Here is a 115,343-nt window from a genome sequence, read left to right on the forward strand (position 1 = left end):
TTTATGAAAGCTGGCTTATTGGCTGGAAAGTCATACCCGCAGAGGCTCCATGTCAAACTAGCACGATACAAACAGCTTACATCTTAATAATCACAAAGACTTAACTTTTTTGTGTCCAAGATATTGACTCAAATCCACTAACAGATGGTTTCTTTTGTTTATCTACTTCTTGTTCTAAATCAACTAACGACCTTACCATAAGAGCTTTTCCATTATTTAATAAATCAAAGACTTCATTAACATCTTTTGATATTTTAATAGTAGATTTGTTTGTTTTAAAATTCAGCAATCGATTCCTTTTAGTCATATCTAAGAGTCGGGATTTCCAATGTTGAATTTTTATATCAAGTTTGCGTTCTTCCATTTTCCACATTTTCCCCCTAAAAAACTCGTTTCCTATTTAAAACTATTTACCTATTCTTATTATCAAAATACCATAATATCCCTAAATATCAACTACAAAATTCTCTATATTATCGCCATTTTCTACAATATTCAATTTACGATAAGATGCTCTTATTCCCAATAATTCTTATTTGATTAGTGAATTACCTGCATGTTAATATAGCAAAAGACAGATTAAAACAAATAATACAAATCAAGAGGCTGGGACAAAACCCACCTCTTAGATGAAAAAGCCGGTGAAATTTTACAACGAGTAAAATTTCACCGGCTTTGATTTTTTTTACAATAAGATAAGGATCACTTCTGAAAAAAATAAGTTACCACACAAAATAAAATAAGGAGCTTGATATGGTTATTTAATCCTAGCAGAACGAACAATAAAAAACACAATCGTACCAATTATAATAACTAGTATAATTGGAATTTCCCAAATACCTAGTCCTACATTATTTTTCATAGTCAATTGGATCCATTGCCAGCTATAATATACAAATAATAATGTGCTCTCTGCCTTGAAAACATTCATCATTTGTCTAGCATTCTTATATTGCTTTTCGATATTAACTTCTGATAAATGCGAGTAATTGAAAGTATGAGGAAATCGTTCAAGAATAGTCAACCCTAATGCGATTACGATAGATACTGCAGGAAGGACCCAAAGCATACCTTTATTCCCCCACCCGTCCGGCACGTCTCCATTAAAATGAATAGGGATTCTGCTTGATAATGATGGGTATTCGAACATTAAATAAACAATATTTCCGATTATCAATAGTAAACAAAAGATATCTAATATAATTTCTATCTTTGATCTAGGAATGTTTAATTTTGGCCGTTTCATTATTTCCACTATTCGCTCCCCCTTTATCTCTTATATACAGCATCATGCCATTTTTTTAGGACACTTTGAATTTCTCCCCGGGAAATTTCCCCATATTCGATATACCCTAATCGAAAATATAAAGATTTTAGGAAATTCATGATATTGGTTTTTATCCTATAAAAATGGAATGAAAACCCTTCTTTTTTAAATACTTCATGCAAATTATCGCTGACAGAACCCACCCAATTTCCCAATATTTCATCGCTCATTCCATTATCCAATAATGCTTCGATAGCGAATATCAATCTCTCATCTTCATCATCTGTGTACACACCGTTTTTCAATAGGCAAGAGAGAATTGCTTGTAATGCATCCGGTATATAAGCTGACTGAAAAGCTGGATGTAAGATAGCGGTTGTTACCAGATCGGCTCCATGAGCAATACTATGCGCCCACCCCTTGTCCTCTACATACCCCCGGACATCCTTCTCTTGCAGTAAATAATGAAAACTACACTGAATAGCTTGATCTGCAAGCGAACTTGGAAGGAACTTTTCCTTTATATCTAAATGTAATACTAGCTGAGCACAAAGTGCAGAAAATGATCGAGTAAAAACAGAATCCGACTTCTCCTCACCTATTTTATAAAATAGATATTCTGAACTTATACAGGTTTCTAATATATTTTCCATTCGTGTATAATCAATCAATTTATTTCCTATAAATCTGCAAAATGTTGAATATATCAAGTGGTCTCTTAATTCAGGATTCACGTCTCCAATATTCTCCAACATTTGTTCCGTTAGTACTTCTAGATTTATATTAGATATTTCTTCAACTGATAATTCCTTTAACTTCAAAAGTTGATTCTTTAGATTCATTTCATCTACCTCGTCGTCATTCACTTTTATCTATAGCTGTTGTTTTTTAACATATCAATCGCCACGTTCAAATCGATATCTTCAAAAATATGATTTGGTGTCCATGGAATATGCACATGTGGAATAACACCAACCTCGGTCATACCTCTTCCCTCATCAATTCTAGAAAGTCTGGAGGTTGGATACCATAATTCAAATAAGCCATCCCAGCTCATAACAGCTAAATTTGAATAGTCATTTAATCCTGCTGTCGCTCTGCCAATTACGGTTACTTTATTTGACATTTTACAAGTTTCTACAAACGAGTCCCCTGAGCTACCACAAGTCACATCAGCTAATACTATTACTCTCTCTGGACTCCTTCTTCCTTCGATTAGTTCATCTTCCTCTAACTCGGAAAAATCAAATTCTACAAAGCCTTTGCCTTTATTTTTCTCCCATTCACGTAAAAGGATATTTATCACTTTGATAGTACCTTCATCTTGAATGTCTTTAAGAGAATTTCGGAAAGATTTTACTCTTAATTCATAATTTCGATCCGAACAATTAGTTAGCATAATTTCTCCGTCTTCATTAAGATTAGTTACCTGTTCCGGGAAAATGTATGGCAATAATGGATAGTAAGCCGAATCGCTTCCTCCATAATTAACTCTTACGTCTATAATTAAATCCTTACAATGATCTAATTTTTCTTTATGGGACTCGACTAGTCGATTTATTGCATCCGGATTATCAAAATCGGTTAAAGTCATTAATTGAATATTTTTATCTAAACTTTTCAAGGAATATTGCGGAATATATTTAGAACTTTCATATTGATTTAACTCCATCATACTTTTTGCTCCACTAAGATTCTCCACCTCACAAAATGAGTATTCACGAATGATCTTATCCCAGTTCTCTCTTTCTTGATTATTTTCTCCTAATCTTCTTTTATGTATTTCCAACAATTCCGGAATACTCTTATTCTCAAGTGATACGATTGAAAATCCTTTTTCCAATCTTGTTTCATTACTAACTGCTGTAATATATAAACGGTCATTATATCTTCTTACTTTAAACCCTGAGTCATATTGTTTTTGATTTTCATTTGTTATGTGTCTAAAAGACATATGATGATCTTTGAAATCGAGCAAATAGTCCTGAACTATTTTTACAAATTGGGTAGGTGTTAATTCATTTTTAACTTCCAAGCTCTCAATTTCTTTTGCATAAACGTCCGGATTATCCCAACCTTTTTTATCTTCACAACCGGAATAATCATGCTGAGTAATGGAAACGATTTCTTGAAATATCTCTTGATACATTCTGATCATCCTTTTTTAAAATAGTAACTATTTCCTATACTTGTTAATTTCATTACTATTCCGGAAAAATCCTGCTAAAACGAATAAATAACCTCTATATACTGTTTCCACTTTTGAGCCATGTATAGCCTTGTCTGCATTCGTCTTTCTGAATAGGGATCCTCTCCTTCCCTCCACTCTAAATCAAGGGAAACACTATAACCAGTTATTTCCTCTAATGCTTCACAACGATTTCCAAAGCTCCAATGAGATTTGCAAAAACTTAAAAATTGGTTCCTAATGAATATCAAATTTATCATAAAGTGGACTCAAGTTCCGTTATATAGAAAATATATAGGAAAATCACTGTTTTTTCGCAAAATAAGGAACGTATGTCCGCAAACATAACGTTTTATCGTATTTTTTCACATACAGCGGAACGTGTGTCCTCCAAACCTAGAAGAATACAAAACTCACTACCTCACAGAATTTATGCCCAATTAATTTTCCAATACTAATAAATAGACCAAATCGATTTTTCGATTTGGTCATCTAATTTTATGCTAATTAAAAAAGCTTCCTCTAATAATGTCTAACATTTCCCTTGGTCTAATATCTAATAATGCACACTCATCAATACTCACCAAATCGGTTCATATGTCCCTCTATTCCGATTTGGATCCGTGAATTCTCCTGCAGTGCCTGTTCCAAATTCGCCTTCTATTATTTCTGCCAAATAGAAATATTGTGTACCATTGTGTTTTATGCTTACAATTAATTCCTTTATTTCAATCGTAACACCTAACTCTTCAAAACCCTCTCTTACTGTCGCATCTTCCGGCGTTTCTCCATCTTCTATACCTCCACCGGGAAAAACATAATATATGATGTTTTCCTTATTCCGTTTGATAAGCCCAATTCTTCCCTTTTCCTTATCAATAAGAACTGCGGATCCTCTATTTCGCAAAGATGATAGCCTCCATTAGTTTTTTGAAACTTTCCCCAAAAAATAATTTTACTTTTATTGTAAACGGACATACTAATATTGCCAAGTTTTTCGGGGTTAATTTGTCAGATTTTTCAAAGGTTGATGTTTTGAATTATGGAGGAGAAGATGAAGTGAAAAAAGCAGTACTAATAAGGAAAGTGAAGTTTGTATTTAGTCCGATTAAAAAATATGCTTTTGATGGCGGATTTCGAAGAAGAGTTCTATATACAAAATACCTAGAGAAAAAGCCGCTTAAGGAGAAAACCATTTTATATGAGTCCTACCATGGTCAAAGTATGACAGGAAACCCATATGCAGTATTTAAATACTTAATCAATAACGAGAAATATAAGGATTATGTTCATGTATGGGTTGTTCAAGATGATACAGTTATTCACGAAAAGTATAAGCATATTCGCAATGTTAAATTTGTTCGAAAAGAAAGCAATCAATATATAATTTATCTTGCAACTGCTAAGTATTTAATTAATGATACTACGTTTCCTTACTATTTTCAGAAAAGAAAAGACCAAATATATGCTAATATCTGGCATGGAACACCCTTAAAGACGATGGGAATACATATTAAAAATAGAGGATATACCGATCACAAAAATATTCAACGGAATTTTCTTTTCACAGATTTTATGGTTAATCCAAATAAATTTACAGCGGAAAAGCTTCTGCATTCTCATGATGTCTATAGTATCTTTAATGGAAAAATATTAGATTCTGGATATCCGCGTGTAGATTTAATGGTACATGCAAATAAGGAGGAAATGAGGAATATATTATCCGTTCCAAGTGAAAAAAAAGTAATTCTATATGCGCCGACATGGAGAGGAAAGTTGGGCAGTGAAAAAGACGAGAGCGAGAAGCTGCTCAAGGATATGAATCTTCTAAAGGAGCACATTAGTGATGAGTATATCATTTTATTAAAGTCGCATTATTATGCTTACAAATTTTTTGAGGAGCAAGGACTGGCAGATCTATGTGTTCCGAATAAGCTTGATACGAACGAAGTATTATCTATTGTGGATATTTTAATAACGGATTACTCTAGTATTTTCTTTGATTTTCTTCCATCGAAAAAGCCGATTATCTTCTATGCCTATGATGAGGAGCAATATCAAAGAGAACGTGGAACCTATATCCCGATGGACCAATTACCAGGGCCATTATGTCATCATTTAGCCGAAGTGGCAGATTCCATTAATCATATTAAGCTTATCAAAGACCGATTTCGTATTAAGTATGAAGAATTTTTAGAGGAATTTTGCTACCATGATGATGGAAAAGCGACAGCACGCTTTGTAGAAACAGTACTAGAGGGAAAACAATCTGATAACCTTATGCAAACACTCTCCAATAAAACAAAAATTCTTATCTATGGAGGAGGTTTTTTAAATAATGGCATTACCTCCTCTGTTATTAACTTATTAAATGCGATTGATTATGATCATTATGATGTAACCATTATGGATTTCTCTGATAATAACAAGCCAGAAAAATGGAAAAACATTGAAAAGCTAAACAAAAATATTCACTTTATTCATAGAATGGGCACTTGGAACGCCACTCTTCTTGAATGGTACCGCCATGCCTTAATCCTTCGAAGAGGGATATATACTGCTACGATGCAGAGAATCGTCCCCATTAAAATGTACAAAAGAGAACTAGAGAGAATTATCGGCAACACGTCCTATGATATTGGAATAGATTTCAGCGGATACAGTCCATTTTGGGCATCTATAATAGCTTTTGGCGATTTCAAAAAGAAAAGCATTTATTTGCATAATGATATGGGACAAGAAATCAATAAGAAGGTGAATAATAAATATCCGCATCGCCAGAATTTGAAAGTAATTTTTTCCTTATATAATTTTTTCGATAATGTAGTTTCTGTATCTAAATTAACTAATGAACAAAATAAAAAGAGCTTACAGAAAGTTGTTAAGAATATAGAGGATCGTATGAAATACGTTATTAATAACATTGATTACGAACAGATCCTCACACAAAAAGAGGAATTTTCCGAGGAATTTGTAATAAAGTTTAAGGATAAAAACTATATGCTATCCGTTCATAACGACAATCATAATCATTTAGAGCTAACTGGATATCAAATGCCAGATGAAAATGATATCAATTTCATCAATATTGGCAGACTAAGTCCGGAAAAGGATCATGCAAAATTAATTGCTGCATTTTCTCATATAGCAGCAAATCACCCAAAAGCAAAGCTCTTTATTGTCGGTGATGGTGATTTAAAGACATCCTTATTGGAATTAGTAAAAAATCTAAAATTAGAGGAAAAAGTTACTTTCACAGGTCAAATCAGCAATCCATATGCCCTGCTTCATAAATGTGATTGTTTCGTGCTATCCTCTAACCATGAAGGGCAGCCAATGGTTCTGCTTGAAGCGTTAACACTTGGTAAACCAGTAATTGTAACGGATATTCCAGGTTCCAGAAGTGTCATTGAAGGCGGACATGGGTTAATAGTGGAAAACTCCATTAAAGGACTCATTGATGGAATGGAGCATTTTATAAATGGAAAAGAGCTTTTGGAAAGACAGTTTGACTATGTCAGCTACCGTCAAGAAGCGATGAAAATGTTCTATGAAAAAATATGTTCACGAGAAAGCCAAACTGGCTAATTTAATCAAGGAAGTCCCGGGTGCCTGGCGCCATATGGGACTTCCTTTTCATTTTTGCAGATGCTCGACAAATTGTTTGATTAATTTTGCAGTAAGACCCCAGATGACAAACTCCTCATAATAATAAAAATACTCATTCAATTTCCTTGGCTGCCATTTATATTTTTCTCCGCCATGAATAAGGCTGTAAGGAAAGCTTTCTTCCGGTTCTGCATGGAAATTTACTTTAAAACAATCAGGAGGATTCATCATGAAAAAGGAAAGCGGAACGGTAAACACCTTTTCCACTTCAGAAGGATTTGGTTTAATGAGTTCAGGCTTGGATAGATACCCCACAAATGGATAGATAATTGTTCCATATGGTGAAATATTAAAATCCAATGGAGCAACAATAGAAATTAGTTCTTGAGGAATACCCAATTCCTCTACTGTTTCACGTACAGCTGTGACTTGTTCATTTTCATCTTCCTCATCCATTTTTCCTCCGGGAAGGCAAATTTCACCTGGTTGTCTTCTTAAACTTAAGGCGCGTACCTCAAATAATATATGTAGTTCATCCTCTATTTTTATTAGTGGGATTAATACTGCAAATTTCGTGAAGTTTTGCATATCCGCAATAGTTGGTGTTCGATTTTCTAAGCTAGTTATTATTTTTTCAAGATCCATCCTTCCCCCTCCTTTTGCCTTGGTTATTAATGAAGGAATACTTGTAATGTTATATATTCGCCCTTATGATGAAAATTCCTTCGAAGAAAAGGATATATCCCCATTGTCACAGCATGTTCATATTTTTTTATAATGAAAAAAAAGGCTTATGTTATAATTCCACTAAGCAATATTCAAATAATTGAGAATAATGTTCTCTTTTAAAGAAAGGTGGAATGCATTTGACACACAAGAAAAAAGGATTTTTAGAGAAATGGAAGCTCCCAACCTTACTTTTAATTGGCATAGGGGTATCAGGGCTAGGTGATTTTGTCTATCTAATTGCCATCAATTTGCTTATTTTGGATATGACACATTCTGCTGCTGCAGTTGCCGGTCTTTGGATTATTGGACCAATTGTTGCGATCCTGACAAATTTTTGGTCTGGAGGTTTTATTGACAGAGGAAATAAACGAAACATATTGATTTTGACCGATATCGTACGGGCCATATCAGTCGCCATCATTCCATTATTATCATCCATATGGTCCATTTATATGATGCTTGTTATCATAAGCCTTGCAAAAGCTTTTTTCACCCCTGCCTCCACAACTTACATAACAAAATTAATTCCCCATCATCAGCGCAAAAAATTTAATTCCATCAATAGTCTTGTAAGATCTGGCGCGTTCGTAGTTGGACCATCTATAGCAGGTGCTCTATTCTTATTGAGTTCGGTGGATGTAGCGATTTATATTAACGCTATCAGCTTTGCTGTCTCTGCTATTGTCCTATTTTTAATGCCAGACTTAGACAAGGATTTACAATCACAAAATGCGCCAAAAAAGGGAACATGGAAAACCTTTATTCTGGATTGGAAAGAAGTAATAGGTCAATATCAAAAACAAGCCTATGTATTTATTCTCTATAGCTTGTATATTGTAACGATTATCTTTACTTTTGCGATGGACTCACAAGAGGTTGTTTTCACCCAAAAAGTGATTGGGCTGAGTGCGACTCAATTCAGTTTGCTCGTAAGTATTACCGGAATTGGGTATTTACTTGGATCCATGTATATCTCATTTTTATCTAATCGAATTAGTATCAAACAATTAATCGGTATTGGGATCACCCTTATGTCCGTTGGTTATATTATCTTTTCTCTTTCCCATAGTTTTATGTCAGCAGTTATTGGATTTTCTATATTAGGGTTTTTTAATGCTTTTTCTGGCACTGGATTTAATACATTTTACCAAAATAATATACCTATTGAGATAATGGGAAGAGTATCGAGTGTATTAGGGGTATTGCAAAATGCTGCCCAAATCATTTTTCTTTTATTTATCGGCTTTTTAGGTGATATCCTCTCTCTTCGAAATGTTATTGTGACAATATCCTTTCTCAATTTTTTAACTGCTGTATTAATAAATTTATTTATGTTTAAACCGGAGAAACATATATATTTTACTGAGACAGAAGAGGAAAAAAGTTTGTAGGATTGAAGTATAAAACAGGAATGAAAACAAATACTGATATTAAATAATTTCTGCCAAACCGTTTCATCAGCAGTATTTTTATCACGTAAATGTCACAAACAAAAGTTTTGGTGTATTTACAATATATATATTTTTCCTTTATAATTATAAATTGATGGATACATGGTACAAAGGAGGGATACATATGGATCGCATGTACAGAGTATTAGGTTTTTGGACTGCAATGTTTACAGTAATGTTTTATCTTCTAGGATTGGATAAAACAGCATTATTATTCCTTGCACAAACAGGATTCTTTGTCTTATTAAGTTATTTAAAATTATCAGAGCGTATGTATATGTATATTTTTGGTGCATATTTAACCGTATTTTTTGCTGGATTTACATACTATACGACTTTCTTATTAGTACCAGGTGCAGAATAATTATTAAAAAAAGACTCTTATTACAGAGTCTTTTTTTAATAATTATTCAGAAAAGGATTCGATCTTATTTCATCTTCTATTGAAGTAATAGAGCCATGACCAGGAAGTACCGCCGTTTCTCTTGGTAAAGTTAATAATTTCTCACGGATACTTTCCATTAGTTGTTCATGATTACCCCAAGGTAAATCAGTTCTGCCAATACTTCCTTGAAATAAGGTATCTCCGGCAAATATGGTCTTTAATTCTTTTACGTAAAAAGAAATGCTTCCGGGTGAATGTCCCGGTGTTTCTAATATATTGAAGGTAAATCCTCCGATTGCCAAGGTTCCTTCTGCTTTGATTAAATGATCGGCAGGTGAAGCTACAATGGCTCGTCCATTTAAAAAGAGCTGCGAACCATTTAAAGACGGATCTGTTAACCAGCTAGCTTCTTCTTCATGAATATAGACTGGAATATCAAAATGCTTTTTTACTTCATCCACTGCCCCTATATGATCAAAATGAGCATGTGTTAATAAAATTGCCAACGGATGAAGTTTCTCATTCTCTAAAGTAGCAATAAGCTTATCTCCCTCCGCACCTGGATCAAAAATAATACAATCTTTCTCTTGATTATACAGCACATAACAATTTGTCTGTAAAAGACCAAGAGGTATTTGCTTCCATTCCATTACTGTCAACCTCCACTTCTTTCGTACATTCTAACATTATAATGGAAAAAGAAAAATCTGCTAATATTTTATATCATGAGATATAGGTATTCGGGTAAACTATGACAAAGAACTTTCACTTTTTCGCCTCGACAAAATTTATGAGAAAATGTAATATAATATAGAGTGCCATTATTCTTTACATAAGATTCATAAGAAAGGGGTTAATGATATATGGGTACTGTTATTATCTTTGCTCTTGTAACATTACTAGCATTATTCGCAGTATTTAAAACCATCAAAAATAGAAATCCACTAGGGTTTATCTGGGCATTAATCGCATTTTTAGTATTTGGATTTTTTACTGTTATGACGGTAATCCACTCAGGATATCCTGCAACTGTATAATTTTAAAAAGAGCCTATTGGCTCTTTTTTTCATATTCAACTATTTTTTTCTTCTTACCTGTTTTTAGGTCTATTAGTTGATTTAACTGATATCCATATAGACATAAAGTCCTGTCAGGGGAGAAGAGAATGGGTTCGTTTTTCAATGAATCCGCAATAATCGTTTTATCCTTTTCTTGAATATCATATCTTACCAATTGAAAATTGCCATTATACTCATCTGCTGAACCATTCCCGTGTGGAACAAATGTAAGAAATTCATGATGACTGAAATCATAGTATGGAACAAGCCAATTATCATATTGTCTAAGATGTGGTACCCGAAATGAAAACATTTCCTCTAATGTATCATTATAAAAATGATACATCGCAGATTCCCTATCCTTTTCCGGAATCGTTATGGTCATTAAATACGGTTGGAAGGAATCAAATTGATAAATATTTTGGAAAAGCTCTCTTCCCTTATTGGTATATGGTGAGGAATATGACCATAATGGAGCAAAGAAGTGCATCTCATTATCTTTCCAATTCTGCAAAACAATATCATTTTCTCTAAACCATTTTACAAATGGATCATTAAAATCGTATGGATGAAAGGATCCATCCTTAACATTTAAAATATTTACCCGATAACTCCAATCTTCATAAAAGACCGTAGTTAAGATAAGGTCGGGATTTTCTCTGTTCCAATGAAAGCTTAAATCGTAAGATGGTACCTTTCTGTTTACAATAATCTTACCTTCCGTATCAATAATGCTTAATGCTGCTGAGTAGGTTAACGATGCTGAATGAATTAATAGATTCTTTTTATCAGGACTGATAACAACATTTTTTATAGGATTTCCGGAAGAAAATAATATACTTTGATTTCCATCCAAAAGATTATACTTACAAATAATCGATTGATTATTTTCCTCTGCCATATACACAATAGATGTGTTATCTAGCCAGCCAACTATTTTTTGAAAGGTATCTTGCTTTAAGGTTAAAGGCTTTGCTTGATCAAACAAGGAAGGAATAGTCTTTGCTTTTGGTGGTTCCGAAGGATTTTCCCGATGTGAACAAGCCGCGAGCAAAAATATGAAGATTAGGAGAAGTAAAAGGATATATAGAGAGTTTACTTTTTTTATTTTCATCCTTTTTCACCTCTCCTTTCCAATGTATCCTTTAGCTTCCTTATCTATTTTCATTATATTATAATACCCCAGAAATATTAAAATTGTTTCGAAAATATAAAAAATATATTACAAATTGAAAAACCTATACTATTTGTGTGGTATGTAAAACCTTAGAAGATCCCCATAAATTACTTTATCTGAGAACATAAACTCTTTCGATTCTTTTCCGATAAAAGGCTTACAAAATTGAAGGTCTGTTACGTTTCCAGTATTTCTTACATAACAATCATTGCCTGTCCATATATGATCATTAGTAACAAATTTTCCATCCCTAAATATGACGAATGGCTTATAAGCAGCAGAAAATAAATCTTGGCCGAATTGAACATCATTTTTTGTACTTAATCCCAATAAGTGAAGCAAAGTTGGTCTTATATTTATTTGACCACCAATAGTCAAAATACTCCTGGCTTTATGCTTGTCTGTCACTCCTGGAATATGGATGATAAAAGGAACCTTTTGTAAATTAAAGGTGTCAAAAGGAGTTAATTTTTTACCAAAGTATTGGCTCATTGCAGCAGTATGATTATCTGAAATTCCGTGATGATCTCCATAAAATACAATAATAGATTGCTTATACAAACCATTAGCCTTTAATTTTTCTATAAATTTCTTAATCGCCTCATCCTCATATCTTACAGTAGTAAAATAACGATTGACTATAGGATCTTCTGATTGATATTCCTCTATTAATTTATCCTCTTCCATAAGTCTAAAAGGGTGATGGTTTGTTAAGGTAACCATTTTCACGTAAAAAGGCTGCGGAATTTGCTTCATCAATTCAACAGATTGCTCAAAAAATGGAATATCCTTTAATCCCCATCCAACGGAATTATATTCCATTACTTTATAAGAGCTAGATGAAAAAAATTTTTGATAACCAAAGGATTTATACATAATATTCCGATTCCAAAAGCTCTTATTATTTGCATGCATTGCAGCTGTAAAATAACCGGCATCCTGCAGTTTTCTTGCCATTGAATAATAGGTATTGCCGGTATGAGTAAAAAATACAGCACCACGATTTAATGGATAAAGGGAATTTTCAACGATAAACTCGGCATCTGAAGTTTTTCCTTGACCTGTTTGATGATAAATATTAGGGAAATAAAAGCTATTTTGAATAAACTTATTTAAAAATGGCGTGACCTCTTGGCCATTTACTTTGGAATCAATGACAAAGCTTTGGGTTGATTCCAATGAAATAAGAATGAGATTTCTTCCTTTAGCTAAGCCAAAAAAATTCTCATTTGGACGAGCATAATTTGACTTTACATGATGTTGGATTTCGATTAATTTATTACCATCTGCCCAGACTTTCTGAGCTGATGATTTCGACTGAAGAAAGAGATCATATAATTGATAGTTGTAGGCACCTAAAAATTGAACAAGGAGTTTTCTATCAAAGGTTCTAGTTAAGATCTGTGGCCGCGCCACTTCAGCTAAGCAAAGATTGATGACAATCATACCGAAGGCAATGGAAAAATAAATGTAACGATAGTTTTTAAGTCTGTACAATGCAGGATAAACTAATATATTTTTTTTATAAAAATATAACAAAAGCAGTGGATCCATAAAAAAGATAATATCCCACCACTTTATTTCCGTGTACACACTATCTGTTAAATCGGTAAAATTGCTCGTTTGAAATAAAAGCGGTATCGTAATAAAATCATTAAAAAAACGAAAGAACATAATATTGGCGTATAAAATCAAGGAAACGACAAAGCTGATAAAAATTATATATTTGTTGCGTCTATTTTCCAATTTAATAAACAAACAAACTCCAAATACAACAAGTAGAATTCCGAGCGGATTGATGAGTAATATAGCCTCTTGCAATAAGTTCTCTATTTTCAAATGAAAGTTGGTCCTATAGACGATATATGTTTTTATCCAAAGAAAAAAGACCGCAATAATCGGCAAGGAAATGCTCTCCCGTCTGTCTCTAAACATTAAAATCGAAACCCCCATCTTACAGTGACGAACCACTGTAAGAAAATTATTTCAAAAGTAATATTTATATAGTGGGCATTTATAAGCATTTCATACCAACAATACGGCCATAAAAAGTAGTGAAATATTTATTTATTTTGTGCCAACCATGCGGCTCCCAGAATTCCAGCATCATTTCCTAAGGTTGCTATTACTAGTTCGGTAGAGGCTGCTACAGCAGAATATGCAAATTGTGTGAAATATCTTTGCAACGGGTTTAAAAGTAAATCCCCCGCTCTGGAAACTCCCCCTCCAATAACAATCTTTTTAGGGTTTAAGACATTCCCGATATTAGCTAGGACAAGTCCTAATGGGAGAGTTACATGATCGATAATACTTGCAGATAATGAATCACCATGACTCGCACTTTCAAATACATCCTTCGCTTCAATTGATCCTTTCTTTAGGTATAGAGCCTTTAATGCTGAATCTCCGTTATGCTTTTCCAATGCTTCTTTTGCAATTCTTGCAATACCTGTGGCAGATGCTATTGTTTCCAGACAACCTGTTTTCCCACAATTACAAGGTGCTCCACCATCAGGAATAATAGTAATATGTCCTATCTCACCTGCAGCACCTTTTACACCTTGAACAATGCTTCCGTTAACAATAACACCTCCGCCTACTCCTGTTCCTAAAGTAATACAGACAATATCTCTTGCACCATTACCTGCACCTTTCCACATTTCACCTAACGCAGCACAATTTGCGTCATTATCTATTTCGACCGGAAGATTGCTTAAATCACTTAAGATTTCTACAATTGGATAGTTCTTGGGCCATCCGAGATTAACCGCCTCATATATAATTCCTTTTTCTTTATCAACAGCCCCAGGTGCTCCCATTCCTATACCAATTAATTTGTCTTTTGTTTCGCCAAGGGACATGAGCTTTTCATTAATCGACTCGTTTATATCGGATAAAATATTTATGCCCTGCTCCGATTTGTCGGTTGGAATTTCCCACTTATGCAGAATCTCCCCGTCTTCTTGAACAAAAGCAAGCTTGACACTTGTTCCCCCTAAATCGACACCAACGATCCATTTATTGGACATACTACTCCCTCTTCCCTCGTGTTTTTTCTTTTTCTATTTCCATCCTTAATAATAATAGAGCATTCGAAAATATGTCTTTTGGAATAAGCTGTGTTTTATATAATTCCAATATTTCCATTTCCATTAATTCAAGATCAGCAAGCCTATTTCCAACATAAATAATGATCCCAAATTTTTTTAATAGTTGTTGTACATCATATACCGTTTTCATTCATTCACCAGCTTTTTCTTTTTGCTTCGGATCCTATTCACTTTGGTTTAATTGATCAAGAAAATTTTTAAATTTTTCATTATCCGTTAGTTCAACTGCCTTTTGAGCTTCCTTCCTTGCAGCTTCTTTATTTCCTTCATCTAAATATAGCAATGCTAAATTAAAATGAGCTTCTGCAAAGTTAGGTTCCATTTTTACTGCTGTAAGGAGATGCTCTTTAGCTTCTTGATACTTCTTTAAATGAACTTCAGAGTATGAAAGCTGAAAATAGGTACTTGCATTTCCTTTCCCTTTTGAAACATAATCATTTAGAAGCTTGTAAGCGGAACCATATTCTCCATCACTTATTTTTTTCTGTGAAAGCGTATTTATCACATTCGGTGTTGAATAGCTTCCTCCGTGGAATCCCATATATATAAATCCTGCAGAAAGGACTAGTGTCAATAGGAATGAACCTAGTTGTACAGCCACTCGTTTTTTCTTTGGGAAATGGACAATCGCGGCAGCTAAGAAACCGCCAATTAATCCGCCAATATGTCCAAAATTATCTACGCCCGAAACGGAATAACCAAAAATAAGATTAATAATGATCACTATGATTACATTTGTGCCCATTGTTCTAAAAAAGAGCTTTGGATATACGGCACCTAAATATAGCAATGCACCGAAACAGCCAAAAATAGCACCACTAGCACCAGCGGAAACACTACTGCTAAAGAGAAAACTTGCAAGCGTACCTGTAAAACCGGCAATTAAATAAATGATTAAAAAGCGAACCCTTCCGTATATTCGTTCAATAGCAGTACCTAAATAGTAAAGTGCTAATGAATTCATTAATAAATGAAGCAGGCCAATATGAAGAAAAATAGGGGTAATAAAGCGCCACCATTGTCCTTCAATTATGAGCAGATTTGACTTTGCTCCAAAACGTATTAAGTTTTGCGTATTGGAGCTTCCTCCCATTAATTCTAATATCAAAAAGATAATTATTTGAATTCCTAGTAAAATATAGGTAAAAAACGGCTTACCATTATTAAAAATTTGTTGTTCTTCTTGCGTTTGCGAGACCGCATTTGTTAATACGGTATTCCTAAGATAATCTACATCCGCTTCATCATACTGTTCCTTCAGTGAAATGGATATAGAATCCTGCATAAAGCTGCTGACTTGTTGAATTCCATCCTCCACATTTGTACTTTCAATCAGTCTATTATGGACGATAGTCTTTCCTTTATTAATTCCTAAAGGATGTTTAATTGTTGCTTCATAATCATCTACTGGGGCATATGTACTTACATATATATTCAATACATTTAAGCTTCTCTTCATGAAATGTTTGCGAAGTTTTTCCGCTTGGATACAAGTATGCTCAGCATCACGTTTTAACCAATTTCCCCAATCCAGATCATATCTCAGCATCCTAATAATTTGAGCATGCTTGTTTGATGTATCCTCCAGCCAAATTTCCTGATAATCTTCACTAATTTGAATGAGACGATACTTTTTTTCAACGATAAAAAAATAAGCTAGCCTCCAAAACAAAAAGTCCTGCGTACCGCTCAATCTTTTCCCCGCCTTTATAGTGCAAAATTTACTATTTTATCTGATTAATATTTACTATAACGAAAAAATAGACCACCTGTAAAGCAATACACGTGCTTTACAGGTGATCCATCACTATTTATATTCTTATCGAAATGTGCTTTGCATAAATCGAGTACGTAGCCAAGGAATACTCATGGCCAATTGAACCGCTACCTTCCTTAGCCAATAGCTGCCAAAGGCAATATTCAAGATTTTATATCGATATTTAAATATTCCTGCAATGACGAGAAAGGGAACAACCCATTTCATTATAAATCCCATCAATAATCCCTCCATAACCTTTTATTTTATTATGTGGTAATGGAGAGGAATTTATCCTTTACAATGATAAAAATCTTGTTCCGTTAAAATGGCTTGTACCGGAATGTCGTGATTTTCTATAGGTATGTCATGATATAGCTGCACAGAAAACGCAAGTGATATTGTATTCCCTTTAAAATGCTGTAAATAACGATCATAGTAGCCGCCACCAAAACCAATTCGGTATCCATGCTTATCGAAAGCTACTCCAGGAACGATCATTAGATCTATTTCCTGTGGATTGGATATTGGCATTTCGTTTTCTATTGGCTCAAATAGCCCAAAATATACCTGTTCTAATTGCGTAAAAGATGTTATTTGCTTAAACGACATTTGCTTTGTTTCAGGGAAGCATTTCGGTACTACTATTTTTTTTCCTTGCAGCCATCCATTTCGAATGATTTGCCATGTATCCACTTCTGGAGGACGTGAAATGGTGAGAGCGATGGTACCTGCTTCCTTCCAAATAGGGAGCTGGTAGAGGTTTTTGGCAATCTTAAAAGAATAGTCTTCATATGTACATTTATCTAACTTTTTTAAATCACTAATAATATGCTTTCTAATTTCTCTTTTTCTTCCCAACTTAACATCCCAGCTTTCATCGTAAAATGAGAAAAGCAGTAGGAAATATCCCACTGCTTACTTTGTTTCACGGTGTACAGTTGTACGTTTTTCTCTTGGACAGTATTTTTTAAGCTCAATACGGTCTGGATTGTTACGTTTATTTTTTGTTGAAATATAGTTACGCTCACCGCAATCAGTGCAAGCTAATGTAATATTTACACGCATGTCTTTCCCTCCAAACTTCATTGCATTCTTCACTATTCATACGACTTTTCTATAATATCATTTTTTTTTAGGAAATGCTAGTCCGATTTTATCATCATTATGTAAAACATTATTCCCATGATGGTAGCTATAAGGTTTCCTTTATGATATAACATTAAATAGTACATAAGGGGGAATGAGATTTTGAACTCTTTAATCTTTCTTTTATTAATATTATCTGTCTTATTATTTATTATCTCTTTTTTTCAAAAAGATCGCTCGGCTTCTATCGAAAAAGACGTTGAAGAATTATCTATGAATCTTTATCAGGAAACCTATCAATTGAAGAAGCGAATGAAGGTTTTAGAGGAAGAGCTGTTGATTGACTCGCCTTCGATGCAAGCTCAAGCTATTTCAGCGCCGAAAAGTAAAATAAATGCCATTTTAAAAAATCAGGTTATTGCACTATATAAGCAAGGACTTAGTGTGGAACAAATCTCAAAACAGTCGGCATTATCTATTTCGGAAGTGCAAAAAATCATTTTACAATTAAGTTAGGATTGGCAGTGAAGGGAGATTTCGATGGATAAGAGAACCACGAGGGCATTTGCATCCGGGCTTTTACTATCTGCCCTGTTGTTAATGGGCTATAATCATTTTTATGGGGTTAATGAACCAACTAATATAAAAAAGGGCTATACATCCATAAAAACAAGTCAGCTACAAAGGCTAGAAAAGGATGCAGAGGCATGGAAAAAGAAATATGATGAGTCACAAAAAGAAAATAATCATCCTGTTCAAAAATCGCAACCAGTAAAAGAAACCATTATTAAATATCATTTATCCATTACTAGCGGGATGACACCTGAAAAAATTGGAAGCCGACTAAAGACGGGTGGAATAATAAAAGACAAGAAGAAATTTGTTCAGTACTTAATTGATCATCGCTATCATAATAAGATTCAAATTGGTGAATATGAATTAACGAATAAAATGAGCTTTGCAGAAATTGCAAAAACGATTACAAAAGGAAAATGATCAGCATTACACTGATCATTTTTTTATTTGTACTAAGGCTGTTTTCGCATATAGTGTTTCATCTAGTATAAGGTATTAATCCTAACATAGACTTAATTTCGGGGCATCTTTTCTTAAAAAATTGGCTCTGTTAAAGGTAAATGTTGATATTTGATGATTAACCAAAAACTTGATAAAATCAATATAAGAACAAACATTCGGGAGGTGGGTTTGAAATGGACAAAGCGTTTAGTAACTTGTTAAAGTATATCGACAAATTACCCCATACTAAAAAAGAACAATTATATCAATGGGTAAAACGCTATGTTGACCCTACCTCTTCCGTTGGTGGTCGGTTAATTAATGAAATGAGAGAAACTCGTTTTAAAGATGGTTTTGAGTGCCCTCATTGTTCGTCTGAACACGTTGTTCGGTTCGGCAAAGTTAAGGGTTGCCAACGGTATCGTTGTAAAAGTTGCCATAAAACTTTTACCGACACAACTAACACTGTACTTTATCGCACCAGAAAAGGTGATGAATGGATAACATTTGTTGATTGTATGTTCAAAGGCTATTCCCTGCGAAAATCGGCTGAAATCGTAGGGGTTACTTGGGTTACCCTTTTTTACTGGAGACATAAACTGCTATCCGCCTTAAAACAAATGGATTTTGAGCATTTTGAAGGTATCGTTGAAGTTGACGAGACCTATTTCTTGTACTCTCAAAAAGGGCAACGTGGCATTACAGAACGGAAGCCTCGTAAACGTGGGGGAAAATCCAAACACAGAGGAATCAGCCACGAACAAGTTTGCGTTCTTGTCGCAAGAGACCGTACAAAGGCAACCGTCTCCAAAGTTTCTTGTATGGGTCGTATTGTGAAGCCTAAAGTTGAAAAAATCATTGGCTCTAAACTATCATCCGATAATGTGCTTGTAACTGATGCTTGGAGAGCCTACAAAACCTATGCGAAAGACAAATGATTAGAGCATTACCGAATCAAATCAAATGATGGAAAGCACGTTATTAAAGGCTTATATCATATTCAAAATGTGAATAGCTTTCATTCTCGGTTAAAGAAATGGATTGACCGTTTTAAAGGTGTCGATACAAAATACCTCGACAATTACCTCTCTTGGTTCTTGTTTATAGATAGTCGCAGTAACGAAAGCACAAAGCAACATATTAAAGAACTTCTGCTTACATCGTTTGTATTTGAAATGACGGAAACTTACGATAGTTTACGTCAATCCAAATTTCGAGTCAGTTGAACCGATAAATAGAAACTACGAGGTGTTGAAATGCAGTTAAAAGACTTTATGAACGAAAATTACCCCAATTTAGAACTTAGACCACCTTTGTTTTATAGTTGGGATACTGGGATTCGATTTGAACTTGGTGTAGAGTGGAAAAGGGAATATGACTATCCAAACAACCCATATGTATTGGGGTGTTATAAAAGGGCAATTACTTTATTTGAATCCCTACATTCTCCAACAGAAGAGATTTTTGTCGTGATGGATGTCAATGATTTTGATAAAGGGAAAAACCTTAAACATCAGTTAAAGAATTTTTCCCCATATGTAAAAAAATCATTGTTATTTAGATTGAAACATCAAGCATTGCCTTATATTTTTCCAGAAGATGATGAAGAAGGCACGTACAGAACTCACAGATTTACTCTAAAATGCAAAACATCAGATTTTAAATATGTTCCATTGTTAAAAGCAATTTGTAATCAAGACTTGGGTTTGAAACCGAGTATTTTCCATAGAGTTTACTTCATTAACATCAATAGGAAAACCATCTTTCACGTTTACGATGACAGAGGTTGTGATTTGTTGGCAACTTCACCTGCTACAATAAAAGATACTTATAATAGACACAATGACTGGATTTTAGACTATGACAGACCTGAAATTGATAAGCTATTTAATTGAATTTTTAAGGGAAACGCTATAAATAAGCGTCTCCCATTTTTATGATTAAAAATCAACATTAAAATTTAACAGAGCCAAAAAATTATTAATTCTTAACCAAATTAAGGATTTATATAAGGTTTTCGCCACCAAAAGCACCAAGTTTATGAAAAGACCCTTTATTGATTTTCATTACTTTCTGTGTTTTCTTCTACCTTTTTCGCATCTTTAATATTTTCCACTTTCTGAGTGGATTCAGCAGTATTTAACCCTTCCTTTTCCCGCTTTTCCTTTAAATCGAAATAAGCTTTAAATACAGCATCTGCTATCTCAAGGTTAACATGTGTTTTATCTGTAGTTGAGTAAGGTACAACCACCGAGAGGGCGATCTCAGGATTATCATAAGGAGCATACCCTGCGAATGTTACATTCCATGTCCATATTAGTTGATTAGGCTGGCGATTAGGACCATCATAAACCGATTCTGCAGTGCCTGTTTTCCCTGCTATTTTGTATTGCTTATTGTGAATTCCATAATATGCTGTTCCTTCCGGATCATTTACAACCAGCTTTAACCCCTCTTGTACATGCTTTATCCATTCACTTTTCATATTAACTTTATTCAAAATTTTAGGCTGAATCATTTGCACAATTGGACCAAGCTCATCAGTTTTAGCATTTGGCTCCCGTATTTCCTTTACAATATGTGGTTGAATTCGGTATCCGCCATTTGCAATTGTCGAAATATATTGGACAAGCTGCAATGGAGTATAGGTATCAAATTGTCCGATGGCAAAGTCCAATACCTTTCCGCTTTCTTGAGGTATCCCGCCACCATAGCCTGCTGATTCCCCAGGTAAGTCAATACCTGTTTTTACACCTAGGCCAAATTGAGCAAAATTATTACGGAACTTCCTAATTGCCTCCATTTTATCTATGGTTAACGGACCATGTGGAATATAATATTGCTGTCCTCCAATTTTCATCGCCGTTTTAAACATATAGACATTGGAGGACCTTTTCAGCGCATACAAATCATTTATCGACCCAAATCCTCGGCCGTTCCATGATTTTTTAACATTTGTACCTTTAAATATAATCGGCTCATCCACAATTGGTTCAAAGGGATGAATGGCACCTGTTTGATAGCCGGTTAAAAGTGTTGCTCCTTTTACAGCGGACCCCATCGAATAAGATGAATTCATATTACCGAGAGCATAGTCCCTAATTTCCGTCTTTCCCGTCTCTTTATCCTTTACATATTGTTTTCCTGACATAGCTAGGAGTTCTCCGGTCTTCGGATTCATGACAGAAACAAACGTCCTATCCATATACGGCTGACCTGCACGAGCTTTACCAAGCTTATCTTGAATAATTTTGTCAACAGCCTGCTGAAGGTCCATATCAGTCGATAAAACTAAGTCATTTCCGCGCTTCCCTTTTCTAATTATTTTGGATTCTAGAACATTTCCCGCATTATCTGTTCTGTTTTTTACTTTTTCTTTTTCCCCTTTTAATACATTTTCGTACTGATACTCGAGATAGCTTTTCCCAACCCGGTCATTGCGGCTATACCCAAGTGCCGTATAATATTTTGCCTTTTCGCTTGGTAATCCTTCCTTAGTCGAAGTTACCTTACCTAAAACGGAACCAAGTACTGTATCTCCAGTATCGTTTTTAAAAACGGTATACCGATCCCAATCAGTGGTTGTATCCACCCCAGGTAAAATATCCAGGTTTTCACTAACCACCGCAAACTCTCGAGGAGTAACGTCACGCTTAATAATTTGCGTTGTTAAAGCATACCCATTCATTTCCCGATAAATCGCTAGTACTTCCAACTCTTGCTTGGAAAAGGATTGAATATCCTTCTTCGTAATTCGATTTAATTGAAGCTGATAGCTTTTGGCATTGATCTCCTTTTGATCAAGCTTATCTTTTTTAAATTGTTCCCGGTCATAATCAGTAATTAATGCCTTCGCTTCATCCGGATGAGTAAGAATCCAGAAATCCTTACGGTCCCTTTCCGTAATTGTTTTTAAATCTTCTTTTGAATCCTTATTTATGAATAGTGCGAGCTTTCGGGCAACCTCTAATTTCACTTCCGGTTTTGCAGACTGTGGAATGGTATAAGTAATGGCATTTAGCGGTTTATTCCCGACAATAAGCTTTCCATTACGATCATAAATCAGTCCCCTTGGCACGGGATTATACACGGAAACATCATTCGTTCTATTAATCTCCTTTTTGTAATCCTCGCCATGAACGATTTGGACAATTCCTAAACGTAAAATAAGAATCGAGAACAGCAAAAAAACGATTAAAAACAGGATATTCATACGTAAAAGTACAAATGATTTCTTTTTATTTTTTACTAATTCCATTCCCCCACCCCCTGTATAATATTTCCTGCTTCCTATTGTAAAGGATAAACCAAATGTATTCTATAAGAAAAAATATAATAATAAAAAAACCGCTTAATCAGTATGATTAAACGGTTAATAGTTTTAATGAATCTCTTATTGTGCGGAACTCGAACCAGTCGTATTTTTCATCGTCATATCAGAATTAATAATTTTTGTGTCCTCTGCATTCTCCACTTTTTGTGTTGATTTAGACTGATCTAGCCCATCTTTTGCTCTTTTTGCTTTAAGATCAAAATAAGCTTTAAATACTTGGTTTGCAATTGCTAAGTTGACATGTGGATCCTTCTGCGCACCTTCGTATGACCAAGGAACAACGACAGAAATCGCTACCTCTGGATGATCATACGGTGCATAACCAACGAAGGTCACATTCCATGTCATAGGAGGTAATTCATTTCTTTTCCAATATTCATTTGCTTTTGGACCATCATATAATCCTTGGGCAGTTCCTGTTTTCGCTGCTACTTTATACTTACTATCAATATAACCGTGAGCAGTACCACCTTGCTCGTTAACGACCTTCCATAATCCTTCTTTTACATGATCTATCCAAGAAGTTTTCATCGATAGTTTATTCAAAACATTAGGTTTTATTTCATCAATAACTGGACCTAATTCATCAGAATTAACACTAGGCTCACGTATCTCCTTAACAATATGGGGTTGAATTCGATAGCCCCCATTAGCAATAGTCGAAATATATTGGACAAGCTGCAGAGGAGTATATGTGTCATATTGTCCAAACGCAAAGTCCAAAACTTTACCTGATTCTGGCGGAATTCCATTTCCTACCCCTGATGATTCACCTGGTAGGTCAATTCCTGTCTTAACCCCTAAGCCAAATTGATTAAAATTATAACGCAGTTTTTGAATTGCTTTCATTTTATCAATGCTTAATGGACCATTTGGGACATATGAGTATTGGCCACCAATCTTCATAGCAATCCACATCATGTATACGTTAGAAGATACTTTTAATGCAGTTAAATCATTAATTGCACCAAACGGAACTGCTCTCCAAGACTTCTTAACATTAGTACCTGCAAATTTTAAAGGCTGGTCGACCTGAACCTCTCCTGGATGAATAACTCCAGTTTGATAACCTGTTAAAACCGTTGCAGCTTTTACTACTGAACCTGGAGAGTAGGAAGTTGTCATATTACCTAATGCATAATCAGCTAAGACTGTCTTACCTGTTTTTGAGTCCGTCACATATTGTTTACCTGCCATTGTCAAAAGTTCACCGGTATTTGGATTCATCACCGAGACAAAGGCACGGTCTAAAAATCGATGGCCAGGTTTATTTTTAGCCAATTCTTTTTGAATAATTTTCTCCACCTTCTGCTGAAGGTCAATATCAATTGATAAGACTAAATCGTCCCCTCTTTTTCCTTTGCTTACTACCTCTGATTCAAGTACATTCCCTGACTTATCTGTTTTATTTTTTACTTTTTCTTTTTGACCTTGAAGAACGTCTTCATATTGGTATTCCAAGTAACTCTTTCCAACTCGGTCATTTCTGCTATATCCTCGTGAAAGATAATAATCTACTAATTCCTTTGGTAATCCTTCTTTGGAAGAAGACACATTTCCAAGTACAGAACCTAGCACCGCATCTCCTGTATCATTTTTAAATACGTTATAGCGTTCCCAGTCTGTTGTTGTATCAACACCTGGTAGCGAGCTTAGATTTTCATTTACAATCGCGTATTCTTTTGGTGTAACGCTTTTATTTTTCACAATTTGTGGCGAAAGGGCATAGCCGCTTGCCATTTCTCGATAAATAGCCAGCACCTCTAGCTGCTGCTTGGAAAATGAATTCATTTCTTTATCTGTGATTCTATCTAATTGCAATTGATACAAGTCTTTATCACTTAATTTATTGGCTTTAAATTTATTCCATTCCGCTGTTGTAATTTTTGCTTTTGCCTCTTCTGGATGCAGCATAATCCAATAATCTTTTCGATCTCTCACGGTAATGGCTTTAAAGTCCTCTGGTGTATCTTTTTTAATTATGGTTGCTAATTTTCTTGCCTCATCCAATATTTCTTGTTGAGAAGTTGTTTTTGATCTTGTATACGTAATCGCGTTTAACGGTTTGTTTCCGACAATCAATTTATGATTTCGATCATAAATTTTCCCTCTAGGGACTGATGTATTAACGGTAACATCATCCGTTCGCTCAAGCTCCCGTTTATAATCTTGACCATGGACAATTTGTACAATTCCCAGCCGAAGAATTAAACATGAAAACAGTACAAAAACAACAAAAAACAGCATGTTCATTCTTAAAGGAACATGTGTCCTTTTCTTTTTTTTCGTCTTTCTCAATGTTGACAATCCTTCCTGCATAAAACATTTATTCTTATATTGTATAGGAACAAGCCTCATTATTCTACAGGTATAATTAAGAAAAATAAAAGGAAATGCTCAATGTCAAAAAATATTCAAAGACAATCGATTGCGAATCGATTGTCTTCCTTTTACGAAGTTGGTTGGATTTTTACCCGTCTTACAAAATAAGAGATACATAAATGCCCTGCGCCAATAATCATTAATAATACTGGGATGCTTTTATGTTCATTAAAAAAAGAAATTGCCATTATAAAGCAAAGAATGGAGACCACACGTCCGCTATTTAAGAAAAGCTCGCGGACAACAATGTATTCAATCCTTGCTTCGGCCGCCTTCCAGCCCTTTCCGATTACATCGTAGGTCATGGAAATATAGGGAACTAAAATCATTGGATAAGCGAGTGCAATGACCGCCCCGTAAATTAATAATCGTGGGAACGTTACCTCAAACACGATGACATATATAGCTAAATACAGAAGCAAACCGCCTAATAATATGGACTTTTTGCGATATTTGTTTTTTATCAATCTAGATGCAAGGGAATAGCCGACAAAAGATATTCCTGAATTAATAAGACCAAATGTCCCAAGAGCAAATTCACTTTTTGTTGATATAAAAACAAATACCGAAATAACAAAGACAAATGTTCCGTCTCGTAGTCCTTGAAAAAAATGGGCGTTTGTGATTAAACGCCAATTTTCATTATTTTTTCTTTCTTCGAAAATCCTTTTAAATAAGTAGATCCCATGTGCAGGTCTGCGTTTCAAAAAAAAGCTTAAAATTACAGCAAAAGCAAATAGCAATAAGGAAAGGCCGAATACAATAGAATAGCCAAAATTCGAAGCAAAACGAGATATGATAAATCCGGCTAATATCGGACCAATCATGCCTCCAGCAGAATTTAAGGTGCCTAGAAAACCGTTAAAAAAATCTCTTGTTTCAGGTTCTGTTATTTCAAATGTTAAGACATTAAATGCTAACCAATAAAATCCGTAGCCTATTCCTAATAGACCACCCAAAACAATAATATAATGTGAGGCATGACCTCCAAAAAAGAGCACGGATAAATAAAAAAGTGCTAAAAAAGTTACACCAGTCCTTAGCACAATTACCCTGTCAATTTTTTTTGCCCATCTTCCAGCTAAAATAAAAGTGAGTGGTTGTAGCACTACAACAGATAAATTATATATCGCTAAATCCAAATATTTTTCTGATTGCTTCCATAAATAAATATTAACAAACGTATTTGATAAAGAAATACTTAACGAATATAGCCCTCCAATTAGTAGCAATAAGGTTAAATCTCGCGTTAATTCAACCTCGCCTAATAGCTTTTGTAATTTACTCATTTAAAACTCCCCTTTTTCATCCTTTATATTTTTTGAAAAAGGGGCAACATTATACATATTAATTACAGTCCATATAAAAAGCACCGGATATCCGGTGCTTCATAATTATTATTTTGCAGCTTCGTAAAGCTTAGAAACTTCATCCCAATTAACAACATTCCAGAATGCATTAATATAATCAGGACGACGATTTTGATAATTCAAGTAATATGCATGCTCCCAAACATCTAAACCTAATAATGGAGTTTTCCCTTCCATTAATGGATTATCTTGATTTGGAGTGCTTGTTACTTCTAATTGACCGTTGTTAAGAACTAGCCATGCCCAACCTGAACCAAAACGGCCAGTTGCAGCTGCAGCAAATTGTTCTTTGAATTTATCAAAGCTGCCAAACTTGCTGTTGATTGCTTCTGCTAATGCGCCTGTAGGCTCGCCGCCCCCATTTGGAGAAAGAAGCTTCCAGAAAAGAGAGTGGTTTGCATGTCCACCACCATTATTACGTACAGCAGTACGAGCCGCTTCCGGAACAGCATCTAAGTTTGAAATAACTTCTTCTACAGATTTGCTTAATAATTCATCTTGACCTTGAAGTGCATTGTTCAAGTTAGTTACGTAAGTGTTGTGATGCTTTGTGTGGTGAATATTCATTGTTTCCTTGTCAATATGAGGCTCAAGCGCATCATATGCATAAGGTAATTGTGGTAATTCAAATGCCATTTTATATTCCTCCTTATGTATCATTATTGAATCTTTTGGATTCAATCTTTTCATTTTTAGATTAACAAATTTATGCAAGGCAATCAAATATGTAGCACTAATTTTACAATAAAATATTTATTTTTCTACCTACAAAACTTTTATTAGAAAGTACCCAAACATGAATACCTGAATCAAACCTTTTGCTAAAACGCTGCTAATGAATCCAAGAAGGGAGCCAATACCAATTTTCAGGGCTGATTTCACTGGTGTTCGATGCACAAGCATTTCCCCAATCACCGCTCCAATGAATGGGCCGGCAAGGATGCCGATTACCGGAATGACGAAGGGACCGATTAGTAATCCAATTGTACTGCCCCACACCCCTGCTTTGGAGCCCCCGAATTTTTTTACTCCGATCAAATTCGAAATATAATCGGCACTAAACAATAAAAGGACAAACAAAAATTGTATACTCCAAAACAACCAATTTAAGGGACCAAATGAAAAGAATACACCATACAGTAAAAAAGCGCCTATCATAAAAATCATGCTTGGAATTATTGGATAGATCAGTCCAATAAATGCTATAACTACTAATGCAATAATAATAATCCAGTATATCACTTCCATTTTTTATCATCCTTCTGGTACAATTATCATTATTTTAAATATCAAGTTAAGAAATTAATGAACAGAATACTTAACATATTGTGTTTTTATCATTAAAATGAAAAATAGCGGAGTCTGAAGCTAGTTCAAACATAAAGGATGTGAAATATATGAATATATTTACCAGGTTCTTAAAAAGTCTGTATTCCCCAAAAGAGGTTGCCAAATATCGTTTTCTTGGAATAGGGAAAACAATACTTTATGTATTTGTCTTAATGCTTATATCCATTTTACCAGGCATTTATCATTTTTCCAAAATGGCCACAACGGCTATTAATGAAGGAAAGCAGGTTTTCGCCGAGGATCTTCCTCCATTTACTATTTCCGATGGTGATTTGGTTTCTCAACAAAATCAGCCGATCATCATTCCGAAAAGTAATGTTACGATCGTATTTGATTCTACGGGTAAACTTAACTCGAAGGACGTTGAAGAACAAGGAAATTCCGTTGGATTACTCAAGCATGAATTTGTTATTGTAGCAAATGGACAAGTTCAATCATTTCCATATACTGCTTTGGAGAATTTGAAACTTACGAATAAAGATATTGATAAATTTATTAATTCCTTAAAAGGCGTTATGTGGATTGCCATTCCAATCATTTTTATTTTCTACTATTTATTTGTCTCTGCATTAGGATTTATTAAAATATCGATATTTGCTGGAATAGGTGCATTATTTGCACAAACACTTCGAAGAAAGCTTAGCTACCGTCAGGGCTGGAGACTAGCTGCCCATAGTATTACCCTCACTACCGTCTTTTTTATGCTAATGGATTTATTGAAGACTGGAGTTCCAGGCAGTATGTTTATTGATTGGTTTGTTTCTCTTTTATTCCTATATTTAACTATTCGTGAAATTCCAAAACCAAAGAATGTTGAATAGAAAAACTGGCAATTTTTAGCCAGTTTTTTTATTTTTGCTCTCAATTTTTTGTCATATCTTTCATTGGACAAGCATATATACATGTTAAATGATGAAATAGGGGGCAATTATTTTGAAAAGATTCTTAGCTTTCGTCGCAGCAATAATTATTCTATATAGTGTGTATTATGATATTAAAGTTGGAACCATCCCTTCCGTTTCCCATGCTTCAGAAATCAAATCGAATTCAGTACATACTTCAGATATTATCCCGAATCAAATTCATAAAGTTAATCCCGGTGATACCGTTTTAAGTATAGTGGAACATTTGCAAAATGGACATTTTACTGTGTCCATGGAAAAAATCATATCCGATTTTCAAAAATTAAATAATGGCATTAAACCCGAGGAAATTCAAATTGGCCAGGAATACAAATTTCCAATTTACAAAAATAAGTAGAAGGCTATTTCTTGTCAATTTGAATAGAAGTGTTAAAATACTATGTAGTATTACATTATTTATATTTTGTTTATTTAAAGGAGAGAATTACCCTTGGGTGAACTAATACATCGTTCTAAAACACGTCCCGTTAAAGTTGGAAATCTGACAATCGGGGGCAGTAATGAACTCTTTATTCAAAGTATGACAACAACAAAAACTCATGATGTCGATGCAACAGTTCGTCAAATTGAACGCCTTGAAGAAGCAGGCTGCCAAATTGTCCGGGTTGCATGTCCAGATGAAAGGGCAGCAAATGCTATTCCGGAAATTAAAAAACGAATCAATATACCTTTAGTTGCAGATATCCATTTTGATTATCGTTTGGCTCTAAAAGCAATCGAAGGCGGAGTCGATAAAATCAGAATAAATCCAGGAAATATCGGAAAAAGAGAAAAGGTAGAGGAAGTTGTAAAAGCTGCCAAAGAACGTGGAATTCCTATCCGAATTGGCGTAAATGCCGGTAGCTTAGAAAGACATATATTACAAAAATATGGATACCCAACTGCTGACGGTATGGTGGAAAGTGCCTTACATCATATAAAAATTCTCGAGGATCTAGATTTTCACGATATCATTGTATCCATGAAAGCATCTGATGTTAATTTGGCAATTGAGGCATACGAAAAAGCTGCACGAGCATTCGATTACCCGCTTCATCTAGGTATCACAGAATCCGGAACATTATTTTCTGGTACTGTAAAAAGTGCTGCAGGACTTGGTGCTATTTTAAATAAAGGTATTGGGAATACGCTACGCATTTCTTTAAGTGCAGATCCTGTAGAGGAAGTAAAGGTTGCGCGCGAGCTATTAAAGGTATTTGGACTTTCATCCAATGCTGCAACGTTAATTTCATGCCCAACATGTGGAAGAATTGAAATTGATTTGATTAGCATTGCCAATGAAGTAGAGGAATATATTTCAAATATTAAGGCACCTATTAAGGTATCAGTCCTTGGCTGTGCAGTTAACGGTCCTGGAGAGGCTCGTGAAGCTGATATAGGCATTGCAGGTGCTCGTGGAGAAGGATTATTGTTCCGCAAAGGGCAAATTGTTCGTAAAGTTCCAGAGGCGACCATGGTAGAAGAACTAAAGAAAGAAATTGATTTAGTCGCGGAGGAATATTTCAAAAAACAAGCAGAACAAGAACAAAAAGCATAATGAAAAAGCGTGGCATATGCCACGCTTTTTTTATGATGCTCCCATATTTTATCCTTCTAAAAAAATGGAAGAACAAATATCCCAATGATTATTGAAACTACTCCAATCCCAATACTCCATGCTCCTAAGGTTCCAGCACCCTTATGGCGGGCTACAAAACCAAGAACAACTGCAGCTGCACCTAATATTACCGGTAGAACGAACAGTGAAATAATAGATAATGCTAGTGCGGCCCAACCTATTACTCGACCACCTGTATCCACATCATCCCTGTCATTTTCGTCCATTTCAGAATAACGTTCATATCGATTCATATGAACAGGTGTAGCAAATTCGGCAGCTGTTTCTTCCGTATAATCATGATGATCATCATCGACTTTTCTTGCATCATCTAAGTTATCTACATCAATAACTTCTTCAGTATGAAGGTCGGGATCTACACCATGTACATCATTTACAAGCTTGTCATTACGTGTATCCTCTTTCAATGCTATCCCCTCACTTTCAAGAGTAAGAACAGGAGCATTTATATTGTACACTTTGCAAGCTATTTTTATTCGACAGCCTGTGTTCTCGTATATACCAGCAATATTTTTCACAACAAGTAAAGGTTATGGTACACTTTGTTAGTACGTATAGCTACAAAATACACAGCTTGAAAAACTCATTAAATGTTATAAGGAGCATTTTACTTATGAAAAAAAGATTTGGCATTGATATAGACGGAACGGTAACAAGTCCTGATGCTCTATTGCCATTTATTAACAAGCAGTATCAATTAAATTTAACACTAAACGATATCACAGAATACGAGCTAACAAATGTAATTGATATTCCACCTGAAGAATTTTATGATTGGTTTATTAAAACAGAACCAGCCATCTATGCTCAATCACCTCTTGCTCAAGGTGCCAAAGCTGTTCTTTCTAGATGGAAGGAGGAATTCGAGCTATATTTTATCAGTGCTCGAAATTCTAATTTACTGGAAGTAACAAGTAAATGGTTTAATGAAAATGATATTAAATATCACCATATAGAGTTAATTGGCTCTCACCATAAAGTGGAAACAGCTCGAAAGTACAATATCGATATATTTTTCGAAGATAAGCATGATAATGCTGTTATGATTCATGAGGAATTAGGGATACCTGTCATCTTATTTGATACTCCATACAATCGTGACCCCATTCCTAACGGAGTAATTAGGGTGACAAATTGGAAGGAAGCAGAAAATTGGATTAACAATTGGATAAAGATAAAAAAATCATAAGGCTTTTCCCTTATGATTTTTTTATGCGTGAAGAGATATACATTCTGGACATTTTCCATATACTTCAAATTTATGCCCGGATATTTCATAGCCCTTCATATCACCATTTACTTGATTCATCGGGCAAATTTCAATTTCCTTTGTTTTCCCGCAATCTAGACAAATAAAATGGTGGTGATGATCCTTTGTCGAGCAGCTGAAACGAAAATGCTTTTCACCCGATAACTCTGTCGCCTCCAATATTTCCAATTCAGCAAATAAAGATAAATTGCGATAAATCGTATCAAAGCTAAGGCCCGGGTAATCTTGTTTCATATACTCAAGAACATCCCTTGCTGTTAAATATTTATTATTTGCAGCAAATAATTCGAGCATTTGTTCACGTTTTCCCGTATGCTTATACCCCTTATCCTTCAATGCCTGCATGGCTTCTGCTAAATGCATTAGTAACACCTCTTTTTTCCCCATCAGTAAATAAGCTGCATGTTGAGTTGTTTAATAAATGATGGATAACAATAATAGATAATAATCATTCCGATTTATAATACTTTGAGTATAACTCAATTATGATTAGTTGTAAAATTATTTTCCCTTCAAAAAAACTGCTAGATCATGAAGAAAACAATGATAAAATTTGGAACATTTCTTGTGTCCCCCTCATATGTTCTAGAAGGGAGTGATGCACAGGTGAAATTACTGCAAAATGTGATTAATTACAAAATCAATATTATCACAGGTGATGAACTGCTTAAGTATGCAAAGCAATTTAATGTGAAATTAACCAAATCTGATGCCAGCAAAATCGCAGCCTATTTGCGCGGAAAAAACTTAAATATTTTTAGTGATAGTGATCGGGCAAAGGCAATAAAGGATGTAGCAAAGATAACAAGTCCGGAAATTGCCAAAGAAATTAACAAGGTGTTAGTGCAATTTACAAAATAATAAGATCGGGGACATCAACCCCGATCCTTTTATTAGTCTTTCATGATTTCTTCTAGTAAATTTTCGTCGAATTTCTTATTTCTTAACATTACAATTTCATGCTTATATGGTGCTTTTTTATTATTTTTATCTTCACCAACATAAGGTGTTTCTAATATTTTCGGAATGTCCAGCAATTGCTCGTGATGGACAATATAACTTAATGCATCAAATCCTATATGTCCAAACCCGATATTTTCATGGCGATCTTTTCTTGCTCCGCAAGTATTCTTACTGTCATTTATATGAAGAACCTTGATCTTGTTTATACCAAGAATTTTGTCAAAGTCCTCTAATACTCCATCAAAATTATGGACGATATCATAGCCGGAATCATGAGTATGGCATGTATCAAAGCAAACTGATAATTTTTCATTATGCTTTACACCATCAAATATTTGGGCAAGCTCTTCGAAGGAACTACCGCATTCTGAGCCTTTACCTGCCATCGTCTCTAACGCAATTTGAACCTTTTCATCACCGGTTAACACTTCATTTAACCCTTCAATTATTTTTTTGATACCAATTTCTGGCCCTTCCCCAACATGTGCACCTGGGTGTAGTACAATTTGCTTCGCACCAATAGCTTCCGTTCTTTCGATTTCTGAACGCAGAAAATTTACTCCTAGTTCAAATGTATTCGGATTTACAGCATTACCAATATTAATTATATATGGTGCATGCACAATAATTTCATCAATCCCATGCTCTTTCATATGGGCAAGACCCGCTTCTATATTCAAATCTTCAATTTTCTTTCTTCTTGTATTTTGTGGTGCACCGGTATAGACCATGAATGTGTTTGCTCCATATGACACTGCTTCTTCACTAGCTGCTAGCAGCATCTTTTTTCCGCTCATCGAAACATGCGATCCCAATTTAAGCATATCCTCACAACTCCCTTGCACTCATTTACTTACGTTTTTGAAGCTTTCTTTCCCTCTTCTTTATTTGTTCTACCTGCCTGGTTATTTTCTTTTTATAACCTGGTTTTACTTTTTTAGGCTTCTTTACCATACTTCTAGCTTTATTTTCTATTTCATCTACGCCTTTTTTTCGTTTACTTCGTTTGTTTCGGTCGCCAATTGTAACCCATTCACCCTTGTGAATGTCTTGCTGGATAAAGGTAATACCCATCTTTTCTAATCGATTTAGTGCATCCTCATCTGATGGTTCAAAAATGGTTATGGCAATTCCGGATAAACCAGCCCGTGCCGTTCGGCCAGCACGGTGTACATAGAAATCTAAGTCCTGCGGTAGCTCATAATTTATCACATGACTTACCCCTTCAATATCAATGCCGCGCGCAGCAAGATCTGTTGCCACAATATATTGAAAGTCAAGATTTCGAATTTGCTTCATGACCTTTGTACGCTCACGTGGCGTTAAATCACCATGTAATTTTCCAACCTTCAGACCTTTTCCTGCCAGCTTGTCCGCTACCTCATCCGCCATTAATTTTGTATTTGTAAATACGATAGCAAGATAAGGATTGATGGAATCTAATATTTGATATAACAGCTCTGATTTTTCTCTGCTTTTTAAAGGAACAAGAATGTGATCAATATTTTCCGCTGAAATATGTTTAGGCTGTACATGTTCATATTTGGGATTTTCCATATATTTTTTTAAAAATGGTTTTATTTTTTCTGGGATAGTTGCGGAGAATACAAGCATTTGCAGATTCTCTGGCATACGCCCAGCTATTTGATCCACATCAAATAAAAATCCCATGTCTAGCATTAAGTCTGCTTCATCGACTACCAATGTCTTTGCAGTATGGACAAATAATGCTTGCTCCTTTATTAAATCATTAATTCTGCCAGGAGTACCGACAATAATATGAGGCTGTTTTTTTAGCTTTTCAATCGTTCTTTGTTTATCTGTTCCTCCAATAAAAACCCGAGAATTAATGGAGCCTTGATCTTCTTCTGCCCATTTTGTTATTCTCTGAATTTCATGGTAAATCTGGGATGCCAATTCACGGGTAGGAGCTGTAATAACTGCTTGTACTTCTTCTTTACCCACATCAATGGAGTGAATAATCGGAAGTAAGTAGGCATGGGTTTTACCGGTACCTGTTTGTGATTGTCCGATTGCACTCTCACCACGCATGATATTTGGAATCATTTTCTTTTGAATTTCCGTTGGCTCATTGAAACCAAGTTCATGAATAGCTTTTTCTATAAATGATTTGAAATGAAAAATGGAAAAACGATTTTCACTCAAAATATCACTCCCTTTTAGAAGGAAAATTAATTTATGTATCTTCATAAATCCGTTTTAAATTGTAAAGTCCATTTTGTTATTATAATCGACATTAACGAAAACTTCCACTCTTACCTTAAAGCATGAATAATGAGTTAAGACCTTGCAAGATTTTTATGATTTATACTTGCTTTAAAGTTTTATTAGGAAATACAAGACGTTTTTGCTTTTCATGCATATTGTAATATAGAGAAAATTTCGTTTTCCAGAAAGGAGGCGTTAGTATGAATATGCCACCGGGAGGATTCCCTCCATTCCTTGGAAATTTGGCTAGGGCTCCAATGCAGATGGGAGGAATGGCAAGAGGACCGCTTAATTTGCTTGGAGGTATGGGCAGATCACCGCTCAATATGCTTGGCAGAGGTATGGGGCAAAACCCGATGCAAATGATGGGAAGGATGGCTGGTCTTGGAGGTCGAATGCCGATGGGAGCAGGAGGCGGCATGAATGCTGGAGGCGGCGGACTTCTTTCCAGACTGTTCCAGCGTGCTGGAGCTGGTTTAGGTGGTGCAGGTAGCAGTGCTGGCGGAGGAGTAGGTGGTGTTGGCAATGTGGCGAATGCAGCTGCAGGGTTTCAACGTGCAGCTGGAGGCGGCGGAGGTTTATTGCGTACTCTAACAAACCCTGGCTCGATCGGTACTTTTTTGAATAATACACAAGGTGTTTTAAGAGCTGCCGGGCAAGTAGGACCTATGGTTAAGCAATATGGTCCATTAGTCAGAAATCTGCCGGCCATGATAAAAATGTATAGAAGTTTTAATAGCTCCGATACGAATGAATCAACAGATGAAGAAAACAATACGAATGAAATAGAATCATCAGCTAGTGAAAAGAAGAGTACTTCAGGCAATAAAACCTCCAAAAAAAAGAAAAAGAGTACAAACAACAAAACTACGAAAAGCTCTTCTTCTAATAAAAAAAAGATAAAGATGCAAGATGAGGATAATGAAAAACAATCGAATAAAAGCACTACCTCATATTCCACTACTAAGGGGAAATCCGTTCCTAAATTATATATTTAAAGCCTACTAGCGTTATGTGGTATTTTCGCATAGCGTTTTTTCCATGACCATGGTTAAAATTTAGCTTACTATTTTAAAAATCTCCCTATTCATCCCTTTGGCTTTTCTTTTCTTTGTAAAATATGCATTTATTTTATATAATATCTTTGGTATGTAATAGATTAGAAAGGTCACTGTCCTTTCTTAAGGAGGATTTTTTCATGGAGGTTATTAAAATATCCCCCCGTGGTTATTGCTATGGTGTTGTTGACGCGATGGTCATCGCCAGAAATGCGGCTTTAGATAAAACATTACCACGCCCTATCTATATCTTGGGTATGATAGTTCATAATAAACACGTTACAGATGCTTTTGCTGAAGAAGGCATCATTACTCTTGACGGAAAAGATCGGAAAGAGATTCTCGAAAAAGTAAATGAAGGAACAGTTATTTTTACTGCACATGGTGTTTCACCAGAAGTTCGCGAGCTTGCCAAGCAAAAAGGTCTTGTTACAATTGACGCAACATGCCCTGATGTTACAAAAACACATGACCTTATATTAGCGAAAAAAGCGGAAGGGTTTGATGTTATTTATATTGGCAAAAAAGGACATCCCGAACCAGAAGGTGCCGTAGGAGTGGCACCTGACATTGTTCATTTGGTTGAAACGCTCGAAGATGTAGATCAATTAAATATTAAGAATGAAAAGATTATCGTAACCAACCAAACTACGATGAGCCAATGGGATGTTCAACATATAATGGAAAAAGTAAAAGAGAAATACCCAAATGTGGAGATGCATAAAGAAATTTGTCTTGCTACTCAAGTAAGACAAGAAGCGGTTGCTAATCAGGCAGGCGATGCCGATGTACTCATAGTAGTTGGAGACCCTAAAAGCAATAACTCCAACAGACTTGCACAAGTATCAGAAGAAATTGCAGGTACAAATGCGTATAGGGTTGCGGATATTTCTGAAATACAACTTGATTGGATCAAGAATGCCAAAAAAATTGCTGTGACAGCAGGAGCCTCCACACCAACTCCAATTGTTCGGGAGGTCATTCAATTTTTGGAGCAATATGATCCCAATGATGAGACAACATGGACGAGAAATAAGGAAGTACCTTTAAATAAAATACTTCCTAAAGTGAAAAAGCTAAGTGAACAAGCTTCTAAATAAAAAAAATCGGCATTTGCCGATTTTTTTTATTTTTATATATGGCTATTTTCGCAATTCAAAAGCCGTTTAAACCTGTTGCTTTGCGTATTAGTTCATCAACTCGTATACTAAATGCGTCGTGGCATCTGGTAAGTATATTTGCGAAAATAGCCTGGAAACTTGAGTATTTGAACCTTATTAAGTTCCAATAGCACAAAATTTACGAGTAGAACCTTAAATATAGATAAAAGGATCGGTATTTAACTCGGAAGCGATAAAAGTAACTTCAAATCCTTTTTCATTACACATTTGCTCTAAAATTTTCGCCACACCTTGTTTCATTACTTTCTCCACATTATGTCCGGGGTCTACTACATTCAATCCGGCATTCATCATGTCATGCGCAGTATGATAATAAACATCACCAGTAACATATACATCTGCGCCTTTAAATTTGGCATGTTGAAAATATTTATTTCCATCTCCGCCAAGAATCGCTACCTTTTTTATGGGATGTGTTAAATCTCCAACAACACGCACAGCATTTACATCAAGGCTTGCTTTCACATACTCTGCAAATTGCTCTAATGACACCGGTTCAGGGAGTAATCCTATTCTTCCAAGCCCCAACTCTTCCCCTTTATTTTCAAGCGGGTATATATCAAAGGCAACCTCTTCATATGGATGTGCTTTAAGCATGGCTGATAAGACTTTATTTTGTAGATGCTCTGGAAAAATAGTTTCTATTTTCACTTCTTTCACTGATACTAGATTTCCTGCTTCGCCAATATATGGTCTGGTATTTTCCCCTGGCAAAAACCTTCCTGTTCCCTCTGTTGAAAATGAACAATGGCTATATTGACCAATCGCTCCTGCACCAGCCTTGCCGAGAGCAGCACGTACATCACTCTCATTTTCTACTGGGACATAGACAGCCAGCTTTTTTAGTTTTTGTGAGTATGTTGGAACAAGGACCTCTACTTTTTCTAACCCAAGTGCCTCTGCTAACAGGTCGTTAACCCCACCCTTTGCAACATCTAAATTCGTATGAGCTGCATAAACGGATATTTCATGTTTTATGAGCTTCTCCAGTAACCTCCCAGAAGGATTATCCATTGTGATTTTTTTTAATGGTCTAAAAATAGGAGGGTGATGAGCTATGATTAATTGAACATCCTTTTCAATTGCTTCGTCCACAACATTTTCCAATACATCAAGAGCAACTAATACGTTTTTTACAGGCTTATTCAGATTTCCTATTTGTAAACCAATAGGATCTCCATCCATAGCATATTGTTTTGGAGAAAAGCTTTCAAAAAGGTGAATTATTTCATGGCCATTTACCTTTTTCATGAGATAACCTCCTCTACTAAAAGAATACTCTGCTTGAGTTGCTTTCTTTTTTCTTCAATTTCTTTCGTATTTGCAGCATGTTCCAATGATTTTAAAATACTTTTCCACTGCTCTAACTCTTGACCCCATTTATTTAGAAATACATTACTTTTTTCTTTCATTAAAAACGGTCCTAATAGACGCTCTTGTTCCGACAAATTATACTGCTTACTATTTTCCACAGGCTCAAGTACAAGAATTTCATATATTTTTTGATCTTCTTCCAGAATCTCTTCCGCTATAATCTGCCATTGCTGTTCTATGCACCAATTTCGAATAGCAATTGCTGAGATATTTGGTTGAAGAACTAACCGCTTCACACCACTTAATTTTGCTAACCCCTGATTTAAAATAGATGCAATTAAGGTGCCGCCCATTCCTGCAATAGTAATGCAGTCAACTTCATCAGCCTGTACAACTTCGAGACCATCCCCTTTTCTTACAGAAATGGACTTTTCTAATCCAGAGCTCTTTACTTGTCGAAGTGCTGATTGATACGGCCCCTCTACTACCTCCCCAGCGATGGCAAATCTGACTAAACCATTCTTTACTGCGTAGCACGGTAAATAGGCATGATCGGATCCGATATCTGCTAACTTGGAGTCTTTTGGTATGTAAGAGCTAACTACTTCTAATCTTTTCGATAGTTTTTCTATGTTCATAATTTCCACCACTTTTTAATTATGCTATTTTCTGAAACTATATGGCTTTTCACTTCAAAAGCAGTTTCAGAAAAGATCCTTTAGTATTATTTTATACTAAAAAAAAGTTCTTCGCTTATTTGCGAGGAACTTTTTCTTAAAATCATCTTATTATTTAAGATTTGATACCCAATCGGCCATGGCATCAATATTTTCAGCTGGTACCATACCTGCAGGCATTGCGCCTTTACCATTTTTCAATACATTCTTAATTTCATCTTTAGAAATCTTTTTACCGATTCCATGTAAGTTTGGCCCCATAGCACCTTCTAAATTATTACCATGGCAAGCAATACATGTTGATTTAGCAAAACCTTCCGGATCGAATTTTCCACCAGATTGGGCAGGAGTTTCTTGTTTTGCATCCCCTTTTTTATTTTCCTTGGCAATCTCTTTAGAATCACCAAGCCCTTTTACAGAGAGAAAGAATACAAGTGCAATTCCTATCAACATGATAAAAATGTAAGGTATAGCAGGATTACGTTTCACAAAAATAACCTCCCTTATGTAAGAAACATACAATAAATACGTATAGGTAAAGCAAACAACTTTATTTTACTCGAAAAACATTGGAAGGAAAACCCCTAATAGCAAGATTCATCATATTTTCGGAATTTAGACAAAAACTTCATCTAAAAAAAGATGAAGTTTTTCGACTTTCCATATTTAGTTTGTTCAATTTTTTCGTTTTAATAAGGCTCTTTTCTTAAACTTTGTTGTTTTTTCAGACGAAATATTAGTACAAATCTATTTTTTGAAAAGAATGAGGCACCTTTCCTAAGAAAAGATGCCCCTAGCATAGACTATATTATAATTTACATCTAAATAAGAAAATCAACAAGTTTAAATCGGCTTTTGGATTTTTAACTATCCATTCAAAAACAGCCTTTAATAACATCCAACTTCTCTGGAGATTACCATACGTTGAACTTCTGATGTTCCCTCACCAATTTCAAGCAATTTGGCGTCCCTCATGAACCGTTCCACATGATAATCCTTCATGTATCCGTTTCCGCCGTGAATTTGAACTGCTTGGTTTGTAATCTCCATACAAATTTCCGAAGCATATAGCTTGCACATTGCCGCTTCTTTTGCGAAAGGTTTGCCTTGGTCTTTTAACCAAGCTGCCTTGTATACCATATTTCTGGCTAATTCTATTTTCATTGCCATATCTGCGATTTTAAATTGAGTAACCTGAAATTCAGCTAATGAACGTCCAAATTGTTTTCTTTCCTTTGCATACTCCAATGCCTTTTCATACGCAGCCTGTGCTATCCCAACAGCCATAGCACCTATGCCAATTCTTCCTCCGTCCAAAGTAACAAGAAATTGCTTAAAGCCTTTTCCACGCTCACCAAGTAAATTTTCCTGTGGAACCCTTACGTCCTCTAAAACCAACTCTGTTGTATTCGAAGCATGGAGTCCCATCTTTTCATAATTGTCAATAACGGTAAATCCTTCAGCATCAGTAGGGACAATGATAGCACTTATTTCCTTTTTCCCATTGGACTCTCCTGTAATAGCTGTTAATGCCAAATGCTTTGCATAGCTAGCATTTGTTATGAAGCATTTATTACCATTTATGACAAAGTCATTTCCGTCCAATACTGCGGTAGTTTTCGTACCGCCAGCATCTGAACCTGCATTGGGTTCCGTGAGCCCAAAAGCCCCTAAAGACTCACCGGTGCAAATAGGTGTTAAAAACTTTTCCTTCTGCTCCGATGTTCCGAACATATTAATCGGTGCTCCACCCAAGGAAATATGCGCAGAATATGTAATACCTGTTGAGCCGCAGGCACGACTTAGTTCTTCTACTACTATTGCAAAGCTAATAGTATCCGCTCCTGCTCCCCCATACTCTTCTGGAAAAGGAAGACCCATCATTCCTAGATCGCTTAATTTCTTAAATATTTCCTTTGGAAATTGTTTCGTTCGATCACGTTCCAACGCACCAACTGCAACCTCTTCTTCCGAAAACTCACGAATAGTGCGCCAAATCATTTTCTGTTCTTCTGTAAGCTCAAAGTTCATAACCATCCCCCTCACGTCTTGAATCCGCTTACAATTAATATTATAATAGAGGTGGATGAATTTTCTCAACTTTTTAAAGCTTTTAATTATTTGAATATTATATTACAATAAAACCTATCAGTATAACTAATCCAATAATTCCGGATAGAATGAAGTAGAAAAGCTTAAGCTTCCATCCGGCGAATATCCAAAGTAAACAATGTAGAGCAATAATTAAACACAAGGATTTGGCGCTATTTTGAAACAATTTTTCGTTTAAAAAAACAGAAAGCAATAGTAATTGGATAGCTGTAGCAACATAAAAAAACGTATGCCAATATCCTTTTTTAGAATAATAAATTCCAAATAATAATAATAAAACGACAAAACTTGTCAAAATCATCGTTTGCAAAACAAAATTGAATTCAGTAAAATAAATGACAAATACTGATATACCTAAAACCATAAAAATCGAAGCAATTAACAAACTATTTTTCCAAAGGCCCTTATCCCGACTTTTTTGGTTTCCTGGTGATTCACCTTCAGTATAGAGAGCTAACAAAAAGTCACAATAATGCTCTGGTAGCATTTGATGCTTTTTCCAATATTGAATTTCTCTTATAATAGTTTCTTTTCTTGAAGAATTCATTTACAACACATCCCGTATCTCAATGATTCGTGATAAAGTACCAAAATTCCTTTTTAAAAACGATAAATTTTTACAAAAAAATTAGTTTACCTTGAAAAGGTAAACTAATGATCAAATATTATTCAAGAAAATCTTTCAGACGTTTGCTTCTACTCGGATGACGAAGCTTTCTAAGCGCTTTTGCTTCAATTTGGCGAATACGTTCACGGGTAACACCGAAAACCTTGCCAACTTCTTCTAAAGTTCTAGTTCGTCCGTCATCTAGACCAAATCGTAATCTTAGTACATTTTCTTCACGATCTGTTAATGTATCAAGAACATCTTCTAATTGTTCTTTTAATAATTCGTAAGCAGCATGCTCTGATGGTGAAGTTGCATCCTGATCTTCAATAAAATCACCTAAATGTGAGTCATCCTCTTCACCAATAGGTGTTTCCAGTGAAACAGGCTCTTGGGCAATTTTTAATATTTCGCGTACTTTTTCCGGAGTTAGGTCCATTTCCTCTGCAATTTCTTCCGGTGAAGGCTCCCGGCCTAAATCTTGCAATAATTGTCGCTGTACACGAATAAGCTTGTTAATAGTTTCTACCATGTGAACTGGTATACGGATAGTTCTGGCTTGGTCTGCAATAGCCCTAGTAATAGCCTGGCGAATCCACCAAGTAGCATACGTACTAAATTTAAATCCCTTGTCATAGTCGAATTTTTCGACAGCTTTAATAAGGCCCATATTTCCTTCTTGGATTAAATCTAAGAAAAGCATGCCACGCCCTACATAACGTTTTGCAATACTAACAACTAAGCGTAAGTTTGCTTCAGCCAATCTTCTTTTTGCTTCTTCGTCCCCTTGCTCAATACGTTTTGCAAGTTCTATTTCTTCATCAGCAGAAAGGAGATCTACGCGTCCGATTTCTTTTAAATACATTCTAACCGGATCATTAATTTTAACGCCTGGAGGAACACTTAAATCATTTAAATCAAATTCATCTTCCTCATCATCTTTTTCCAGTTCATGAATATCTGGAGATTCCTCGTCATCATCATTTTCTTCAAGGATCTCAATACCTTGTTCACCGAGGGTTTCATAAAATTCATCCATTTGTTCTGAATCTAATTCAAAATGTCCTAGTTTTCCTGAGATTATCTCATATGTTAAAAATCCGCGTTTTTTACCGCGCTCAATTAATTGTTCTTTTGCTTGATCAAGAGTCAATTCAGGCTCTAATTCTTTGGAACGAGCTGATTTTTCAGCCATTTGTTCCCCTCCTTCCAACTAATAAAAACAAAACGAATCAATTAGTGGTTCATCCATTTTGTTATCAACAATCAGTGCTGTAATGTCCTTCGCAACTGCAGTATTTCAAGTGCAATTGCACTTGCCCTCTGTAAATCATTTTCTAACTCCGCTTGATTTTGTTCTTTTATTTTTTCCTTTATTTTTAACATCTTTTGATGTTTCAACACCTGGTCAATATAATCTTCCAATTCCTGATTGGAAACCTCATTATTCAATGGCATCATTTCAATATCTGCAATAGTCCTTCGCAGCTGTTCATCGGGAAGATAGGTCAAAAAGGAGCTAGTGTCAGGTTGATTACCTTCTTCGTAAAAACCAAGCAGATATGTAAAAATCGCTTGATGTTCGTCTATGTTAAATGTATGACCATCCAACAAATCTCTGACTTTATATGCTATTTCGATATCTCTCAACATATGACTGATTAGTCGTCTTTCAGCTGTTTGAAATGCAGGAAACAGATTTTTTTCTGGTCTTAGTATTACTTTATGATTACTGTTTTCTTGCATGAATGAATTTTTCTTCTTATTTGCAAAAAATGTTTGCCGCTGTTGTTGTTTTAAGGCTTCCATTGAAATCGAGAATTCATCTGCTAATTGTTTCAAGTAATGATCTCTTTCAACTGGATTTTCCAGTTGGGAAATCTCATTAATAATTATTTCTATATACTTGAGCTTTTCTCCTTCATTTTGAAGCTTTTTTCCTATCCGATGATATTGCATTTTGAATGCCATGAATGTCATACTTGCCCCTATTACATCCTGACGAAACTTCTCCGCCCCATTCCTTTTGATGTAGTCATCAGGGTCTAATCCATCTGGCATCCTTGCGATTCGGAGGTTGAAATGATGCTCATCAAGCATTTTTCCTGCTCTGTAAGCTGCTTCTGTCCCAGCAGAATCCGAATCATAACATATAATTACACTGTCCGTTAAACGGCGAATCTGCTGAACATGCTGGTCCGTCAATGCTGTTCCCATTGTAGCAATTCCATTAAAAATATTTGCACGATCAGCTGAAATTACATCGGCAAATCCTTCAAATAAAATGGCTTGCTGCTGCTTCTTTATAAAGCTTCTCGCCTGATGAAAATTATATAAAACGGAACTTTTGTTGAATAACTCCGTTTCCGGACTATTCAAATACTTGGGTTGTTCATTTGGGTCTAACACTCTACCTGAAAACGCAACGGTATGACCTTTAGAATTTACAATAGGAAACATGATTCTGTTGCGAAACCGGTCAAAATAAGAGTCATCATTCTCTCTTTTTATAATCAACCCCGCTTTTTCCATAATGGATAATGGGAATCCTCTTTTTTGGAGCAGTTTAACTGTAAAATCCCAACTGGATAGGGAATAGCCTACCTGAAACTTTTCGATACTCTCCCTCGTAAAGCCTCTTTCAGTAAGATATTCAAAAGCATCCTGGCCTTCTTTTGTATTTACCAATAAATGATGGTAAAATTTCTTCAAAAGTTCATGGGCTTCCAGCATTTTTTGCTGTTCCTCAGAAACATTTGAATGTACAGCATGTTTCTGGATGTTCGAATCAATATCAATGACGATATTAGCCTTTTCTGCTAATTTTATCACTGCTTCTTGGAATCCGAGTCCATCAATATCCATTATAAAAGTAATAGCATTACCACCAGCACCACATCCAAAACAGTGAAATATTTGTTTATCGGATGATACAGAGAAGGATGGTGTATTTTCTCCATGAAATGGACATAAACCGAAGTAGTTTCTCCCTTGCTTTTTCAAATGAACATATTCACCAATAACATCAACTATGTCAATGGATTGACGAATTTCATTAATTTTTTCTTCAGGAATCATTCCCGTCACGAAATCATCCCCAGTTTGCATTTAATTTTTTACAATTTTCGACAAAAATCGCATGATTCAGCGGTAAATCTCCTGCCAAAGAGTCTGCCCTTTTTCTTAATTAGCATGCTTCCTTCTGTGAAAATTTCATAATAGATGTGAAATTTGTTACTGGTTAGAATCAATCACCTAAAGAGTGAATCCTGTATCCTTATACTTCACCAGTGTCAAAAATCTATTGGGTTATTTTCTTCTGTAATAGTAACTATTCTACATCACTCCACAGAATCCTTCTTTCTTAGCTAATCATTTTTATGGAATTTACGGACCTTGTCGAATAATTTCAAGAAAATAATCTTGACATATCCCAATAGTTAGTTTATTCCTTATTTCGTGACTCTAAACCTATTTTAAATACATTTTTATCACAATTTTTTATTATAGTATATTTTTATGTATTTGACCATATATTTTTATCTTACAGATAACTATTTTGGCAAAAAAAAAAAAAAAAAAAAAAAAATTAAAATGAAAAACACATCATCTTAACAGATCATGTGTTACTCAGCACCTCGAATTTGATTCATAATAATATTGGCAGTCTCCTCAACTGCTTTGTTTGTAACATCGATTACTTTACAGCCAATTTTTGAAGCTATTTGATCAAAGTAATCTATTTCCTGTTTAATTCTATCTATATTGGCATAACTTGCTTGATCATTAAGCCCGAGTGATATTAAACGCTCTTTTCTAATATGATTTAATTTTTCCGGACTAATTTTAAGGCCAAAGCATTTTTCTGCGGGAACCTGAAATAATTCTTCCGGTGGGTCGACTTCTGGTACTAACGGAACATTCGCGACTTTAAATCTCTTATGCGCTAAATATTGGGATAAAGGTGTTTTCGAAGTACGGGATACACCTATTAGAACAATATCAGCACGAAGAATTCCGCGAGGATCGCGGCCATCGTCATATTTGACTGCGAATTCGATTGCTTCTACTTTTTTGAAATACTGTTCATCCAACTTGCGAACAAGACCAGGTTCACATAAAGGTTTCTTGTCATAAAGATCTTCAAGCTTATCAAGCAATGGACCAATAATATCAATAGTATAAATAAGATCCTTAGCAGATTGTTCTTTAATATAGTGGCGCATTTCAGGCTTCACTAATGTGTATACAATAATGCCTTTATTTATTTTGGCAAGAGATAGCACCTCATCAATATGGCGAAAATCCTCTACATATGGAAATCTTTTAATTTCGGCATCTTTTCCATTGAATTGACTTATTGCCGCCTTTACTACTAATTCTGCTGTTTCACCTACCGAATCCGAAACTACATAAATGATTGGTTTAACCATTTCTTTACCAAACTCCTTTATAAAAAATACAGATATCAAATAGATTGTTTCTTCAAATAAAAGCCCCTTCATTTTAGAACACCGGTTAGCATTTCATGTTAAAACAATCTAATGGCGAAAAACCTTATTAACTTACAAATCCCCATCTACAAGGGCAACAAATGCCTTTGTTATGTTTGTTTTCGTAATTCGGCCAGTTACTTCTAATCCTTGATCAGTTTCTCTCACGACAGGCAGAGAATCAATCTGCTTATCAATCAGTTTTTTCGCGACATCAATCAGTAGATCATCCTTTGAACAAAATGTAATGTTTGGCATGCGTGTCATAATAATATTCACTGGTAATGCAGAAAGTTCCTGCTTACCGATGCTTGCCCTTAACAAATCTTTGCGAGAAAGTACGCCTACCAAATAAGATTTTTCATCGACTACATATAAAGTTCCAACGTCTTCCAAGAACACAGTAACAATTGCATCATAAACGGAAATGTTTTCATTTACAACCACAGGCATGGATTGATAGTCCCTTACAAATATTTTATTAAGATTTTCCGTTAAGAGCTGTGCACCTGTTTTGCCAGTATAAAAATAACCAACTCTTGGACGAGCATCTAAATAGCCTGCCATTGTTAAAATAGCCAGATCCGGCCTTAATGTTGCTCTTGTCAGTTTAAGCTGGTCCGCAATATGTTCACCAGTAATTGGACCATTATCTTTAACTATTTGTAAGATTTGTTGTTGCCTCTTATTAAGTTCTATTGTTTACACCCCCTTGTAAACAAACCATATAGAATAATGTTAGATATGTTATACTTTTAAAAAATTATTATATACTAATTTTAAGATAAGAAAAAAAAATTGCAAGTAATATAACATAAACAAATGTGAAAGCGCCTGCACATCGCGGATGGATGAGTGAAATTGGCATTGTAGAAATAATATTTTTTCATAACATAAATAAAGACTCTTATTTCAATTGAAATAAAGAGCCCATTTTTTTAAAGTATCTCTTTCATTTTTTCTATTTGATCTAAAAATTTCTTGGATTTTAAATGCAATCCCGAAAATTCTTCATAGTAAGCGGAAATTGTATTACGAAGTTCTTTTTTAGTTTCAGCTTTTACAGAAATTGTTCCTAATCTCTGTATATCTATATAATAAAAAAGCCTCAAAAGACGAACCGTACTTTGTGAAATTGGTAATAGATATGGATCCTTTTGGAAGCATTGATGACAAATGAGCCCATTTTCCCGAATAGAAAAAGCAAACTTACCATTTTTATTGCCGCAAACCGCACATTGATTCATTACAGGATACAATCCTAAAACATTCAACATTTTCATCTCAAAAATATTCGTTATGATATCTAAATCCATATTTTCATTAATATAATGTAATGTTTGATATAATAGCTCAAATAAATAAGGATTAGGTTGTCTTTCCTCTACAGCTTTATCTAAAAGATCTACAATATAGGAGGCATATGCCGTTTGAAAAATGTCCTCCCGGATGGATCTCATAGAAGAAACCAGCTCTCCTTGCTGCAGGGTCCCTAGGCCATTACTTGTTTGAACAAGAAAATACCCATAAGTAAAAAGCTGGGAAACAGCGGATAACCGGCTTTTGGGCTTTTTCGCCCCTCTTGCCATCATCCCTAGCTTCCCAAATTCTCGTGTGTATACATTAACTATCTTATTAGATTCACCATAATCATGTGTTCTAATAACAATACCTTCACATTTTTGCAGCATATTATCCACCTTCCCAAAGCATTTATTGCTTTATTCAGGTGAAACAGAATGTAAACCTTTTTAGGAAATTGGATAATCAATTTCTGAGATTTCATGCTCTGTTTTCATAGGTTCATCTTGTCCCTCTTTTTCCAGTTCCTTAAAAAGCAAATAGGTATCAATACTACCAGTTTCAGTAAAAAACTTCCATGTAAACTCTAGCATATAAACCCCGCCTTTCATGTTGTGAAAACTCATGAAATCATTTGCAAAGCTTACTCATAGCTTCACCGAGACTTCCTGAAATCATGTGACGTAAATATTGCTAATAAATTAGGATGCATAATCCATCACTCAAACACAACTTAAGGCTAACCTTAATATTCATCTTCCCTAAAGCCAAAATCCCGCAGTTGATTGATTTTATTTCTCCAATCTTTTTGTACCTTCACCCATAACTCAAGAAATACCTTTGATCCAAGTAAATTTTCAATATCAACTCGAGACCTTTTCCCAACCTCTTTAAGCATGCTTCCTTGTTTGCCAATAATAATTCCCTTTTGAGAGGATCGTTCTACAACAATAGTTGCCATTACATGGACAACGTCAGAATCCGGTTTTCTTTCCATTTTGTCCAGAATAACAGCTATAGAATGGGGTACCTCTTCGCGAGTTAAATGTAAAACCTTTTCCCTTATTAACTCAGATACAATAAACCGTTCCGGATGATCCGTAATCTGATCTGCCGGATAATATTGAGGTCCAGCTGGCAAATACTTTTTGATTTCCTCTAATAATCGCTCTGTATTATTTCCCTGCAGAGCAGAAATAGGAATTATTTCTTTAAACTCAAAGAGCCCTTTATATTGCTCTATGATGGAAAGCAGTTTATCTGGATGTATTTGGTCAATCTTATTAATGACAAGGAATACGGGTGTTTTTACTTCCTTTAATTTTTCTATGATAAATTCGTCTCCACGTCCTAAACCCTCAGCAGCATTTATCATAAATAATATTAAATCTACTTCCCGCAGGGTATTAGTTGCTACCTTCATCATAAAATCGCCGAGCTTATGCTTTGGCTTATGAATTCCTGGTGTATCAATAAAAATCATTTGCGCATCGTTTGTTGTATATACACCTTGCACTTTATTTCTGGTTGTTTGCGGCTTATCACTCATAATCGCTATTTTTTGCCCGATTACTCTGTTTAAATATGTTGATTTCCCCACATTTGGTCGACCGATAATAGAGATGAAGCCAGACTTAAACGCTTTATCTTCAGATGAATGATTACTCATTTAAGTCCTCCGGAGAAAAAGCACCAGGCAATAGCTCCTCAACTGTTAATTCTTGAATATCGCCTTTTAAATTGGTAAGGATTACCTTCATATCTTTTGGGCAAAGCTCTGATATTACTTGTCGGCAAGCTCCACATGGAGGTACAGGACGATTAGTATCTGCAGTTACTACTAGTGCACTGAAGGATGTGTCTCCTTCTGAATACGCTTTAAATAATGCTGTACGTTCCGCACAATTGCAGACACTATATGCCGCATTTTCAATATTGCAGCCCTGATAAACTTTACCGTCATTCGTTAATAATGCCGCACCAACAGGAAATTTAGAATATGGGACATATGCTTTATCTCTTGCTTGTTTTGCTTCTTCAATTAATTGTTGTAAATTCATCTTATTTCCCCTTCAAAACTTATTTTACCACAAGAATGTCATGATTTATAGGGTATTTTTTTGACTTGATTGAAAATATCAAAAAATCTGACTAAATAAGTTTATCCATAAAATTTGGATAAACTTATTTTAACTCAAATAAAAATCGGATTCAAATTCAGCATGGAAAACACTGTTGCAAACTCAGTGTTATTATTACTATATGTATAGTGAAAAGAGATGTGCTAATTTAGGTAAGAAAATAACACAAGCTATAATGACAGACATAATAGCACAAACAAAGACAGCACCCGCAGCCAAATCCTTCGCCTGCTTTGCTAACGGATGCTGTTCAACTGTCACAAGGTCTACTACCCTTTCTATTGCCGAATTAACCAATTCAAGCGTAAAAACACTAAATATAGAAACAATAATAAATAACCATTCCACAATCGATATTTTCAATATAAAGCTAGTACAAATTGCCAATATAGCCGCAATAATATGGATTTTAAAGTTTCTTTCCTTACTTAATCCATGAATAATACCTTGGACCGCATACGAAAAGGATTTCGACAGGGGTGGAAAGATCCTCTTATCCTTATCTTTTAAGTCCATAATCATCCAATATGTCCTTTTGAAGACCAAACATTTCTTTTTCATCCTCTTCTGTCATATGGTCATAGCCTAAAAGATGTAAAAATCCATGCAGTGCCAAAAATCCTAATTCGCGTGAGAAAGGATGGCCGTATTCGTTTGCTTGTTCATGTGCTTTAGAAACAGAGATAATAATATCTCCAAGAACTCTTGGTAAATCAATACCATTTATCTCCATTTCCCCTTCCCCTAGCTCTTCCATTGCAAAGGAAATAACATCTGTCGGCTGATCCTTATCACGATATTCTTTATTTATTTCTTGAATTCTTTCATTTGAAACGAAAGTAATGGAGACTTCGCTATTATTTTCAATCTTTAATTTTTGTGATGCAAAGTTCAGTAAATTTTCCACTAAATCGTAATCTACTTCATTCAATTCACTGGTTTCATCAATAAAATCAATGGACAAAGCCACCATATCCACCTCCATAAGCCTTAAATTATTCTGGATATTCTATTCGGGAGTGAAATATACCATTTAATGTCTCACAAAATGTTTTCTTTATAACCTCAAGCTCTTTTAAGGTTAAATCACATTCATTTAATTGTCCATCCTGAAGTCGATCTTGGACAATATTATGGATTATTTCTTTTATTTGTTCTGGAGACGGGTGTGACATTGAGCGCACTGCAGCTTCAACACTATCCGCGATGCTGATAATGGCAATTTCCTTCGTTTGCGGCTTTGGACCTGGATATCGAAAGGTTTCCTTTTCAACATTAGGATCTTCTTCCATTGCTTTTACATAAAAATATTTTAATAATGTGGTCCCATGATGCTGTTCAGCAATATCCACGATTTCCTTTGGCATTTTATGCTTTCTTAACATTTTCGCTCCATCGACTGCATGAGCTATAATAATATCCCTGCTTACTTCTGGGGATAAGTGATTGTGGGGATTTTCAATATTTAATTGATTTTCGATAAAAAAATGCGGACGCTTCGTTTTGCCAATATCATGATAATAACAGCCAACCCTTGCGAGTAATCCATTGGCCCCAATAGCTTCGCACGCTGCCTCGGCTAAGTTTGCAACCATTATGCTATGATGATAAGTACCTGGTGCCTCCGTTAAAATTTTCTTTAACAACGGGTGGTTAGGATTGGAAAGTTCTATTAATTTTATCGTGGATAATATTCCAAATCCAGCTTCAAAAAAAGGAACTAGACCGATTGTCAATATTGCTGATAATAACCCAGAAGCTAGAGCGAAGATAACAAAATAAATATACTCCAGCTTCGAGAATTGGCCATTTCCTAATAGGATTAAAGAGAAAATCATCATTAAATTGATTACCGACACAAATAACCCTGCTTGCAAAATATTTGATCTTCGATTGCGATTTGTTAAAAACAAGATTCCAGCCGTACCACTGAACAGAATATAAACGGCCATTTCGATATTTATGGTTCCAGCCAATTCATCTCTAAAGACGATACTCCCGCAAGCCGCTAATAAAATGGTTACAATAAATGCGAACCGCTCATTTAACATAATACGAATAAGCATTGGAGCCATTGCAGCAGGAAAAATATAACCTAGGTTCGGGATATTTGCATTTTCTATAGAGCCTACAATCCTCATTAATAATAAGGATATGATAAAAATAAAGCTGATAATTATTAAATATGTTTGTTTTTTATCCTCTGAATGAGAAGAATTTTTTATATAAATATATATTGGCGCAATCATCATTAAGACGAATAATGCAAGGCCGTAATAAGGTTTCCCAGTGGGATTGCTTTTCAATAATCCAAGTAATTGAAGCTGATGATATATTTCTCTATCAATAAGATGACCTTCTTGAACAATGATTTGCCCCTGCAATATTTTGACCGGTTCAACGTTTTCCATCGCTTGTTTTTGTCTTGCCTCCGTTAATCCCGAATCATAAATATCATTTGGAACGATAGCGTATTTACCGAGTTCAACTGCCGCTTCCCGCAAATCTCTTCCCAAGTTTGATTGATTTATTTTATCGGCAATTTTCAGCCTTGTTTGCGATACCTGGTCTTCTCTGATTTTATCACTCATAAGTGATTCTACTTGCTCAATTACAATGCTCCTGGCTTGTTCCAAATCATAATGATTCGATTTCAATAAAGAATAAAATATGTCATCCGGAATTTTCTTAGTGACGTCCTCATTTACGTTCTTAGATAGGTCTGCTTTTAAGATTTGTAATTTTTCCGCTTCTGATTTTTTTTCTGCCTTCTCCTTTGTCTTTTCCTGAATACCTGGCTCATAATTTATTTCATTCACAAAATCGAAAATCGAGTTAATTAAAGAAACTCTATTTTGAACGGTTTCTTTTTTAAACGAGTAGACCCTGCCAACCTCATCAGCAGCTTTTTGGCGTTCCTCATTTGTTTTTGCCTCATCTTCCACGGTTTTGGGAGAACGAACAGTCTTATCCGCAATCGAAAACAATTCCATATTATAGGTTTGCGGTTTGACATCATAATATAGAAGTCCGTATATCAATAGGGATAATAAAAGTAAAGCAATAATGGTAAAGACTTTATAGCTTAGTAGAGTACGAATTTTCCCAATGTAGTCTTGAATATTCACGTTGCTCTCCCACCACCTTAAAATGCATATATGTCCTTCATAATTATCTTTAAAATTCCTAAAACAAAAAGTTTAACATTCAATAATAAATTCAACAAGGAAATATGTATAAAAGTATAGGAGCTTCAAACCCTCCCTAATTATGTAAAATGATATCAGTTTTTGAACTAAATTGCACATCAATTTATAAAAAAACCTGAACATCATGTGTTCAGGTCATCTTAACTAAGAGGTTTGTTGGTTATATGCTTCAATTATTTTTGCCACAAGCGGATGCCGTACAATATCACTTTGTTCAAGATAAATAAAAGCGATTTTCGGTATATCCGCTAAAATTCTTTCTGCTTCCACCAGACCGGATTGGGCACCTTTTGGTAAATCCACTTGTGTTCTGTCTCCTGTAATAACCATTTTGGAATTGAATCCCAGCCTAGTTAAAAACATCTTCATTTGCGCATGTGTTGTATTCTGTGCCTCATCCAAAATGACAAAGGCATCATCTAGAGTTCTTCCTCTCATGTATGCAAGAGGGGCAATTTCTATTGTTTCCCTTTCTATTAATCGTTGAGTATGCTCACTGCCTAATATATCGTGGAGAGCATCATATAGCGGCCTCAAATAAGGGTCTACCTTTTCTTTTAAATCCCCTGGTAAAAAACCAAGACTTTCTCCCGCTTCAACTGCTGGTCTTGTTAAAATTATTTTTTTCACTATTCCATTTTTCAAAGCATTTACTGCCATCACTACCGCTAAATATGTTTTCCCTGTTCCTGCTGGCCCTATCCCAAATACTAGATCATGTTTTTTAATCGCATTAATATATTGCTTTTGACCTAATGTTTTTACTCGGATAGATTTTCCTTTTGCATTTTTTGTGATTTCTTCATCATAAACTTCCTCAAAAAATTCCAAAGTGCCCTGATTTTCCATTTGAATTGCACATAATACATCGCGTGAACTTATATTTATTCCTTTTCTGATAATAATCAATAAACGATCTAATATTTCATTAACTCTTTCTACATCCTCCGAATTACCGGAAATGTGAACAGATTCTCCCCGCGTTATGATTGACACCTTATAGGAGTCCTCGAGTAATTTTAAATTATTATCCGATATTCCAAATAAAGAAATGGCTTCATTTGGGTTTTGTAATTGTATCTTTGCTGTAATTATTTCGATTGACATTCTTAGTCTCCTTGAGTGATTGGTTTTGCCTCCGCTATATCTTCAATTACTTGGAAATACATAGATAATTTAACTTTACCATGCTCTACTTTTTCATGCAAAACATATTCATCCACGATTTTTGCATCATTTGGAATTTTTGCTCTTAAATCATTTTTTGCTAGTTCCTTTGCTGCACTTATAGCTTGGTCCTTTGTATAATCTCTTTGGGCAAATTGTTTTTCACGTACGGTAGTTTGTACATATTTTATTGGTAGATCCCATTTTAAAAACTTTATTTGGTGGACATTATTTTCTTTTTCATATTCCTTATATTTTATCTTGCCAAATCCCCAAAAAGGAATACTTAACGAGCCCATTTTTAATGTGTATTTTTTGTGTTCTTTCCCTGTAAACACTTGAAAATCGGATTGCAATGGAAGCTCCACATCACTTTTATACCACGTTTTCCCATATACCTTACCTATGGCAGCAACAGGCTTCTGATCCTCTTCTCTGCCGATTAATCCGGAAACGAGCAGCTGTCCCTTATTCACAAATTGATTGACTTTTACTACCGGTATGCCAGCTTCGACAAACATATCTACTATAACAGCTTTTTGGTTGGCAACTAGATGTCTTGGACTTTTTGGCTTCTTTGTTTTCGGAGTATTTTTCTCCACTACATGCAGATGGAAGGTTGTCCCATGTAAATCCACACCTACCCATGTAATGTTTGGAACTTTATTCGTTAGTTCATGTTGAATCGATTCAAGGCTATCCATATTAAATTGCAGCTTTCCTATTTGGATTCCCATATTATTTAATTCCTTTTTAATTTGATGCTCTGTTTGTGGACTTGCTCCTTTAATATCAATCCCCCATACAACATTGGAAAGCATGGTTATTACGATAAAAAATAATATTAGACCGGTTAGGAAACCCCCATTTTTTAATGTCCGTTTCCAAAGAAACGGCACTCCTTGTCCACTTAAAAAGGAAACGCGACAATCAAATTTTCTGGCTTGATGCCTTAACTTATTCAGATCCTGGAGACGAATGTAAAATGTAATTGCCTTTTCCCCTTGACGCTTTACATTCCATATCAATAAATGGGAGCGGGTGAGCTGATTAATAAAGCGCTCCACCCCATTCCCTTCTACTTTCACATGAATTTTCCCCCCGAGAAATGTAACCCACTGATTTTTCAACTTCGTCACTCCTATTCATTCAAATAACTTACGGCATCTATTTTTCCTTCCAACAATATTTCTTCTGGTAAAATGGTTTTAATGACAAACGACTTTCCTTTAATTAGCAATTGACCTTGTTTTAAAAGAAGTCTTACTTCACGGTCCGAGAAGGTAAGAAGACCGCGATGGTTTTCTATGTAAATATGAATTTGGCCAATCATCGTAATACGCGGCAGGTCCATCATGACATCTTGCGGAAGCTGCATCGTGTCTGTCATCAAATTTTGCAGTAGTCGGCTCCATTTTTTTGCCATAGAAAAGAACCCCCTTTCGTATCATATTTATGACTTAATAAGACGATTCAGCACCTATTTTTCTTATTCTTTTTTCTATAGGACTTAGGGAATAAATTTTTGGAGTAAATGAAAAAATCCTCGTCACTTAACGTGACGAGGATTTTTCATCTTCTACTATAAGGCTTTTTGGATCGAGGTGGGCCTAATACTTCCGCAAGGATGATTCCTTTAAGCAAATCGTTACTGCTTGATAGACTCAATGGATCGTCTTGCTCTAACTTGACAGATTGTTTCTCCATTAATTCTATTTTTTTCTGATAGTAGTCTTCTTCAGTCTTCAAGCGGTCAGCTTGAATTTCAGCATCGAGATAGGCATCCCGATACACTGTATCTTCTGGTACATCTGTATCTACTTTCTTAACCTGCTCCGGAGCTGTCTCCAAAGTAAACTTTTTCATATTTTCTTCAATAGTTTTTTTGGCGTTTCCAAAAAAGTCCATTGGTTTGGGAGCTTCTTTTGTATTTTTTGGTTTTTCAAGCTTTTTCTTATTGGCAAGTGCTCCAATAATACCGATAATAATGGCGAAAATTATCGCTTCCAAAGGAATATCCTCCTTCCCTCCTGCGATACTTATTCAGGTTTATTTTGATCCCGCTTATCACCAGTCATTTTTCCAATAGACCCTCTCATATCTGTATCTGATTCAATGTTTTTAAAGTTCATATAGTCCATAACACCGATATTTCCGGATCTTAAAGCTTCCGCCATCGCTAAAGGTACATCCGCTTCTGCTTCCACTACCTTCGCCCTCATTTCTTGCACACGAGCCTTCATTTCTTGTTCGGAGGCTACCGCCATTGCACGGCGTTCCTCGGCTTTCGCTTGTGCAATTTTCTTATCGGCTTCCGCTTGCTCGGTTTGCAATTCTGCACCAATGTTTTTACCGATATCAACATCTGCAATATCAATGGATAATATTTCAAATGCAGTCCCTGCATCTAAACCTTTTGTTAAAACGGTTTGTGAAATTAGATCCGGATTCTCTAATACCTTCTTATGATCCTCTGAGGATCCGATTGTACTGACAATTCCTTCTCCAACACGGGCAATAACTGTTTCTTCGCCAGCTCCACCGACTAGTCTCTCAATATTTGCTCTAACAGTAATTCTAGCTTTTGCTTTCACTTCAATACCATTCATAGCTACACCGGCAATAAATGGCGTTTCAATTACCTTTGGATTAACGCTCATTTGAACTGCTTCTAATACATTTCGCCCAGCTAGGTCAATAGCTGCGCATCGCTCAAACGATAATTCAATATTTGCTCTATGTGCAGCAATTAATGCGTTTACTACTCTATCTACATTTCCTCCAGCCAGGTAATGGCTTTCTAATTGATTAATTCCTACTTCAATCCCAGCTTTTCTTGCTTTAATGAGCGGATTAATAACCCTGCTTGGAATTACTCGACGTAATCTCATTCCTACTAATGTGAATATTCCAATCCTAACGCCTGCAGCAAGCGCAGAAATCCAAAGCATCACAGGCACAAAAGTTAATAGAATTCCTATGATAATTACAGCTGCGATTATACCAATAATTAACAAAACTGTTCCGGCTTCCAATACCAATCTAATTCCTCCTCATTCCAACAAATTATTTATTCTTCATTTAATCTTACAATAATTCTTACACCTTCTACTTTGATAACTTTCACTTCTACTCCTTTTTCAATAAAGCCCCCTTCAGTTACTACATCAAGGCGCTCTCCATGAATATCGATTGTCCCTGCAGGTCTTAACGGTGTCATTGTTTTACCAATTGCGCCTAGCAGATCCGTTCTATTGATATTCGATACATACCCCTTCTCTGTACTGAAGGTGTCTGTTAATACAATCTTTTTAAATAGCTTCATTCTTCGTCCAAACACCTTTACCATAATTATCATCGCAATGATGGTGATGAGTAAAGCAATCAAAATAGATATTCCTGTAAACAAAAGATTGCCGCCAGCCATCAATAATGAAGCAATAATGGCCAGAACTCCTAAAAATCCGGCAATCGCACCAGGTAAAAAGATTTCCGCAATTATTAAGACAACACCAATGATAAATAAAATGATTGAATTAAAACCTGCATCACCTGTTACAATATGACTAAAATAAAATAAAACAAGTGCAATTATTCCTACAATTCCATACAGTCCAAATCTCGGAGTATACAGCTCCATCACAAATCCTAAGCTTGCTAAACATAATAACAGCGTTACAACAATTGGATCGGTTAAGAAAAAAGCAAAACTTTCCATAACTCCACCCTTTGTTGCGGAAGCCTCATTACTTACAGCAGCATAGATAGGAAAATTTACTTTAAGCAAAGCAAGTAAAACGCCTGTAAACATAACTCCTATCTTTCGCAAATGATCCCCCCCTTTTTACCTATTTCTACGCATTAATTATATATAAAGTTTCATGAAAATACATAATATTATTTATAAAAGCACAGGGCACCTTACTCATCTGCTTGCGGATGATTGAAATTAGCAATTCAATAATGCCCTAATGTCTTACCCGCAGGGAGGACAAGCAGAAAATGGTTTGCCGAAAGGCGCTTAAGCATGATAGATGCTGATGCTTAACTTGTGAAATAATTATCTTATTGAAAACTTAAACTTTCATATCATTTTATAAATAAAAAAGGTCGAGAAGTTAAACTTTTCGACCTTTTTTATTCTTAAGACAAATGCTGCTGAACTTTTTTATTTACGGTTGCTCCATCAGCCTTCCCTTTAACCTTAGGCATGATGGAATTCATGACTTTACCTATGTCAGCCCTAGATGAAGCATTGACTTCTTGAATTGTTTCTTTCACAATCAAGTCTAATTCCTCATCTGATAGCTGCTCTGGCATATATATATTCACAAAAGTCAATTCCGTTTGAATTTTTTCAACTAGATCTTCACGACCTGCATCTTTAAATTCCTGGAGGGAGTCTTTACGTTGCTTAACTTCGCGAGAAAGGATAGTCAACTCTTCTTCTTCGGTCAATACGTCCTTTTTAAGCTTAATTGCTTCGTTTTGTAATGAAGCCTTAAGCATACGAATAACAGAGAGTTTTTCTTTTTCTTTGTTTTTCATCGCTTGTTTCATATCTTCATTTAAACGCTCGAGAAGACCCATATTCTCACCCTCTATTAGAACTTACGTTTTCTAGCAGCCTCAGACTTTTTCTTACGTCTTACGCTTGGTTTTTCATAAAATTCGCGCTTTCTATATTCTTGCAAAGTTCCCGTTTTAGAAACTGAGCGTTTGAAGCGGCGAAGAGCATCTTCAAGCGATTCGTTTTTACGAACAACTGTTTTTGACATCTCTCTTTCCCTCCCTCCGAACACACTACGGTTACATGTTCACGCATGTAAAAAAACCATGTACCTTGCAATTATAATATAACCTTCATATTAGGTCAACAATCTTCCAAAAAACAATACATCATCAAATGATAAAGAAGTAGAGAAAAACATGTTAACACCAACAGCTTAATTAATTCATCTTATTATACAACTAATATTCATGTCTTAGTAAGAGATGCATATCATTAATTAGAGGTGGTGGACATGTTATACCTGATATTATTTATTAGTTTAGTAGGAGTCTTTATTTGGGGAATTACCTGGTTAAGAATTGGTTTATTCAACATATCAGGTAATGCAATGGAAAATTGGCTAAAGAGAGTAACTAATACTCCATTGAAAGGGATGCTTATTGGGATCATTATGACACCAATTCTGCAGAGCAGTGGTGCTGTAATGGTCATCACAGTCGGATTAGTTGCTGCAAAAGTACTTGCCTTTCCGCAGACAATTGGAATTATTTTAGGAACGAATATTGGAACTACCTTCACTTTAGAATTTTTATCCTTTAATCTTTCCGTTCTTGTTATTCCGTTTTTAACGATAGGAATTATATGTATGTTCTTTAAAAAGACAAAATGGAAAAGTTTAGGGTTTATATTTATTGGCTTCGCACTTATTTTTGCTGCAATGAGAGCTTTTGAACAGTTGGCAATTCCTTTTACACAATTACCATTTACACAAAAATTATTGCTCCTTTTAAGCGATCACTTCCTTTATGCCTTTCTAATAGGGATTATCCTGACAGCATGCATACAATCAAGCACCGTTATGACTGGAATTGCTATGAGCTTTTTGAGCGCCCAAATCTTTTCCCTTGAGACAGGCATTGCTATTATGCTAGGCGCAAACATTGGAACATGCATTACGGGTCTTTTGGCAAGCATCGGTGCAGGTGAGGAAGCTAGATTGACAGCCTATGCTCATATTTGGCTTAATGTAGGTGGTGCATTACTTTGTCTTCCTTTTTTAAGTCAATTAGCCTTTATTTGCAGAGAGTTATCCTATAATCCGGAAACACAACTTGCACATGCAAGTGTTATTTTTAACCTGCTTTCTTCCATTCTTGTTTTTCCGATTGCAACCAATTTCGGGCGTTTTATTGTTAAGATGCATGGTAAAAAAACAGTAATAAATTAAGAAACGAGGTAAAACACCTCGTTTCTAATTTTAATAATCAGAATCACTTACTATTCCTTGTACAATTTTCACACCGGAGCTTGCACCAATTCTTGTTGCACCCGCTTCTATCATTGCTTTTGCATCCTCTGCGCTTCGAACACCGCCTGAAGCTTTAACCCCTATTTCCGGGCCAACTGTCTTTCTCATTAATTTGATATCCTCAATAGTTGCTCCTCCTGTTGAAAAACCAGTGGATGTTTTTACATAATCCGCACCAGCTTTAACGGCAAGTTCACAGGCTTTTACTTTTTCTTCATTAGTTAATAAGCAAGCTTCAATTATTACTTTGGTAAGTGCTTTTCCTTTTGCAGCTTCTGTTACTGCAAGAATATCTTTTTCCACAAGCTTTAAATCACCGCTTTTTAATGCGCTGATATTTATCACCATATCTACTTCTGTCGCGCCGCTTTCAATGGCATTTTTAGTTTCAAATGCCTTTGTTTCTGGGGTATTAGACCCTAATGGAAAACCAATTACTGTACAAACTTTCACATCGGAGCCTTTAAGTTGTTCTGCACAATATTTAACCCATGTTGGATTAACACACACGGAAGCAAATGAATTTTCTTTAGCCTCTAAACAAAGAGTATGTATTTGATCTTTCGTTGCATCTGCTTTTAATAACGTATGATCAATCATTTTGGCAATCGTTTGATTCATAAAGTTAATTCCTCCAGTAATTTAGTCGTTCTATTTAACTATATCATCATTCTATTTTATGCTCGAGCATTATCAGTTTGTCCCAATAATATTATAATACTTCTTTAAATAGGAAAAAAACTGCAGTGAATCTGCAGTTTTTATATTGCCTTAAGCTCTGTTTTGTCGAGATTGTCTTCTAAAACTCGCACAAATTGGCCTTCGTTATATGGATATCCCGCTTTAGTAACTTTTACTCTAACTAGCTTTCCAACCATATCTTCGGTTCCTGGGAAAACTACTTTTAAATAATTGTCTGTATATCCCTCATATAATCCGCTGTTAGGATCCTCTTTATATCTTTCTTCAGGAATTACTTCCAATACTTCATTTTCAAATTTAGATGAGTATTCTTTCGCGAGCTGATCGGAAAGAGCAATTAAACGGTGTACACGTTCATTTTTTACATCCTCATCAATTTGATCTGTCATTCTTGCAGCAGGTGTTCCAGTTCGTTTTGAATATGGGAAAACATGCAGCTCAGAAAATTGGTGCTCCTTTATGAAATTATATGTTTCCATGAATTCTTCTTCTGTTTCACCAGGAAAACCTACAATTACATCTGATGTAACAGCAAGGCCTGGTAATGCTTTCTTTAATTTCATAAGTCTTTCAGCATATTCAGCCATTGTATATTTACGTCTCATTCTCTTTAGGACGGTATCAGACCCGGACTGCAAAGGGATATGCATATGTCTTACAATAAGTTTAGAATTCTCAATTACTTCAATTACTTCATCTGTCAACTGACTTGCCTCTATAGATGAAATGCGAATTCTTTTTAGACCTTTGACTTCCGCTTCCATATCACGAAGCAGCATTGCTAAATTATAATCCTTTAAGTCTTGACCATATCCACCAGTATGGATTCCCGTAAGCACGATTTCTCTATATCCCGCGTCGACTAATTGCTGTGCTTGGCGGATAACCTCTTTTGGATCACGTGAACGCATTAAACCGCGAGCCCATGGAATAATACAGAACGTGCAAAAATTATTGCAACCCTCCTGAATTTTTAAAGAGGCACGTGTACGGTCCGTGAAAGCAGGAACATCCAATTCCTCATACACACGGTTTTTCATGATATTTTTAACACCATTTATCGGCTGGCGTTCTTTCTTATATTGCTCAATATACTCCAGCATTTTCACGCGATCCTGTGTTCCTACAACAATATCTACACCGGGAATTGCCATAATTTCGGCTGGTGAAGTTTGCGCATAACATCCTGTTACACAAATGACTGCATCCGGATTTTTTCGAACAGCACGTCTAATAACTTGTCTGCTTTTTTTATCACCTGTGTTTGTTACCGTACATGTATTAATAACATATACATCCGAAGTTGATTCAAAATCAACTCGTTCATAACCTTGCTGTTTAAATAATTGCCATATCGCTTCTGTCTCATAGTGGTTAACTTTACAACCTAAAGTATGAAATGCTACAGAGGACATTGTTTTCACCTCATCAATTCTAAATGATAGGAAATTGCTGATAAAGCATATAATGGTGCGGTTTCGGTTCTTAAAATTCGTGGACCGAAACCGCATATTTCAAATCCATTATTCTTTAGTTGTTCAATTTCCTGATTGGAGATACCGCCTTCAGGCCCAAATACAATTAATACCGTATCACCTTCTTGAAAGTTTGCCAACATTTTTGCAAAGTTAGCACTTTCACCCTGTTTGGCGTTTTCCTCATATGCCACAATTTTATGAATGTAATTGGAACTAATGGAAAGCAATTCTTTAAAAGATACTGGAGCTAAAATATTTGGTTTGTGTTGGCGATGTGATTGCTCCGCTGCTTCCTCCGCAATTTTCAGCCATCGGTCCAGTTTTTTCTTTTCTTTTTTTGCATCCCATTTAACAATCGAGCGATCCGCAATAAAAGGGAGAAATTGAAAGGCTCCTAGTTCAGTTCCCTTTTGAATAATTAGTTCTAATTTATCCCCTTTAGGCAGTCCGCTCGCAATCGTCACATGTACAGGTAATTCCTTCTTCATTTCCTCCCATTTTACAATAGAAGTAATTATCTCATCATTGGTAATATCCACTATTTTGGCAATACATGCCTTTTCATTACGAAAAACGATAAATATCTCATTACCTGGGGACATTCTCATTACGCGTGCTATATGGTGAAAATGGTCTCCTAATAATATGACTTCTTTTTCACCTGAAAACGATTTATCTATAAAGTAACGTTGCACATTCCATCACCTGCGCTTTGCAATGAATGCAACCCAATCTTCCATTACTATTGTCTCTTCAATGGTAAAACCAGACTGGATAATAGCTTCTTTTACGTCATTTTTCTTTTGTTGAATAATTCCCGAAGCAATAAAATAACCGTCTTGCTTCACTGCCTTAGCAACATCATCCGTAAACCGCATAATAACTTCTGCTAATATGTTTGCCACGACAACATCCGCCTGACTATCTACACCATTTAACAAGTCGTTTTTAGATACACTCACAACTTCTTGAACTTTGTTAAGCTTCACATTTAAATTAGCGGATTGTACTGCAACTTCATCAAGGTCAAGTGCCGTTACCTTTCCCGCGCCAAGTAATGCTGCTGCGATACTTAAAACACCTGAGCCTGTTCCGACATCAATAACATGATCATTTTTTTTCACGGTTTGTTCTAATGCCTGAATACACATTACTGTTGTTGGATGTGTCCCGGTTCCAAATGCCATACCTGGATCTAATTCAATTATTAATTCATCACTAGTAACAGGCTCATATTGTTCCCATGTTGGCACAATAGTAAATTTTGCTGATATTTTCACCGGGTTATAATATTTCTTCCAGGCAGTTGCCCATTCTTCTTCATTTACTTCACTAATGGTTACATTATTTTTACCAATATCAATATTGAATAATGTTAAATTAGTAATGGCTTGCTTAATTTCTTCCACTGTTTCTCCTAGGAAGCTGTTTACAGGTAAATAGGCCTTCATAATAACGCCTTCTTCAGGGTAATCTTCCGGATCTAGTTGATAGATTTCGCCAAATTGATCTTCTCGTTCTTTCACGAGCTCAAACGGATCTTCTATGACAACTCCGCTAGCACCTGCCTCATGCAATATATTTGAGATTGGCTCAATTGCCTCGTTTGTCGTATGAATCATAATCTCAGACCATTTCAAAATCTGCCAGCTCCATTCATCAAATTATTCCCCTTTGAAGGCTTTTTTCATTTTGTCAAAAAAGCTCTCATGCTGTTCATCGGGTGTACTACCACTGATTTCGCCAAATTCGCGAAGCAATTGCTTTTGTCTATCTGTTAATTTGGTAGGAGTTACAACTTTCACAATAATATGTTGATCCCCAACACCATAGCCTCTGACATTCGGTATACCTTTTCCGCGCAAACGGAACTTTGTACCTGTTTGTGTTCCTGCAGGTACCTTTAGTTTTACTTTTCCATGTAAAGTAGGAACCTCTATTTCATCACCAAGTGCTGCCTGTGCAAATGTTACTGGAATTTCACAGTAGATATCGTCTCCATCACGTTCAAAAAACTCATGACCTCTTACATGAAAGACTACATATAGATCCCCTGGAGGTCCTCCTTTTATACCTGGTTCCCCTTGTCCGGAAACTCGCAATTGTTGGCCATCATCTATTCCAGCAGGAATTTTCACATTAATTTTTCTGCGTTTTTTCACCTTGCCTGAACCGCCACAAGTTTTGCACTTGTCTTTAATAAGTTTTCCTGTTCCACTACAATAATGGCAAACCCTTCTGTTTACTATTTTACCGAATGGCGTATTTTGCTCTGTATTTAATTGTCCGCTTCCATGACAATGCGGGCATGTTTCTGGATTTGTACCAGGTTTCGCGCCTGAGCCATGACAAGTATCACATTCTTCTTCTCTTGGAATTTCTATTTCCGTTTCCTTTCCAAAGACTGCATCTTCAAAGGATAACGTCATGGTGTATTGAAGATCTGCACCTTGTCTTGGTGCATTCGGATCACGACGTCTTCCGCCTCCGCCGCCAAAGAACGTACTAAAAATATCTTCGAAGCCACCAAAGCCACCAAAATCACTTGCACCACCGAACCCTCCAAAGCCTTGATTTGGATCGGTATGGCCAAACTGATCATAATGTGCACGCTTATCATCGTCGCTTAATACTTCATATGCCTCTTTTACTTCTTTAAATTTATCTGCAGCGTCTGGAGCTTTATTAATATCCGGATGATATTGCTTAGATAATTTTCGATATGCCTTTTTTATTTCTTCTTTTGTAGCATTTTTTTGTAATCCTAATACCTCATAATAATCCCTTTTACTCATAACAAACACACTCCCGAAACATTCACATAAAGGTAATTTTAACATTGACAATATGAACAATCAATAAAAGAATCGCATAAGATCTTGCTTCATAAGAAAAGTCAAAGCCAAGGATGGACCTGACTTTGACTTTTAAACGGGATATTGGAATTGCCTTCGCTTTTCTATTTATCGTCTTTTACTTCTTCGAATTCTGCATCTACGACATCATCGTCTTTTTTAGAACCATCCTGACCGTCTGCACCTTGAGCAGCTTGAGCTTGTTTCGCTGCCTCTTCATATAACTTCACAGATAAGTTTTGGACAATTTCTTGAAGTGCATCTTTCTTAGTACGAATTTCTTCTAGTTCATTTTTCTCAATCGCAGCTTTTAAAGCATCTTTTGCTTCTTCCGCTTTTTTCATTTCCGCCTGATCAACTTTTCCTTCAAGCTCTTTTAATGTTTTTTCTGTTGTAAAGACAAGCTGATCCGCTTCATTTCTTATTTCCACTTCTTCTTTACGTTTCTTATCTGCTTCCGCATTTTCTTCTGCTTCTTTCACCATACGATCAATTTCGTCATCAGAAAGACCAGTTGAAGACTTTATTGTAATGTTTTGTTGTTTTCCAGTTCCTAAATCCTTTGCACTTACATTCACAATTCCGTTTTTGTCAATATCGAATGAAACTTCGATTTGCGGGATCCCTCTAGGTGCAGGAGGAATATCTGATAATTGGAAACGTCCAAGTGTTTTATTATCCGCAGCCATTGGACGTTCACCTTGCAATACATGAATATCAACAGCTGTTTGATTATCTGCAGCAGTTGAGAATACTTGTGATTTTGATGTTGGAATAGTTGTATTACGATCAATTAATTTTGTAAATACTCCACCCATTGTTTCAATACCTAGCGAAAGAGGTGTAACATCAAGAAGAACAACATCCTTTACATCTCCTGTTAATACCCCACCTTGAATTGCAGCTCCCATGGCTACTACTTCATCAGGATTTACACCTTTGTGTGGGTCTTGACCAGTTTCTTTACGGATTGCTTCTTGAACTGCTGGGATACGAGTAGATCCCCCTACTAATATAACCTTATCTATATCAGAAGGTGATAAGCCAGCATCCTTTAACGCTTGACGTGTAGGACCCATAGTACGTTCCACTAATCCGGCAGAAAGCTCATCAAATTTTGCACGAGTTAAAGTAAGCTCTAAATGCAATGGACCAGCTTCACCCGCAGTAATAAATGGAAGAGAAATTTGAGTGGAAGTTACACCAGACAAATCTTTTTTTGCTTTCTCTGCCGCATCTTTTAAGCGTTGTAAAGCCATTTTATCTTTTGCAAGATCTATTCCGTTTTCTTTTTTAAATTCTGCTACTAAATAATCGATGATAACTTGGTCGAAATCATCTCCACCTAATCTGTTATCTCCAGCTGTTGCGCGAACCTCAAACACACCATCGCCTAATTCAAGAATAGAAACGTCGAAAGTACCGCCACCAAGATCATAAACTAGGATAGTTTGATCTTGATCCATTTTATCCAATCCATACGCTAGTGCCGCAGCAGTAGGTTCGTTGATAATACGCTCTACTTCAAGACCAGCAATTTTACCAGCATCTTTTGTTGCTTGGCGTTCTGCATCATTGAAGTATGCAGGAACGGTAATAACTGCTTTGTCTACCTTTTCACCAAGATACTCTTCTGCATATGATTTCAAATGCTGCAGAATCATAGCAGAAATTTCTTGTGGAGAGTATTCTTTACCCTCGATTGTCTCTTTATGGTTTGTTCCCATATGACGTTTAATAGAGATAATAGTATTTGGATTGGTAATAGCTTGGCGCTTTGCAACCTCACCAACTTGGCGTTCACCATTTTTAAATGCAACTACTGAAGGAGTTGTACGGTTTCCTTCTGGATTTGGAATCACCTTTGGTTCTCCGCCCTCAAGGACAGCAACACATGAGTTTGTTGTTCCTAAGTCAATACCAATAATTTTGCTCATGTTATTTTCCTCCTAATCTTTCTATATGTATCGATTACTGATTGACTTTAACCATAGATGGACGAATTACACGCTCATTTAAAACATAGCCTTTTTGGAATTCTTCCACAACGATATTAGAGCCATAGTTTTCATCTTCTACTTGCATTATTGCTTGATGATATTGGGGATCAAATTCTTTTCCAACCGCTTCAACCGGCTCGGCACCCTCTTTTTTCAACGCATCTAAAATGCTTCGATACACCATTTCCATTCCTTGCATAAGCTGTGTTGTTTGCTCATTTTCCGGTGTAATTTGCAATGCACGTTCAAAATTATCAATGGCCGGCAATAAATTTGTTATTAACTCCTGCGCTCTGAACTTTTCACCTGACTCACGGTCGATTTGCACACGTCTCCGAAAATTATCGAAATCAGCGCGTAACCTGATATAACGGTTTTCTGATTCATCAAGCTTTGCTTCAAGCTCATGAATTTTATCTTGAAGTTGTTTTACTTCCTCATTATCTTTATTATCTTCCGAAGAAGTTTCAGTCACTGATTCCTCATCAAATATAGCTTCTGTTTGATCGTTTTGTACATTTTCTGTTTGTTCCATCTCATCTGCTAATTTTTTTTCATCTGCCATTGTGTTCACCTCCCTCAAAATAAACCAAAAATACTTTTTGATTATGAACAATGAAAATAACTAGAAATCAGCATTTCTTGCTAATCTCCAGCTATATTCCAATATATCCAGCTAGGCTAGGCCTGATACAATTTTGTCAGCACTCTGGACATATCATTGCTCAAAAAGTCTAATAGACTAATTACTCGTGAATATTCCATTCTAGTTGGGCCTAAAATAGCAATCGTTCCAACCGGCTCATTTCCAACTGAGTAGGAAGCAGTAATCAAACTGCAATTCTCCATCTCGGATAGCTTGTTTTCCTTTCCTATCTTCACATGTATACCTTTTGGCGCATGCTTGAACAGCTCATAAAAACCTTGTTCGCTTTCAATCATATCCATTAGCGAACGAACCTTTTTAATATCATTAAATTCAGGCTGGTTAAGCATATTAGATTTGCCGCCGAAGAAGATTTTCTCATGATCCGGTATGTTCAAGGTCTCCGAAATGGTATATAAAATTGAATCAAAATTATAAATATGTTGCTTTAATATATCGGCAACTTCCTTATAAATCTTATCTTTCAAGTCGTGAATCGGAACATTTGCCAATCGCTCATTAAGAATATTAACCAATCTCTCCAGCTCACCAACATTAAATCCTGATGGAAACGTAAACATCCTGTTTTCAACGTGACCCGTATCCGTAATAATGATAGCAATTGCCGTATCACTATTCAAAGGAACAATTTGAAGATGCTTTAATTTTGTTTCCTTCACAGCTGGTCCAAGTAAAATCGCAGTGTAATTGGTCAGCTCGGACAAGATTTTAGCTGATTTTTGAACGATATTCTCTAATTCATAAATTTTTTGCGCAAATATAGAATGTATTTGCGAGATATCCTTAGAATCGAGCTTTTGTGGTGAGAGGATATGATCAACATAATAGCGATATCCTTTTTCAGAAGGAATTCTTCCAGAAGAAGTATGGGTCTTTTCAATAAAACCTAACTCTTCTAGGTCTGCCATTTCATTGCGAATTGTAGCAGAGCTTAGGGAAATCTCTTCTTTTTTAGAAAGTGTTCTTGAACCAACTGGCTGTGCAGACCGAATAAAATCATCAATTATTACTTGTAAAATAAGAAGCTGACGATCTGTTAACAACAACTTCCATCACCTCTGTTAGCACTCTTGAAGACTGAGTGCTAATTCTAATAATAAATTATCAAAAACAGGTGGTTTATGTCAACCATTTTGCGAAAGTGTTATATATTAGACAAGGAATGCCTGAAATACTTCATTGCCTATAAACCGACCTTTTTCCGTTAGCATAATTCGGTCAGCTGTAACTTCCAAAAGATTTTTCTCAACCATATCAGAAATAGCATTTCCAAATATTTTTATAACATTTTCGTTATATTTTTCCTGAAAATGCGAAATACTTACACCTTCATTTTTCCGAAGGCCTAAAAACATTTCTTCCTCCATCATCTCTTGCATAGTGACTTTATGCTGCTCAAAAATAGGCAACTGATTATCCTGTAAAGGTGTCATGTACTTCTTTAAAGGCCCATAATTCGAGCGTCTTATCTTTTCAACATAAGAGTGGGCACCTGCTCCAAATCCAAAGTACTCTTCATTATTCCAATACACAAAGTTATGCTTGCTTTCATATCCAGCTTTAGCAAAATTACTTATTTCATATTGATTAAGATTATGTTTTTCCATTTCCGCCATTAAAATTTCATACATTTTTGCATCGGCTTCCTCTGAAGGAAGATGTAGCTTCCCTTTTTTCATTAAATTATAGAAAACCGTTTTCGGTTCCACAATTAACGAATAGCTCGAATAGTGAGGAAGACCCAATGATAAAGCGGTTGTTAAAGTGGAACGAAAATCATCCTCGGTTTGACCAGGTAGTCCATAAATTAAATCAATACTAATATTTTCGAATCCATTTTTTTCTGCTTTCGCTAAAGTATCAAATACATCAGCAGATGAGTGTGTTCTACCGATTTTTTTTAATAATTCATCATTAAACGATTGGACTCCGAAGCTTAATCGATTGACACCATATTCTTTTAAAACTCTAAGCTTCTCATCGGATAAATCACCTGGATTTGCTTCAAAGGTAAACTCTCCATCATTAAACGGCAGGTTTGTTCTTATCCCATTACACAGTTTATCCAATTGAGTTTCATTTAGGACAGTTGGTGTACCTCCGCCTACAAAAATAGTCTTTAATTCCTTTACAGGGGTCATATTTAATTGCAAACTCATTTCCTTTAGAAGCGAGTCAATATATTCGTCTACCGGTTGCCCCTTTAAAAAGACTTTATTGAAATCACAGTAATAACATATATGTTCGCAGAATGGTATATGAATATAAGCGGCTTTCATAATATCACGACCTTATTTAGAAAGAATAGAAAAGAGGGAGCTCACACTCCCCCATTCTTTTTATGATTTCGGACTTGAATCATCCATTTTAAGTATTGCCATAAATGCTTCCTGAGGAACTTCTACAGAACCTACTTGTTTCATGCGCTTTTTACCTTCTTTTTGCTTTTCAAGAAGTTTTCGTTTACGTGAAATATCCCCACCGTAGCATTTTGCCAATACGTTTTTACGCATTGCTTTAATAGTTGATCTAGCAACAATCTTTTGACCAATAGCAGCTTGAACAGGTACTTCAAACTGTTGGCGCGGAATGATTTCCTTCAGCTTGTCTACTATAACCTTTCCTCGTTCATAAGCGAAATCACGATGGACAATGAAGCTCAGAGCATCGACTTTTTCCGCATTTAACAGAATATCCATTTTCACCAATTTAGAAGGCTTATAACCAATTAATTCATAGTCAAAGGAAGCATAGCCCTTTGTACTTGATTTTAACTGGTCGAAGAAATCATAGACAATCTCGGAAAGTGGAATTTCATATACTACATTAACTCGAATATCATCTAAATATTGCATATCGATAAAATTGCCACGCTTCGCTTGGGAAAGCTCCATTACAGCACCAACATAATCATTTGGAACCATTATAGAAGCTTTAACATATGGTTCTTCTACTCTGTCAATCTTTTGTGGGTCAGGCATGTTGGATGGATTATCGACATTTATTTCCGTACCATCCGTTAAAAAGACAGTATAGATAACACTTGGTGCAGTAGTAATTAAATCGATTTTAAATTCCCGTTCAATTCGCTCCTGAATAATTTCCATGTGCAACAGACCTAAAAATCCACAACGGAACCCGAAGCCAAGTGCCTGAGATGTTTCCGGTTCAAACTGAAGGGAGGAGTCATTCAATTCCAGCTTCTCCAAAGCATCCCTTAAATCATTAAACTTTGCTGAGTCGATCGGATAAAGTCCACAGTATACCATTGGATTTAGTTTTCGGTATCCCGGTAGCGGCTCACTCGCAGGATTCTTGGCACTAGTAATGGTATCACCCACACGTGTGTCGCCTACATTTTTTATTGATGCTGTTAAAAATCCAACATCCCCTACAGTAAGCTCATCACAAAGTGTCTGCTTCGGTGTATGGACCCCTACTTCTGTAACTTCAAATTCTTTCCCGGTAGCCATCATTTTTATTTTATCGCCTACTTTTACAGAGCCCTCAACAACTCGGATATAGGCAATAACGCCTCGATAAGCATCATATAATGAGTCAAAAATAAGCGCTTTTAATGGTGCATCAGGGTCACCCTCCGGCGCTGGTACCTTTTCCACAATTTGTTCTAATATTTCTTCGATACCAATCCCGGCCTTTGCAGAAGCAAGGACGGCCTCTTGGGCATCCAAACCGATGACATCCTCTACTTCCTGTCTAACTCGCTCCGGGTCAGCTGCAGGTAAGTCGATTTTGTTAATAACCGGCAAGATTTCAAGATTATTGTCAAGTGCTAAATAAACATTTGCCAATGTTTGAGCTTCAATACCTTGTGCAGCATCTACTACCAAGATAGCACCTTCACATGCTGCCAAACTCCTCGATACCTCATAAGTAAAATCGACATGTCCAGGAGTATCAATTAAGTGCATTATATAATTTTCTCCATCTTTTGCTTTGTACTTTAATTGAACTGCATTCAATTTTATTGTAATCCCACGCTCACGTTCCAGGTCCATTGAGTCCAGTAACTGATTCTTCATTTCGCGAGAAGTTAAGGCATTTGTCTTTTCTAATATTCGATCTGCTAATGTCGACTTGCCATGGTCGATATGTGCAATAATAGAAAAGTTTCTAATTTTTGCTTGTCGTTGTAGTTTTTCTTCACGATTCATAATGTTCACTCCTGTTAATCGACACGTATACACTATTTTTGATTATATCAGCAGCAAATTTAAGATTCAATAAGAAAGAACAATTGTGTAGGCGCTACAGCTCTAGCGTAGGGAATCTGAACTCTCCAACACAAGACTTAGGAAACGATGCTCAGTAGTTCACAGCTGTTAAAATTATGCTCTCACATGATGCTCTAACCGCAATTAGAAAAATTCGATAGCTGATGGTGAAATTTTATGTGTCAATATAACCTGAAGTTTGTCGTTGGTATTTTTCTTATCAAAAATTTTCAGCAGTAATTTTTTTCTAATTTCATAAACGACAAAAAAGCATCCCTTGAGTGAGGATGCTTTTGTCATAAAAAAGAAGAAAAAAGATTAATTATATTTTCTGTTAAAGAGGTGATAAAGGATGTGATAGCCTTCCCTAAACTAGAGAATAGGTTATAGGTTTTAATATTTTCCAAATGCTCTTTCTTTTTGTCCAAATTATGCGAAGTGACATTTTTTCCAAGTACCGATGCTTCCTTTTTTCCATCGATGTCTTCATTTATGTTAAATGGAGCTTGTAAGGATGAGTCTTTATATCCCTTCATTTTAACCATTCCTTCATTAGCTTTTTCCATGCCAATAAGGACGCCTATAAATAATAGGGCAAGAATCAAAGAGCATTTAATTAAAAACCTAGTCATATTTATCATCCTTTTTTAAACAAAATACAGGATTAACTTTCCCCCCTGGTCATACATCCTTAATTTGACGAAGGGGGCTGAGTTTGTTTTCCATCAACCTTTTCTGCCTGCCAATAATATTCACTGAAAACATCTGCAAGGGCCGTAACAGTACGATACATTTCTTCAAACGTATTATCCACACCTCCAACTTCAATTAAAAAAGAGTGGGATGACAAATCTTGATTGAACTTGCCATTTGTGGATGCGCCAGCCTTTTCAATGACACCTTTGCTTAATCCTTTATATTTCTTTTCGATGCGAGAATGTAATTCCTTGGCAAGACTGGAATTCTTTTCGTGATTAGGATTTTCTCCGCCGATAACAAACGAAATTTTTGCATATGATTGACCATTTATCATAACGGTAGTTTTCTTTTTTCGCTCAGAATCACGATGGATATCGATAAAGTAATTTAAGTTTCGATCTTGCGCTATCGCCTCTTTTACCAACGTTCTGGATTCTAAATAAGATTGTCCATATTTCCAACCTTTCTTTAATAACCTGCTTTGGACATCGGTTTTGTCAATGGATGTTCCAATGCCGCGGTCCTCTAATTCCTCTTTTAGCTTTTCTCCAACCATGGTTACATTAATTTTCGAATGGCTGGCAGCGTTCGGATCTTTAACCCCTTTTAAATATGGCAAGAAAGATTCTCTTGTATGTGTAAAATATAAAAATACAACCTTCTTTTTACCTGTTGTTAAATTAGAATTTTGCTTTTCGTTTTTGTCTTCCTTATGGTTTTCCCCGATATTTTCTGTATTTTTTAAATCTGGATCCTTATTGGATTGAAAAATATCGTCTGGAGGAACAGATTCTATTGGTAGGTTCGTATAATCTGTTCCTTCACCGGCAATCAGTATTTTACTATCAAACATATAAAATCCCGGAAGTTCTCGTCCGATAAAACTTCGTGGGTCTTTAAAGCTGACATTGGTAACGAGATTAAAAAGAATGTCTCCTAATGTTGGATTCCCTTTGCTTTTTTCCACACCAGAATTCAGCATTTGACTTTCTGATGCCATAAGATGAAATAAAAGTTTACCCGAAATTTGCGAACTGGCATCACCAATCAGGTTAGAATCCATTCGGTACCCAGGCTTTAATGCAGTTAAAATTCCAGTTAAAGAAAAAATTAAAATCAGGGTAAGAACGATAACTCCGATGGCTTTAAGAATACTTGTTAATTGCAAGGAAATAAGAAAGCTTTGATTTTTAAATGACTTCAATTGTTCCACCCTCTTTTGCTAATCTAGTACATTGTATGAAATTACTAGAGAAAGTAGAACACATTTTGGTAGAGAGTTTTACCTTGTTTTAAAGCCGCTATCGGATTGATCTACTGATTCATGCAGTGCCGCATTCAAGCCGCTTGCAATTAAATTAGACATGTCCTCTATAAATAAATCTACTTCCTTTGGTGTCACCATCAGGTTATGTCCAAGTGGTGCAAGCACTTCGTGAATGAGACGACGTTTTTCATCCTCCTCTAAATTACCTATCATCCCCATGAACATTTTCCTGTGCTCCTCACCAGGCAAATCTTCATCTGTTAAAACACGTCTTTCTCCGAATGTCATCCCTGATGGGGCAAGGGAACTGGAAGGACGGTTTCCTTCTCTCATCTCTTTTCCAAAATGCTTTAATAGATAGTCAATAGTATCACTTGTAATGGAAACTGCATCCACTACGGTAGGTACCCCAATAGCAATTACGGGTACCCCAAGCGTTTCTTTGCTTAATTCTTTCCGCTTATTACCCACGCCAGATCCCGGATGAATTCCTGTATCTGATATTTGAATAGTAGAATTAACTCTTTCAATAGAGCGAGATGCTAGAGCATCAATTGCAATGATAAAGTCCGGTTTTGCTTTTTCCGCTACTCCGAAAATTATATCGCTTGTTTCTATTCCGGTTAATCCCATTACACCCGGTGCCAATGCACTAACAGATCGAAAGCCCTCTTCCACATGCTCTGGCTGAAGCTGAAACAAATGCCTTGTTACGATAACATTTTCACAAACCATTGGCCCTAAAGCGTCCGGAGTAACATTCCAGTTTCCTAGTCCTACAATTAGACAACTAGCATCTTTTGAGATACCCAGCTCCTTCAAGAACTGGCTAAATTCTTTAGCAAAAACCTTTCCCACCTTTTGCTGTAATTCCGTGTCATGTTGGCGAATACCTTGAACTTCAATGGTCAAATAATAGCCTGCCTTTTTTCCAATCTCCTTTTCTCCTTGTTTGGTAATTTCAACCGTTGAAATTTTTATGTCATCTTCATAGCGATCTTTTACAATGACACCTTCAATTTCCGTTATTTCTGTTTCTCGATTTTTATTTTTTTTGTCCTCTACTACCATTTCACGTGCTTCGAGGGCAAGATCCGTCCTAACGGAATAAATACTTAAATCAAGCTCATTTTCTTTTTTCAATTCTATTCCTCCTTTAATATTTCATTACTAGAGGCTCTTTTCTTAAACTCGGATATTGTTGGTGAGAAAAAGCTATAACTATCCTTATTTTGGTTAAGAATCAATAATCATCATTAAGAAAAGATGTCCGAAACCAAATCTATATTTGTACCATGTGCAATATACGATACGTATCTATATATGCGAAAACAGCCCTTCTAGATTAGGAATTGTATACATAATTTACATGATTGCCCTTCTAATAATAAATCATTCATCTACGTTAAAAATCACCATTGATAAATAGTAAAAAGGGGATATTGCCACCGTTAGCTATAAATGGATTCCTCCTATTTTTCCTTATAAGTATTGCATTATCAATACTCGTTTGATAAAATATCACTTGTTCTTATTGTGAAAGTCGAGTAGTGATTTTTTATTACTCGTAGGAGGTGAAATAAATGCCAAATATCAAATCTGCTATCAAACGCGTAAAAACTAGCGAAGAGCGCAACGCACAAAACTCAGCTCAAAAGTCAACTATGCGTACGGCTGTGAAGAAATTCGAAGCTGCAGTTGTAAATAAAGATGAAAACGCTAAAACATTATTAGCTACTGCTGTTAAGCAACTTGATAAAGCTGCTTCTAACGGTCTTATTCATAAAAACGCTGCAAACAGACAAAAAGCTCGCTTAATGAAAAAATTAAATGTTGCGAATGCATAATAAAAACGATCCAGTGATGGATCGTTTTTTCTTTCATTTTAGGAAATTACTTAAAAAGATTGGGCACATTACAAGCTATCATGAATCCTAAATAGTAGCATTTCAATTATCATCTCTTTTGACAAGCCGCTTGATTTCATTTGGTAATCAGATTCTGCAATCCACATCATGATTTTATTTAACTCTTCTTCAGTAAACATTTTAGCTTGTCCTGCAGCTAATTTTATTCGAAACGGATGGATTTTAAGAAACTGAGCGACTTGCTGCTGTCCATATCCTCGTCGCGTCAATTCCTTTGTTTGATATAATAATCGAAATTGATTGGCTAAAACTGCAAGAATTTTAATTGGCTCTTCATTTTGCTTTAATAAATCATAATAAATGCGCAATGCTTCCTCAATTTTTCGATTAATTACTTTATCTACTAACGAAAAGATATTTTGTTCCAATGATTTCGAAGCTAAAATTTCGACTGTATGTTTGTCAATACATTGCTCCGAATAGAGCGATAATTTATCTACCTCCGTTGCAAGCATCATTAGGTTTGTTCCCGAAAGTGTCATTAATAATTCAACTGCATCATCATCTATTTCAACCTTATTTGCCTCTGCTCGATGACGTATCCAGCCTTTAATCTCTGGCTCACTTAATTTTTTTGCCTCAAGAACTTCTGCCGTTCGCTTTAACTGTTTTGTAATTTTTTTTCTTTCATCCAATTTTTCATAAGGTGCTACAAAGACAATTGTACTGTACGGTACTGGTTCATTAATGTAAGCCTCTACTTTTTGTATATCATGTTCCACCTTTGATTTAACCTTTTCAGATGTTAGAAAAAATGGGTTATGTAAAAAAATTAATCTTCTCTCCCCCATAAATGGGAGTGTTTCTGCATCCTCAATCGCAATATCTACGGAAACCTCTTCTAAATCATAGGAAGCAAAATTAAAATCTAATTCTTCATCTGTTAACATATTTTTCAATAATTTTTGCTTTGTCTCATTGATTAAAAAGCTTTCCGTTCCATATAATAGATATATCGGCGAAAATTGCTTACGTTCAATTTTTTTCCAAATGTCAATCATCAAAAAGCCTTCTTTCCACATTCATCTTATTACTATGGTAAAAAAGGTTGATGAGTTTGACAAGTGGAGATTAACTCGAGAAGGAGAGTTAATCCCCATGATTTATATTAAACGCTAATGAAAAAGGCCTAGGATTCTTTTTCATTAACGGAAAACCCGTTAATTATATTTTCACCTCTAAAGTGAAAACTATATGTGTTAACTCTTGTCAGTGAAGGAAATTGGACGGTTACTATAGCTTTTTCATACTAAATCGTCTATACTAAAGTGGAAATAGAGGAGGGGTAGTTGTGAACGAATTCGAGAAAAATGTACAGTACAAAGGAAATGATGCAATTGATTCCGGTATCGGTTTTGGTGTATCGTTTGCTTTCTTTGCTATTATGTTCATTATCGCAACTGTCATCAAACTCGTTGGATAATTAAGATGAGTTTGCGAAGGAGTTTGCTTTTGGGGCAAACTCCTTTTTAATTTAAATGTACAATATTTTATGGTAGTACTGTGTGAAAAGTTCCTTTATTTCCTTTAAATTTATACATTACTTCTCCTTGGGAATCTGTTCGGTAAATTATTATATTTTTCTCATTTAATCGTTCGAGCACTTCATTATTTGGATGTCCATAACGATTATTTTTGCCAACGGATATTACGGCAATGGCGGGTTGTACATGATCAAGAAATAATGGAGAGGTGGAGGTCTTACTACCATGGTGTCCGATCTTTAATACGTCGACATGAAAGGAATAAGACTTTATTAATTCTTCTTCCCCTTCCTTTTCTAAATCACCCGTAAACAGCCAGCTTCTTCCCCCGATATTACCATATAGAACCAATGAATCATTATTCCCTTCATAATGATCATCGAAAGGAGAAATTATTCGAAAGCTTCCGCCATTTGTTTCCCAGCCAAAGCCATCTTTTACTTCTGAAATAGGAGTATTTTCGTTCTGAAAGGATTTTATGATTTCGTACATAAGTGGTTTTCTCCAGGAATTAGGGGATATATAAATATGATCTACTTTTATTTGCCCTGCCAGCTCCTTTGCTGCGCCTATATGATCTGCATCGCTATGAGTCAAAATCAGTTTGTCAATTTTCCATATCCCCTTGGCTTTTAAAAAAGGAATTAGTATATCATTTCCTATTGAAAAAGGATGTTTTCTTTGTGCCCATTCTGCTTCATCAAACACTAAAGATCCTCCTGTATCAATAAGATATGTGCCTTGATGATAAGGGAGCTGAATGAGAATGCTATCCCCTTGGCCAATATCAATAAAATTAATTTCTCCATAAGGGCTAAAAAATCGGTAGATCAAATTAAAACATACAATAACCATAAGGAGTATAGCAGACAGGTACATGTTCCTGCCTTTTTCAAAGCAAATAAAAAAATATATTGCTGCCACTATAATAAAGATTAATACCCATATACCCGGTCTTCCCACAATTAAAACCCCCCATTTAAAGTCAAAAAGCTGTGCTACTTTTTCCGAAAAATAAATGATCATAAGCAAGCATTTATTTACCATTTCAAACAACCAAGGAAAAAGAAAAGATATTAGAAATGTAAAAATTAATAATGGTAACAGCACAAAGCTATATAAAGGGACGAAAAATAGATTGCTAAGAATACTAACGATGGAAATTTGATAAAAGTGGTAAACAATTATAGGAAGTGAGGATATTTGTGAAATGAACGATATTAATAACAGCTGCTTCACACCATTTTTGTACCTGGATAGTATAGTCTGTGATGATAAAAGAATGGACAGACTGACGATAAAGGATAATTGAAAACCAATATGAAACAGAATAAATGGATTGATCATCATAAACAATAAGAAGCTTATGGACAATCCGTCAATAGAAGTTAAAGAAAGTTTGGAATGAGAGGATAGGAGAATGATAATCAACATAATGCTTGCACGGATAACAGGAGGATTTGCACCACATAAAATAGCATAAATCGGCAGAAAAAAAATAATGAACTTATATCCGGTTTCTCTTGTAACTCCAGTGCGAATTAATATATAAAAAAATCCCATATAAATTAATGATATATGCAGCCCCGAAATTGCCAATAAATGAACAATACCTAATCGTTGATAAAGAGAATAGTCTTTATCCTCAAAGTCAAAGCGGTCTCCAAAAAGAAGTGCCTTTGCATAAGGTATTATTGCATCAGGATATTGCTGTTCAATTTTTTCGAGAGCTGCCTCTCTCATGCGTTTTAATTTAACCAATATTCCCTTTCCATCATCTATACAATTTTCGAAATGATCTATTTTAAGCTGCCAATGTATATTTTGCCAAAATAAATATTGCTCATAATTAAATAAATGTTCATTTCTATTTGGCTCTGGCTTCGTTAATTCCCCAGAAGCTGTACAAGTAATTCCAGACTTTAATTTCTCCAGGGTTGTTTTCTCGTCTTTACTCATAATTTTATAAGTGAGCGCTAAATCCTCCATACTGTCTGCACGGACGATTCCACTTAATTTATTTCCATCCACCATTGGTTTGTTTTGAAAAGTAAAATGAAATTTTTTCTGATCTACATGGAAACCAGTTTTAAGATGTGAATGGTAATTCCACATACTTAAAAATAAAAAAGCCAAATATGTTAATAACGTCCATGAAATTAATTTTCTTTTTTTTGTGAGGATAACACGAAGGCTAAAAAGGTGAAAGATAATTGTCAATCCGAGGTGAACCCGTAATCCAACTGAGGATGCACTTAACGCGGCAACTGCTAAGTATAACCAATACCCCTGCATAGCATCTCCTTTCAGATAAGGCTTTTTTGTTTTATTTTGTTGTTGTTATTGGTAATAGCTTTAAGAATTCTGTTTATGTTAATGTATAATATTAAAATAAATAGTGGAAGCAAGATGCCCCCACATTATGTTACCTGAAAAAGTTTCTCTGCTTGATTTTGTAAAGAGGTTAATGACTCTTCCTTCACTCCATTTTCCCTTAATAATTCTAGTAGTGAATGGACAAAATCCGCTTTTTCCTTCGCACCAAGATCCAGGGAATTTTGGTGAAAAGGCACTTGTTCTATATGAACACCTGCTTTTTTAAATAGCTCTATAGCATATGGATGATTTTTGTAATCCTGTGCATAGAAAACTGCTTTAATACCCGCTTGAATGATTGCCTTACAGCATTGTAAGCATGGGAAATGAGTAACATAAATTTCTGATTCGTTGGTAGGAACTCCAAATTTTGCACATTGAAGAATTGCATTCATTTCTGCATGAATCGTTCTAACACAATGATGATCAATCACATAGCATCCTTCATCAATACAATGGTCTCCACCCGCTATGGAGCCATTATAGCCACCTGCGATAATTCTTTTATCTCGAACAATGGTAGCCCCAACAGTTAGCCGGGTACAGGTACTGCGTAAAGAAAGCAGAAAACTTTGTGCCATAAAATATTGGTTCCAAGATATTCTCTCCATATTTATTTCTCCCTTTCCATGATCATAAGCTTGTCTCTTCTAGTTTAACATTATCGGACCATTATAGAATCCTTTAATTTTTCAAAGGTTTTATCCCCTATTCCCGAAACATTCTTTATATCCTCCACCTTTTGAAAACCACCATTCTGTTCCCGATATTCCATAATAGCTGCAGCTTTTGATGGTCCTATCCCTGTTAACGTTTGCAGTTCATCCAATGTTGCAGTATTTATATTTACTTTTACATTTTCTTGCATCTGTAGTCCTGATGGCAGATTTATATCCGATTCTGCTGATTCCCCTTCTACCGGAACGTATATGACCATTTCATCATGCACTTTTTCAGCTAAATTTACTTTTTTTTGATCTGCTTGCTTTTTAAAACCACCCGCTTTCTGGATGATATCAATTACACGATTATCTTCTTTTGCCTCATACACACCTGGCTTGGCAACCGCTCCTTTAACATCTACAAGCATTTTTGTATTCTGTTTATCACTTTGAGTAATATCTTCCTTTTTTTCTGCATGCAATGGAGTTTGTTGAAGATTTTCAGTTATATCTTCATTTGGTTTTTGATTATAAAAATAAATAATGATTATTATCACTGCCACAACAGATCCATAAACAATCTTTTTATTCTTCAACATAAATTCTTTCATTGCAACCACCTTTCCATGTACCATAAATCTTTCTTATGAATAATCATATTGAAAGTGACATAGAGTTTTATGAATGAATATTATCGAATAGGATAGATATCAACCATAATTTCTCGGAAGGCTGTTTTCATATTTCTTGCTGCTTTTCGTAATTTGACTTAAATCCTTTTTTAAAGTTTTGGAGAATTTTTCCCTTAAAAGATTAACCATATTATCCGAATGAGGAAGTTTATTAGATCTTTTAAAAAGAAGCTACAAAATTTAAGAAAAGAGCCTTTCGTAAGGAGGAGAGAATAAATTGAAAATAGGCATCATTGGAACGGGAAACATGGGGACTATTTTGGTGGAATCCTTCGTAGATAGTAAGGCAATTTCTCCTTCCAATCTTTATATTACAAATAGAACAATCCATAAAGCGGAAAATTTGAAGCTCAAATATCCTCTAATTCATATATGCGAAGAAATCCCTGAATTAATACAGCAATGTGATCTGATTTTTCTGTGTGTTAAGCCATTAGATTTTTATCCATTATTAACGAAATATAAAGATTTATTTACCAAAGAAAAATGTCTAGTTTCCATCACAAGTCCCGTTTCTGTCGAACAGCTTTCATCAATTGTTTCATGCTCATGTGTAAGAGCTATCCCTAGCATAACTAATAGAGCCTCGGCAGGCGTATCCTTACTGACCTTTTCCGTTTCCTGTGATGAAAATTGGAGAAGATCTATTAAAGAATTATTATCTAATATTTCGATTCCTTTAGAGATTGATCAAAATATAACCCGAGTTGCATCTGACATAGTTAGCTGCGGTCCTGCCTTTTTTAGTTATTTGACACAGGCATTTATCGATGCTGCCGTTAAAACAACTAGTATAGATGCTTCCACAGCAACAATTTTGGCCGGAGAAATGCTCGTAGGCTTAGGTGAGTTATTAAAAAAGGGATATTATACATTACCAACTTTGCAAGAAAAAGTTTGTGTAAAAGGCGGTATTACAGGAGAAGGTATTAAGGTCTTGGAAAATGAGCTTGGAGCAGTTTTTGAAAATATTTTCTTAGCTACGCATGAAAAATTTAAAGAGGATGTAGAAGTGGTAACTAAACAGTTTAATGCCTAGCTATATATTACTTCTGCATAAGTTATAAAATCCCTGCAAATAAAATATAAAAAAATAGTGGAGGCGATTATCGCTGCTCCACTATTTTTTACACGTAAAAAATATTCTTTCAGATGATTCTTTTGGTTTTTCATGAAGGAAATCAGCATTTATCTCCAGAATTTGAAAGCCTGCATTTACCAACCACTCGCAATAATCTTTTTCTGGAAAGGTTCTCTGAACATGCATTTCATCAAAACGATCATATCTTTCAGATGTCTCATCAAAAAGAAAAAAAGAAAGATCATGTTCAATTGAAAATGGCTCGTGCCCCTCAAAGCAATTCCATATATAAGAAATAACATCATCATTATCCGCAAAAGTTTGATTCGCGAAAATATGTACCATTTTAAAGATGGAATGAACATCAAAAAGAAAAAGTCCTCCATCCTTTAGATGAGAATATACCCTTTGAAATGTTTCCTTAACTTCTTCCGGAGTTTTCAAGTAATTTAAGGAATCGCAAAAAATAGTAACAATATCAAACTTGCCAAGCTCCTCTAGCTTACTCATATCTTGTTGATAGAAAGCTATGTTACTGTTTCTTTCAAATGACTTTTTACTTGCTACGGTAAGCATATCCTCCGATAAATCAACTCCAGTCACCTTAAATCCTGCAGCTGCTAGTCTTATGGATAATTCCCCGGTTCCACATGCAATTTCTAATACTTGATTCCCTGGAGCAGAATAATGTTTGATTTTTTCATTTAGAAAAGTCAGCCATTCATCATATGGAACATCCTTCATTAAATAATCATACACATAAGCGAATTCTTCATATGCCATTGTTTAAATCACTCGCTTAGTACATTAACCGTTGGAGCATCTCCCCACAGTCTTTCCAGATTATAATAGCTTCTTTCATCGCGATGAAATACATGGGCAACAACATCGCCTAAATCAATTAGCACCCATTTTCCTTCATCAAAACCTTCCATTTTCTTCACATCTTGTCCCAATTCTTCAGCCTTTTCCTTAATTTCCCTTGCGATTGCCTGCACCTGTTTATCAGAATTACCATGGCAAATTAAAAAGTAATCGGCAATGAGGGAAATGCCGTTCATATCTAACACTACAATGTCTTCTGCTCTTTTATCATCCGCTGCTTTAGCCGTTACAGATAATAATTCGTGATTTTTCATTATTGAATTTCCTCACCTTTCATTAATAGATCGTTATAAAAGTCAACTGTATCAGGAAAAACAGTTTGATTTCGATTTAGTAAATGTTGAATCGTATTACGAACAGAATAAATTATGGCCTTATCCAAGCCTTCTTGAGCTAGCTGTCTCGCTTCCTCCACACCAGGAAATGTTCGACCAGGTTCAATATAATCTGCGAGATAAATTATTTTGTCTAATAACGACATACCGATTCTTCCGGATGTATGATACCGTATTCCGCTTAAAATTTCCGAATCTGTAATTCCTACTTCTTTTTCCACTAAATATGCACCTACTGGAGCATGCCATAATTCGGGGTTAAATTTTAAAAGGCGCGGATCAAAATGTTGATCTCTAATAATCCTTTTCATCTCATCCAGTGGTCGAAATTTTGCATAGTCATGGAAAATAGCAGAGATCTCTGCTTTTTTTTCATCTGCACCATACATACGAGCTAGTTCTATAGCTGTTTCCATTACACCTACTGTATGAACATAACGCTTTTCCGTTAATTGTTCCTTTACTATTTGCAACGCTTTATTTCGATCCATATAAACCCCGCTCCTTAATAAAATGGCAAACATGATCCAATACTAAATATTTTACTGATTTATTTTCAGAAAGTCTTGTTCGGATCAATGTTGAAGAAATATTAATATCTGGTACACTCACCTTTACGATAGGATACTCCGTTTCCTGTGAATGATGAGGTCGGTTCACACCGACAAACTTCACCATCGATAATAATTCTTCAATCCTATACCACTTAGGCAAATACTCAATCATATCCGCACCAATGATAAAATAAAATTCAACATCCGGTTCCCTCTCACGAAGCAATACAATGGTATCATATGTATAGGAACGCCCTTGCCTTTCTAACTCAATCGTTTCAACAGTAAAGCATGGATGGCCAGCTATAGATAGCTGCAGGAGCTTAACCCGATCTTCATTGGAAATCCACATATCCTTCTTCTTATGTGGCGGCTCCTGATTGGGCATAAATCGAACCTCGTCTAGTTGCAATGCCTGAAGCACTTCATTCGCAATAATTAAGTGACCGAGATGGGGAGGATTAAATGTCCCTCCTAATATACCTATACGCTTCTTCATCTTTTCTTTTCACCTTCTATGGAAGCTGAATTTGTTTATTTTCCCTTGATTCTTTATATAAGACGATAGTATTCCCAATTATTTGAACAAGTTCTGCTTTTGCACCTTTTGCTAATTGCTCCGCCACTGTTTCTTTATCCACTTCACAGTTCTGAAGAACACTTATTTTAAATAACTCTCGCGCTTCTAATGCATCACTTATTTGTTTAATCATATTTTCGTTCACCCCACCTTTTCCAACCTGGAAAATCGGACTTAAATGATGAGCTTGCGAACGTAAAAATCTTTTTTGTTTACCAGTTAACATATTTTATTTAACCTCCTAATTGTTTAAGAACAATGGTTTCCATTTGAACAATGTCAGGCTTTATTCCCGTCCATTTCTCAAATGCAATGGCACCTTGATGAACAAACATACCAATTCCATTTTGTGTTGTTGCTCCTATTTTCTTCGCTTCCATTAAAAATGCAGTTTCTAAAGGATTATAAATAATATCTACAACATGTGCTTTTGGAGAAAGCTTATCTAGTGAAAATGGAATTTCATGTATATTTGGACTCATCCCAATCGATGTCGTTTGAATAAGTAAAGTATATTCATTTAAGTATTCACTAGCATCTGCAAGATTTAGAATATTGGTCTCGCATGGAAATGGACAGTTATCTACTAGAGCTTGGGCTCTTTCCTTTGTTCGGTTACAAATATCAATATATTTTACTCCCTCTACCGCGAGGGAATAATAGATTGCTTTTGCCGCTCCTCCAGCACCAATAATCAATGTTTTTTCATTTGCAACATTCTTTTTCCATCGTTCCTTTAATGCTTGAATAAAGCCAAAACCGTCTGAATTATAACCAACTAATTCATTTCCTTCCCGAACAACTGTATTAACTGCTCCAATTGCTTTAGCAAGTGGATCAATCCGGTCCAATAAGGAAAGTATCGATGTCTTGTGCGGGATGGTAACATTAAAGCCAGATATACCTATCGCCTTCATTCCTTTTATAGCAATAGGCAAATCTATTGGATTAATTTGAAATGGATGGTAATATCCATCTATTTGTAAATTTTCAAAAGCATTATTATGCATCATCGGGGACATTGAATGGGAAATGGGATCTCCAATTACTCCGAATAACCTTTTCAAAATAATTCCCCCTGTTTACTTGATAGAATCTAAATCAAGGATGACCTTGTTAAAACACTTACTCCTTTTGGAACGTACGCCGCAACCACGGCTCCGGGTTCATTAATAGTAACCCATCCCAGACCGGAAAATACAATATCCGTTTTTCCTTCTTTTATGGATATTTCATGCCGTACAAGTTGCGGAAATTCTTCCAAATCGCTTTTTCGAGGTGGCTGAAGAAGTTCGCCAACATGTTTCTCGTATAGGCTTTGTGCGTTTTCTAGCTTCGTACGATGTATTTTTAACTCATTTGAAACATGACAAATAAGGGAACGTCTTCCGCCTTTAATATAGTCAAGACGGGCTAATCCCCCGAAAAATAAAGTCTGTTCCTCATTAAGCTGGAATACAGTAGGTTTTATTTCTTTTTTTGGAGTGATTATTTTCAAATCGTTTTTATTAACATAATGAGCCATTTGATGATGATTAATAATCCCTGGAGTATCAACTAAAGAACAACCGTCTTCCAAAGGAATATCGATCATATCAAGTGTTGTTCCCGGAAAATGGGAGGTGGTAATCACATCTTCTTCGCCAGCTACATTTTTAATAATTCGATTGATAAATGTGGATTTCCCCACATTGGTACAGCCGACAACATATACATCCTTGCCATTCCTATAGTGCTCAATTGCTTCTATTGCTTCATCAATAGAATTTCCTTTTGTCGCACTAATTAGTAAAACATCAATTGGCTGCAGTCCTAACTGTTTTGCTTGGTGCTTCATCCATTGAATTAGCTTTGGCCTTTTCACAGACTTTGGAAGCAAATCCTCTTTATTCCCAATCAATAATATTGGATTATTTCCTACAAATCGATGCAAGCCAGGCAGCCAGCTTCCATTAAAATCAAAAATATCAACAATTTTTACGATTAGACCATCAACATTTGATAATCCGTTTAAAATTTTAATAAAATCATCATCTGTTAAGGAGACATCCTGTACCTCATTATAATGTTTTAAGCGAAAACAACGCTGGCAAATAATTGTTTCCTTTTCCAATGATGATGGAGGCGCATATCCTAATTTCATAGGATCGTCCGTTTGAATTGTTACGCCACAGCCAATGCAAGTTATCTCTGACATATTACATTTTATCCTCCCATTGTAGTAATCCTCTTCGTTTAAACCAAGCCATTATTCTTCGTTCGATCATTCGATTAAAGCGAGTCATAAATCCATCAGATTGTGCTACTGGAACAACTAATATAGTATAAAAACCGCTTCTGTTCCCGCCAAGTACATCTGTTAGCAATTGATCACCGATTACAACCGTTTCCTCCTTTTTTACTCCCATCATACTGACAGCTTTTTTAAAGGCTTTTGCAAGTGGTTTCCTTGCTTGGAAAATAAACGGTATCCCAAGAGGATCCGCAAATGCTTTTACTCTATTTTCATTATTATTAGACACGATAGTGACTAAAATATTATGGTTTTTCATATTGGAAAACCATTCGATCAATTTTGGTGTAGCATTTGGGCGATCCCATTCAACTAGGGTATTATCCAGATCCGTTATAATAGCTTTTATACCGCGTTCTTTTAAACTTTGCGGATCTATTTGAAAAACATCCTTTACATGTTCATTTGGCAAGAAATTATTTAATAGCAATCATGTACACTCCTATCTATTTTTACCGTTTAATCATATCAATTATCCTTTTATATTCAAAGAGAAAAGCGAACTGTTTCAAGATATGGTAGGAAAATTTTTCATTTGATTTCCAATACAAAATAATAGCATATTAAAAAATGTGATAATTTTTCCAAATAAAATTCGACAAATTTCCACTTTTACCAACACTTGTGGATAATTTTATACACATTATACATATTGTCTCGCATACTTTTCTTCCAATTATAAACAAGTTAACCACAGGTTATCCACCGATATATGTGGATAACTGGAACACTTGTTCTAAAGCTTATTGTTTGATAGAGTTAGTATACAGCAGGATAACCCATATCTTACTAATGAAAATTTACAATTAGAACGTTCTTTTGGAGGTGATGGCTTATGAGAAAATTATCAAATGAATTATTGATTGAATCCTACTTTAAAGCAAAAGAATTACATTTAAGCCAGGATTTTATACGCCTCATAGAGTTAGAAATTCACCGTCGTTCCTTAACGCATAAAATTAAAATATCTTCTTAATATGTAGATCCCTGCTTTTATAGCAGGGATATTTCTTTTCTTCTTTAAATTAACTGGTTAGCATTTTATTTCCCCTAATGGCTCACCGACTCTAATATCAAATGGAACCTGTATATGATCTCTGATTTCAAATGAGTCCTTTTCGAATAAAAGAATAACCGTTGAGCCGAAGGAAAAATAAGCAACTTCTTCTCCTTTTTTCCAATCCTGATGGGAAGCAGTGCATTCTATAGAATTAATAAACATTGCACCTACTTTTACCATTAATAAATTGCTGTACTTTGTTTTCATTTCCGTTATTACCCGGTAATTTTTTGATAATGGAGATTTTCCATATTTTAAACCGTAACGATTTACTGGGTACGATTTTCTTCCTAATGTATATTGAGTTATTACTTCTCCATCAATTGGGCTATGTATACGGTGATAATGGCTTGGACTTAAATATAAAATAAGAAAAATTCCCCCAATATATTTTGCAATTCTTTCCTCCTCACCAATCATTTCTTTTATGGAATACTGCTTACCTTTAACCGTAATTATTTTTTCTGGCTCCACAACACCATAATCTTCTAATACTCCATCAACAGGACTAATAATAGTATTACTTTCCTTGTCAATAATGCGGGCACCCTTTTTCAATCTCCTCGTAAAGAATTCATGCAGGTTTTCATAAGAATGAATATCGTTCAGCATTTCAGCTTGATTAATTCGGTATACTTTTGCATATGATGGAATTAATGCCCTACTCCATTTGGACTGAGCAAACTTTTTCAATAAATGGGATGTGAATTTGTGGTTGGTTAATTCAATCAGAAACCTGTAAAACAATGTCTTCAATGTAAAACCTCCAATTTCAAAAAAAAATACCTCTTAACTTTAGATCGATTTAGGCATATAATAATATAATACAGAAATAAAAGTGAAGTTAATCCTTCTTACAGGGGGTGATTTAGTTTGTTTTGGTCTGGCGTATTTGATCAAACGATAAAAAAGCTTAGAGCTCAAACAGCAAATTTAATGACATTAACTAATTTAAGCTTAGGGGGATTTTCCATTTTAATTACCCTAAAAGGTCAGCTAAGCTTAAGCTTGCTGTTTATTTTCATTGCTGCTCTAGCGGATCGATTCGATGGTTTGCTTGCAAGAAAGCTGAATATCGAATCTGAACTTGGGAAACAGCTCGACTCTATGAGTGATATTATATCATTTGGAGTAGCTCCAGCTTTATTATTATACCAAGGAATATTAAATTTGTTTGGATTTCCAGGATTATTTTTTACTGTACTGTACATCGGATGCGGCGCGTATCGATTAGCGCGTTTTAACATTACGGAAAGTAACGGTTATTTTACAGGTATGCCGATAACGGCGGCAGGGTGTCTGTTAACACTTAGCTATTTAGGAATCCCATATCTGCCTTTGCATTCATATTTATTCATTATTATCATTTTATCTATCTTGATGGTTTCATCGTTTAAACTGAAAAAAGTATAAAAAATCCGGCATATGCCGGATTTTTTTATTATTTATTCGTCATTTCCAAAAACTCTTCTACATCCTTTACACAAAGCTTAACTCCCGCTTCCCAGAAATCTCTCTGAGTTAAATCGACGTTTAAATGTTTTAAAGCTAATTCTTCCACATTCATCGATCCGGTATCACGCAAGAGCGCCATGTATTTTTCTTCATAGCCTTTACCTTCCTTTAATGCTTGGGCGTAAATTCCTAAAGAGAATAAATATCCAAAGGTATAAGGGAAGTTATAAAAAGGTACCCCAGTAATAAAGAAATGTAATTTGGATGACCAGAATAATGGATGGTACTCACCAAGCCCATTTCCGTAAGCCTCTTTTTGAGCTTCGAGCATAAGCTCATTCAAGCGTTCCTTGTTTACGAGACCATTTCTACGCTCTTCATAAAATCTTGTTTCAAATATGAATCTTGCATGAATATTCATTAATAGCGCTACAGATCTTTGAATCTTATCCTCTAGCAATGTTAGTCTTTCTTCGTCTGATGTAGCGCTTTTTAACGATGCATCCGCTACAATCATTTCTGCAAAGGTAGAAGCTGTTTCTGCAACATTCATTGCATATCCTCTCTTTAATGGATGTACGTCACGAAGTGCAAATGAATGGAAAGCATGCCCTAATTCATGTGCGAGTGTAGAAACATTGGAAGGAGTTCCTGAATAAGTCATAAAAATTCTTGATTGACTACTTAACGGGAAACCTGTACAAAAACCGCCAGGGCCCTTTCCAGCACGATCCTCCGCTTCGATCCAACGATCTTCAAAGGCTGTTTTTGTAAAATCAGCAAGCTTTTCGCCAAATTCACCGAAATGTTGAATAATGAAGTCAGCACCCTCGTCATAGGAAAGGTGGCTGTTTACATTTCCAACCGGCGCATCCAAATCATACCAGCTTAGCTTTTCTACCCCTATAAGCTTTGCTTTCCGTTGTAAGTATTCAACAAATGGCTGTTTATAATCGCTTATAACCTGCCACATTGTATCAAGCGTTTCTTTTTTCATGCGATTATAGCTTAGTGACTCCTTGAGAACTTCACCCCATCCGCGTTGTTTATATACCGATAAACGAAATCCGGATAAGTGATTTAATGTTGCGGCAAATAAATCCGCTTTATCATTCCAGGCTGCTTCCCAATTACGGAAAACATCTTTTCTGACTTCTCGGTTTGGATTTGAGAATTTGTTCTGTGCCTGTCCGACTGAAAGTTCTTTGATTTCCCCATTTTCTTCAAAAGGAATTGAAACTTTACTCACCAAGGAATCATACATTTCACCCCAGGCGTGGTAACCATCAACACTTAAAGCATTTAATAACGCTTCTTGCTCTTTTGGAAGCTTTTCTTTTGCTTTTTGACGTCGCTCTCTTAAAACAAACTCCAGTTCATTTATTGCACTATCGTTTACAAGCTCCTCCCAATCTGTATCCTTTATATTCGTCAATTTATCATCAAAGTTCGTTAGAATGGTATTTAATTGTGCTCTTAAACTAGTCACAGTACCTCTAAGCTCATTCGCTTTCACATCCGTGGTATTTTGAGCTTGAAGACAGCTTACGAAAGCACCTGCTTGCCCTAGCATTTGCGTGTTGTTTTGTAAACTAGTAAGCAAGGATGTAAAGGCAGGAAGGTCACTTAATACTAAATTCGGATTCCATTCATCCACCTGTTGTTCAAATGAATCTAAAGTTTCCTTTATCTTCGTTAAGAACGTTTGAAAATCTTTAGAATCACTCCCACCTCGAAAGAAGACATCTAAATCCCATGTTAATGAATATGTACCTGTCGTCATGATCATCCTCCTAATATGTTTAGTTCTGAATTATTATATACTAGTTTCTTTAATTTTTCTAATATTTAAAACACAATTAAATCCGAAATAGTTTCCTAAAATGCTAGTCACAAAGTGTTCATTACTTCGAAATAATATATTCATTTTTGCTTCAAACTCCAATTTTTTGATGTGTTACATTAAAAGTATCAAATATAAGTAGGAGTGGTGAAAATGTTTGCCATTGTTATTGGGTTAATTCTTGTTACTGCTGTTGGATTAATCATCTCTACTGAGGTAAGTGTGGAATGTGAAGCTTAAGAACAAATGCGCGGGGCGCCTTGCCCATTGGCGTATGGATTTCGTAGTCTTTGACTGAGATAAAGGAAATGGCGAAATTGCCTTCTAATTTCATTTGAAGCTAGACGTAGACAACTTTCCAAAAAATTAACTACAAGGTTTAATTTTTGTAAATTAGAAATAAAAATTCGGACAGATTAGTCCGAATTTTTTATTCCTGTTGATTTCTTTTCAGCTTCTCTTTTTCAGCACGATAAAATTCATGAAACATTTTCATCAATGCCCGCTTTTCAATACGAGATACATAGCTTCTGGAAATACCTAATTCTTTCGCTATTTCCCGCTGTGTTTTTTCCTTTTGTAGATCTAATCCAAATCTACCAATTATTACTTCCTTTTCCCGATCATCTAAAACACGTATATATTCTTTTACCTTTTCTAGCTCCATGCTTAACTGAATAGTATCAAATACATCCTCGGCATCGGATTTTAAGACATCGATTAAGGATATTTCATTACCTTCTTTATCTTGACCAATTGGATCATGCAAGGAAATATCTTTTTTCGTTTTCTTTAAAGCCCTCAAATGCATAAGTATCTCATTTTCTATACAACGAGCGGCATAAGTGGCTAGTTTTGTTCCTTTTCCTTCTGAATAGCTTTCAATTGCTTTGATTAATCCAATTGTCCCAATTGAAATCAAATCCTCTACGTCTTCTCCGGTATTTTCAAATTTTTTTACTATATGGGCGACGAGACGCAGATTGTGTTCAATTAAAATGTTCCGGGCTTCTTCATCACCTTCCGCCATCCTTCGTAAGTATTTCCGTTCTTCCGTGGCTGAAAGGGGCTGTGGAAAAGCATTATTTTTAACATAAGAAACCAAAAAAACAAGTTCTTTAAAAAAGTAGCCAATTGCAGTTAAGATACCGGACATTTTTTCACCTCCGTTAGGCTTTTGCCTATAGTAATGCTTATGTTAAACGAAGGTTGATTGTGTCTGTCCGTCTGATAAATTTCTAAGGTAAAATATACCTTAAGCTTTCATATTTTTTCGGTTCATTTCCATTTGTTCGTCAAAGACACAAATTTAATTATTGTCCACGAGTGGTGCCTGGCACCACTGTTTGGTTGGCTTGCTTTTCTTTTGTTAAGTATGCCATGCCCATGGCTGCTAGGAGTAGGATGCCAGTGGCAAGAAATACTGTTTGGACTGGAAAAATACCACCAATAAAGCCTCCTATTATAGGGCCAATCATGCCTCCTATTTGGTTGGCGGTTTGATTTAACCCGAATGCACGACCTCTGAAATCCTCCCGCGTGGAGCGAACCACAAGTCCATTAATCGCAGGAAATACTGCGCAAAAGAAAATTCCGAACACAAAACGGACAATTGAGAAGCCCCATATATGACCAAATATTATTTGTGCGAACGTTCCAAGTCCTCCGCCAAGAAGACCAATCAATAACACCTTACGGAAGCCAACTTTGTCAGCGAATTTCCCCCAAAAAGGTCCAAAAATTACACTGGCTATTCCAGGCAAGGAAAATACTATACCGGCAATGAAGGAGGCATTCTTCGCTGCACCACCAAGCTTCACTATGTATAAAGGCAGAACCGGTTCAATTGTCATAAGTGAGCATGAGGTTATAACAGTCATAAGCATCACGATTAAAAATGTCCGATTAGAGGCAGCCTCTTTAAAATCCCGCAATACCGATCCCTTTGACTTACTCGGGATGAAGTTTTTTTCTTTAACCCAAAATATTACTAATAACGTGGAAACAAAGACAAGGATACCTGCACTGGCAAATGCAACACGATTGCCGACTAATTCAGCAATTCCACCTCCAAGAAGCGGTCCTACCACACCACCAGACGCAGTAGCCGTCGATATCATAGCAAGAGCATATCCAACCTTATCGTTCGGCGTATTTGTTCCAATGAGCGCAATTGCACCCGGAATATAACCGGACAATAACCCTTGTAAAATCCTTAACACAAGTAATTCATATGGATTTGTTACAAAAGCAGTTAAGGTATAGATAACAAATAAAGCAATACCCGCCCTGATGATCATAGGTTTTCGACCATAACGATCCGAAAGCATTCCCCAATACGGAGACGCGACAGCACCAGCAAAAAAGGCAGCACTAAACAGTATTCCTGACCACATTTCCGTATGCTGATGTACCCCAATTTGGAGCAGGAAAAGAGGTAAAAACGGAATAACCATTGAGTAGCTTGCTGAAGTAAAAAATGCACCAATCCAAAGTATCCATAGATTTCGTTTCCAATACATCATGATGTCTTCTCTCCTTAGAACTTCCACAATTAAATTGTTTAGAGTGTCGAAATATTTACAAATGAAATCATATCACAATTTTCGGAATTCCACATGATTTTTTTTATATTTTGAGCAAAAAACTAAAAGCCCCAGCAGAGTGATACTTATTTGCATAAAAAAACAGTTGACCGAAATTCATGGTCAACTGTTTTTGGATTTTTTCTTTAAAAATACGGTAAACACTAAAATATGCAAAAACATTACAGCCGCCCTCCTAAACTTAGGCAGTTAGGCAGAATCTTTCTCCACCCACATGAAATTTAGTCTTTTAATTTGAAATACACACATCATCATATATCTCTCCTCTCCATAATCTATTTATTAATAATTACTTCTTACAAGTAATTCACAGTGCTTTAGCTTAATCTCTTCATAAATTTTGGATATATTTTCTTCGTAAATATATTCCTCAAGCGTTTTCCTTCGTTTTTTAATTGTTACGGTAACAAATATTAGATTGAGCGTCATCCTTTTCACCTCCCATGTTTAATGTTATCTCGATTAATAATAATGTCTTAACATCATATCATTATGCTTTAATTTGTTTTGTTCCAAGAGTGCTTCTATTTTTTGCACTTGTTTATATTCTTTTACTGTATTTCTCTTTTTCAAATTGATTTTTGTAAAAATTAAGTTGAGTGTCATGATTTATCACCTCCATTATTTTCATTATTTTTACCTTAATAATAATGTCTTAACATCATATCATTATGCTTTAATTTGTTTTGTTCTAAAAGTGCTTCTATTTTTCGCAATTGCTTATGTTCTTTTACTGTATTTTTCTTTTTCATATTCATTTTTGTAAAAATTAAGTTTAGTATCATGATTTATCACCTCTGTTTTTTTCATTATTTTTTCCCTTAATAATAATGCCTTAGCATCATGTCATTATGCTTTAATTTGTTTTGTTCTAAAAGTGCTTCTATTTTTCGGACTTGCTTATATTCTTTTACTGTATTTCTCTTTTTCAAATTGACTTTTGTGAAAATAAGATTAAGTGTCATGATCTATCACCTCCAATCATAAATTTATAAATTTTACCAAAACAAAAGCATAAAAAAACCGCAGGAAGATACTGATTCTTCCAGCGGCATACCTAAATTGCGCAAAAAGGCACAAAAAAGCCGCAGGAAGACAGACATTCTTCCTACGGCAGGATTATCGAATCATTAAAGCAAATTCAATCCATCCAAGGTCGAATGTGTTCTATATGAAATTAAGGCAGTTACGTTTACTTTTAAGTTTTTCATATCAAACGACCTCCTTTAAGAAATTTTTGCTTACAGTGGTAAGTATAACCAACTATTTTGCAATTGTAAACAAAAAAATATAAAAAAGTTTTAAAATTTTTTCAAGGCCGGATACATGAGTATAGGCTGTTTTCACATTTATGGTTAGAATCCTAAAGCAGATATTAACTTGTTGTATTTCATATATTGTTATCCATCCTACTTAAGACTTGGTTTCGGGGTATCTTTCCATAAGATGTTTTTTGATTCTTAACTAATCAAAGGATTGGTATTAGTATTTCGTCACCACTAGCAGCATGTATAAGAAAAGAGCCTTAGTCGATGAGTTTTTACTTCCGAAAAAAGCCGACCCTTTATAAATATGCAAAAAGCCAAAGAAAGTTTCCTCTCTTTGGCTAAAAAAGTTATTTTTTTGTTGCAGGTCTTGATCTTTTAATGAAAAAGGCAAGGATCAGTGCAATTGCAGCGATTCCTGTTGCAACAACAAATGCATCATTAATACCGCTTATGGTTGCCTGTTGTGCCACTTTTCCACTTATAATATATGCCCCTAATGTTTGACCCGCTTGATCTGGAAGGCCACCTGCATGGGCAATTGCCTGACCAAGTTGGCTTAACTTTGCGGCTAAATATGGATTATCACTTGTAATGACATTGCCGTAATTCGCTGTATGGAAGCTTGCTCTGGTCGTCATAACAGTTACTAGAAAGGCTGTTCCAATACTTCCTGCAACCGTTCTTGCCGTATTGGATGCTGCTGTTCCGTGACTAGTCAAATGAAGCGGCAATTGGTTCATACCTTCCGTCATTACCGTCATCATAATAAAGGACATACCAAACATCCGTAATACATACAAGAGCATAATATGTCCATACGTAGTTTGCATGGTTAAATGAGAAAATTGCCATGTAGTCGCAACTGTAATAATGAGACCAATCACAGCAAGCGGTCTTGCACCCATCTTATCAAATAATCGTCCCGAAATCGGTGACATTATCCCCATAATAATCGCACCAGGCAACATTAATAAGCCTGATTGAAGGGCAGTGAATCCGCGAATATTTTGCAAGTATATCGGAAGTAATATCATTGCGGCAAACATTGCCATATTGATTACCATACTGACGACAGTTGTTAGTGCAAAGATATCAAATTTGAATACATGCAAATCAAGCATCGGAGAATCCGTTGAGAATTCTCGTATTACAAATGCAATGATAGAAATAATCCCAACTATTAGCGAAATGACTACTGTTGCACTTGACCATCCATCATTTCCGGCTTCACTGAAACCGTATAAAAGGAAGCCAAAACCAATAGTTGAAAAGATAAAGCCCCATGTATCAAATTTTGGTTTCGTGACTTTTGTAACGTCTTTCATCCAGAAAAAGGCTAAGATAAGATCTATAATTCCAAATGGAATAATTATATCAAATAGTAATCTCCAAGAGTAATGCCCAATTAACCAACCTGATAAGGTAGGACCAACTGCAGGGGCAAATATCATCGCAACCCCCATTAATCCCATTGCAGCACCACGTTTTTCAGGAGGGAAAATGGTCATAAATACCGTCATTAAGAGTGGCATAATAACACCTGCTCCCGCAGCTTGGATTATCCTTCCAATCATAAGCAAGGAGAAGGTGGTTGAAATAGAACAAAGTACAGACCCGATCGTAAATGCAAAGATGGCAGAAAGAAATAATTTTCTCGTACCTAGTCTTGCAATTAAAAAAGCTGTAATAGGAATAAAGATACCATTTGTTAGCATGTAACCTGTTGATAGCCATTGAACGGTATTTGCTGTAATTCCTAAATCATTCATAATATGTGGAAGCGCAACATTTAACAAAGTTTGATTTAATATCGCCACAAATGCTCCAAGCATCATTGCAGCTATAATTTTCCCACGGTGGTTCGCAATATCCGGAGAAACACTAAAACCACGTTTATCAGCAGTTTTTTCCGTTTTTCCTGCTTCCTCATTTACATATTCTAATGCCGGTTCAGAAATTGGTGATTCTTTTAATGTTTCCCGGATTAATTCATCAGCATATGAGGCTTCATCATCAACTTCTTCTGCTTTTGCTTCTTCTGCATTAGCTTCTTCATTAACGACTTCTTCTTTTTGAGTTAAGAAATCTTCCTTCTTACTTCTTTCCTCTTTTATTGCAACCGACTCGTTTTCCGCATTTCTATCTGTATTTATTCGCTTATTTTTGCTTCTTTTTAGTGCCAAATTAATAATGACAAGCAAAATAATCGAAATCAGAATATAACTAGCGATATATATTGTCATGATATCACCTACTTATGGATTCGCACAGTCACATTCATACCAGGAACTAAATCTAATCCACCATAATTTTCAATAGAAATTTTGACAGGAATGACTTGCACCTCTTTTGTATAGTTACCGGAAGCATTATTGCTTGGCAGTAATGAAAAAGTACCTGCTGTGGCTAAACCAATCGTTTTCACCTTACCGCTTAAATTTGAATTTGGATATGCATCCACATATACATCCACATCTTGACCAACTTTTACATCATTAATGTCTGTTTCCTTAATATTCGCTGTTATCCATAGATTATCCAAGTCATAGCTTTGTGCAATCGGAGTACCAGCACCAACAAAAGTGTCTTTTACACCATTGGATTGTACTACAGTTCCATCAGCTGGAGCTGTAATATCTACATTCATAACACCTTTATCACCCATTACTTGTACAGTTCCAACTTTATCGCCCTTATTGAACCTTTCGCCGACTTTTGCATTCCATGTTACTAGCTTACCTGCAGCCGGTGATGCAATAGCTACTTGCTGTCCTGCAATTTGAGCATTATCTGTAGACAAATAGGTCACAGACTTATTATAGAAATAGTAACCAGTAAATCCTCCACCAACTAGAATAATTAGTAATATTACATTGATTAAAATCATACGTCTTGCATTCATAGATGAACTATTCCTCCTTAATTGTCAATGTTTCAAGTATGCGTTCATGGAGACTAAGCAATTTCTTAATCTCCTCCGGCGGGAATTGCTGAATTTCATTCAATTTTTCAACCAAGATTGAATCTGATTGAAATAATTTAACTATTTTTTCCTCGCCTTCAGGAGTAAGCTGCAATGTAATAGCTCTGCGATCTTGAGGCGAGGTTACCCTGTCAACCAAATTTTGATTTACAAGCCTATCTATTACCCCGCTAACAGTACTATTTGTTAATCTCATGCCCTCTGCTAATTCACTCAATCCAACATTTGGATGCAATTGGATTCTATACAGTGCCTTTAGCTGAACATCTGTAATCCCTATAGACTCTGCATCTTTCTTTAATAGCCTATAGATAGCCTTGTTAATCTTTGTAAATGAATCAATTATTTCATTATTTAAAACCTGCAATTTCCCCCCTCCTCACTTTTTGTTCCCACTCGAATAATTCGTATACGAAATAAGTTAACGAGATATATAATAACATACACACTTATTAGTATGTCAATAAAAAAATTTAATTATGAAACATAAACTCCCACAAAAAAAAAAGAAATAACGTAATAATTACGTCATTTCTTAATCTAAGTATTCTTGACCTTCTTCTGAATCCAACAAAAGGTTTCGACATTTATTAGAATATAAAAAGCACAAGGCTGATAAAATTAATAAGACAACTGTACCACCTATTAATATATAGGTTTTCTCCTGTGTTTTGCCTGCAATAGGCATGACAACGCCTAAATATAAAAAGGCTGTTAATGCTAATAAAGTGAAACCATACCTTTTAAAATCATTCATCTTTCCCTGTAATCTCTTTTCTTTATTCACATTGACACACCTTGCTTTCTCTATGAAACTATATTTTAACTTTATCATAGATTAGCAGGCAAATTAGAATGTAAATGAAGGGAAGGATGGAAAAAAGGGGTAAGGAGGCTATTTTTACATTTAGTCTCTACCCCGGTCACTTTTTTATTATAGATTATTAACGATATCCATTACTAAGTTTGCAGAATGAAGCGCTGCCTTTTCTAAAAATTGGTCAAAAGAAATATTGGATTCCTTTCCAGCTATGTCCGATAATGCTCGAATGATGACAAACGGAGTGTCGAATTGAAAGGCTACCTGTGCGATTGCAGCAGCTTCCATTTCTACCGCCTGTAAATCCCGGAATTTATGTCGAATAGATTCCACTCGTTCCGGATCGCTCATGAAGGAATCACCAGTTGCAATAAGTCCTTTTACAACTTGAATATCTGTTATTTTTTTTGCACTATCTTCTGCGATTTTCATTAATTTTTCATTAGCCTCAAAAGCTGGCGGCATTTGCGGAACTTGCCCATACTCATAGCCAAATGCTGTCACATCTACATCGTGGTGACGAACCTCGGTGGAGATTACGATATCCCCTACTTGAAGCTTAGGATCTAGCCCACCTGCAGAACCTGTGTTAATGACAACAGTCGGTTTAAAATGCTGCAGAAGGATAGCTGTAGACATCGCAGCATTTACTTTACCAATACCTGAACGGAGAAGCACTACATCTTTTCCCTTCATAGTCCCTGATATAAATTCACATCCTGCTATCGTTTCAAATCTTGGATTATCCATATTCTCACGTAAGTAAGCTACTTCCTCTTCCATTGCTCCTATAATAGCTGCTTTCATTATCCAACCTCTTTCTTATCAAAAATCAACATACTTTTCCTATTATAAAACAATGAACTTAAAAAACCTACTATGATTCCTTGATTGAATAATATACGCAGGCTACAATAGGACTGGAGGGATTAATATGAGCATTCAGTTAGAAATGATAGAAGATAAAATTGAATTTTTCGAAGGAACAGATTTAGCGAGCATAGAGAAAAAGATAAATGAACAAATCGAATATAACAAAGCGATAATGCTGGAGGTTGCCTCCGTTTCTCATCAAATGCATATAGATCAATCAGGAAAAAAATACTTTTCCGCCGTTGTACATTTTAAATTAAAAAAAGCAATGCAAAAAGGATATTAATTTTCGTAAATTAATATCCTTTTTACATCTATTGTCGGTCATTATGCTTTAATTCTTCCACTTTAGTAGGTTTCCAGCCTTGGCTGTCTACCCACTCAAGATAGACCCGATATGCTTTTTTATTTTCTTTAGATGATATGGTTCCTACTACTGACGAGTCAGAAGAATTTCTTCCCAAATACCAAATAGTCATTTGATCAGATGGAATTCCAGTTGCATAAGCTAATGCTTTTTCTTTTTCTTGCCAATCCACTGAATTTTGATCAGAAGAATATTGATGACCACTTGTTTGATTGGTACCTACAGGTGCCCAATTCGGATTAACATATGTCTTTTTGACATTTGGGTCATTTCCTTCATTTGAAACAACTTCAGAGTTCTCTAAGTTGCTGTCTCCACTTTCATCCACATTCGTATTGGATTGATTGTCATCTGCAGTAGTGTCATTTTTATTATTGTTATCGGATGTGTTATTCTTGCTTTCATTGTTTGACTTATTTGCGTCACTCTTTGCATCATTGTTATTTTTTTGAGTATGAGCTGTTTTAGCAGGTGGAGAGCTTTTTTCATCGTTTTTACCGCCACCGATAAAAATAGTGTATGCTACAATGATGATTAATAATATAACGATGACAATTAATGAGTTTAAAATAATGTTTGTTTTTCTGCGTTTTGCTCTTTGCATTGAGCGAGATCGGTTTGGATGATTATATTCATTTGCCATCTTTCAACCTCCCTTTTACCAATGACATTATCATAACACGAGTTTAGACAAGAGGAAAGCAGATAACAGTGGAAAGAAGAATCATCCTTCCTTATACCTAGGCTCTTTTCATCAAGTTTGTTCATTAAGTTGACAACTCTTGTTAATACATGATTCCTTGCAGCCAGGTCATTTAAGAATTGAAAACCATATACAAAAACTGCCTTTATTTGATATTCTCCTTATAAAGGAGGTTTACAATATCTGCAAAGAGTGGATTAATTCCTCCATCATTTTCAGGCACTCCTAAATTTACCACTACCAAAGCATATTTTGGTTGATTAAACGGAAAGTAACCTGCAAACCATTTATTATGGAGCTGTTCATTTCCTTTAAATATCCCAGTTTCTGCGGTACCGGATTTACCAGCCACTTCATAAGGAAGATTTTGAAACCATCTCCCTGTTCCATTTGTGCTAGTTATAACCTGCCTCAGCATTTTTTGTAACTTCATAGCTGTTAAAGAGGAAATTGTATCACCATCAAGATTTTTTTGCGGAAAATCAACTAGAGTGGTTCCATCCTTATACTTTAACGAAGAAACAGCCCTAATCATTTCCTTTTGCCCCCCTCTTGCAATGGTAGCCATCATATTAGCTACTCCTAAAGGGGTTACCCTTACCTCCTGTTGACCAATTCCTGTTTGGGCAACTAAATTATCATCCGTTTTGCTTTCCGAATTCGCAAAAACTTGTCCTTTATCTACATGGAGTTGATAAAAATCCTCCACACGGAAGATATCTCCATTCCAGCTAATTTCACCTATTAATCCTAATCTTTCAGCATATTCTTCAATTAGATTAGGGTTTTTATCTTTTAATCTTTTTGCCAAGTCTCCAAATGCTCGATTACAGCTCTCTGCGAAACTCTCCTCAAAATTTAACTCACCAAGTTTTCGTTTGTCAGGCTTTCCATACATATTTTCACTGCAGTGAAAAAGATCCTGTTCATTTACCGTTTCATTCTCTATAGATGCAGCCGCAATAACCGTTTTAAATATAGACCCTGGAATTTGTTGAGCAGTCATCATATTGACCGATGCTTCATTAGCAAATGGATGCTTCGGGTCCATTAATGGCCTTGAAACATTGGCTAATATTTCATTTTTTTCAATATCCAAAAGGATTACTCCACCTTTTTGAATTGGATACTTATTTACTAACGACTCTATTTTCTCCTGCAAATCCCTATCAATGGTTGTTTGCACGTTTACAGGATAGTAAGGGTTACCTGAACCGGTATATTTCACATCCACTCCAAATAAAGGCTGTCCCAATGCATCTACATGGTATACAAGCTTGGATGCACCCTCTGGCAACAAAAATTCATCAAACTGTTTTTGTAATCCGGTTATCCCAATCTTTACATTTTGCATCCCTTTCTTATCAGGATATCTTTTTAAAAAGGTTTCCGCTTGTTCACCGACTATCCCAATAAGCTGACTCGCTATATTATTATTGCTTGGTGACCTTTTATATACCGCAAATACACCAGGAACTTTCAAATTATTGATTTCCTTTACTTGCATCTCACTTAATATAAATGGATTCTTTCCACCAAACACAAAGGGTTCCTTCGCATCTTCAAGTGCTGAATCAAAGCTAGTTTCGGATATGTTTAAAATAGTGGCTATCTTGTGCTTGTCCCAAACTGTATTCTTTAAAAATGGAAATAATATCAATACTGGCTTTTCTGAATAAGTTAATGGCTTATTGTTACGATCTAAAAACTGTCCCCTTCCATCATCAATCACAATTTCTTGTGTTCTTTGGGCAACACTATCTCTCATTAAATTTATATGATGTTTGGTAAAAGACTCCGTTTCCATTAATTGAATTTGAACAAGTCTTGCTATTAAAGCAGCAATCATGAAAAGGATAAGAACCGCTAAGAAATAATATCGTTTTATTCTCATATTAAACACCGCTTTTGTAAGTTGTTTCTAAATCCTTATCATTATTGACCAAGTTTGATATATTGAATACAAAAAAACATCGATGTTCACTTTAACAGTGAATATCGATGTTTTTCATTGCATAATTATTTCACGGAAATAATTCTTACCTTCATTTCCCCACCAGGTGTTTGGACAGTTACCTCGTCATTTACTTTCTTGCCAAGCAAGCTTTTTGCAATTGGTGAATCATTGGATATTTTCCCTTCAAACGGATCTGCTTCAGCACTTCCGACAATAGAGTATGTTTCCTCATCACCATCTGGTAATTCAATAAATGTAACCGTTTTTCCTAAAGACACAGTATCTGAATTAGTACCGTCATCCTCAATGATTTTTGCATTGCGAATCATATTTTCAATCGTTGTGATTCGCCCCTCCACAAAAGCCTGTTCTTCCTTCGCAGAATCATACTCTGAGTTTTCAGAAAGATCTCCAAAGCTTCTGGCGATTTTTATACGTTCAACGACCTCTTTACGTTTAACCGTTTTCAAATGTTCCAGTTCTTGTTCTAATTTTTCTTTTCCGGCTTGTGTCATTGGAAATACTTTTTCTGTAGCCATATCCCTTCACTCCTATTAGTTCTATTTTTGTTTTATGTAGAAAGTAATAGTGATGCTTCTTCAAGATTCCATCTATCCTGCACCGCCATTAAAATGGTAATTCTACATAATGGATGGTTTTCAATAACAAATAACCATCTTCATGCTAACAAATACATCATAGCGCGACCTAAGAATCTGTCGCGCTTTATGTATATATAATTATTTTATAAATAATCGTATTACAAAAATGACTTTTGTTCAAGAATTGTTTGAATTTTGGTATTTACCAAATCGATGGCAACAAGATTTTGTCCGCCTTCAGGAATGATGACATCGGCATATCTCTTAGTTGGTTCAATGAATTGATTATGCATCGGTCGGACCACATTAATATACTGATCAATTACGGAATTCATAGTTCGGCCGCGATCCTCAATATCCCGAAGCATTCGTCTGATAATCCGCAAATCGGCATCGGTATCCACATAAAGTTTTATATCCATTAAATTGCGCAATCTTTCATCTTCTAATACTAAAATTCCTTCTAAAATAATGACATCCTTCGGTTCGACAAGAATTTTTTTCTCAGAGCGTGTATGCATTGTATAGTCATATACCGGTTTTTCAATGGATTCATAATTTAACAATTTTTGAATATGACTAATTAATAATTCATTATCGAATGCAAGGGGATGATCATAATTTGTTTTCAATCGTTCTTCAAAAGGTAGATGACTCTGATCTTTGTAATAATAGTCCTGTTCTATCACTAGGATGGAGTGGCCTTTAAATTGATCATATATAGCGTTCGTTACACTCGTTTTTCCAGAGCCGGAACCTCCTGCTACCCCAATAACTGCTGGTTTTCTTCGCATCCAAAAAGAACTCCCTTCCATCTCTCTAACACATCTTCATCTCTTTTATATGCTGCTTTTTTTGCTAACGGCTAGTCCATCTCCAACTGGAATAATGGTAGTAATGTATTGAGAATGACTCATTAGCCACTCATTATAATTTTTTATTTTCTTTACTAAATTTCTTATCCTTTTACTCTCAATATTGTCCTCAGCTACAAGTCCTTTAAATAAGACATTATCCGTTAAAATAATGCCGTTTTCTGAAAGAAGCGGAGAATACATTTCAAAAAATTTCAAGTATTGTCCTTTAGCTGCATCCACAAATATTGCATCGAATGGGCCTTCATTCTTTATTTTTTCAAAGACTTCTAAAGCATCACCTTGAACAACATTAATTTGCCCAATCATACCTGCACGTTCAATATTTTTCATGGCCTGCTTAAAACGATTTTCGTCTCTTTCAATTGTTACTAGATAAGAATTTGGCAATGCATCTGCTATTCTCATAGCAGAATAACCGATTGCCGCACCAATTTCAAGAATTTTTGCTGGTCTTTGAATTCTTAATATTTGCAGCAAAGTTTCTATTCCTGTTAGCTCCATAATAGGAACTCCATGTTCTTCCGCATATCTTTCCATTTCTTCAAAAATCGGCTTTCTTTTTGTTATTAAAGATTCGATATACGTATGCAGCTTATCTTGCACTCAAATGCCTCCCCATTACAAAGAAAGTAGAAAGCTATTTAGGGCAGCTTTCTACTATAGCATGTTATGTGTTCATTGCCGTTTAATTACCGTTTATTATATTAGCATATTTTTTTGCTGAAGGCGAATTTTCGTCCATTATTTTTGGTTCGTGATATATTTTGCCTTTAATTGATTATGCTCGGCTAATGTTTTGGAAAAGTAGACCTTTCCCGTATTAGAAGCAGCCAAGAAGTATAGATAATCAGTATTTGCAGGATGAATAGCTGCTTCAATGGATAATTCACCCGCGTTTGCAATGGGACTAGGTGGAAGCCCAGTTATTTTATAAGTATTGTAAGGAGAATTAACCTCTAAATCTTTATAAGTTACTCTTTCCTTATGTTTATTTAATGAATATAAAATAGTCGGATCAGTTTGCAAGGGCATTCCAACCTTTATGCGATTGTAGAAAACACTTGAAATTTTATGCCGATCGGCTTTACTTGTTGCCTCCTCTTCAATTAAAGACGCCATAGTCAATAATTTTTGAGGGGTTAATTTCTTTTTGTTCATGTCATCTTGATATTTTTCCATTACTGCGTTCGTTTTGTCTAACATTTTAGCAATAATAGTATTTAGTGAAGGTTTTTTTTCATAGAAATAATACGTTGCTGGGAATAAATACCCTTCAAGTGGATGCTTAACTTCCGGTTTTAAGATATCACTAGACAATAAAGTAGGGTATTCCTTCATCAGCTTTTTCACATATTTTTGATCATCTATTTGTTTCATTATATCTACACTTTTATAATTCGTATTTTTTGCAATAATCACTGCAATTTCGGATAGCTGGATTCCCTCTGGAATAGTAATTTTTACTTCAGCATTTTTCTCAACTTTTCCTGTTTTCAAGTACTTTACTATTTGCTCCATTGTCATAGATGGTGATAATTGATATGTACCTGCCTGAAAACCAGTTTCATTGTTAAATTTCACATAGTATTTAAATATAATGCCATTTTTTACGATACCTTTATCCTCTAAAATGCTTCCTATCGAAGAAACACTGGACCCAATTGGGATTACAACTTTTTTAAACTCATGATTTTTTGAATCTACTGGTTTTAAGGAGGATTGGACATAAATATATCCAGCCAAAATTAAACCTCCAATAATCAATAGTATGGAAAGGCTGATGATGGAGACTATTCTTCTAATTGTTCTTGCTTCCGCTTGTTTAACCAATGCTTCCTCTAATGAATATTTAGAGGATTTTCCGTTATTTTGTTGATTATCTGACAAATATTTGCACATCCTTTCTACAAGAAATGTTTAAATACGAAGCATATATTTTTTATATTATTATTCCATTTCTTCATAACTATCCTTGCTTCGCAAGTACCTTGTACATTATACTACAACTTTCGGCAATTTATATGAAAATTATAGAAAAGTAAGGTTTTTGTAAAGGCCCTTTTCGTTAACTTTGTAAAGATGGACCTTTATAAGGGTCAAAAGCTTCCAGGTAATTTTCGTATATATTTACGTAAAGATGCCCCGAGCTATGCTACATTAGGATTTATAACAGTATACGAAGAGCACCAATCTATGCGAAAATAGCCTTTGTAAAAGAAGAAAGCTGACCCGATTAATGATCAGGTCAGCTTTCAAAATTAGTTTATTCTTCCTCTTCTTCATCCAGAAATGTATTTAACATTTCCTCAATCATATCCCATTCTTCATCTGTTTCAATAGGCTGTAAGTCTCCTTCTGTACCATCCTCACGTTGAACATAGGAAGATGCATGAATTTCAATTTCTTCATTTTCATCTTCTTCAGAGCCTAATGGATAATATAAGACATAGGATTTACCGAAGTCTTCTGAATCGAAAGTAAAAAGTACTTCGAATAACTGCTCGTTACCATCTTCGTCTACTACTGTGATATGTTGATGTTCTTCATGTTCATGTGCCATTTTATTCACCTCGTTATAATTGGCTGTCAAGAAACCCTTGCAAAATCATGACTGCAGCCATTTTATCAATTACTTTTTTCCGTTTTTTCCTACTCACATCCGCTTCGAGCAAAACTCTTTCAGCAGCCATAGTTGTCATACGCTCATCCCACATAATAACTGGAAGGCCAAAAAGTTCCTTAAGCTTTTCAGCATAAGCAAGTGATGCTTCTCCTCTTGGTCCAATAGTATTATTCATGTTTTTGGGAAGACCAACAACCATTTTTTCAATTTGATAGCTTTCTGCAAGTTCCTTGATTCGCTCAAAACCAAATTTCCCTTTTTCTTCATCAATGGAAATCGTTTCAATTCCTTGTGCTGTCCATCCCAGTTCATCACTAATTGCAACACCAACTGTTTTGGATCCAACATCCAGACCCATTACTCTCAATTAATATCCCTCACGATGCTGTTTTAAATACGACTTAACTAATTCTTCGATGATTTCATCTCGTTCAAGCTTACGAATAATGTTTCTGGCATCATAATGTCTTGGAATGTAGGCAGGATCTCCGGAAAGCAAGTAACCGACAATTTGATTTATCGGATTATACCCTTTTTCTTGAAGCGCTTCATATACTTGCAAAAGCACTTCCTTCACATCATGTTCAAAAGGCTCATCCGAAAAGTTAAATCGCATGGTTTTGTCAAAAGAGCTCATCATACAGCACCTCACTTTAAGGCTCGTCCTTTTCAGACAAAAAGCCTCATTCAATCACTTTATTTCCATTGTACACCACTTTTCATACGTTTCAAATGGATTTTATCCATTCTTCTACATATTGTAGTGCAGAATCTAGTTTTTCGGGATCTTTTCCGCCAGCTTGTGCTAAGTCCGGTCGACCCCCGCCGCCTCCGCCGCAACGAGATGCAACCTCTTTGACTAGCTTGCCTGCATGGTATCCTTTTTCTACAAGATCCTTTGTTACACCTGCAATAATATTCACCTTATCATCTTGCACAGTTCCAAGAACAACAATACCTGATCCGAGCTTTTCTTTCAAATCATCGATCATATTTCGAAGATTATTTGCATCATTTGCCTGTACCTTACTTACAATCACCTTAATACCTTCAACATCTTTCGCGGATTCAGAAAGACTTCCAGCTTCAATATTGGAAAGCTTTGCTGAAAGGGATTCATTTTCCCTTTGAAGCTCTTTCATTTCCGATTGAAGACTCTCAATTCTTGTTAAAATATCCTTTGGATTGGATTTTAATTTGTCAGCCGCTTGATTCAATCGCCCGATCTGATCATTCATTAAATGATATGCTGCCTCACCGGTTACAGCTTCAATACGTCGTGTTCCTGCGCCAATACCGCTTTCCGATACAATTTTAAATAGACCGATGGTAGAGGTATTTGGAACATGGCATCCACCGCAAAGTTCTAGGCTGTAATCCCCCATCTTTACTACTCGGACAATTTCTCCATATTTTTCTCCGAATAAAGCCATAGCTCCCATTGATTTTGCTTCTTCAATATTCTTTAAAGAAATGTTTACTTCCAAACTAGACCATATTTTTTCGTTTACTATTTCCTCGATTTTTATTAATTCTTCCGGAGTTATTTGTCCAAAGTGAGAAAAGTCAAACCGTAGTCTGCTTGGTTCAACTAAGGAACCCGCTTGGTTTACATGAGTACCTAAGACATCCTTTAAAGCTTGGTGAAGCAAGTGGGTTGCTGAATGGTTCTTAATTATTTTATTTCTACTATTGCGATTCACTTTTGCCAGTACCGATTGATTCTGCTCCAATATTCCTTGTTCAATGATAGCTCTGTGCAGATTTTGGCCGTTTGGAGCCTTTTGAACATCCTTTATAGATACTATCAATCCATCCGCCGTCAAGGTTCCAGCATCAGCTACCTGACCGCCGCTTTCTGCATAGAAAGGTGTTTGATCCAAGATAAATTGGATCTCTTCCCCAGCTCCAGCTTCGGAAACAAGCTCACCATCTTTAACAATCACGGCTACTTTTGCAGTTGTTTCTAAAGTTTCATAACCTACAAATGAGCTTTCTACTTTAATGTCTCCAAGAATACCACCCTGAATCTGCATAGAACCGACATCTTGACGCGCTTTTCTTGCTCTTTCACGCTGATTTTCCATTTCCACTTCAAAGCCGGCATGATCTACCTTCAGACCTTCTTCTTCTGCATATTCTTCCGTAAGCTCCACCGGGAAGCCGTAGGTGTCATATAAACGGAACACATCAGAGCCTGCGATGGTATCTTTACCTTCTTCTTTCGCCTTTTTCATGACAGTAGCTAAAATGGCTAATCCTTCATGAAGCGTTTCATGGAAACGTTCCTCTTCATTTTTAACGACTTTTTGAATAAAATCTATTTTTTCCTTTACTTGAGGATAATAATCAACCATGATTTCCGCTACAACCGGAACCAATTTATACATAAATGGCTCTTCAATATTGATAGTCTTAGCATATCTTACTGCTCTGCGAAGCAAGCGGCGCAATACATAACCACGTCCCTCGTTGGATGGAAGAGCACCATCACTTACTGCAAAGGAGACGGTACGAATATGGTCTGCAATAACTTTAAAGGCTGTATCCAAGGATTTTTCTTTGCCATATGACTCGCCGGAAATTTGTTCTGTTTCTTTAATAATTGGCATAAATAAATCAGTATCAAAATTGGTTGGAACCCCTTGAACAACAGACGCCATTCTTTCTAATCCCATACCTGTATCAATATTCTTTTTAGGCAGCGGAGTATAGGTTCCGTCAGGATTATGATTAAATTGGGAGAATACAAGGTTCCAAACTTCTAAATAACGCTCATTTTCTCCTCCTGGATATAACTCAGGATCATTTTCATCGTCTCCATATTCAGGTCCCCGGTCATAGAAAATCTCTGTGTTCGGCCCGCTTGGTCCCTCACCGATATCCCAAAAGTTCTCTTCTAAGCGAATAATTCTTTCTTCCGGAATACCAATCTTTTTGTTCCATAATTCAAATGCTTCTTCATCTTCTGGATGAATGGTTACCGATAACTTCTCAGGATCAAATCCAATCCAGTCAGGACTAGTTAAGAATTCCCATGCCCAAGTAATTGCTTCTTCTTTAAAATAATCACCAATGGAGAAGTTCCCCATCATTTCGAAAAAAGTATGGTGGCGTGCAGTTTTACCGACATTTTCAATATCATTTGTACGAATCGATTTTTGAGCATTAACAATTCTTGGATTGTCAGGAATCACGCGTCCATCAAAATATTTTTTTAATGTCGCAACCCCGCTGTTTATCCAAAGTAATGACGGATCATCATGCGGAATTAGCGATGCACTAGGCTCAACCTTATGACCTTTTTCCTGGAAAAAATCCAAGAACATTTGACGAATTTGAGCACCAGATAATTTCTTCATGTTATACCCTCCTTAACAAATTAAAAAAATAAAAAAATCCCCCATCCCTGGTAAACAGGGACGAGAGATTTACTCGCGGTACCACCCTGATTTTAGACAGAAAAAATATCCATCTAACTCTTGGGTGCCTGTAACGTGGCAAAACGGCAGGATTTAGGCCTGCACTCCAGATTAGCGTTCTGTTATCCTTCATCTAGAATTCCTCTCAGCCGCGGGAATTCCTCTCTGCAAAGATGGTCTATAACATACTCGATCTTTCCATGATTTTTTACCTATTGTTAAATATATATAGTGGAATTATAAAAAAAGTGTTCCCCATTTGTCAATGATTCGATGAACGATTTGTAATAAAATGTTGTTTTGCATGGATAATCGCTACTTTTACAATAGCCAATACAGGAACAGCGAGGATTAAACCGAGTATACCACCAATTTCTTCCCCCAATATTAATGCGAAAATAATAAAAATAGGATGTAAGTGCAAAGATTTCCCAACAATGAGAGGAGATAATATATTTCCTTCTATAAATTGCAATATAAACATAATAACTAATACATATAAAAGATGTTTAGCTGAAATGGTAACTGCAATAACCGCAGCCGGAATAGCACCAATTATTGGGCCAAAATAAGGAATAACATTAGTTATCCCGATTATTAGTCCTAACAAGATTGGATACTTTATATTCAATAGCCAAAATGCAATCGTAGAAATAACTCCGATTAAAAAGCACACAAGCAACTGTCCTCTTATATAACCCCCAATGGATTCATCAACATCTTTCAAAAAAGATTTGGCTTGTTTTCTCCATTTTTTTGGAGTGAAATACCAAGCTGTTTTTTTTATGGTTTCCATGTCCTTTAACAAGTAAAAGGATATAAACGGTATAATAGCAAGGACAAAAATAAAATTCAATAACTTCATAATGGAACTTATTACTTTCGCCAAGTATTGATTCAACAAAATTTCAAAGCTGTCAATTCGCTTATCCATTTGATCTTGAATACCGTCTGGCCATCTTGATGTAGAATGGCGTAAGTCCTCTACCCAATTTCGATATTGAGCAGCAAATTCGGGCAAATGATCTGAAAGATCTTTCAGTTGTTCAATTAATAAAGGAACTCCCAAATATATCCCGTAGCAAATGCTTCCGAAAAATACTAAATAAATGATCATGATTGCAATTCCTCGGTGAAGTCCACGTTGATGTAAACGCTCTACCAGCGGATGCAGTAAATAGGTAATAAAACCGCCAATAAAAAAAGGAATAAAGGACATAAGCAGTATTTTTAAAATTGGTGCCCATATTGGTTTTAACAATAACAAAATATATAAAGCAATAAAAATTACCAAAACAATTCCAAGTACATAAAGCCATTTCCTGCGAGGCTGCATCACGTCTATCACTCCTTTTTTTAGTATTAGTTAGTCCTCTTTATTTAATCCATTGAAATATAAGAAAAGCTGCCTCAAAGTGAGACAGCTTAACTAATTATCTGAATGCTTTTCGCATGCGTTTAGCCATTCTTTTCATTTGCTTTCCATTAAACCCTTGACGCTGTGAATAGGTGGCAGCTGCTATTCCTGCACCAAAGCCTAGCAAGGAAACAATCGTTTTATTCAAAACTATGCACCCTTTCCATTAGCTTAGTTTTCTTGTTTCTTCATCAAATAAATCGTCTAAAGAGCTTAATGATCCATCCTCCTCTACCTGATGAGTATAAATCATCTCTTTAGATACGGATAATTCAATAAAGCAATTCCAGCAATAATATTGGTTAATTCCAATTTTCCCAAGGTCTTTACTTTGGCAATTCGGGCACTTCATCATAGGTTCTTTCTCCACCTCGTAATTGATTTACATTCACGATGATGGCATCCTTTCCAAACTTAGGTGGATGAACGGAATGAATGACTCGCCTTCCTTCCTTCAAGTCGGAAAAAAAACCATCCGTTAGCTCGTATCCTATGATTGTGCCCACTTCCTCATGGAAATATACATCTTCCAGTAACCCCAATTCCTCTCCGCATCCAGATATGGCATATGCTTTGGAAATTGGCCGAAAATGACACATTGTATGCTCATCCTCCGCCTCTTTATACTTTGCTAGAGGGGTACTTTCTTGGATGACAATCGCATTTTGCCCATAAGTTTTCACTTGGTCAATCGGCAAACTGTAAAGCTTGTTAAAAAGACCTTTTCCTTTTACTAACAAACTCTTCACATTGCCATCCTTTGCAATGCATATATCGCATACTTCACCCACTAAACTCCCTTTATCCGTATAAACAGGTATATCTTTCAAAAGAGAATATGTTCGCAAAAAGCATCCCCACCTTTTTCGAACATTTATATTCTCTGTCTTATGCCATGAAATCATAAGGTGTAACGTTTTCCATTCCAATCATTGGATCAATCGATAAAATGGTTTCCTCTGTTAATAGAACCGGCATTGTTTCTTTTTCGTATTCCTGAGAAGGATAAACGTTCTTGAGCAATTGCAGTTTCTCATACAGGGTTGTTTTCCTTTGACCATCATCTTCCCGTTCCACACCTAATCGAAATGCTTCTTCTTCTCCGCATAAAATTAGGAAGTGCTTGCTCCTAGTAATCGCTGTATAAAGTAAATTTCTGCGAAGCATTCGATAATAGCTTTTGACAACAGGCAAAATCACAATTGGAAATTCGCTTCCCTGTGACTTATGGATAGAACAGCAAAATGCATGGGTGAATTGATTAAAATCCTGTCTAGTATACGTTACCTCAATACCATCAAAGGAAATAATAATCATATCCTGCTTTTCTGTATTTTCTTTCGCATAAAAAATCGAGATAATTTCTCCGATATCTCCATTAAAAACATGATGTTCCGGCTGATTTACAAGCTGAAGCACCTTGTCTCCTATCCGATATTTCACATCCCCGAACTGAAGCTCTTTTCGCTTCCCATCTTCTTTTGGATTTAATATTTCCTGAAGCATCGCGTTTAAACGGTCAATCCCAGCAGGTCCTCGGTACATTGGTGCTAAGATTTGAATATCCTTTGCGGAATATCCTTTTCTCTTCGCGCTTAAAACAACTTTTTCTACCACTTCCGGTATTTGCTGAGTAGTACACCTAATAAAAGATCGATCATTAAATTGCTTCAGTATATTTTGCGGCATTTGGCCATTTTTAATTTCATGCGCTAACTCAATAATAGAGGAACCATCTGCTTGCCTATATATATCCGTCAATCTGACTGTTGGGATAACTTGGGAGCGTAAGAGATCCTTTAGTACAACTCCTGGACCGACCGATGGAAGTTGATCCTCATCTCCTACAAAAATAACCTGAATTTGATTCGGAAGTGCCTTTAATAATTGGTGAGCTAGCCATGTGTCAACCATAGACATTTCGTCTACGATGATCAGCTTTCCATCAATCATTTTATCGTCATCAATATCCATTCCCTCCTGTCCTGTCATTCCTAACAGGCGATGGATGGTCATGGCTGGCAACCCAGTTGATTCGCTCATTCGCTTTGCCGCTCTCCCAGTCGGTGCCGCTAATATAACAGGAAATGGATTCTCCTTACTATAATCCTTTGGATTTAATGAACAACCATGCAAGTCAGAGTATAATTCCACGATCCCTTTTATTACGGTTGTTTTTCCAGTGCCTGGTCCACCAGTCAAAATCATCATAGGAGACATTAATGCAGTTTGAATTGCTTCTTTCTGAGAGGGTGCATATTGGACGCGAATTCGTTCTTCGAGCTTTCCAAGCGCCAGTAAAAATTCTGACTCCGGAAATTGATCCTTATATTCTTCTTGAGCCAAGATTCTTTGAATATTGGTCACGATCCCTTTTTCTGAAAAAAAGAGGGAGGGCAGATAAATACGTTTATTTTCAATTACGAGCTTGCTCTCTTCTTCCATTTTAATCAATTCGGCCGATATTTCGGTAAAAGGAATCTCAAAGGATTGATGATCCTCCAGCAGTTTTTTCACCTGAGGAAGTAAATCCTCTGCATCCATATATACATGTCCATTTTGCAGACATTCTGTTTCTACAGTGTATTTAATTCCTGCCTTTATACGGTCAGGATGATTGCCTATTATCCCAAGCGCTTTACCGAGTTCGTCCGCTCTTCCAAAACCGATTCCCTCGATATCTTCCACGAGACGATAAGGATTTTGCTGGAGTATTACCAAGGTTTGTTCTTTATAAAACTGATATATTTTCATGGAAATTTGCGGACCAAAGCCATATTGATTCAGTCCAATCATTACCTGCTCCAAGCCCTGATGTTCCATTAATTTGTCATACAAAAGCTTCGCTTTCTCTGGAGGAAGCTTTGGAATTTTATCCAGTATGGATGGCTGTTCTAAAATCTTGCTAATCGCATTTTCACCTAATTCATCCACGATACGTTCAGCCGTTTTTTTGCCTATCCCGTTAAAAAGCTCACTGGAAAGGTAGCCGACAATCCCTTGCTTCGTGTGTGGAATTTCCTTTTTGAAATGCTTCGCATTAAATTGAAGGCCAAATTTAGGGTGCTCTTGGAAACCACCATAAAAAATATAGGTTTCCTGCTCATGCATTTTTGG

The 115,343-nt window shown here is 35.7% G+C and carries 121 protein-coding genes, 2 pseudogenes and 1 other annotated feature (1 of these 124 cut by a window edge); of the genes and pseudogenes, 22 read left to right on the top strand and 101 right to left on the bottom strand.

Annotation, left to right across the window (positions count from 1 at the left end; genetic code table 11):
- Positions 1 to 100 precede the first annotated feature (100 nt).
- The 5 genes and pseudogenes from KHA87_RS09520 to KHA87_RS09540 all read right to left on the bottom strand — a co-directional run bounded on the left by KHA87_RS09520 (position 101) and on the right by KHA87_RS09540 (position 4,362).
- Positions 101 to 364, bottom strand: coding sequence for a DUF4011 domain-containing protein (locus KHA87_RS09520; RefSeq protein ID WP_213093827.1), 264 nt, complete (start codon positions 362 to 364; stop codon positions 101 to 103).
- 393 nt (positions 365 to 757) lie between these two features.
- Positions 758 to 1,246 carry a DUF1648 domain-containing protein gene (locus KHA87_RS09525; RefSeq protein WP_249310348.1) on the bottom strand — a complete coding sequence of 163 codons (489 nt, stop codon included), beginning with the start codon at positions 1,244 to 1,246 and terminating at the stop codon, positions 758 to 760.
- 23 nt (positions 1,247 to 1,269) lie between these two features.
- Complete coding sequence (locus tag KHA87_RS09530; protein ID WP_213093829.1) at positions 1,270 to 2,109, bottom strand: DUF2785 domain-containing protein; 840 nt, start codon at positions 2,107 to 2,109, stop codon at positions 1,270 to 1,272.
- A 26-nt stretch (positions 2,110 to 2,135) separates the two neighbouring features.
- Complete coding sequence (locus KHA87_RS09535; RefSeq protein ID WP_213093830.1) at positions 2,136 to 3,416, bottom strand: S41 family peptidase; 1,281 nt, start codon at positions 3,414 to 3,416, stop codon at positions 2,136 to 2,138.
- Positions 3,417 to 3,958: 542 nt separating this feature from the next.
- A pseudogene (locus KHA87_RS09540) lies at positions 3,959 to 4,362 on the bottom strand (NUDIX hydrolase).
- A gap of 152 nt (positions 4,363 to 4,514) precedes the next feature.
- Here KHA87_RS09540 and KHA87_RS09545 point away from each other — a divergent pair.
- Positions 4,515 to 7,043 (top strand): CDP-glycerol glycerophosphotransferase family protein, encoded by a 2,529-nt coding sequence (locus tag KHA87_RS09545; protein WP_213093831.1) that lies wholly within the window; start codon positions 4,515 to 4,517, stop codon positions 7,041 to 7,043.
- Between the two features lie 48 nt (positions 7,044 to 7,091).
- Here KHA87_RS09545 and KHA87_RS09550 read toward each other — a convergent pair whose 3' ends face one another.
- Positions 7,092 to 7,709: an NUDIX hydrolase gene (locus tag KHA87_RS09550; protein ID WP_213093832.1), complete on the bottom strand. Its 618-nt coding sequence runs from the start codon at positions 7,707 to 7,709 to the stop codon at positions 7,092 to 7,094.
- A 221-nt stretch (positions 7,710 to 7,930) separates the two neighbouring features.
- Here KHA87_RS09550 and KHA87_RS09555 point away from each other — a divergent pair, with 221 nt between their 5' ends.
- Positions 7,931 to 9,184 (top strand): MFS transporter, encoded by a 1,254-nt coding sequence (locus tag KHA87_RS09555; protein WP_249310246.1) that lies wholly within the window; start codon positions 7,931 to 7,933, stop codon positions 9,182 to 9,184.
- A 184-nt stretch (positions 9,185 to 9,368) separates the two neighbouring features.
- The gene (locus KHA87_RS09560) at positions 9,369 to 9,608 is read left to right on the top strand and encodes a DUF2626 domain-containing protein (RefSeq protein WP_213093834.1); all 240 of its coding nucleotides are present in this window, start codon (positions 9,369 to 9,371) and stop codon (positions 9,606 to 9,608) included.
- A 35-nt stretch (positions 9,609 to 9,643) separates the two neighbouring features.
- On the opposite strand, the gene KHA87_RS09565 is transcribed toward KHA87_RS09560, so the two are convergent.
- The gene (locus tag KHA87_RS09565) at positions 9,644 to 10,279 is read right to left on the bottom strand and encodes an MBL fold metallo-hydrolase (protein ID WP_213093835.1); all 636 of its coding nucleotides are present in this window, start codon (positions 10,277 to 10,279) and stop codon (positions 9,644 to 9,646) included.
- A gap of 213 nt (positions 10,280 to 10,492) precedes the next feature.
- Here KHA87_RS09565 and KHA87_RS09570 point away from each other — a divergent pair, with 213 nt between their 5' ends.
- Positions 10,493 to 10,666 (top strand): DUF2759 domain-containing protein, encoded by a 174-nt coding sequence (locus tag KHA87_RS09570; RefSeq protein WP_213093836.1) that lies wholly within the window; start codon positions 10,493 to 10,495, stop codon positions 10,664 to 10,666.
- 13 nt (positions 10,667 to 10,679) lie between these two features.
- On the opposite strand, the gene KHA87_RS09575 is transcribed toward KHA87_RS09570, so the two are convergent.
- The 8 genes from KHA87_RS09575 to rpmG all read right to left on the bottom strand — a co-directional run bounded on the left by KHA87_RS09575 (position 10,680) and on the right by rpmG (position 17,798).
- Positions 10,680 to 11,801 carry a YqgU-like beta propeller domain-containing protein gene (locus KHA87_RS09575; protein ID WP_213093837.1) on the bottom strand — a complete coding sequence of 374 codons (1,122 nt, stop codon included), beginning with the start codon at positions 11,799 to 11,801 and terminating at the stop codon, positions 10,680 to 10,682.
- A 129-nt stretch (positions 11,802 to 11,930) separates the two neighbouring features.
- Positions 11,931 to 13,799 (bottom strand): LTA synthase family protein, encoded by a 1,869-nt coding sequence (locus tag KHA87_RS09580; RefSeq protein ID WP_213093838.1) that lies wholly within the window; start codon positions 13,797 to 13,799, stop codon positions 11,931 to 11,933.
- A 128-nt stretch (positions 13,800 to 13,927) separates the two neighbouring features.
- A complete protein-coding gene (locus KHA87_RS09585; protein WP_213093839.1) occupies positions 13,928 to 14,893 on the bottom strand; it encodes an ROK family glucokinase in 966 nt (321 codons plus the stop codon).
- A gap of 1 nt (position 14,894) precedes the next feature.
- The gene (locus tag KHA87_RS09590) at positions 14,895 to 15,104 is read right to left on the bottom strand and encodes a YqgQ family protein (protein WP_213093840.1); all 210 of its coding nucleotides are present in this window, start codon (positions 15,102 to 15,104) and stop codon (positions 14,895 to 14,897) included.
- Between the two features lie 33 nt (positions 15,105 to 15,137).
- Entirely contained in the window at positions 15,138 to 16,667 is a 1,530-nt protein-coding gene (locus tag KHA87_RS09595) for a rhomboid family protein (protein ID WP_213093841.1), read from the bottom strand.
- 126 nt (positions 16,668 to 16,793) lie between these two features.
- Entirely contained in the window at positions 16,794 to 16,970 is a 177-nt protein-coding gene (locus KHA87_RS09600) for a hypothetical protein (protein WP_213093842.1), read from the bottom strand.
- A 51-nt stretch (positions 16,971 to 17,021) separates the two neighbouring features.
- Positions 17,022 to 17,591, bottom strand: a complete 570-nt coding sequence (locus KHA87_RS09605) for a 5-formyltetrahydrofolate cyclo-ligase (RefSeq protein WP_213093843.1) — start codon at positions 17,589 to 17,591, stop codon at positions 17,022 to 17,024.
- Positions 17,592 to 17,648: 57 nt separating this feature from the next.
- Entirely contained in the window at positions 17,649 to 17,798 is a 150-nt protein-coding gene (gene rpmG / locus KHA87_RS09610) for a 50S ribosomal protein L33 (RefSeq protein WP_213093844.1), read from the bottom strand.
- 183 nt (positions 17,799 to 17,981) lie between these two features.
- Between rpmG and KHA87_RS09615 the strand changes: the two genes are divergently transcribed.
- The 4 genes and pseudogenes from KHA87_RS09615 to KHA87_RS09630 all read left to right on the top strand — a co-directional run bounded on the left by KHA87_RS09615 (position 17,982) and on the right by KHA87_RS09630 (position 20,731).
- Entirely contained in the window at positions 17,982 to 18,335 is a 354-nt protein-coding gene (locus KHA87_RS09615) for a hypothetical protein (RefSeq protein ID WP_213093845.1), read from the top strand.
- Positions 18,336 to 18,359: 24 nt separating this feature from the next.
- The gene (locus KHA87_RS09620) at positions 18,360 to 18,815 is read left to right on the top strand and encodes an endolytic transglycosylase MltG (protein ID WP_213093846.1); all 456 of its coding nucleotides are present in this window, start codon (positions 18,360 to 18,362) and stop codon (positions 18,813 to 18,815) included.
- A gap of 215 nt (positions 18,816 to 19,030) precedes the next feature.
- A pseudogene (locus KHA87_RS09625) lies at positions 19,031 to 20,062 on the top strand (IS1595 family transposase).
- 30 nt (positions 20,063 to 20,092) lie between these two features.
- A complete protein-coding gene (locus tag KHA87_RS09630; protein ID WP_249310247.1) occupies positions 20,093 to 20,731 on the top strand; it encodes a DUF3885 domain-containing protein in 639 nt (212 codons plus the stop codon).
- Between the two features lie 158 nt (positions 20,732 to 20,889).
- On the opposite strand, the gene KHA87_RS09635 is transcribed toward KHA87_RS09630, so the two are convergent.
- From KHA87_RS09635 to KHA87_RS09655, 5 genes are all read right to left on the bottom strand, one after another.
- Entirely contained in the window at positions 20,890 to 23,094 is a 2,205-nt protein-coding gene (locus tag KHA87_RS09635; RefSeq protein ID WP_213093847.1) for a peptidoglycan D,D-transpeptidase FtsI family protein, read from the bottom strand.
- Positions 23,095 to 23,229: 135 nt separating this feature from the next.
- Complete coding sequence (locus KHA87_RS09640; protein ID WP_283249428.1) at positions 23,230 to 25,467, bottom strand: peptidoglycan D,D-transpeptidase FtsI family protein; 2,238 nt, start codon at positions 25,465 to 25,467, stop codon at positions 23,230 to 23,232.
- Positions 25,468 to 25,619: 152 nt separating this feature from the next.
- Entirely contained in the window at positions 25,620 to 26,840 is a 1,221-nt protein-coding gene (locus tag KHA87_RS09645) for an MFS transporter (protein ID WP_213093849.1), read from the bottom strand.
- Between the two features lie 108 nt (positions 26,841 to 26,948).
- On the bottom strand, positions 26,949 to 27,557 hold the full coding sequence (sodA, locus tag KHA87_RS09650; RefSeq protein ID WP_213093850.1) for a superoxide dismutase SodA: 609 nt from the start codon (positions 27,555 to 27,557) through the stop codon (positions 26,949 to 26,951).
- A 129-nt stretch (positions 27,558 to 27,686) separates the two neighbouring features.
- Positions 27,687 to 28,169 (bottom strand): DUF456 domain-containing protein, encoded by a 483-nt coding sequence (locus KHA87_RS09655; RefSeq protein ID WP_213093851.1) that lies wholly within the window; start codon positions 28,167 to 28,169, stop codon positions 27,687 to 27,689.
- Positions 28,170 to 28,318: 149 nt separating this feature from the next.
- Here KHA87_RS09655 and KHA87_RS09660 point away from each other — a divergent pair, with 149 nt between their 5' ends.
- The 3 genes from KHA87_RS09660 to ispG all read left to right on the top strand — a co-directional run bounded on the left by KHA87_RS09660 (position 28,319) and on the right by ispG (position 30,731).
- Positions 28,319 to 29,092, top strand: coding sequence for a DUF1189 domain-containing protein (locus tag KHA87_RS09660; protein ID WP_213093852.1), 774 nt, complete (start codon positions 28,319 to 28,321; stop codon positions 29,090 to 29,092).
- A gap of 112 nt (positions 29,093 to 29,204) precedes the next feature.
- Complete coding sequence (locus KHA87_RS09665; RefSeq protein ID WP_213093853.1) at positions 29,205 to 29,531, top strand: LysM peptidoglycan-binding domain-containing protein; 327 nt, start codon at positions 29,205 to 29,207, stop codon at positions 29,529 to 29,531.
- A 93-nt stretch (positions 29,532 to 29,624) separates the two neighbouring features.
- The gene (gene ispG / locus KHA87_RS09670; protein WP_213093854.1) at positions 29,625 to 30,731 is read left to right on the top strand and encodes a flavodoxin-dependent (E)-4-hydroxy-3-methylbut-2-enyl-diphosphate synthase; all 1,107 of its coding nucleotides are present in this window, start codon (positions 29,625 to 29,627) and stop codon (positions 30,729 to 30,731) included.
- Between the two features lie 56 nt (positions 30,732 to 30,787).
- Here ispG and KHA87_RS09675 read toward each other — a convergent pair whose 3' ends face one another.
- The gene (locus tag KHA87_RS09675; protein ID WP_213094303.1) at positions 30,788 to 31,141 is read right to left on the bottom strand and encodes a hypothetical protein; all 354 of its coding nucleotides are present in this window, start codon (positions 31,139 to 31,141) and stop codon (positions 30,788 to 30,790) included.
- A 284-nt stretch (positions 31,142 to 31,425) separates the two neighbouring features.
- Between KHA87_RS09675 and KHA87_RS09680 the strand changes: the two genes are divergently transcribed.
- Positions 31,426 to 32,001: a 5' nucleotidase, NT5C type gene (locus KHA87_RS09680; protein ID WP_213093855.1), complete on the top strand. Its 576-nt coding sequence runs from the start codon at positions 31,426 to 31,428 to the stop codon at positions 31,999 to 32,001.
- Between the two features lie 21 nt (positions 32,002 to 32,022).
- On the opposite strand, the gene KHA87_RS09685 is transcribed toward KHA87_RS09680, so the two are convergent.
- The gene (locus KHA87_RS09685) at positions 32,023 to 32,445 is read right to left on the bottom strand and encodes a Fur family transcriptional regulator (protein WP_213093856.1); all 423 of its coding nucleotides are present in this window, start codon (positions 32,443 to 32,445) and stop codon (positions 32,023 to 32,025) included.
- 243 nt (positions 32,446 to 32,688) lie between these two features.
- Here KHA87_RS09685 and KHA87_RS09690 point away from each other — a divergent pair, with 243 nt between their 5' ends.
- Complete coding sequence (locus tag KHA87_RS09690; RefSeq protein WP_213093857.1) at positions 32,689 to 32,943, top strand: DUF2624 domain-containing protein; 255 nt, start codon at positions 32,689 to 32,691, stop codon at positions 32,941 to 32,943.
- Positions 32,944 to 32,975: 32 nt separating this feature from the next.
- Here KHA87_RS09690 and KHA87_RS09695 read toward each other — a convergent pair whose 3' ends face one another.
- The gene (locus KHA87_RS09695; protein WP_213093858.1) at positions 32,976 to 33,869 is read right to left on the bottom strand and encodes a deoxyribonuclease IV; all 894 of its coding nucleotides are present in this window, start codon (positions 33,867 to 33,869) and stop codon (positions 32,976 to 32,978) included.
- Positions 33,870 to 33,894: 25 nt separating this feature from the next.
- Entirely contained in the window at positions 33,895 to 35,211 is a 1,317-nt protein-coding gene (locus KHA87_RS09700; RefSeq protein WP_213093859.1) for a DEAD/DEAH box helicase, read from the bottom strand.
- Between the two features lie 263 nt (positions 35,212 to 35,474).
- On the opposite strand from KHA87_RS09700, the gene vrrA reads away from it, so the two are divergent.
- A complete protein-coding gene (vrrA, locus tag KHA87_RS09705; protein WP_249310249.1) occupies positions 35,475 to 36,272 on the top strand; it encodes a VrrA/YqfQ family protein in 798 nt (265 codons plus the stop codon).
- A gap of 200 nt (positions 36,273 to 36,472) precedes the next feature.
- Entirely contained in the window at positions 36,473 to 37,432 is a 960-nt protein-coding gene (locus KHA87_RS09710) for a 4-hydroxy-3-methylbut-2-enyl diphosphate reductase (RefSeq protein WP_213093860.1), read from the top strand.
- A gap of 213 nt (positions 37,433 to 37,645) precedes the next feature.
- On the opposite strand, the gene KHA87_RS09715 is transcribed toward KHA87_RS09710, so the two are convergent.
- From KHA87_RS09715 to rpsU, 24 genes are all read right to left on the bottom strand, one after another.
- Positions 37,646 to 38,764: a Nif3-like dinuclear metal center hexameric protein gene (locus KHA87_RS09715; RefSeq protein WP_213093861.1), complete on the bottom strand. Its 1,119-nt coding sequence runs from the start codon at positions 38,762 to 38,764 to the stop codon at positions 37,646 to 37,648.
- Positions 38,761 to 39,465 carry a tRNA (adenine(22)-N(1))-methyltransferase gene (locus tag KHA87_RS09720; RefSeq protein WP_213093862.1) on the bottom strand — a complete coding sequence of 235 codons (705 nt, stop codon included), beginning with the start codon at positions 39,463 to 39,465 and terminating at the stop codon, positions 38,761 to 38,763. The genes KHA87_RS09715 and KHA87_RS09720 overlap by 4 nt, the downstream gene beginning before the upstream one ends.
- Before the next feature lie 150 nt (positions 39,466 to 39,615).
- Complete coding sequence (cccA, locus tag KHA87_RS09725; RefSeq protein ID WP_213093863.1) at positions 39,616 to 39,993, bottom strand: cytochrome c550; 378 nt, start codon at positions 39,991 to 39,993, stop codon at positions 39,616 to 39,618.
- A gap of 399 nt (positions 39,994 to 40,392) precedes the next feature.
- Positions 40,393 to 41,535, bottom strand: coding sequence for an acyl-CoA dehydrogenase (locus tag KHA87_RS09730; protein ID WP_213093864.1), 1,143 nt, complete (start codon positions 41,533 to 41,535; stop codon positions 40,393 to 40,395).
- Positions 41,536 to 41,632: 97 nt separating this feature from the next.
- Positions 41,633 to 42,163, bottom strand: a complete 531-nt coding sequence (locus KHA87_RS09735; RefSeq protein WP_213093865.1) for a hypothetical protein — start codon at positions 42,161 to 42,163, stop codon at positions 41,633 to 41,635.
- Positions 42,164 to 42,281: 118 nt separating this feature from the next.
- Complete coding sequence (gene rpoD, locus KHA87_RS09740) at positions 42,282 to 43,418, bottom strand: RNA polymerase sigma factor RpoD (RefSeq protein ID WP_213093866.1); 1,137 nt, start codon at positions 43,416 to 43,418, stop codon at positions 42,282 to 42,284.
- 71 nt (positions 43,419 to 43,489) lie between these two features.
- The gene (gene dnaG, locus KHA87_RS09745; protein WP_213093867.1) at positions 43,490 to 45,310 is read right to left on the bottom strand and encodes a DNA primase; all 1,821 of its coding nucleotides are present in this window, start codon (positions 45,308 to 45,310) and stop codon (positions 43,490 to 43,492) included.
- Positions 45,311 to 45,849: 539 nt separating this feature from the next.
- Complete coding sequence (locus KHA87_RS09750) at positions 45,850 to 46,656, bottom strand: pyruvate, water dikinase regulatory protein (protein ID WP_213093868.1); 807 nt, start codon at positions 46,654 to 46,656, stop codon at positions 45,850 to 45,852.
- Positions 46,657 to 46,788: 132 nt separating this feature from the next.
- Positions 46,789 to 47,415 carry a transcriptional regulator CcpN gene (ccpN, locus tag KHA87_RS09755; RefSeq protein WP_213094305.1) on the bottom strand — a complete coding sequence of 209 codons (627 nt, stop codon included), beginning with the start codon at positions 47,413 to 47,415 and terminating at the stop codon, positions 46,789 to 46,791.
- 239 nt (positions 47,416 to 47,654) lie between these two features.
- The gene (gene recO / locus KHA87_RS09760) at positions 47,655 to 48,407 is read right to left on the bottom strand and encodes a DNA repair protein RecO (RefSeq protein WP_213093869.1); all 753 of its coding nucleotides are present in this window, start codon (positions 48,405 to 48,407) and stop codon (positions 47,655 to 47,657) included.
- 60 nt (positions 48,408 to 48,467) lie between these two features.
- A complete protein-coding gene (locus KHA87_RS09765) occupies positions 48,468 to 48,611 on the bottom strand; it encodes a YqzL family protein (RefSeq protein ID WP_213093870.1) in 144 nt (47 codons plus the stop codon).
- A 152-nt stretch (positions 48,612 to 48,763) separates the two neighbouring features.
- Positions 48,764 to 49,687, bottom strand: a complete 924-nt coding sequence (gene era, locus KHA87_RS09770; protein WP_213093871.1) for a GTPase Era — start codon at positions 49,685 to 49,687, stop codon at positions 48,764 to 48,766.
- A complete protein-coding gene (locus KHA87_RS09775; RefSeq protein ID WP_213093872.1) occupies positions 49,680 to 50,078 on the bottom strand; it encodes a cytidine deaminase in 399 nt (132 codons plus the stop codon). The genes era and KHA87_RS09775 overlap by 8 nt, the downstream gene beginning before the upstream one ends.
- Before the next feature lie 198 nt (positions 50,079 to 50,276).
- Positions 50,277 to 50,681: a diacylglycerol kinase family protein gene (locus tag KHA87_RS09780; RefSeq protein WP_213093873.1), complete on the bottom strand. Its 405-nt coding sequence runs from the start codon at positions 50,679 to 50,681 to the stop codon at positions 50,277 to 50,279.
- Complete coding sequence (ybeY, locus tag KHA87_RS09785; RefSeq protein WP_213093874.1) at positions 50,659 to 51,129, bottom strand: rRNA maturation RNase YbeY; 471 nt, start codon at positions 51,127 to 51,129, stop codon at positions 50,659 to 50,661. Before ybeY ends, KHA87_RS09780 begins: the two co-directional genes overlap by 23 nt.
- A 25-nt stretch (positions 51,130 to 51,154) precedes the next feature.
- Positions 51,155 to 53,287 carry an HD family phosphohydrolase gene (locus KHA87_RS09790; protein WP_213093875.1) on the bottom strand — a complete coding sequence of 711 codons (2,133 nt, stop codon included), beginning with the start codon at positions 53,285 to 53,287 and terminating at the stop codon, positions 51,155 to 51,157.
- Between the two features lie 225 nt (positions 53,288 to 53,512).
- Positions 53,513 to 54,475, bottom strand: coding sequence for a PhoH family protein (locus KHA87_RS09795; RefSeq protein WP_213093876.1), 963 nt, complete (start codon positions 54,473 to 54,475; stop codon positions 53,513 to 53,515).
- 2 nt (positions 54,476 to 54,477) lie between these two features.
- A complete protein-coding gene (gene yqfD, locus KHA87_RS09800; protein WP_213093877.1) occupies positions 54,478 to 55,665 on the bottom strand; it encodes a sporulation protein YqfD in 1,188 nt (395 codons plus the stop codon).
- A gap of 11 nt (positions 55,666 to 55,676) precedes the next feature.
- The gene (yqfC, locus tag KHA87_RS09805) at positions 55,677 to 55,961 is read right to left on the bottom strand and encodes a sporulation protein YqfC (protein WP_213093878.1); all 285 of its coding nucleotides are present in this window, start codon (positions 55,959 to 55,961) and stop codon (positions 55,677 to 55,679) included.
- A 146-nt stretch (positions 55,962 to 56,107) separates the two neighbouring features.
- Entirely contained in the window at positions 56,108 to 56,545 is a 438-nt protein-coding gene (locus tag KHA87_RS09810; protein WP_213093879.1) for a hypothetical protein, read from the bottom strand.
- Between the two features lie 29 nt (positions 56,546 to 56,574).
- The gene (floA, locus tag KHA87_RS09815) at positions 56,575 to 57,552 is read right to left on the bottom strand and encodes a flotillin-like protein FloA (RefSeq protein ID WP_481748357.1); all 978 of its coding nucleotides are present in this window, start codon (positions 57,550 to 57,552) and stop codon (positions 56,575 to 56,577) included.
- A gap of 53 nt (positions 57,553 to 57,605) precedes the next feature.
- Positions 57,606 to 58,364 carry an NfeD family protein gene (locus tag KHA87_RS09820; RefSeq protein ID WP_249310251.1) on the bottom strand — a complete coding sequence of 253 codons (759 nt, stop codon included), beginning with the start codon at positions 58,362 to 58,364 and terminating at the stop codon, positions 57,606 to 57,608.
- A gap of 314 nt (positions 58,365 to 58,678) precedes the next feature.
- Positions 58,679 to 59,125, bottom strand: coding sequence for a GatB/YqeY domain-containing protein (locus tag KHA87_RS09825; protein ID WP_213093880.1), 447 nt, complete (start codon positions 59,123 to 59,125; stop codon positions 58,679 to 58,681).
- 14 nt (positions 59,126 to 59,139) lie between these two features.
- The gene (gene rpsU, locus KHA87_RS09830) at positions 59,140 to 59,313 is read right to left on the bottom strand and encodes a 30S ribosomal protein S21 (RefSeq protein WP_055739232.1); all 174 of its coding nucleotides are present in this window, start codon (positions 59,311 to 59,313) and stop codon (positions 59,140 to 59,142) included.
- Between the two features lie 246 nt (positions 59,314 to 59,559).
- On the opposite strand from rpsU, the gene KHA87_RS09835 reads away from it, so the two are divergent.
- Positions 59,560 to 60,495: a Na/Pi symporter gene (locus KHA87_RS09835; RefSeq protein ID WP_213093881.1), complete on the top strand. Its 936-nt coding sequence runs from the start codon at positions 59,560 to 59,562 to the stop codon at positions 60,493 to 60,495.
- A gap of 30 nt (positions 60,496 to 60,525) precedes the next feature.
- Here the strand turns inward: KHA87_RS09835 and deoC are convergent, their stop codons facing one another.
- The 13 genes from deoC to gpr form a co-directional block, all read right to left on the bottom strand.
- Complete coding sequence (deoC, locus tag KHA87_RS09840) at positions 60,526 to 61,197, bottom strand: deoxyribose-phosphate aldolase (protein ID WP_213093882.1); 672 nt, start codon at positions 61,195 to 61,197, stop codon at positions 60,526 to 60,528.
- Positions 61,198 to 61,337: 140 nt separating this feature from the next.
- A complete protein-coding gene (gene mtaB, locus KHA87_RS09845) occupies positions 61,338 to 62,693 on the bottom strand; it encodes a tRNA (N(6)-L-threonylcarbamoyladenosine(37)-C(2))-methylthiotransferase MtaB (protein ID WP_213093883.1) in 1,356 nt (451 codons plus the stop codon).
- A gap of 5 nt (positions 62,694 to 62,698) precedes the next feature.
- Entirely contained in the window at positions 62,699 to 63,451 is a 753-nt protein-coding gene (locus KHA87_RS09850; protein ID WP_213093884.1) for a 16S rRNA (uracil(1498)-N(3))-methyltransferase, read from the bottom strand.
- Between the two features lie 6 nt (positions 63,452 to 63,457).
- Complete coding sequence (gene prmA, locus KHA87_RS09855) at positions 63,458 to 64,396, bottom strand: 50S ribosomal protein L11 methyltransferase (protein WP_213093885.1); 939 nt, start codon at positions 64,394 to 64,396, stop codon at positions 63,458 to 63,460.
- 24 nt (positions 64,397 to 64,420) lie between these two features.
- A complete protein-coding gene (gene dnaJ, locus KHA87_RS09860; RefSeq protein WP_213093886.1) occupies positions 64,421 to 65,551 on the bottom strand; it encodes a molecular chaperone DnaJ in 1,131 nt (376 codons plus the stop codon).
- A gap of 164 nt (positions 65,552 to 65,715) precedes the next feature.
- The gene (dnaK, locus tag KHA87_RS09865) at positions 65,716 to 67,548 is read right to left on the bottom strand and encodes a molecular chaperone DnaK (protein ID WP_213093887.1); all 1,833 of its coding nucleotides are present in this window, start codon (positions 67,546 to 67,548) and stop codon (positions 65,716 to 65,718) included.
- 34 nt (positions 67,549 to 67,582) lie between these two features.
- On the bottom strand, positions 67,583 to 68,176 hold the full coding sequence (gene grpE / locus KHA87_RS09870) for a nucleotide exchange factor GrpE (protein WP_213093888.1): 594 nt from the start codon (positions 68,174 to 68,176) through the stop codon (positions 67,583 to 67,585).
- Between the two features lie 116 nt (positions 68,177 to 68,292).
- Entirely contained in the window at positions 68,293 to 69,321 is a 1,029-nt protein-coding gene (gene hrcA / locus KHA87_RS09875) for a heat-inducible transcriptional repressor HrcA (RefSeq protein WP_213094308.1), read from the bottom strand.
- A gap of 108 nt (positions 69,322 to 69,429) precedes the next feature.
- A complete protein-coding gene (gene hemW, locus KHA87_RS09880) occupies positions 69,430 to 70,557 on the bottom strand; it encodes a radical SAM family heme chaperone HemW (RefSeq protein WP_213093889.1) in 1,128 nt (375 codons plus the stop codon).
- 60 nt (positions 70,558 to 70,617) lie between these two features.
- Entirely contained in the window at positions 70,618 to 72,453 is a 1,836-nt protein-coding gene (lepA, locus tag KHA87_RS09885; protein ID WP_249310252.1) for a translation elongation factor 4, read from the bottom strand.
- A 356-nt stretch (positions 72,454 to 72,809) separates the two neighbouring features.
- Positions 72,810 to 73,145, bottom strand: coding sequence for a YqxA family protein (locus KHA87_RS09890; RefSeq protein WP_213093890.1), 336 nt, complete (start codon positions 73,143 to 73,145; stop codon positions 72,810 to 72,812).
- 59 nt (positions 73,146 to 73,204) lie between these two features.
- The gene (spoIIP, locus tag KHA87_RS09895; RefSeq protein ID WP_213093891.1) at positions 73,205 to 74,416 is read right to left on the bottom strand and encodes a stage II sporulation protein P; all 1,212 of its coding nucleotides are present in this window, start codon (positions 74,414 to 74,416) and stop codon (positions 73,205 to 73,207) included.
- A gap of 78 nt (positions 74,417 to 74,494) precedes the next feature.
- Complete coding sequence (gpr, locus tag KHA87_RS09900; RefSeq protein ID WP_213093892.1) at positions 74,495 to 75,622, bottom strand: GPR endopeptidase; 1,128 nt, start codon at positions 75,620 to 75,622, stop codon at positions 74,495 to 74,497.
- Between the two features lie 440 nt (positions 75,623 to 76,062).
- Between gpr and rpsT the strand changes: the two genes are divergently transcribed.
- Positions 76,063 to 76,326, top strand: coding sequence for a 30S ribosomal protein S20 (gene rpsT / locus KHA87_RS09905; protein WP_213093893.1), 264 nt, complete (start codon positions 76,063 to 76,065; stop codon positions 76,324 to 76,326).
- Positions 76,327 to 76,394: 68 nt separating this feature from the next.
- Here the strand turns inward: rpsT and holA are convergent, their stop codons facing one another.
- Positions 76,395 to 77,411 carry a DNA polymerase III subunit delta gene (holA, locus tag KHA87_RS09910; RefSeq protein WP_213093894.1) on the bottom strand — a complete coding sequence of 339 codons (1,017 nt, stop codon included), beginning with the start codon at positions 77,409 to 77,411 and terminating at the stop codon, positions 76,395 to 76,397.
- 287 nt (positions 77,412 to 77,698) lie between these two features.
- On the opposite strand from holA, the gene KHA87_RS09915 reads away from it, so the two are divergent.
- A complete protein-coding gene (locus KHA87_RS09915; RefSeq protein WP_213093895.1) occupies positions 77,699 to 77,830 on the top strand; it encodes a YqzM family protein in 132 nt (43 codons plus the stop codon).
- 67 nt (positions 77,831 to 77,897) lie between these two features.
- Here KHA87_RS09915 and KHA87_RS09920 read toward each other — a convergent pair whose 3' ends face one another.
- The 3 genes from KHA87_RS09920 to KHA87_RS09930 form a co-directional block, all read right to left on the bottom strand.
- On the bottom strand, positions 77,898 to 80,186 hold the full coding sequence (locus KHA87_RS09920) for a DNA internalization-related competence protein ComEC/Rec2 (protein ID WP_213093896.1): 2,289 nt from the start codon (positions 80,184 to 80,186) through the stop codon (positions 77,898 to 77,900).
- Positions 80,187 to 80,311: 125 nt separating this feature from the next.
- Complete coding sequence (locus KHA87_RS09925; RefSeq protein ID WP_213093897.1) at positions 80,312 to 80,878, bottom strand: ComE operon protein 2; 567 nt, start codon at positions 80,876 to 80,878, stop codon at positions 80,312 to 80,314.
- A gap of 50 nt (positions 80,879 to 80,928) precedes the next feature.
- The gene (locus tag KHA87_RS09930) at positions 80,929 to 81,540 is read right to left on the bottom strand and encodes a helix-hairpin-helix domain-containing protein (RefSeq protein WP_213093898.1); all 612 of its coding nucleotides are present in this window, start codon (positions 81,538 to 81,540) and stop codon (positions 80,929 to 80,931) included.
- A gap of 298 nt (positions 81,541 to 81,838) precedes the next feature.
- On the opposite strand from KHA87_RS09930, the gene comER reads away from it, so the two are divergent.
- A complete protein-coding gene (gene comER, locus KHA87_RS09935; RefSeq protein WP_213093899.1) occupies positions 81,839 to 82,660 on the top strand; it encodes a late competence protein ComER in 822 nt (273 codons plus the stop codon).
- An 81-nt stretch (positions 82,661 to 82,741) separates the two neighbouring features.
- On the opposite strand, the gene KHA87_RS09940 is transcribed toward comER, so the two are convergent.
- Genes KHA87_RS09940 through KHA87_RS09975 form a run of 8 tightly spaced genes read right to left on the bottom strand, consistent with a single transcriptional unit; the run spans position 82,742 to position 87,779 of the window.
- Positions 82,742 to 83,485 (bottom strand): class I SAM-dependent DNA methyltransferase, encoded by a 744-nt coding sequence (locus KHA87_RS09940; protein WP_213093900.1) that lies wholly within the window; start codon positions 83,483 to 83,485, stop codon positions 82,742 to 82,744.
- Between the two features lie 8 nt (positions 83,486 to 83,493).
- Positions 83,494 to 83,841 (bottom strand): ribosome silencing factor, encoded by a 348-nt coding sequence (gene rsfS, locus KHA87_RS09945; RefSeq protein WP_213093901.1) that lies wholly within the window; start codon positions 83,839 to 83,841, stop codon positions 83,494 to 83,496.
- Positions 83,841 to 84,413, bottom strand: a complete 573-nt coding sequence (gene yqeK, locus KHA87_RS09950; protein ID WP_213093902.1) for a bis(5'-nucleosyl)-tetraphosphatase (symmetrical) YqeK — start codon at positions 84,411 to 84,413, stop codon at positions 83,841 to 83,843. The genes rsfS and yqeK overlap by 1 nt, the downstream gene beginning before the upstream one ends.
- Entirely contained in the window at positions 84,400 to 84,975 is a 576-nt protein-coding gene (locus tag KHA87_RS09955; RefSeq protein WP_213093903.1) for a nicotinate-nucleotide adenylyltransferase, read from the bottom strand. Before KHA87_RS09955 ends, yqeK begins: the two co-directional genes overlap by 14 nt.
- A 16-nt stretch (positions 84,976 to 84,991) precedes the next feature.
- On the bottom strand, positions 84,992 to 85,282 hold the full coding sequence (gene yhbY, locus KHA87_RS09960; RefSeq protein WP_213093904.1) for a ribosome assembly RNA-binding protein YhbY: 291 nt from the start codon (positions 85,280 to 85,282) through the stop codon (positions 84,992 to 84,994).
- Between the two features lie 7 nt (positions 85,283 to 85,289).
- Complete coding sequence (gene aroE, locus KHA87_RS09965) at positions 85,290 to 86,123, bottom strand: shikimate dehydrogenase (RefSeq protein ID WP_213093905.1); 834 nt, start codon at positions 86,121 to 86,123, stop codon at positions 85,290 to 85,292.
- 29 nt (positions 86,124 to 86,152) lie between these two features.
- The gene (yqeH, locus tag KHA87_RS09970; protein ID WP_213093906.1) at positions 86,153 to 87,253 is read right to left on the bottom strand and encodes a ribosome biogenesis GTPase YqeH; all 1,101 of its coding nucleotides are present in this window, start codon (positions 87,251 to 87,253) and stop codon (positions 86,153 to 86,155) included.
- A gap of 1 nt (position 87,254) precedes the next feature.
- Positions 87,255 to 87,779 (bottom strand): YqeG family HAD IIIA-type phosphatase, encoded by a 525-nt coding sequence (locus KHA87_RS09975; protein WP_213093907.1) that lies wholly within the window; start codon positions 87,777 to 87,779, stop codon positions 87,255 to 87,257.
- 405 nt (positions 87,780 to 88,184) lie between these two features.
- Here KHA87_RS09975 and KHA87_RS09980 point away from each other — a divergent pair, with 405 nt between their 5' ends.
- Positions 88,185 to 88,325: a sporulation histidine kinase inhibitor Sda gene (locus tag KHA87_RS09980; RefSeq protein WP_055739206.1), complete on the top strand. Its 141-nt coding sequence runs from the start codon at positions 88,185 to 88,187 to the stop codon at positions 88,323 to 88,325.
- A 57-nt stretch (positions 88,326 to 88,382) separates the two neighbouring features.
- Here KHA87_RS09980 and KHA87_RS09985 read toward each other — a convergent pair whose 3' ends face one another.
- Positions 88,383 to 89,165: a phosphatidylserine decarboxylase gene (locus KHA87_RS09985; RefSeq protein ID WP_213093908.1), complete on the bottom strand. Its 783-nt coding sequence runs from the start codon at positions 89,163 to 89,165 to the stop codon at positions 88,383 to 88,385.
- A gap of 117 nt (positions 89,166 to 89,282) precedes the next feature.
- On the opposite strand from KHA87_RS09985, the gene pssA reads away from it, so the two are divergent.
- On the top strand, positions 89,283 to 89,822 hold the full coding sequence (pssA, locus tag KHA87_RS09990) for a CDP-diacylglycerol--serine O-phosphatidyltransferase (protein ID WP_213093909.1): 540 nt from the start codon (positions 89,283 to 89,285) through the stop codon (positions 89,820 to 89,822).
- A gap of 28 nt (positions 89,823 to 89,850) precedes the next feature.
- Here the strand turns inward: pssA and KHA87_RS09995 are convergent, their stop codons facing one another.
- The 12 genes from KHA87_RS09995 to mtnN all read right to left on the bottom strand — a co-directional run bounded on the left by KHA87_RS09995 (position 89,851) and on the right by mtnN (position 100,191).
- Positions 89,851 to 91,647, bottom strand: a complete 1,797-nt coding sequence (locus KHA87_RS09995) for a M3 family oligoendopeptidase (protein ID WP_213093910.1) — start codon at positions 91,645 to 91,647, stop codon at positions 89,851 to 89,853.
- 490 nt (positions 91,648 to 92,137) lie between these two features.
- Positions 92,138 to 92,863: an RNA polymerase sporulation sigma factor SigK gene (gene sigK, locus KHA87_RS10000; RefSeq protein WP_213093911.1), complete on the bottom strand. Its 726-nt coding sequence runs from the start codon at positions 92,861 to 92,863 to the stop codon at positions 92,138 to 92,140.
- Between the two features lie 157 nt (positions 92,864 to 93,020).
- The gene (locus KHA87_RS10005; RefSeq protein WP_213093912.1) at positions 93,021 to 94,232 is read right to left on the bottom strand and encodes an MFS transporter; all 1,212 of its coding nucleotides are present in this window, start codon (positions 94,230 to 94,232) and stop codon (positions 93,021 to 93,023) included.
- Between the two features lie 363 nt (positions 94,233 to 94,595).
- Positions 94,596 to 94,742 carry a YrzI family small protein gene (locus KHA87_RS10010; RefSeq protein WP_213093913.1) on the bottom strand — a complete coding sequence of 49 codons (147 nt, stop codon included), beginning with the start codon at positions 94,740 to 94,742 and terminating at the stop codon, positions 94,596 to 94,598.
- Positions 94,743 to 94,775: 33 nt separating this feature from the next.
- Positions 94,776 to 94,919, bottom strand: coding sequence for a hypothetical protein (locus tag KHA87_RS10015; RefSeq protein WP_213093914.1), 144 nt, complete (start codon positions 94,917 to 94,919; stop codon positions 94,776 to 94,778).
- 35 nt (positions 94,920 to 94,954) lie between these two features.
- Positions 94,955 to 95,098, bottom strand: coding sequence for a hypothetical protein (locus tag KHA87_RS10020; RefSeq protein ID WP_213093915.1), 144 nt, complete (start codon positions 95,096 to 95,098; stop codon positions 94,955 to 94,957).
- Positions 95,099 to 95,134: 36 nt separating this feature from the next.
- Complete coding sequence (locus KHA87_RS10025) at positions 95,135 to 95,278, bottom strand: hypothetical protein (protein WP_213093916.1); 144 nt, start codon at positions 95,276 to 95,278, stop codon at positions 95,135 to 95,137.
- Positions 95,279 to 95,928: 650 nt separating this feature from the next.
- Positions 95,929 to 97,824, bottom strand: a complete 1,896-nt coding sequence (locus tag KHA87_RS10030; protein ID WP_213093917.1) for a DHA2 family efflux MFS transporter permease subunit — start codon at positions 97,822 to 97,824, stop codon at positions 95,929 to 95,931.
- 8 nt (positions 97,825 to 97,832) lie between these two features.
- A complete protein-coding gene (locus KHA87_RS10035; RefSeq protein ID WP_213093918.1) occupies positions 97,833 to 98,483 on the bottom strand; it encodes a beta-barrel domain-containing protein in 651 nt (216 codons plus the stop codon).
- Between the two features lie 7 nt (positions 98,484 to 98,490).
- Positions 98,491 to 98,931, bottom strand: coding sequence for a MarR family winged helix-turn-helix transcriptional regulator (locus KHA87_RS10040; protein WP_213093919.1), 441 nt, complete (start codon positions 98,929 to 98,931; stop codon positions 98,491 to 98,493).
- Between the two features lie 168 nt (positions 98,932 to 99,099).
- Positions 99,100 to 99,351: a YrhC family protein gene (locus tag KHA87_RS10045; RefSeq protein WP_349305566.1), complete on the bottom strand. Its 252-nt coding sequence runs from the start codon at positions 99,349 to 99,351 to the stop codon at positions 99,100 to 99,102.
- A gap of 147 nt (positions 99,352 to 99,498) precedes the next feature.
- Positions 99,499 to 100,191 carry a 5'-methylthioadenosine/S-adenosylhomocysteine nucleosidase gene (gene mtnN / locus KHA87_RS10050; RefSeq protein ID WP_213093921.1) on the bottom strand — a complete coding sequence of 231 codons (693 nt, stop codon included), beginning with the start codon at positions 100,189 to 100,191 and terminating at the stop codon, positions 99,499 to 99,501.
- Between the two features lie 127 nt (positions 100,192 to 100,318).
- Between mtnN and KHA87_RS10055 the strand changes: the two genes are divergently transcribed.
- Positions 100,319 to 100,543 carry a YrzA family protein gene (locus KHA87_RS10055; protein ID WP_213093922.1) on the top strand — a complete coding sequence of 75 codons (225 nt, stop codon included), beginning with the start codon at positions 100,319 to 100,321 and terminating at the stop codon, positions 100,541 to 100,543.
- Between the two features lie 28 nt (positions 100,544 to 100,571).
- Here the strand turns inward: KHA87_RS10055 and KHA87_RS10060 are convergent, their stop codons facing one another.
- From KHA87_RS10060 to recD2, 15 genes are all read right to left on the bottom strand, one after another.
- A complete protein-coding gene (locus KHA87_RS10060) occupies positions 100,572 to 101,267 on the bottom strand; it encodes a YrrS family protein (protein ID WP_213093923.1) in 696 nt (231 codons plus the stop codon).
- A gap of 205 nt (positions 101,268 to 101,472) precedes the next feature.
- Complete coding sequence (locus KHA87_RS10065; RefSeq protein WP_213093924.1) at positions 101,473 to 103,221, bottom strand: peptidoglycan D,D-transpeptidase FtsI family protein; 1,749 nt, start codon at positions 103,219 to 103,221, stop codon at positions 101,473 to 101,475.
- A gap of 125 nt (positions 103,222 to 103,346) precedes the next feature.
- Positions 103,347 to 103,823 carry a transcription elongation factor GreA gene (gene greA / locus KHA87_RS10070; RefSeq protein ID WP_213093925.1) on the bottom strand — a complete coding sequence of 159 codons (477 nt, stop codon included), beginning with the start codon at positions 103,821 to 103,823 and terminating at the stop codon, positions 103,347 to 103,349.
- Between the two features lie 221 nt (positions 103,824 to 104,044).
- Complete coding sequence (gene udk, locus KHA87_RS10075) at positions 104,045 to 104,680, bottom strand: uridine kinase (protein ID WP_213093926.1); 636 nt, start codon at positions 104,678 to 104,680, stop codon at positions 104,045 to 104,047.
- A 45-nt stretch (positions 104,681 to 104,725) separates the two neighbouring features.
- A complete protein-coding gene (locus KHA87_RS10080; protein WP_349305567.1) occupies positions 104,726 to 105,367 on the bottom strand; it encodes an O-methyltransferase in 642 nt (213 codons plus the stop codon).
- A gap of 138 nt (positions 105,368 to 105,505) precedes the next feature.
- Positions 105,506 to 106,594 (bottom strand): endolytic transglycosylase MltG, encoded by a 1,089-nt coding sequence (gene mltG, locus KHA87_RS10085; RefSeq protein WP_249310358.1) that lies wholly within the window; start codon positions 106,592 to 106,594, stop codon positions 105,506 to 105,508.
- A gap of 433 nt (positions 106,595 to 107,027) precedes the next feature.
- Positions 107,028 to 107,324 (bottom strand): DUF1292 domain-containing protein, encoded by a 297-nt coding sequence (locus tag KHA87_RS10090; protein WP_213093928.1) that lies wholly within the window; start codon positions 107,322 to 107,324, stop codon positions 107,028 to 107,030.
- 13 nt (positions 107,325 to 107,337) lie between these two features.
- Entirely contained in the window at positions 107,338 to 107,754 is a 417-nt protein-coding gene (gene ruvX, locus KHA87_RS10095; RefSeq protein WP_213093929.1) for a Holliday junction resolvase RuvX, read from the bottom strand.
- The gene (locus KHA87_RS10100; RefSeq protein WP_213094311.1) at positions 107,755 to 108,024 is read right to left on the bottom strand and encodes an IreB family regulatory phosphoprotein; all 270 of its coding nucleotides are present in this window, start codon (positions 108,022 to 108,024) and stop codon (positions 107,755 to 107,757) included.
- A gap of 91 nt (positions 108,025 to 108,115) precedes the next feature.
- Positions 108,116 to 110,749: an alanine--tRNA ligase gene (gene alaS, locus KHA87_RS10105; protein WP_213093930.1), complete on the bottom strand. Its 2,634-nt coding sequence runs from the start codon at positions 110,747 to 110,749 to the stop codon at positions 108,116 to 108,118.
- 53 nt (positions 110,750 to 110,802) lie between these two features.
- Positions 110,803 to 111,019 (bottom strand) — a binding site (T-box leader).
- Between the two features lie 52 nt (positions 111,020 to 111,071).
- Positions 111,072 to 112,148: an AI-2E family transporter gene (locus KHA87_RS10110; RefSeq protein ID WP_481748343.1), complete on the bottom strand. Its 1,077-nt coding sequence runs from the start codon at positions 112,146 to 112,148 to the stop codon at positions 111,072 to 111,074.
- Positions 112,149 to 112,242: 94 nt separating this feature from the next.
- Positions 112,243 to 112,374, bottom strand: coding sequence for a YrzQ family protein (locus KHA87_RS10115; RefSeq protein WP_213093931.1), 132 nt, complete (start codon positions 112,372 to 112,374; stop codon positions 112,243 to 112,245).
- 18 nt (positions 112,375 to 112,392) lie between these two features.
- Positions 112,393 to 112,581, bottom strand: a complete 189-nt coding sequence (locus KHA87_RS10120; protein WP_213093932.1) for a hypothetical protein — start codon at positions 112,579 to 112,581, stop codon at positions 112,393 to 112,395.
- Positions 112,553 to 113,074, bottom strand: coding sequence for a PRC-barrel domain-containing protein (locus tag KHA87_RS10125; RefSeq protein ID WP_213093933.1), 522 nt, complete (start codon positions 113,072 to 113,074; stop codon positions 112,553 to 112,555). The genes KHA87_RS10120 and KHA87_RS10125 overlap by 29 nt, the downstream gene beginning before the upstream one ends.
- Positions 113,075 to 113,114: 40 nt before the next feature.
- On the bottom strand, positions 113,115 to 115,343 hold the 3' portion of the coding sequence (gene recD2, locus KHA87_RS10130; RefSeq protein ID WP_213093934.1) for an SF1B family DNA helicase RecD2. It continues 174 nt past the right edge of the window; only the last 2,229 of its 2,403 coding nucleotides appear in the window; its start codon lies off the right edge, out of view — the gene reads right to left on this strand; its stop codon occupies positions 113,115 to 113,117.

The sequence above is a fragment of the Bacillus sp. FJAT-49736 genome (assembly GCF_018343615.1).
Lineage (GTDB): Bacteria > Bacillota > Bacilli > Bacillales > Bacillaceae_C > Margalitia.

Bases quoted from the DNA above. Each gene is read 5' to 3' on its own strand.
- KHA87_RS10020 (WP_213093915.1), bottom strand. From the start codon at position 95,098: ATGATACTAAACTTAATTTTTACAAAAATGAATATGAAAAAGAAAAAT.
- grpE (WP_213093888.1), bottom strand. From the start codon at position 68,176: ATGGCAGATGAAAAAAAATTAGCAGATGAGATGGAACAAACAGAAAAT.
- KHA87_RS09750 (WP_213093868.1), bottom strand. From the start codon at position 46,656: ATGGTTAAACCAATCATTTATGTAGTTTCGGATTCGGTAGGTGAAACA.
- yqeH (WP_213093906.1), bottom strand. From the start codon at position 87,253: ATGTCAGAGATAACTTGCATTGGCTGTGGCGTAACAATTCAAACGGAC.
- rpsT (WP_213093893.1), top strand. From the start codon at position 76,063: ATGCCAAATATCAAATCTGCTATCAAACGCGTAAAAACTAGCGAAGAG.
- KHA87_RS09580 (WP_213093838.1), bottom strand. From the start codon at position 13,799: ATGTTTAGAGACAGACGGGAGAGCATTTCCTTGCCGATTATTGCGGTC.
- greA (WP_213093925.1), bottom strand. From the start codon at position 103,823: ATGGCTACAGAAAAAGTATTTCCAATGACACAAGCCGGAAAAGAAAAA.
- KHA87_RS09575 (WP_213093837.1), bottom strand. From the start codon at position 11,801: ATGAAAATAAAAAAAGTAAACTCTCTATATATCCTTTTACTTCTCCTA.
- KHA87_RS10055 (WP_213093922.1), top strand. From the start codon at position 100,319: ATGAGCATTCAGTTAGAAATGATAGAAGATAAAATTGAATTTTTCGAA.
- KHA87_RS10015 (WP_213093914.1), bottom strand. From the start codon at position 94,919: ATGACACTCAACTTAATTTTTACAAAAATCAATTTGAAAAAGAGAAAT.
- KHA87_RS10010 (WP_213093913.1), bottom strand. From the start codon at position 94,742: ATGACGCTCAATCTAATATTTGTTACCGTAACAATTAAAAAACGAAGG.
- rpmG (WP_213093844.1), bottom strand. From the start codon at position 17,798: ATGCGTGTAAATATTACATTAGCTTGCACTGATTGCGGTGAGCGTAAC.
- KHA87_RS10005 (WP_213093912.1), bottom strand. From the start codon at position 94,232: ATGATGTATTGGAAACGAAATCTATGGATACTTTGGATTGGTGCATTT.
- KHA87_RS09520 (WP_213093827.1), bottom strand. From the start codon at position 364: ATGGAAGAACGCAAACTTGATATAAAAATTCAACATTGGAAATCCCGA.
- rpsU (WP_055739232.1), bottom strand. From the start codon at position 59,313: ATGTCAAAAACAGTTGTTCGTAAAAACGAATCGCTTGAAGATGCTCTT.
- KHA87_RS09645 (WP_213093849.1), bottom strand. From the start codon at position 26,840: ATGAGTAAATTACAAAAGCTATTAGGCGAGGTTGAATTAACGCGAGAT.
- KHA87_RS09795 (WP_213093876.1), bottom strand. From the start codon at position 54,475: ATGTCAATCGAAATAATTACAGCAAAGATACAATTACAAAACCCAAAT.
- KHA87_RS09710 (WP_213093860.1), top strand. From the start codon at position 36,473: ATGGAGGTTATTAAAATATCCCCCCGTGGTTATTGCTATGGTGTTGTT.
- KHA87_RS09525 (WP_249310348.1), bottom strand. From the start codon at position 1,246: ATGAAACGGCCAAAATTAAACATTCCTAGATCAAAGATAGAAATTATA.
- recO (WP_213093869.1), bottom strand. From the start codon at position 48,407: ATGCTGCAAAAATGTGAAGGTATTGTTATTAGAACACATGATTATGGT.
- KHA87_RS09995 (WP_213093910.1), bottom strand. From the start codon at position 91,647: ATGACGACAGGTACATATTCATTAACATGGGATTTAGATGTCTTCTTT.
- KHA87_RS09735 (WP_213093865.1), bottom strand. From the start codon at position 42,163: ATGAATTCTTCAAGAAAAGAAACTATTATAAGAGAAATTCAATATTGG.
- KHA87_RS09570 (WP_213093836.1), top strand. From the start codon at position 10,493: ATGGGTACTGTTATTATCTTTGCTCTTGTAACATTACTAGCATTATTC.
- mtnN (WP_213093921.1), bottom strand. From the start codon at position 100,191: ATGAAAGCAGCTATTATAGGAGCAATGGAAGAGGAAGTAGCTTACTTA.
- sigK (WP_213093911.1), bottom strand. From the start codon at position 92,863: ATGTCCGGTATCTTAACTGCAATTGGCTACTTTTTTAAAGAACTTGTT.
- KHA87_RS10100 (WP_213094311.1), bottom strand. From the start codon at position 108,024: ATGAGCTCTTTTGACAAAACCATGCGATTTAACTTTTCGGATGAGCCT.
- KHA87_RS09920 (WP_213093896.1), bottom strand. From the start codon at position 80,186: ATGCAGGGGTATTGGTTATACTTAGCAGTTGCCGCGTTAAGTGCATCC.
- mtaB (WP_213093883.1), bottom strand. From the start codon at position 62,693: ATGTCCTCTGTAGCATTTCATACTTTAGGTTGTAAAGTTAACCACTAT.
- rsfS (WP_213093901.1), bottom strand. From the start codon at position 83,841: ATGAAAAATCACGAATTATTATCTGTAACGGCTAAAGCAGCGGATGAT.
- KHA87_RS09565 (WP_213093835.1), bottom strand. From the start codon at position 10,279: ATGGAATGGAAGCAAATACCTCTTGGTCTTTTACAGACAAATTGTTAT.
- KHA87_RS09630 (WP_249310247.1), top strand. From the start codon at position 20,093: ATGCAGTTAAAAGACTTTATGAACGAAAATTACCCCAATTTAGAACTT.
- KHA87_RS09560 (WP_213093834.1), top strand. From the start codon at position 9,369: ATGGATCGCATGTACAGAGTATTAGGTTTTTGGACTGCAATGTTTACA.
- KHA87_RS09890 (WP_213093890.1), bottom strand. From the start codon at position 73,145: ATGACTAGGTTTTTAATTAAATGCTCTTTGATTCTTGCCCTATTATTT.
- KHA87_RS09535 (WP_213093830.1), bottom strand. From the start codon at position 3,416: ATGTATCAAGAGATATTTCAAGAAATCGTTTCCATTACTCAGCATGAT.
- KHA87_RS09635 (WP_213093847.1), bottom strand. From the start codon at position 23,094: ATGGAATTAGTAAAAAATAAAAAGAAATCATTTGTACTTTTACGTATG.
- KHA87_RS10035 (WP_213093918.1), bottom strand. From the start codon at position 98,483: ATGAATGCAAGACGTATGATTTTAATCAATGTAATATTACTAATTATT.
- yhbY (WP_213093904.1), bottom strand. From the start codon at position 85,282: ATGTTAACTGGTAAACAAAAAAGATTTTTACGTTCGCAAGCTCATCAT.
- yqfC (WP_213093878.1), bottom strand. From the start codon at position 55,961: ATGGCAAAAAAATGGAGCCGACTACTGCAAAATTTGATGACAGACACG.
- KHA87_RS09585 (WP_213093839.1), bottom strand. From the start codon at position 14,893: ATGTCCAATAAATGGATCGTTGGTGTCGATTTAGGGGGAACAAGTGTC.
- yqeK (WP_213093902.1), bottom strand. From the start codon at position 84,413: ATGGATCGAAATAAAGCGTTGCAAATAGTAAAGGAACAATTAACGGAA.
- KHA87_RS09930 (WP_213093898.1), bottom strand. From the start codon at position 81,540: ATGAAAGAATTTATGTTGAAGAATAAAAAGATTGTTTATGGATCTGTT.
- udk (WP_213093926.1), bottom strand. From the start codon at position 104,680: ATGCGAAGAAAACCAGCAGTTATTGGGGTAGCAGGAGGTTCCGGCTCT.
- hemW (WP_213093889.1), bottom strand. From the start codon at position 70,557: ATGAAAGCCGCTTATATTCATATACCATTCTGCGAACATATATGTTAT.
- KHA87_RS10120 (WP_213093932.1), bottom strand. From the start codon at position 112,581: ATGATGAAGTGCCCGAATTGCCAAAGTAAAGACCTTGGGAAAATTGGA.
- KHA87_RS09925 (WP_213093897.1), bottom strand. From the start codon at position 80,878: ATGGAGAGAATATCTTGGAACCAATATTTTATGGCACAAAGTTTTCTG.
- KHA87_RS09530 (WP_213093829.1), bottom strand. From the start codon at position 2,109: ATGAATCTAAAGAATCAACTTTTGAAGTTAAAGGAATTATCAGTTGAA.
- KHA87_RS09825 (WP_213093880.1), bottom strand. From the start codon at position 59,125: ATGGGTCTTCTCGAGCGTTTAAATGAAGATATGAAACAAGCGATGAAA.
- KHA87_RS09775 (WP_213093872.1), bottom strand. From the start codon at position 50,078: ATGAATTTACAACAATTAATTGAAGAAGCAAAACAAGCAAGAGATAAA.
- KHA87_RS09660 (WP_213093852.1), top strand. From the start codon at position 28,319: ATGAATATATTTACCAGGTTCTTAAAAAGTCTGTATTCCCCAAAAGAG.
- KHA87_RS09780 (WP_213093873.1), bottom strand. From the start codon at position 50,681: ATGATTATGGACTTAAAAGATAAGGATAAGAGGATCTTTCCACCCCTG.
- sodA (WP_213093850.1), bottom strand. From the start codon at position 27,557: ATGGCATTTGAATTACCACAATTACCTTATGCATATGATGCGCTTGAG.
- rpoD (WP_213093866.1), bottom strand. From the start codon at position 43,418: ATGGCTGAAAAATCAGCTCGTTCCAAAGAATTAGAGCCTGAATTGACT.
- deoC (WP_213093882.1), bottom strand. From the start codon at position 61,197: ATGAATCAAACGATTGCCAAAATGATTGATCATACGTTATTAAAAGCA.
- vrrA (WP_249310249.1), top strand. From the start codon at position 35,475: ATGAATATGCCACCGGGAGGATTCCCTCCATTCCTTGGAAATTTGGCT.
- era (WP_213093871.1), bottom strand. From the start codon at position 49,687: ATGAGTAATCATTCATCTGAAGATAAAGCGTTTAAGTCTGGCTTCATC.
- KHA87_RS10030 (WP_213093917.1), bottom strand. From the start codon at position 97,824: ATGACAATATATATCGCTAGTTATATTCTGATTTCGATTATTTTGCTT.
- KHA87_RS09590 (WP_213093840.1), bottom strand. From the start codon at position 15,104: ATGAAAACGGTATATGATGTACAACAACTATTAAAAAAATTTGGGATC.
- KHA87_RS09600 (WP_213093842.1), bottom strand. From the start codon at position 16,970: ATGGGATTTATAATGAAATGGGTTGTTCCCTTTCTCGTCATTGCAGGA.
- KHA87_RS09685 (WP_213093856.1), bottom strand. From the start codon at position 32,445: ATGCATTTAGCAGAAGCCATGCAGGCATTGAAGGATAAGGGGTATAAG.
- KHA87_RS09655 (WP_213093851.1), bottom strand. From the start codon at position 28,169: ATGGAAGTGATATACTGGATTATTATTATTGCATTAGTAGTTATAGCA.
- KHA87_RS10065 (WP_213093924.1), bottom strand. From the start codon at position 103,221: ATGAGAATAAAACGATATTATTTCTTAGCGGTTCTTATCCTTTTCATG.
- dnaK (WP_213093887.1), bottom strand. From the start codon at position 67,548: ATGAGCAAAATTATTGGTATTGACTTAGGAACAACAAACTCATGTGTT.
- KHA87_RS09730 (WP_213093864.1), bottom strand. From the start codon at position 41,535: ATGAACTTTGAGCTTACAGAAGAACAGAAAATGATTTGGCGCACTATT.
- KHA87_RS09955 (WP_213093903.1), bottom strand. From the start codon at position 84,975: ATGAAGAAGCGTATAGGTATATTAGGAGGGACATTTAATCCTCCCCAT.
- KHA87_RS10090 (WP_213093928.1), bottom strand. From the start codon at position 107,324: ATGGCACATGAACATGAAGAACATCAACATATCACAGTAGTAGACGAA.
- KHA87_RS09620 (WP_213093846.1), top strand. From the start codon at position 18,360: ATGGATAAGAGAACCACGAGGGCATTTGCATCCGGGCTTTTACTATCT.
- KHA87_RS09680 (WP_213093855.1), top strand. From the start codon at position 31,426: ATGAAAAAAAGATTTGGCATTGATATAGACGGAACGGTAACAAGTCCT.
- KHA87_RS09550 (WP_213093832.1), bottom strand. From the start codon at position 7,709: ATGGATCTTGAAAAAATAATAACTAGCTTAGAAAATCGAACACCAACT.
- lepA (WP_249310252.1), bottom strand. From the start codon at position 72,453: ATGAATCGTGAAGAAAAACTACAACGACAAGCAAAAATTAGAAACTTT.
- KHA87_RS09940 (WP_213093900.1), bottom strand. From the start codon at position 83,485: ATGGCATATGAAGAATTCGCTTATGTGTATGATTATTTAATGAAGGAT.
- KHA87_RS09695 (WP_213093858.1), bottom strand. From the start codon at position 33,869: ATGCTTAAATTGGGATCGCATGTTTCGATGAGCGGAAAAAAGATGCTG.
- KHA87_RS09715 (WP_213093861.1), bottom strand. From the start codon at position 38,764: ATGAAAAAGGTAAATGGCCATGAAATAATTCACCTTTTTGAAAGCTTT.
- alaS (WP_213093930.1), bottom strand. From the start codon at position 110,749: ATGAAGAAATTATCTGGTGCTCAAATTCGTCAAATGTTCTTGGATTTT.
- KHA87_RS10025 (WP_213093916.1), bottom strand. From the start codon at position 95,278: ATGACACTTAATCTTATTTTCACAAAAGTCAATTTGAAAAAGAGAAAT.
- KHA87_RS09835 (WP_213093881.1), top strand. From the start codon at position 59,560: ATGTTATACCTGATATTATTTATTAGTTTAGTAGGAGTCTTTATTTGG.
- KHA87_RS09720 (WP_213093862.1), bottom strand. From the start codon at position 39,465: ATGAACATAGAAAAACTATCGAAAAGATTAGAAGTAGTTAGCTCTTAC.
- dnaJ (WP_213093886.1), bottom strand. From the start codon at position 65,551: ATGAGTAAAAGGGATTATTATGAGGTATTAGGATTACAAAAAAATGCT.
- KHA87_RS09980 (WP_055739206.1), top strand. From the start codon at position 88,185: ATGAGAAAATTATCAAATGAATTATTGATTGAATCCTACTTTAAAGCA.
- KHA87_RS10060 (WP_213093923.1), bottom strand. From the start codon at position 101,267: ATGGCAAATGAATATAATCATCCAAACCGATCTCGCTCAATGCAAAGA.
- KHA87_RS09765 (WP_213093870.1), bottom strand. From the start codon at position 48,611: ATGCTAGAGTTTACATGGAAGTTTTTTACTGAAACTGGTAGTATTGAT.